The sequence below is a fragment of the Paracidovorax cattleyae genome, from assembly GCF_900104515.1.
Classification (GTDB): domain Bacteria; phylum Pseudomonadota; class Gammaproteobacteria; order Burkholderiales; family Burkholderiaceae_C; genus Paracidovorax; species Paracidovorax cattleyae.
On sequence record NZ_FNJL01000003.1, the window covers coordinates 1 to 113843 of the forward strand.

The following is a 113843-nucleotide window of genomic DNA, read 5'->3' on the forward strand; positions in this document are numbered from 1 at the left end:
GGCGCTGCGCCCCAGTCTCTCGCGGGCCGCGCCAACCTGATTTTTTGAGGGCCTGCTCCAGCACGCTTATCCCGTGCAGGTCAGGCTCGCTCCACTTGCGCCAGTACGCATACACGTTCTGCCACTTGGGAAACTCCGGCGGAAGAAACCTCCACTGACAGCCTGTGCGCAGTAGGTAGAGCACCGCGCAGAACACCTCGTAGAGATCCAGCTCTATGGGCTTGGTACTGCGCCGAACGCTGCGCAACAAGGGCTCGATCTCGGCGAACTTCTCTCTGCTTATGTCGCTTGGGTAGGGCTTTCTTTTCACCAAGCAATTGTCGGCTCTAAAAAGATCGTAAACAGGCTCTTACAACTGCGCGTCCCCGGGAGCCTTGCGGCGCCGCAACAATGGTCCGGACGCCCGCCGCGCCCCATGGCCGTGGCGGCCCGGCTTTCCAACCACACCAGGAGACTCGACCCATGCAATCACGACCCCTCGGCCGTTCCGGCCTGCAGGTTTCCCCGCTGTGCTTCGGCGGCAACGTATTCGGCTGGACGGTGGACGAGCCGACCACGTTCTCCCTGCTCGACGCCTGGCTGGATGCGGGTTTCAATTTCGTCGATACCGCCGACGTGTATTCGCGCTGGAACCCGGGCCACATGGGCGGCGAATCCGAAGCCCTGATCGGCCAGTGGCTCAAGCGCTCCGGAAAGCGGGACCGGATCGTGCTCGCCACCAAGGTCGGCAAGGACATGGGCGACGGCAAGGTCGGCCTGAAGCCGGACTACATCCGCCGGGCGGTCGAGGATTCGCTGCGCCGCCTGCACACGGACCACATCGACCTCTACCAGTCGCACGACGACGACGCCTCCACGCCGCTCGAGGACACCCTCGGCACCTATGCCGACCTGATCCGCGAAGGCAAGGTGCGCGCCATCGGCGCGTCCAACCATACGGCCGCCCGCCTGTCGGAGGCGCTGGCCACGAGCGCGCGGCTGGGCCTGCCGCGCTATGAATCGCTGCAGCCGCTCTACAACCTCTATGACCGCGCCGTGTTCGAGGATGAATTGCAGCCGCTGTGCCTGGAGCAGCAGGTGGGCGTCATCAATTTCTACGCCCTGGCTGCCGGCTTCCTCACCGGCAAATACCGCAGCGAAGCCGACGCATCCAAGAGCGCGCGCGGCGCCAAGACGGTGGAGAAATACCTCAACCCGCGCGGCCTGCGCATCCTGGCCGAACTCGACGAGGTCGCGGAGCGCTACGAGGCCACGCCCGGCCAGGTCGCCATCGCCTGGCAGATGGCCCAGCCCGGCATCACCGCGCCGATCGCCAGTGCGACCTCGCTGGAGCAACTGCAGGACCTGGTGCGCGCCGCCCACCTGCAGCTCGATGCCGACGCGCTGGAAGCGCTGAGCCAGGCCAGCGAGGAATCCCCCGCCGAGGCCTGACAACGCTGCCCGGACCGTGCGCCCGGGCCGTGCGTTCAGCGCGCGTCGCCGATGGCGAGGCGGTACGCCGCCAGCGCCTGCACCGTGGTGCACAGCAGCCCGTGCGCGTGCGCGAACCGCGCCACGTCCGTGCCGCGCGCCACCGTCCCGTCCGGGTTCATCAACTCGCACAGCACGCCGGCCGGACGCAGCCCGGCCAGGCGCGCGAGATCCACGGCCGATTCCGTATGGCCGCCGCGTTCCAGCACTCCGCCCGGGCGGGCCACCAGCGGGAAGACATGCCCGGGGCTGACCACCTCCGGCGCAGCGCCGGCCGGGGGCACGCGCAGGGCACACCGGACGGTCTGCAGGCGGTCCGCCGCCGAGACGCCGGTGGACACGCCCCACGCGGCCTCGATGGACTGGGTGAACGCCGTGGCGAAGGAAGACCGGTTCACCTCCACCATCGGCCGCAGGCCGAGCGCCCGGGCGTGGTCCGGGGGCAGGCAGAGGCACACGATGCCACTGCCCTCGCGGATCATGAGGGCCATGGTGGATTCGGCCATGTTCTCGGCGGCGCAGACCAGATCGGCCTCGTTCTCGCGGTCGGCATCGTCGAGCACGAGGACGGGCCACCCGGCGGCGATCTGCGCGAGCACATCGGCCATGGAGGCCAGCGGCACGCCGCCTGCGGCGGGCCCTGGCGCCCCGGCCGCAGCGTCGCACGACGCGGTATGGCAAGTAGGGGAAGTGGCGGGGAAATTCATGGAAACGCTCCCTGGTTGGAAAAGAACGCTCCAAGGCATCGCATGCCGCCGGCCAGGCGCCGCCCCATGCTCCGCCGCAGCACGGCGCGCATGGCAGAGCGCGGCCCCTGGCAGCGCACCCTCGCGGACGCGCGGCCAGCCGGCCGGCAGCATCTTCTTTCATCCGGACTGTGACCGTCGGCCCCAGACTGGAGGCGGCCGCGATGGCGCCTCGCACTGGGTCTGCTGACCTCCCGCCAGGCGGCGGGAGCGCTCGCGGGCTCGCGACGCGCACCGTGGTGCGCATCGCCTACCGCCGGTGGGGAATTCCACCCCGCCCTGAAGACCGGGGGATTATGCCGCGCGCCCCTTCCCTCGGGTCCGAAGCCGCTCGCGTCAATCGGCCAGGACGAAGGGCAGCACCCGGGCCGCCGTGCCCGGCACGAGCAGGTCTGCCATGCCGTCCAGCGGGGTGGGCTCGGGATTGACGATGGCCACGCGCGCGCCGGCACGGTGCGCAGCATGCGCCAGGCCGGCCGCGGGATAGACGACGCCGGCCGTTCCCACGGCCAGCATCAGGGTGCATTCGTGGGCGGCGTCCTGCGCCTGCTCCAGCAAGCGCGCCGGCAGGTTCTCGCCGAACCAGACCACGGCCGGCCGCAACAGATTGCCGCAGGTGGCGCAGGCGGGCGGGCGGCCCGGCAAGGCGGCATCGGCATCGCAGCAGGGCAGCGGCGCATCCAGCCAGCGGTTGGCGCGCAGGTCGCCGTGCAGGCAGAGCACTCCCTCGCTGCCGGCCATCTGGTGCAGGCCGTCCACGTTCTGTGTCGCGATCGCCAGGCGTTCGGGATGGCGCCGGGCGAAATCCGCCAGCGCGCGGTGCCCGGCATTGGGCTGCACGCCGGCCAATTGGGCCCGTCGGTGCTCGTACCATGTCCACACCGTGCCCGGGTGGGCGCGGAAGCCCTCCTCGCTGGCCATCTCCTCCGGGCGGAACTTCGCCCAGTGGCCCGTATGGGCATCGCGGAAGGTGGGCACCCCGGATTCCGCGCTCATGCCGGCGCCGGTCAGCACCAGGATGCGCTGCGCCCCGGCCACCCAGGTCCGCAGTCGCTCCAGGGCCTCCTGCGCCATGGCTCAGCCCCCGCGCTGGCGCAGCGCCTCGTACAGGCACACGCCGCTGGCCACCGACACGTTCAGGCTTTCGACCGCCCCCCGCATCGGGATGGAAACCAGTTCGTCGCAGGTCTTGCGCGTGAGCTGCCGCATGCCGGCTCCCTCGGCCCCCAGCACCACCGCCACCGGGCCCTTCAGATCCACCTGGTAGAGCGTGCGCGGGGCGTCGTCGCTGGTGCCAATGCACCAGATACTGCGTTCCTTGAGTTCGCCCAGCGTGCGAGCGAGGTTGGTGACCATGAAATACGGCATGGTCTCGGCCGCTCCGCTCGCCACCTTGGCCACAGTGGCGTTGATGCCTACGGCATGGTCCTTGGGAGCGATCACCGCATGCGCGCCGGCGCCGTCGGCCACGCGCAGGCAGGCGCCCAGGTTGTGCGGATCGGTCACGCCGTCGAGCACCAGCAGCAGCGGCTTCTCGACCCCGTCGGCCTCCAGTTGCTCGAGCAGTTCGTCGAGCGAATGGACCTGCGCGACGGCTTCCACCCGGGCAGCCACGCCCTGGTGCCCGTGGCTGCCGGCGAGCTTGGCGATGCGCAGCGCATCGGCCTCGATGAGGCGCGCTCCCGCCTCCTTCGCGCGCTCGAGGAACTGGCGCATGCGCGCATCGCGCCGCGTGGCCTCGTAATAGATCTCGATGATGGATTGCGGCGCGGTCTTCAGGCGCACGCCCACGGCGTGGAAGCCGAATAGCACTTTGGGGCTGGAGGACATGCGCGCGATTATCCGCCGCCGGCCGCCCTCCCCTCCGGCAGCCCGCAGGAAGGCCAGGCCGCCTCAGCCGCCGGCCACCATCCGGCCGGCGTCGATGGTGATGCGCCGGTCGCACTGCGCCGCGATGCCGCGGTCGTGCGTGACGAGCACCAGCGTCGTGCCCTGCTCGCGGTTCAGGTCGAACATCAGGCGCATGATCGTCTCGCCCGTGGCGAAGTCCAGGCTGCCCGTGGGTTCGTCGGCCAGCAGCACGTCCGGCTGCACCACGAAGGCCCGCGCCAGGGCCACGCGCTGCTGCTCGCCACCCGACAGCACCTTCGGGTAATGGTCCAGGCGCTGGCCCAGGCCGACGCGGCCGAGCATCTCGGTGGCCAGCGGCCGGGCATCGCGGCGCTGCGCCAGTTCCAGCGGCAGCATCACGTTCTCCAGCGCGGTCAGGTTGCCCAGCAGCTGAAAGCTCTGGAACACGAAGCCCATGCGCCGGGCGCGCAGTGCGGCGCGGTCATCCTCGCCCAGCGCGAACAGGTCTTCGCCGGCCAGCCGCACGGTGCCGCGCGTGGGCGTGTCGAGCCCCGCGATGATCGACAGCAGCGTGCTCTTGCCCGAGCCCGAGGCGCCCACGATGGCCACGGTGTCCCTCGGAGCGAGCCGGAAATCGATATCCCGCAGAATGTCGAGCGTGCCGGTCGAATCCGTCACCGACTTGTGGACGTGCTCCACGGCGATGACCGGGGCAATGCTGGTGGCGGATGGAGATTGCGGCGGTGTTTCCGACATGAGAGGTGCTTTGTGGCAGTGATGCGATGCGATGCGTTCCGGCGTGACTTTATCGTGGCGGCCGCGGGGGCCGCGTTCCTGGGGTTATGCGCCCCGGCGGCGCTGGCAGCGCCTGCGGCCTCCGGCGCCGCGCCCGTCGTGCTGGTGGTGGGGGATTCGCTGAGTGCCGAATACGGCATTGCCCGTGGCACGGGCTGGGTCGCGCTGCTGGAAAAGAAGCTGGCCACGGAAAAGATCCCCGCCACCGTGGTGAATGCCAGTGTGAGCGGCGACACCACGGCCGGTGGCCGCTCGCGCCTGCCCGGGCTGCTCGCCCAGCACAAGCCGTCCGTCGTGGTGATCGAGCTGGGAGGGAACGACGCACTGCGCGGGCTGCCGCTGCAGGGTACCGAGGCCAACCTGCGGGCGATGGCGGAAGCCTCCCGCAAGGCCGGCGCGAAGGTGCTGATCGTGGGCATGCAGGTGCCGCCCAACTACGGATCGGACTACACCCGGCGGTTCGAGGGCGTGTTCCCGGCCGTGGCCAGGGCAACGGATTCCGCGCTGGTGCCCTTCCTGCTCAAGGGCGTGGCCGACCGGCCCGATGCCGCGGAGCTGTTCCAGGCCGACCGGATCCATCCGCGGGCCGAGGCGCATCCGGCCATGCTCGCGAACGTCTGGCCCGAGCTGCGCAAGCTGTTGCGCTGAGCGCGGGCGGACGCCTTCCGGCGCCACTGCCGTGCCCGTCAGGCGGCCGGGCCGCTGCCCTCCGGAGCGTTGGTCCCGCCCTCCTCGCCACTGGAGACGGCCTCGCCGTCCTCTCCGGATTCCGGGGCATGCTCCCCGGTCTTGCGCTGGTTTTTGGCCAGTGCCTTTTCTTCCTTCTTTTTCTTCTTGGCGAGCTCTCGCTGCCGCTTTTCGTAGCCGTAGTTGGGTGTTGCCAAGGTGGAGCCCCCTTTTGTGGATGCAGTTCGGAGGTCCAATGTAGCAGCACGCCGGGCAAGACCCCTTGCACCACCCTGGCATCCCGCCCGTCCACCCGCGCGCCGGCGGGCCGGCCTGGCCTTCAGGCAGCTTCAGGCAGGAAAGGCGGCGGCGAGCGACTGCGCGATATCGCTGCGCAGGTCCTCCACGTTCTCCAGCCCCACGGAAAATCGCACGACCGTGCCGGGCCGCAGGTGCGGTGTGGAGCGCGCTCGCATCGTCCGCAGTTCATAGGGTACGACCAGGCTCATGGGCCCGCCCCAGCTGTAGCCGAGCTTGAAGAGCCGCAGGCCGTCGCAGAAGGCATCGACCCCGTCCTGCCCATGCCGCTCGTCGATGACCACGCTGAACAGGCCGGCCGCGGCACCCTGCCCCGTGCCGCGGGCACACAGCGCGGCCCAGTGCGCGTGCCCTGGCGATCCGGGCAGTGCGGGGTGCAACACCTGGACGACGGGAGCCTGCCCGGCGATCCACCCCGCCAGTTCGCGCGCCGCGGCGTCGTGCGCGCGGTACCGCAATCCGACGCTGGGCAACGAACGCAGCACGGCCTCGGCATCGTTGGCGCCGACGCCCAGGCCCAGGCGCATGTGGGTGAGCTTGATGCGCAGGTGCAGGGCCGGGTCGCGGGTGATCGCGCTGCCCATGAGCACGTCGCCGCCGCCGCTGGGGTACTTGGTCAGGGCATGGACCGAGATGTCCACACCGAGCTGGCCGTCGCCGAGCAGGTCGAACGGCTGGAAGGCGATGCCCGCGCCCCAGGTATTGTCGAGCGCGGTGGTCACACCGCGATCGCGGCAGATGCGCACTTGTTCAGCCAGGTCCGGGAATTCCAGCGTGACGGAGCCCGGGGCTTCCAGCCACACCAGCCGGGTGGCCGGCGCGATGCGGGCCGCCAGGTCGGCGGGATCCATCGGGTCGTAGTACGCATGGCGGATGCCGTAGTGGGCCAGCTCCACTTCGGCCAGCGCCTTGTTGGGCCCATAGGCATTGTCCGGGATCAGCACTTCGTCGCCGCTGCGCAGCAGGGCCAGCGCCACGTTGGCGATGGCCGCGAGGCCGCTGGGCATCAGAACGCACTGCAGGCCGCCTTCGAGCTCGCAGAGGCGCTCCTCGAGGATGTAGGTGGTGGGCGTGCCGTGCAGGCCGTAGGTGTAGCCGGTCTTGTCCTTCCATTCGCGCGAGCGCATCGCCGCAACGTCCGGGAAGATGACGGTGGAGGCCTTGTGCACGGCCGGCTGCGGTGCGCAGAAACCGGCCGGGGGCGTGTACGCGTGGTGGATCAGGCGGGTGTCGGGCCCGGAGCCCGGCGTGGCATCGGATGCGGAGGAAGTCATGCGGCGATGGTATCGCCGCCCGCCTCCTGCGGAGACCCGCCCCCAATCATCCGGTGACGCCCGGGCTGACCGTCAGCTGGTTCACCACGGAGTTCACGCCCTTCACGCCCTGGGCGATGCGGGTCGCGCGCTCGCGCGCCACGTCGTTCCTGACCGGGCCGTTCAGGGTGACGATACCGTTGCGGGTGTCCACGTCGATGCGGATGGCGCTCAGTTCGGAATCCTCGGCCAGGCCGGCCTTGACCTTGGCACTGATGCCGGCATCGTCCATCACCTCCGCCGCGCGCGCGGCGGCCTGCCGGGACGCCTGGCTGGCCTCCGTGGCCGCAGCCTCCATGCGGCGTTGCGCATCCGAGGCGGCCTCGCCGGTGCGCTCGATGGTGGAATCGATCTTCTGGCCGACGGTCTGCCCGTCGTTGCGGTCGCAGGCCGCCAGCCCGAAAGCGAGGGCGGTGGCGGACAGGATGGCGATGACACGCGGGCTGCGGGCAGGGCTGGAGGATGAGGGTTGGGCGTGCGTCATGGCGAACTCCTTGGAGCGTCGGGAATATGACGAGACTCTAGGCTCGACCTTAGCGCGCCACGGTCGGACAAAGCCGAAGCTGGCGTAGGACGCTTGAGGCGAGAATCCTCCTCCATGTCCCCCGCACCTTCTCCCGCGCCGTCGCCGGATGCCGGCGCCTCCGGCCGCCGGCGCATGCTCCACCGCTGGTTCCCCTTTCTCACGTGGCCCCGGCCGGACGCCCGGCTGCTGCGCGGAGAATTCTGGGCCGGCATGACCGTGGGGCTGATGCTGGTGCCGCAAGGCGTGGCCTACGCGGCCCTGGCCGGCATGCCGCTGGTGACGGGCATCTATGCGTCGCTCGTGCCTGCGCTGATCGCGGTGCTGTGGAGTTCGTCCACCCGCCTCGGGGTCGGGCCCACGGCGCTCACCGCCCTGTTGATCGGGGCGTCCCTCACCGGCATGGCGGAACCGGGCAGCGCCGAATGGGTGGCCCTGGCTGCCTGGATGGCCATCCTGTCGGGGCTGGTGCAGCTGCTGCTGGGCGCCGTGCGCTTCGGCTGGCTGCTCAACCTCGTCACGTCGCCGGTGCTCAACGGGTTCACCCAGGCCGCCGCGCTGCTCATCCTCGCGTCCCAGTTGCCGGCGCTGCTGGGGCTGCGCACCACCTGGCATGCGCTGGCCACAGGCCCCTCCATCCACCACTTCGATGGCACGGCGGCGGCCTTCGGGCTCGGCAGCCTGGCCCTGCTGACCCTGGCGCGCCGCTGGCGGCCCACCTTTCCCTCGGCCATCGTCATCGTCGGCGTGGCGGCCCTGGCCAGCCGGGCCCTCGGCTACGCGGACCACGACGGCGGGGTGGTGGGCCACCTGCCTTCCGGGCTTCCGCATTTCTATTGGCCGGGCTGGCTGGGCTGGGACCAGTTCGGCCAGTTGCTGATGCCGGTCCTGGTGGTCACCCTCGTCAGCTTCCTGGAAACCGCCTCCTCGGCCAAGGTCGAGCACCAGCAGGGCGGCACGCGCTGGAACGAGAACCAGGACCTGATCGCTCACGGCCTGGCGAAGATGGGGTCCGGCTTTTGTGGAAGTTTCGCGACAAGTGCGTCGTTCTCGCGCTCCGCCATCAACCTGTACGCGGGCGCGAAAAGCGGCTGGGCCACCCTGTTCGCGCTGGCGCTGGTCCTGGCGGTGCTGCTGTGGCTCACGCCGGCGCTCTATCATGTGCCGCAGTCGGTGCTCGCCGCGGTGGTGGTGGCGGCCGTCACCAGCCTCATCAAGCCGGCGGTGCTGCTGCGGCTGTGGCGCATTTCCCGGGTGGAGGCCCTCATCGGAGGGCTGACCTTCTTCCTCACGCTCGCGACCGCGCCGCGCATGTACTGGGGCGTGCTGGCGGGGCTGGTGCTGAACCTCTGCCACTTCCTCTACCAGCGGCTGCACCCGCGCATCATCGAAGTCGGGCTGCACCCGGACGGGAGCCTGCGCGACCGCCACCTGTGGCAATTGCCGCCGCTCGCGCCCGGACTGCTGGCGGTGCGGATGGACGCGGAACTCGATTTCGCGTCCGCTGCTGCGCTGGAGCAACGCATCTCGGAGCATCTTGCGTCACGTTCCGGGCTGCGGCACATCTGCCTGTTCGCTTTGCCGATCAACCGCATCGACGTGACCGGCGTTGAGTGCTTCGGCCGTTTGAGGGCGCTGGCCCGCTCCCATGGTGGCGCACTGCACGTGAGCGGCATGAAGCTCCCCGTCGAGCAGGCGCTGCGCCGTGCCGGACTGCTGGAGGGCCCGGGCCTGGTGCTCTACCGCACCGACGCCGAAGCCCTCCTGGCGTTGCAAGGATTACCTTTGTAGTCAGCTATGACTCAGCAGCCGCTGATACACTTCCTGAACACTGTTTGTTGCATTTTGTGTCTGAACCCGCGACCCCCCCACTTGTGGACCTGCGCGACCTGCGCCTGACGACGGCGCACGCCCTGGTCGCGCAGGCGCTGGGCTCCGAAGCCGCGATCCCCAAGGAATCGCCCCGGCATTACCTGCAGGGCCTGATCGACGGCCTCTGTGAGCTATCGCTGAAGGACCCGCTCACGGGCCTGGCGAACCGGCGGCATTTCCGGACCGTGCTCGAGCGCGAGATCGACCGCGTCACGCGCGCGGGCGAGGCTGCGCTGCTGCTGATGCTCGACATCGACAACTTCAAGCGGGTCAACGACACCCACGGCCACATGGCCGGGGACATCGTCCTGCAGTCGATCGCGCGCACGCTGAGCCGCTGCGTCCGGCCCATGGACACCCTGTCGCGCTATGGCGGCGAGGAATTCGCCGTGGTCCTGCCCGCCTGCCAGGCCGGGTTCGGCAAGGTGGTGGCCGAGCGCATCCGCCGCGCGGTGGAGCGCACCCCGGTCCGCATCTCGCCCACCGTCGAACTCAACGTCACGGTCAGCATCGGCGGCGCCTTCGCGCTCCAGTGGATCCGCAGCACCACCCTGCTGTGGACGGAGCGTGCGGACAGCCAGCTCTACAAGGCCAAGCTGGCGGGACGCAACCGGGTCAGCATCGAGGAGCAGCCAGACAGCACGGTGAGTGCCGAAGAGAAGAGCCTGCTTTTCGGCCCGCTGTACACTCCCTCGGGTTGGGGTGACCTTCCCCCGCCCTTGGATTCCACAGGCAGCGCCTACTGAAAGCAAAGAGATGACCGACGCGCTGTCACCCCGCACCACGCCCGCTGCGCCCCATGCGCCAGCCGGTGCCCGCATCATTGCCATCACCAGCGGCAAGGGAGGCGTGGGCAAGACCTTCGTTTCCGCCAACCTCGCCGCGGCCCTCACGCGGCGCGGCTACCGCGTGCTCGTGCTCGACGCCGACCTCGGCCTCGCGAACCTGGACGTGGTCCTGAACCTGCATCCCAAGGTGACGCTGCACGACGTCTTCGTCGGCAAGGCGGAACTGGACGACGCCGTGATCGAGGCGCCCGGCGGGTTTTCCGTCGTGCTCGCCGGATCGGGCATGGTCGAGTATTCGCGGCTCACACCCGAGGTGCGCAGCGAATTCCTCAACGTCATCCAGACGCTCGCGCCGCGCTACGACGTGCTGCTGCTCGACACCGGCGCCGGCATCTCCGACGTGGTGCTGTTCTCCGTCTCGCTCGCCTCGGAAGTGCTCATCGTGGCCACGCCCGAGCCCACCTCCCTGACGGACGCGTATGCGGCGATCAAGGTGCTGGCCACCCAGCAGAAGCGCCAGTACGTGCGCCTGATCGTGAACCAGGCAGCGCGGCCGGGCGACGGCCGCGCCATCACCGGCCAGCTCCAGCAGGTCCTGGACCGCTTCGTCAGCACGGATTCGGGCCGCCCGATGCGCCTGTTGCACCTGGGCGACATCCCGGCCGACACCGCCGTGCGCGATGCCGTCATGCGGCGCCAGCTGCTGCTGATGCAGATGCCCGGCTGCCCCGCCGCCCTGGCGATCGCGCAGCTGGCCAACAAGATCGATTCCACGCTGCTCACGCCGTCAGCCTGAACAAGCCCGGCAGGCGGCGCGCCTGTCCGGAGCCTTCCATCGCGATGCACCACGACGACGTTCTCAACATCTCCTGCTATCTGTTCGTTCCGCTGTCCGACGCCGGGCCGCTGCGCGACCGCCTGCATGCGCGGTGCACGGAAGACGGCCTCAGGGGCACCATCCTGCTGGCGGAAGAAGGCATCAACATGTTCCTGGCCGGGCCGGCACACGCCGTCCGGGGCTTCGTGCAGTGGCTGCGGGACACGGACGCGCGCTTCGCCGCACTGGAGCCGAAGGAGAGCTGGTCGGCGTCCCAGCCCTTCCGCAAGATGCTGGTGAAGGTCAAGCGCGAGATCATCCGCATGGACCACCCCGCCATCCGGCCCGCCGAGGGGCGCGCACCTTCCGTGGATGCATCCACGCTCAGGCGCTGGCTCGGACAGGGCCACGACGACACGGGCCGCCCCGTGGTGGCGCTGGACACCCGCAACGCGTTCGAGGTGGACCACGGCACCTTCGAGGGCGCCATCGACTGGCGGATTGCGAAGTTCACCGAATTCCCGCCCGCGCTGCGCGCCCACAGGGCAGAGCTGGAAGGCAAGACCGTCGTGAGCTTCTGCACCGGGGGCATCCGCTGCGAGAAGGCGGCCGTCCTCATGCGCGAGGAAGGTATCGGGCATGTGTACCAGCTCGAGGGCGGCATCCTCAAATACTTCGAGCAGACCGACGGCGCACACTACCAGGGTGGGTGCTTCGTCTTCGACGAGCGTGAAGTGCTCGCGCCCGACCTGTCCGAATCCGGGTCCGGGTCCGGGTCGGCCCCCGGGGACGGGCAGGCCTCCGCATAGCTCCCGGCAGCCACGCGGCGCGGAACGGCCTGTGGCAGCATCAGCGTGCAGGTCAGCGCGTGAAGTGCCGCTCCGGCAGCGGAATGCGTTCAGGATCGCCCGGCACCGCGCCCATGCGCATGGCATCCCAGTCGTCGGCCGCCTGCACGATGCGCTCCTTGCGCGAGGCCACGAAATTCCACCAGATGTGCCGCGGGCCGTCGAGCGGCGCGCCGCCGATGACCACGCAGCGTGCGGCCCCGTCCGTGGCCCGCAGGCGCACCAGGCCCGGGACCTGCGGGATCGCAAGCATGCCGGCCGGCAGTTCGGTCGGGCGCCCCGCACCATCTTCCAGCCGGCATGCACCCTCCACGGCATACACGGCCATTTCCTCGGCCAGCGGCGGCAGCAGCAGTTCGGCGCCTGCGGGCAGCAGGATGTCGAGATAGAGGGTGGGCGCGAGGGTGGCGACGGGCGAGGTGGCGCCGAAGGCGCTGCCGACCAGCACGCGTACGCGGCCCCCCTGGCCGTCGTGGATCTCGGGAATGGCCTGCGCGGCCGTATGCACGAACGAAGGTTCCACCTCGGCATGGGCCTCGGGCAGCGCCGCCCACAGCTGCAGCCCGTGGTTCACGTAGGCCGCGCTGCGCAGCCGCTCGGGGCGCCGCTCGGAATGCACGATGCCGCGGCCCGCCGTCATCCAGTTGATGGCGCCGGGAGCGATCTCGCAGACGGATCCGAGGCTGTCACGGTGCGTGATCGCGCCCTCGAACAGGTAGGTGACCGTGGCCAGCCCGATGTGCGGATGCGGCCGCACGTCGTATTCGGATGCGGGTTCGACCGTGACCGGCCCGAAATGGTCGAAGAACACGAACGGGCCGATGGAGCGCCGCTGCAGCGCCGGCAGCAGGCGCCGCACCACGAAGCCTCCGCCCAGGTCCTTGGTGTGGCCGCCGAGCAGCAGGAACGGCGGCGCGGCATCGCCGGCAGGCGCAGGGAGAGGCGCATTCGTATCCACGGACAGTCCTTTCGGGGTACAGGGGCACCGCCAGCGTAACCCGCCGGCCTGGAAAAAGCCACGCGCCGGTACCGCCTGCGGCGCACCGGCGTGCGCCGGGTCAGCCCCGCAGCTGCTGCGCGATGCGGGCGACGCGCGCCCCGTAGGCCCGGCCGGTCTCCAGGTCGCCGGGCAGCATTTCCTGCACGCTCGCGTCCGATGGCGACTGCGCCAGCACACCGACGGAGCCGCCCAGGTTGTTGGGATCGTTACGCGTGGCCGCCTTGCTGTTGGCGGGCAGCATGCCCAGGCTCACCCAGATGCCGCCGTGCTGCGAAGCCAGCGTCTGCAGGGCGATCAGGGTCACCTGCTTGTCGCCGTTCAGGCTGGCGCTGTTGGTGAAGCCGCCGAACACCTTGTCCTGCCACGCGCGGCCGAACCAGGCCTTGGAGGATGCATCCGCGAACTTCTTGAACTGCCAGCTGGGGCTGCCCATGTACGTCGGGGTACCGAAGATGATGCCGTCGGCATCGGCCAGGGCCTCCCAGCCGCCCTCGGGCAGGTTGCCGTCCGCGTCGATGGCGATGAGCTGGGCGTTGGCGCCCTCGGCGACGGCCTGTGCCAGGCGCTGGGTGTGGCCGTAGCCGGAATGGAAGACGACTGCGATTTTTGCCATGGAAATGACTCCTAGTGGGGGAATGACGGACGGGGCCGGAGGTCCTGTCCAGGGGATGGGAATATGCCGTGTCCACGCGGCGTCCGGGGCGCATCAGCGTTCCTCTGCAGAGAGATCGAACACCAGCACCTCGGCGCTGCAGCCCTGCGCCAGGGCCAGCCGGCGCTCGCGCTCGACGAAGGCGGCATCACCCGCGGCCAGCGGATGGCCGTTGGCCTGCAGCGTGCCGCGCAGCAGGTGAACGTAGCATTTGCGGCCGGCGTCCAGCGGCAGCTCGTCGCCGTTCCCGCCGTCGAACAGGCCCGCATAGACGCAGGCATCGGCCTGCAGGTCGAGCACACCGGGCCCGGCCTGCGGGGACGCCAGCAGGTGCAACCGGCCGTTTCCGCGGTCCGCGGGGCCGGGAACCTGGGCGTACCCGCGCGACATGCCCGGGCACCGCGGCGCGATCCAGATCTGCAGGTAATGCGCGGGCTGGTCGGGCAGCGGGTTGAATTCGGCATGGGTCGCGCCCTCGCCTCCCGCCATGCGCTGCACGCACCCCGCGGAAACGGATTGCACCCGGCCGCTGCAGTCCCGGCTGCCCAGCCGGCCAGACAGCACGTAGCTGAGGATTTCCATGTCGCGATGGCCGTGCAGGCCCAGGCCGGCGCCGGGGGCGATCCATTCCTCGTTCAGCGCGTGCAGGTTGCCGAAGCCCATGTAGCGGGGGTCGTAATAGCCGGCGAAGGAGAAGCTGTGGAGCGACCGCAGCCAGCCGTGGTCGGCATGGCCCCGGTCGCACGATTTGCGGACAGTCAACATGGGACGGATTTCAGGCAGTGCTGGCACTTTAGGAGCGGGGCGTGGCTTGCGGGCGCAGTGCGATTGAAGGCATCATTCAAAACCTTTGAAGCTTTTGCCGATGACCGTTCCTCCCCCTGCACGCGACGCACTCACGCCTGACAGCCTGGCCATGCTGCAGGTGATCTCGGAGACCGGCAGCTTCGCCGCGGCGGCCCGGCAGCTCGGCGTGGTACCCAGTGCCGTCACCTACCGGGTGCGGCAGATCGAGGAAGCGCTGGACGTGCTGCTGTTCGACCGCAGCGCCCGGCAGGCGCGGCCCACCGAGGCCGGCAGCGAACTGCTGCGCGAAGGCGCGCGCCTGCTCGAGGAGCTGGAGGCCGTCGCGCACCGCGTGCGCCGGGTGGCGACCGGGTGGGAGCCCCAGCTCACCATCGCCGTGGACGGCGTGATCTCCCCCACCACCCTGCTGGAACTCGTGGAGGCCTTCTATGCGCAGTCGCCCCCCACCCGGCTCAAGCTGCGCGACGACATCCTCACGGGCACGCTCGAAGCCCTGACCTCGGGCCGGGCGGACCTCGCGCTCGGCGTGGCGGTGAACGCCACCAATGCCTCCGGCGTGCAGGTCCAGGTGGTCGGCGACCTGCTGTTCCTGTTCACCGTGGCGCCGCACCATCCCCTCGCCACCGCGCCCGGCCCCCTCACCGACACGGTGCTGCGCCAGCACCGGGCGATCGCCGTGGCCGATTCGGCGCAGCACGGCGGCGTCACCATGGGCCTGCTGGGTGGGCAGGACGTCTTCACGGTGGACAGCATGCAGACCAAGCTGCAGGCCCAGCTGCGCGGACTGGGCGCGGGATTTCTTCCGGAGCCGATGGTGCGGCCCTACGTCGATGCCGGGCGGCTGGTGGTGCGCGAGGTCGCGCGGCCCGCGCGCCGCGTGCGCCTGCACTATGCCTGGGGCGGCCCCGGGCACGCGCCGCCAGGCCGCGCGCTGACCTGGTGGCTGCAGCAGCTCGAAAGCCCCGCCACCCGCGCAGCACTGCTGGAAAACCACCATCCCTTCTGAGCCGCGCCACCACCAAGCGCCGTGTAGAGTGGCTCCATTCGCGCCCGCCGCGGCGTCTCGCACCCATGCATCCATGAAAGGCCGGACCATGACCTCTTCCCGCTCCCGTTCCCGCCCCCCTTCCCGCGGCGCTCCCGCCGGCACCGGCGGTCAGCCCCCGTCGGCCCGGCGCATCGCCGTGGTCGGCGCGGGGATGGCCGGCATCGCCTGCGCCCGCACCCTGGCGCAGGCCGGCCATGCGCCGGTCGTCTTCGAGCAGGCTCCGCATCCCGGCGGCCGGATGGCGACAGTGGAATCTCCGTTCGGTGGATTCGATGCCGGCGCCCAGTACTTCACCGTACGCGATGCGCGCTTCGCACGCGCCCTGGAAACCGTGCCGGGACTGTGCCGCCCCTGGAGCGCGACCACCGTCAAGGTGCTGGACGCCGCGGGCCGCACGGCCGCCGCCGCTCCGCCGCCGCGCGAACCGCACTGGTTGGCCACACCCGGCATGCAGTCCCTGCTGGCTGCGTGGGCCCGGCCGCTGGTGCAGGCCGGCCGCCTGCTGCCGGACGCGCGGGTGGCCGGCATCGGCCCCGACAGCGTGCAGCCGGGCCGCTGGCAATTGCAGACCCGCTCGCAGGACGGGGCACAGCAGGTGCATGCCGGCTTCGACGCGGTGCTGCTGCTCGTGCCGGCGGCCCAGGCCCGGGCCCTGCTGGTCGCCTCGGGCATCGTCCCGGCGCTGGCGAACCGGCTGCAGGCAGTGGAAGCGGCCCCGTGCTGGACGCTGATGGTGGCCTATCCCCACGCGGTACAGCCCGGACTCACCACGCTCGGCCCGCAATGGAACGCCGCGCGCAGCACGCACCACCGCATCGCGTGGGTGGCGCGCGAGTCGTCGAAGCCGGGCCGCGCCCCGGTGGAACGCTGGACGGCGCATGCCAGCCCCGCATGGTCGTCCGAGCACCGGGACGACGCACCCGCCCGCGTGCAGGCCAAGCTGCTCAAGGCGTTCGCGGAGGTGACCGGCCTGCGCGCCACGCCCGTGCACGCGGAAGTGCTGTGCTGGCCCGATGCGCAGACGACGCGGCCGCTGGGGCAGAGCCACCTGTGGGATGCCCGGGCCGGCATCGGGCTGGCCGGCGACTGGTGCCTGGGCCACCGGATCGAGGATGCCTTCGTGTCGGGACTCGAACTCGCGCTTGCGGTGGCATGAGCGCCTCCCGCTATGTCGGCCGTTTCGCACCCTCGCCCACCGGCCCCCTGCATGCGGGCTCGCTGGTGGCCGCGCTGGCCAGCTGGCTGGACGCGCGCTCCGCGAACGGGGGACGCGGCGGTATCTGGCTGGTGCGCATCGAGGACGTGGACACGCCCCGCTGCCAGCCCGGCGCGGGCGAGACGATCCTGCGGCAGCTCGCGGACTGCGGCCTCGTGCCGGACGGGCCGGTGTGGTGGCAGTCGGAACGGAACGTGCGATATGCCGAGCAGCTGGAACGGCTTGCGAACGCGGGGCTGGCTTACCCCTGCGCCTGTACCCGCGCGGACATCGAGCACGCGCATCGCCTGAGCCACGGGTCACGCGACCGCCATTCCGAACTGCCCTACCCGGGCACCTGCCGCGCCGGCCTGGGCGGCCGCCCCCCACGGTCCTGGCGATTCCGAGCGACGGAATACCAGAAAGAACTTGTGCCGGCGGGCACGGGGGAACCTGGATGCCCCGCCATCGACACCCGGGGCGTGGCCTGGACCGACCGGCGCCTGGGAGCGCGCCGGCAGGACGTGGCGGAGGTGGTGGGCGATTTCGTGCTGCGCCGCGCCGACGGCCTCTGGGCCTACCAGCTCGCCGTGGTGGTGGACGACGCCGACCAGGGAGTGACACATGTGGTCCGCGGGGAGGATCTGCTGGACAACACGCCCCGGCAGCTCCTGCTGCAGCATGCGCTGGGCATCGCGGCCCCCCTGTACCTGCATACGCCGCTCGTGCGCGCGCCGGATGGCGAGAAGCTGTCCAAACAGCACGGCGCACCGGCCGTGGACACCGCCGATCCCCTGGCGACGCTAGGGGCCGCGGCCTGCGCGCTGGGGCTGCCGGCTCTGCAGCATCCGCACGACACCACCGTCGGCGAGGCGCTGGCATGGTGGGCGCAGGCATGGCCGCGAATCTACAATCGACCATCGTGACAGTTACGCATCCCACCCCGGCCGATACCGGCCTCGCCCCTTTGCCCACGCCCGCCGGCAACGGATCTCCGCCTGCGGACGTTGCCTTTCCCAAGGCAATCAAAAGCTATGTCCGCCGCGCCGGGCGCACCACCACCGGGCAGGCCAAGGCCCTGGAAACCTTCGGCTCGCAGTTCGTCCTCGACTACGCTCCCGAGCCGCTCGACGCGCAGGCCGCCTTCGGCCGCTCCGCTCCGCTCATCCTGGAGATCGGCTTCGGCATGGGCGAGGCCACGGCCCACATCGCCGGCGTGCGGCCACAGGACAATTTCCTGTGCTGCGAGGTGCACGAGCCCGGCGTGGGCGCACTGCTCAAGCGCATCGGCGAGCAGGGTCTGACCAACATCCGCATCCTCCAGCACGATGCCGTGGAGGTGATCGACCACATGCTGCCGGAAGGCGCCCTCGACGGCGTGCACATCTTCTTCCCCGATCCCTGGCACAAGAAGCGCCACAACAAGCGGCGCCTGGTCCAGCCGCTGCTGGTGGCCAAGCTCGCCCGGCGGCTGCGCCCCGGGGGCTACCTGCACTGCGCGACCGACTGGCAGCCTTATGCGGAACAGATGCTGGAGGTGCTTTCCACCGAGCCGCTGCTGGCCAATACCGCCGACGGCTATGCACCACAGCCCGACTACCGCCCGCTCACCAAGTTCGAGAACCGGGGCCTGCGTCTGGGCCACGGCGTATGGGATATCCTCTTTCGGCGCGTGGCCTGACCGGCAGCGTGCCACGCCTTCCCGCAACGCCCAGCACCGCACCCATGAAGCCCATCCTCGACAACCTGGTCGAAATGACCGGCCATCGCGATCACCTGCGGCTGGAAGTGTCGGTGCTGTCCACCCTGCACAAGCTTCCGTCCATCAAGGCGGTGCGCGCGCTGGAGATCTTCCAGTCGGGCGGCGAGGCCTACGTTCGGCCGCGCACCTGGCACAAGGACGGACAGATGGTCACCACCGAATGGGAAGCCCCGGTCGATCCGCGGCGCGAACCCCTGTCGGCGTTCCCGGCACTGCACGAATGCATCGCGCAGCGCAGGCCGCACGTGCTGCAATCCGTGCGGCGCGGCGAACACATGCTGTGGCTGCCCGTGTGGCTGCACGAGACGGTGCATGCCTGCATCGAGGTCACGCAGTCGCGGCCCTTCTCGGCCCACAAGCTCGACGTGATCCAGAGCGTCTTCTTCGTCTACCAGAACTACCAGAGCCTGCTGGACTACAGCGAGCGCGACGCGCTGACCGGACTCTTCAACCGCAAGACCTTCGACGAGCAGTTCGCACGGCGCGCCGGCGTGCCCAACGGCGCGCCGGTCGAGGCGGATGCCGATACGGGCGAGGCTGCGTCCCCGCCACGCGGCGAGGTGCTGCAGCACTGGCTGGCGGTGGTGGACATCGACCATTTCAAGCAGGTGAACGACCGGTTCGGGCATCTTTATGGCGACGAGGTGCTGATCCTCATCGCCAACATCCTGCGCAACTCCTTCCGCGGGCACGACCGCATCTTCCGCTTCGGCGGGGAGGAGTTCGTGGTCCTGCTGCGCTCGACGACGCTCGCCACCGCCCACAAGGCCTTCAACCGGTTCCGCAACGCCGTGCAGGAATACGATTTCCCGCAGGTGGGACGGGTCACGGTGAGCCTGGGCTTCGCCAGCACGGAGCGCGGTGCGCCGGTGGAGATCCTGGGCCAGGCGGACCAGGCGCTCTACTACGCCAAGGAACACGGCCGCAACCGCGTGTGCTACTACGACGACCTGGTGCGTGAAGGGCACCTGCAGGCCAAGGTCGCGAACGACGACGTCGAGCTCTTCTGACGCCCACCCCAACGAATGCAAAAGGCCCGCGCAAGCGGGCCTTTTGCATTGGACACGGCCCGGTCAGGCGCGTTCGCCCACCCAGCCGGCCACGGAGGCCAGCGCCGTGGGCAGCGCCGCGGCATCCGTGCCGCCGGCCATCGCCATGTCGGGCTTGCCGCCGCCCTTGCCGCCCACCTGCTGCGCGACGAAGTTCACCAGCTCGCCGGCCTTCACCTTCGCCATCGCATCCGGCGTGACGCCCGCCGCGATCTGCACCTTGGAACCGTCCACCGCCGCGAGCACGATGGCCGCGCTCTTGAGCTTGTCCTTGAGCTTGTCCATGGTGTCGCGCAGCGTCTTGGCGTCCGCGCCCGGCAGCGTGGCGGCCAGTACCTTCAGGCCCTTCACGTCCACCGCCTGGCCGGCCAGTTCGTCGCCCTGGCTGGACGCCAGCTTGCCCTTGAGGGCCGCCACCTCGCGCTCCAGCGCCCGGACCTGGTCGAGCGCCTGGCCGATGCGGCCCGTGATCTCCGCGGCCGGGGCGCGCAGCGCGCCCGCCGCCTTGGCGACCGTGTCCTCGAGCTGCTGCAGGTAGGCCAGCGCACCCGCGCCCGTCACGGCCTCGATGCGGCGCACGCCCGCGGCCACGCCGCTCTCGCCCACCACCTTGAACAGGCCGATGTCACCCGTGCGGGCGACGTGCGTGCCGCCGCACAGCTCGCGGCTGGTGCCGATGTCCAGCACGCGCACGGTCTCGCCGTACTTCTCGCCGAACAGCATCATCGCGCCGGTCTTCTGGGCGGATTCGATGTCCATCACGCGCGCACCGGTCGGCGTGTTGGCGAGGATTTCCTCGTTCACGCGGCGCTCGATCTCGCGGATCTGCGCGTCCGTGACCGGCGCGTTGTGCGCGAAGTCGAAGCGCGTGCGCTCGGCATTCACCAGCGAACCCTTCTGCTGCACGTGGCTGCCCAGCACTTCGCGCAGGGCCTTGTGCATGATGTGCGTGACCGAATGGTTGCGCATGGTCGCGGCGCGCAGCGCGGCATCGACCTCGGCCTGCACGGCATCGCCCACGCGCAGCGCGCCGGACTCCAGGCGGCCGTGGTGGCCATAGACATCGGCACGGATTTTGAGCGTGTCGTCCACGGCGAAGCGCGCGCCACCGGCGTGGATCACGCCCTGGTCACCCACCTGGCCGCCGCTTTCGGCATAAAACGGGGTGTTGTCGAGCACCACCACGCCGCTCTGGCCGGCCTCCAGCGCCTGGGCGCTCGTGCCGTCCACGTAGATCGCCACGATCTTCGCGCTTTCGGTCAGGCCGTCGTAGCCGCTGAAGCGGTTGGCCTCGCCCGCGTAGTCGAGCGCCTTGTCCATCTTGAACTTGCCGGCGGCACGGGCCTGGGCCTTCTGGCGGTCCATGGCAGCCTTGAAGCCGTCCTCGTCCACCGTCACGCCGCGTTCGCGGCAGACGTCGTTGGTCAGGTCGAGCGGGAAGCCGTAGGTGTCGTGCAGCTTGAAGGCCACGTCGCCCGGCAGCACCTTCGCACCGCCGCCCAGGGCCGCGTCGAGGATGTCCATGCCGTTGGCGAGCGTCTCGAAGAAGCGCTCCTCCTCGGCCTTGAGCACCTCGGTGATGCGCTGCTCCTGCTCGCGCAGCTTCGGATAGGCGTCGCCCATCTGCACGACGAGGTCCTTCACGAGCTTGTGGAAGAACGGCGTCTTGCGGCCGAGCTTGTAGCCGTGGCGGATGGCGCGGCGCACGATGCGGCGCTGCACGTAGCCGCGGCCTTCGTTGCTCGGGATCACGCCGTCGCTCACCAGGAAGGCGGTGGCGCGGATGTGGTCGGCGATCACCTTGAGCGAGGGGTTGGCGAGGTCCGTGATGCCGGTCTCGCGCGCGGCGGCCTGGATCAGCGCGGCGAACAGGTCGATCTCGTAGTTGCTGTGCACGTGCTGCAGGATGGCCGCCAGGCGCTCCAGGCCCATGCCGGTATCGACGCAGGGCGCGGGCAGCGGCGTGACGGAGCCGTCTTCCGCCATGTCGAACTGCATGAACACGTTGTTCCAGATCTCGATGAAGCGGTCGCCGTCCTCATCGGGGCCGCCCGGGGGGCCGCCGGGAATGTGCGGGCCGTGGTCGTAGAAGATCTCGGAGCACGGGCCGCAGGGGCCGGTGTCGGCCATCATCCAGAAGTTGTCGGACTTGTAGCGGCCGCCCTTGTTGTCGCCGATGCGGATCACGCGCTCGGGCGGCAGGCCGATCTCCTTCGTCCAGATGTCGTAGGCCTCGTCATCCTCGGCATACACGGTGGCGAGCAGGCGTTCCTTCGGCAGGCCATAGACCTCGGTGAGCAGCTCCCAGGCCCACTTCAGCGACTCGCGCTTGAAGTAGTCGCCGAAGGACCAGTTGCCCAGCATCTCGAAGAAGGTATGGTGGCGCGCGGTGTAGCCCACGTTCTCCAGGTCGTTGTGCTTGCCGCCGGCGCGCAGGCAGGCCTGCACCGAGGTGGCCCGCACGTAGGGGCGCCTGTCGGTGCCCAGGAACACGTCCTTGAACTGCACCATGCCGGAGTTGGTGAACATCAGCGTGGGGTCGTTGCCCGGCACCAGCGGGCTGGACGGCACCACGGTGTGGCCCTTGGAGGCGAAGAAGTCCAGAAAACTCTTGCGGATGTCGGCTACGGACGACGGCGGGGTCGGTTTCGTCATGGGCGAAGGGGGCTGCGAGCCTGTAGGAGCGCTGCGCCGGGCGCAGCCGCGGTATTGTGAAGACGTAACCCGTGATTCTATCGAGCCGCATGCCCCCTTCCGCCGGCCGCGCGGCCGCCCCCGCGCGCGGGAGGGCCGATGGAGGCCGGTCAGCGGCGCGGGCGCTTCTGCGGCGTGCGGTTGGTGTAGCTGGCGTTGCCCAGCCCCGTGCCCACGGTGAGCACCGCCCACCGCGCCACATCCTGGGTGAAGGGCAGCTCCGAGAGGCCCTGCACCACCGCGTCGTTGTGCAGGCAGACCTGCGTGCGGCCGCCGTTGATGGTCGGCAGGCGCTCGCAGAGATCGCGCGGCAGGTGGAAGCGGATGCTTTCCCAGTTGCCCGGCAGGTTCTGGGTGCCTCCTGCGAGCGATCCGTCCTCGCAGACCAGGCCCGGGCAGGCCACGCCGACGAAGGGCGCCAGGCTCAGTTGCTTCCTCCTGGCATGGTCCACCAGGTCTTCCAGGATGCCGGAGATGCCTCCCACGAGTTCGTCCCGGCGCGGGGAGTCGTCGGCATGGCCCCACTTTTCGCGGCGCAGCACCTCGGCCCGGGACATGTCGGGCGCGGCATGCAGGTGCGTCTGCACGATGCCGCAGCGCACGTTGGTTCCGCCGATGTCCACCGCCAGGATGGCGTCGTAGCTCTGCAGCAGCGCGGGCGGCGCCAGGTGCACCCAGCCGATCAGACCGCCCTCGTCCGCATGGTGGTGCAGCAGGCGCAGCTCCACCGGATCCTTTTTTTTCCGCTTCAGTTCATCGGCGACCAGTCCGGCCGCATGGGCGATGGCGCGCTCGCCCACCTCGCTCTGGTGGAAGCCCCCGCCCACGATCACGCGCTCCACGCCCTTCCAGGTCCTGTGCTGCAGGAAGCGCAGCACCACGTGCGCGAACTGCTGCGCATAGTCTTGCGAAGCGGCCTCGATGGCCCGCGCCGCCACGCCGTCCTTGGCGAGCATCTCGTCGAGGCGCTGCTTGCTGATCTCGCGCGTGGGCTTGTCGCCCAGCGGGTCCTTGCCGGCCATTTCCGCATACACCATGCGCCAGGCGTCCAGCATGTGCCGGAACGCCGTGCGGCTGGCGTTGTCGCCTGCGAAGCCGTCGCCGTCGCGCAGCTCGAGGCTGTAGTCGTCGATGGTGACGGACGCCAGCTCCATTTCGCCGTGGGGGCCGGCCGCGCACAGCGCCAGCCGGGCCTTCTCTTCGCGCTCGGCGGCAGCGGCGGACGCCGGAGCTTCTTCCTTCTCTTTGGATGCCATGGTCGTGTTCGTAGGGAGGAAACGGCCCCACTGCGGGGGTCCCGGCTCCCATGGTGCCTTGCCGGGCCGGCCGGGCGCGTCAGCCAACGCCGCCAAACCGTGCCGCGGGTCGCGGGCGGCGGTCAGCGGCCCAGCAGGACCGGGCGGGCCGCCTCCGACGGGAACACGCACGCCACGTCGTGCGCGCAGCCGGGCACCACGACCACCTCGCGCCGCCGTCCGGGCGCCAGCAGCGTCCGGTCGTACTCTGCGTAGGCCAGGCCGCGCTGCAGGCGGTATGGCCCCTGGGCCATGGCCGCGCACGACTTGTCGAGGATGCCGTAGTACGTGCCCCTGGCGTCGCTGCTGTCCAGGGCGCCCTCGAGGTAGCCGACGTCGGCGGCCGCGTATCGCTCGCGCGCCTGTGCGGCACCGCGCCCCAGACTGGCGGGCAGGCCGTCGGTGCCGTATTTCCAGTGGTTCACGCCCGGGCAGGCACCATCGGCGGGCGGATGGGGGCGCCAGGCGTCGAAGTACAGCCAGGTGCCGGGGTCGGCCACCACATAGCGCAGCGCGACGGCGGAAGAGGACCCGCCGGCCGGCGCCGGGTTCGCGAAACCGATGTAGTGCTGCACCATCTGCGCGCCCGCGGAGAAGCCCGCGACGGTGACGGTGCGCAGGCCGGGCCAGCGCCGCACCAGTTCGGCCACCAGCGCGTCCATCGCCGCGAACGAGGTGATGCGCGCCCCGTTGGCCGACGACCCTCCCTCGATCCATGAGCTGCAGGTCCACAGCAGGTCGCCGTCCTGCGCGGCGGGAAGGCCCGGGGAACTGCACCGGGAGGCCCGGTCCGCCGCGACCTGGAACACCGGCGCAACCACCAGGGTGTCCGCCAGCGTGGCGGCCGGGGCACCGGCATTGCGCACGGCCTGCAGCGCGGCGCCGAAGGTCTTGCCGGCATCGCGCGGGTGGCCATGCAGGGCGACGAGCGCCTGCGTCGGCGCCGTGCCCTCTGCGGGCGCCAGCGACGCGTAGTAGTTCAGTGCGCCCCCGGCCCCGGGTGGCTCGAAGCGCTGGTAGCAGGCGGGGCCGGCCGCCACGGTGCAATCGGAAGGCTGCGCGGCGGCATGTGCCGCCCACACAGCCAGGCATGCCGCCACGAGACAGGGCCATGTTCCAGTTCTCATCGATGGGACTCCGTTGGGCGCGGGGACGGCGCGGCGCCTGGAGGAAAGTGTACGCGGCGCATGCGGCGCTGCCTGGGTGGGTCAACGGCCAAAAAAAAGCCCGCGCGATGCGGGCTGTGAAAGGAGACCCCCTACTGACAAACCGGAGGCCGGGGGCGGAGAGGCTCTGCCCGCGGCGCTGCGATGGATCCAATGTAGGGCGGCATGCCGGCAGGGCCAAGCGACCAGATCGCGCTTGCTTATGCGCGGACCGAGAATGCCAGGGCGCCGGCGGGCATGCCGTGCACCGCGGCGGCAGGCCGGCGGTGGCGGCATACTCGGCGCATTGCCGTTCCCGGCCCGGCGCGCCTCCGGGCTGTCCACCGACACGATGCCGCCGCCATCCACCGCCCTCCTCCACGCCGCGCGCGCCGCACGGGCCTGCGCCGGAGCCGCCCTCTGCCTGGCCACGGCGCTGCCTGCACCCGCCCGGGCGGATGCCGGTGACCTCGTGCGCGAGCACGGCTGCATGCGCTGCCATGCCATGGTGCGCGCCTATGTGGGCCCCGGGTTCACGGAAATCGCGGAACGCTATCGCGGCGACAGGAATGCCGAAACCTACCTCTCTGGCCGGATCCGCAACGGCGGCGCGGGCGAATGGGGCCGCGCGCTCATGCCGCGGCATCCGCGCATCGGCGAGGACGAGGCCCGGTCCCTGGCCCGCTGGATCCTCGCCCGGCGCAAGGGCTAGCAGCCGCCACTGCAGCTGCTGCCACCACCCGCCTCAGCGCTCGGTGCACAGCGCTTCGTCCACCGCTTCGCGCGTAAGGGTGGGCACGAAGGCTTCGATGAACCGGTAGGCATAGCCGCGCAGCCAGCTGCCGCGCCGCAGGCCGAGGCGGGTAAGATTGACTTCGAACAGATGGCGCGCATCGATCATGCGCAGGTGCCGGTCGCGCTCCGGGTCCAGCGCGATGGAGGCGACGATGCCCACCCCCATGTCCAGTTCCACATAGGTCTTGATCACGTCCGCGTCCATGGCGGTGAGCACCACGTCCGGCTGCAGGCCCTCGCGCGCGAAAGCCTCGTCGATATGGGCGCGGCCGGTGTAGCCCAGCTCATAGGTCACGATCGGGAAGCGCGCGAGTTGCCGCAGGGTGGGCGGCTCGGGCAGGTCAAGCAGCGGATGCCCCGGCGGCACCACGATGCTGTGGGACCACCGGTAGCACGGCAGGGTCACCAGCTCGCCGTAGCCCGCCAGCGCCTCCGTGGCCACGCCGATGTCGGCCTCGCCCGAAAGCAGCATCTCCGCCACCTGCCGGGGCGAGCCCTGGTGCAGGTGCAGCGAGACATGCGGGAACAGCGCCCGGAAATCGCGCACCACCTGCGGCAGCGCGTAACGTGCCTGCGAGTGCGTGGCGGCGATGGACAGGCGCCCTTCGCCGCTGGCGCGGAAATCGTGCCCGGCGCGCTGCAGATTTTCCGCCTCCAGCAGCAGCCGCTCGACGATGGGCAGCAAGGTGGATCCCGGCGGTGTCAGCCCCGTGAGCCGCTTGCCTGCGCGCACGAAGATCTCCAGGCCCAGTTCCTCCTCCAGCTCGCGTATCTGCCGGCTCACGCCGGGCTGGGAGGTGTGGAGGATGCGGGCCACGTCGGTGAGGTTGAAACCCGTGCGCACGGCCTCGCGCACGGAACGCAGTTGCTGGAAATTCATGGATTCGCCGGGCTTTCCTGTTGTTATGCGGCCGATCAACGCGCGGGGGTCAGCGCGTGGGCGACAGGGGCCGGCGGCCGGGCGCCGTGCCCCCACCCGGGCACGTCAGAGCTTGGCGATGGAGACTTCGGTCGATTTCACCAGCGCCACCACGTCGGAGCCGACCTGCAGCCCGAGGTCGTCCACCGAGCGGGTGGTGATGACGGAGGTGACGATGCCCCAGGGCGTTTCGACATCGACTTCCGAGACGACATCGCCGCGGATGATCTCGCGGACTTTGCCCTTGAACTGGTTGCGCACGTTGATGGCCTGGATGGACATGGGATGGACTCCTGTGGTGGTTGGAAGGTGAAACAAAAAAGGGATGGAAACCGGGTGGCTCAGATCGCCCAGCGCAGGCCATGCGCCGGAACGCCCGGCCATGCGCCATCGCCGTCAGAGGGTTCGGCCGCGGGCTTTTGCAGCACCCGGTCGAGGATGCGTTTCTCGAAGGCCGCGAACGCCGCGTCACCGTGCGAGCGGGGCCGCGCGAGCGGGATGCGCTCATCCAGGGCGATGCGGCCGTCCTCGATGAGCACCACGCGGTCGGCCAGGGCTACGGCCTCCTGCACGTCGTGCGTGACCAGCAGCGCGGTGAAGCGGTGCCGCTGCCACAGCCCTTCGATGAGGCGCTGCATCTCGATGCGGGTGAGCGCGTCCAGCGCGCCCAGGGGCTCGTCCAGCAGCAGCAGGCGCGGCTGGTGGACCAGGGCCCGGGCCAGGGCCACGCGCTGGCGCTGGCCGCCGGACAGGCGCGCCGGCCACTCCCCGGCCCGGTCCGCCAGGCCCACCTGGCCGAGCACCTCGCGGCCGCGCTCCTGCGAGCCCGCGGGCAGGCCCAGGGTGACGTTGTCCAGCACGCGCCGCCACGGCAGCAGGCGCGCTTCCTGGAACATGATGCGGGTGTCGCCGTGCAGTCCATCGACGGGCGTGCCGTCGATGTCCAGCGTTCCGGCGCTGGCGGCTTCCAGGCCGGCGAGCAGCCGCAGCAGCGTGCTCTTGCCGCAGCCGCTGCGGCCGACGATGGCGACGAACTCGCCGGGCTCGATCGCGAGCTGCGCCTGCCGCAGCACGTCGCGCGCGCCGTAGCGCTTGGTCAGCCGGCGCGCCTGCAGGCGCAGGCCGGGCGCGGGGGTGGAAACGGTATGCGGGGCGGACATGGTGCCGTCTCCTTCGTTCATGCCTTGGCCTGGTAGCCGGGATGCCACCGCAGCCACCAGTGCTCCAGGCCGCGCGCGAACACGTCCGCCAGCTTGCCCAGCAGCGCGTAGAGCAGGATCCCCACGAGCACTACGTCGGTCTGCAGGAACTCGCGCGCGTTCATCGTGAGGTAGCCGATGCCGGCCTGCGCGGAGATGGTTTCCGCCACGATCAGGATCACCCACATGAGCCCCAGCGAGAAGCGCAGGCCCACGAGGATGGAGGACATCGCGCCGGGCAGGATCACCTCGCGGTAGAGCTGCCAGCGCGAGAGCCCGTAGGTGCGGCCCATCTCGATCAGGCCCGGATCGACGTTGCGGATGCCATGGAAGGTGTTGAGGTAGATCGGAAAGAACACCGAGACCGCGATCAGGAACACCTTGGCCGATTCGTCGATGCCGAACCACAGGATCACCAGCGGGATGAGCGCCAGCGCGGGGATGTTGCGCACCATCTGCACGGTGGAGTCGAGCAGCGTCTCCGCCCAGCGCAGTGAGCCGGTCAGCAGCCCGAGCAGCAGGCCCAGGCCGCCGCCGATCGCCAGCCCCGCCAGCGCGCGGCCCGCGCTCACCTTCACGTGGGTCCACAGCTCGCCGGATTCGCCGAGCTGCCAGGCGGCCTTGAGCACGTCGGACGGCGCCGGCAGCACCCGGCTGGACAGCCATCCCTGGGCCGAGGCCACCTGCCAGGCCGCGATCAGCGCCACCGGCACCAGCCACGGCAGCAGGCGCTGCCCCACGGCGGCAGCCCACTGCCGCACGGGCGCGGGCAGGCCCGTGCCGGGCTCCTCGGGGGTGTCGGTGGCGGCAGACACCTGCAGCTCGCGCACCGCGGGGGAGATGGCGGGGCCCGTCATACCAGCGCACCTGCTTCCGCATCGGGCTCCAGGAACTCGAGCTGGTTGCCGGCCGGATCCTTCACGTAGAAGCGCAGGTAGCCCGGAAGTGCCCGGTTTTCCACCAGGGGAAGCTCGGCCTGCAGCAGGCGGCCGCGGAGTTCGGGCAGGTTGTCCACTTCGAACGCCAGGTGCGCCGCCGCGGGCGCCGGCTGCCAGCGCGTGGTGGGTACCAGGGCTATGCGCTGGTGCCCGGCCGCGAAATGCAGCGCGTTCTCGGCCGGATACCGCACCTCGGCCAGGCCGAGCAGGCCGGCATAGAAGGCGCGCATGGCGCCCTCCTCGCCTGCGGGAAACGGCAGCTGCACATGGTTGATGGAATGGATGGCCATGGGAATCTCCTGTTGCGCGGGCCGCTCAGCTCTGCGCCGCGCGCGGCACGTACTGGTTGCCCACGATTTCGCCGAAGGGGCCGGTCAGGGGGCCCGCCGCCCGGCCGCCGCCGCCGATGCGCTCGCGCACCTCGGCCGGCAGCAGCGGGAACACCAGTTCCGCGAAGCGGTAGGCCTCTTCCAGGTGGGGGTAGCCGGAGAGCACGAAGGTGTCGATACCCAGGTCCGCGTACTCCTGCATGCGCGCGGCCACGGTCTGCGGATCGCCCACCAGCGCCGTGCCCGCACCGCCGCGCACCAGGCCCACGCCGGCCCAGAGGTTGGGGCTGATCTCCAGGTCCGCGCGGGCGCGGCGGGTGCCGCCGGCGTGCAGCGCGGCCATGCGGCGCTGCCCTTCGGAATCCATCCGGGCGAACACCGCCTGCGCCTGCGCCACGGTCTCGTCCTGCACGCGGCTGATGAGCTCCTCGGCGGCGGCCCATGCGGCCTCGTCGGTCTCGCGCACGATCACGTGCAGCCGGATGCCGAAGCGCACCGTGCGCCCCCGTTTCGCGGCGCGGGCGCGCACATCGGCCACCTTCTGCGCCACCGCGGCCGGCGGCTCGCCCCAGGTGAGGTAGGTATCGACCTGTTCCGCCGCGAGGTCGTGCGCCGCCTCCGACGAGCCACCGAAGTACACCGGCGGATAGGGCTTCTGCACCGGCGGATAGAGCAGCTTGGCGCCCTTCACCGACAGGTGCTCTCCCTCATAGTCGAAGGTGCCGCCCTCGTGGCTGCGCGACAGGATCTCGCGCCAGATGCGGATGAATTCCTCCGACTGCGCATAGCGCTGGGCGTGGTCCAGGAAGACGCCGTCGCCCTCCAGTTCCGCGCGGTCGCCCCCCGTCACGAGGTTGATGAGCAGGCGCCCGCCCGACAGCCGGTCGAAGGTCGCGGCCATGCGCGCGGCCAGGGCCGGCTGGTGCAGGCCCGGGCGCACCGCCACGAGGAACTTCAGGCGCTGCGTCACCGGCGCGAGCGCCGAGGCGACGACCCAGGGGTCCTCGCAGGAGCGGCCCGTGGGGATCAGCACCCCTTCGTAGCCCAGAGTGTCGGCCGCCGTGGCCACCTGGCGCAGGTAGTCGTAGTTGACGGCGCGGGCCCCTTCGGACGTCCCGAGGTAGCGGCTGTCGCCGTGGGTGGGAATGAACCAGAACACGTGCATGGGAGGCTTTCTCGAAAGATGGGAACGATGTCAGTAGGAGATGGCGAAGCGCGGCCAGGGGGCAGGCACGGACACCGGCGCCGGCTTGGGCACGGTGGGCGGCGCATGCCGTGCCGTGCGCTGTGCGGGGTGCGGATGCGGGACCGCGGCGCCCTGGGTGTGCACCGAGGGACGGAGCCCCCAGGCGCGCGCGGTCACCGCCAGCAGGCGCCGCGCGCCCGGACCGAGGGCCGTGGACGTTGGCAGGATGGACATGGGTGGTGCTCCTCGGGCGGCCGGGCCGTAACGGGCTACAGCAGTTCCACAGGCGCGGCCTGCAGCACGTCGAGCTTCTTCGGTATCAGCTTGAGATCGAAGAAGGTGTCCGCGATGGCCTGCTGCTCGGCCAGGATCTCGCGGGTCACGGCCCGCGTGCCGTAGCCCACGCGGCCGACGAACAGTTCGGTCACCGCACGGTCCAGGCCCAGCACCTGGGACAATTCCGCGGCGGCTTCGGCCTTGTGGCCCGAAACCCATTGGTCGATGCCGTCCACCTCCTCGATGGCGATGCGCAGCACGTCCGCATTGCGGGCGGCAAAGTCGCGCGAGGTGAAGTAGAAGGCCCGGTTGTTCACCACGCCCGTGGCGTCGGCCAGGATGCGCGCGTCCAGCGCCTTCTGGGCCGCGGCGAGGAACGGGTCCCAAATCACCCAGGCGTCCACCGCGCCGCGCTCGAAAGCAGCGCGCGCATCCGGCGGGGCCAGGAAGACGGACTGCACGTCGCGGTACTGCAGGCCGTTCTTCTCCAGCAGTTTCGCGAGGAAGTAATGCACGTTGGAGCCCTTGTTGTAGGCCACGCGCCTGCCCTTGAGGTCCGCCACGCTGCGGATGGCCGAGCCCTTGGGCACCACCACCGCCTCCAGCGCCGGGCGCGGCACCGTCGCCCCCGCATACACGAGCGGCGCACCCGCGGCCTGGGCGAAGATCGGCGGGGCCTCGCCCACGTCGCCGAAATCGATGGAACCGACGTTCAGCGCCTCCAGTTGCACCGGGCCGGCGTTGAACTCCGTCCAGGTCACCTTCACGCCCAGGGGGGCGAGGCGCTTTTCCAGGGTGCCACGCGCTTTCAGCAGCGAAAGCCAGCCCTTCTGGTGGCCGACCCGCAGGGTGCGCGCGGCACCTGCGGACTGCGCCCAGCCCGGCAGCGCGGCCAGGGCGGCGGCGCCCGCGCCGGCGGCCAGCCAGCGGCGGCGGGAAGAGACATCGGTGGCGGAAGATCGGGACAACGGGACCATGTCGAAAGCTCCGGAAAGAATGGATGGACAGGGGCGGCCCTGCCCACCGGCCAAGGCTGCGCCCGGCAGGGGCGGCGCACGCCATGCCCTGCGGGAACGAACGGATCGGAAATCGGAGGTGGCGCCTGCGCCTTCCCGTCAGACGCTACATCGCACCTGGTCGAAGGGAATGGGTGGGAAACGCACGGCGTGGGCCGGCAGGCGCATCGCGTCGTTCACGAGCAGGTCCAGCGCTTCATCGAGCCGCTGGGAGATTTCGGGCCCGATGGCATAGGCGCCTTCGGGCGTCAGCGCCACCTGCGCGTCGGTCGCATAGACCCCTGGCAGGATGTGGCGGGCGCCGAGCGACTGCAGCACCGGCCGCAGGGCGTAATCCAGCGCCAGCATGTGGTGCGGGCTGCCGCCCGTGGCCAGAGGCAGCACGGCCTTGCCCCGCAGCGCCGACTGGGGCAGAAGGTCCAGGAAGACCTTGAGCACGCCGCTGTAGGCCGCCTTGTAGACCGGGGTGGCCACCACCAGCGCGTCGGCCTCGGCCACCTGGTCCACCGCGCGGGCGATGGAACGGTGGCCCGTGTCCGCCAGCAGAAGCGCCTGGGGCGAGAGATCGCGGATGTGCAGGCGGTGCACCGCCGCACCGCGCACCGCGAGCCGGAGCGACACGCCGTCCAGCAGCGCGGCCGAACGCGAACGCTCCGAGGGGCTTCCGGCGATCAGGAGGATGGACATGGGAACGGCTTTCTCGGTGGCGGAGACAAGGCGGGCGGCCAGCAGACTCACTTCTTCGTGTAGATCTGGTCGAAGCTGGCGCCGTCGGCGAAATGGTCCTGGTCGGCCTTGGTCCAGCCGCCGAACGCCTGGTCGATGGTGACCAGCGTGAGCTTGGGGAACTGCGCCTCGTACTTGGCCTTCGCCTTCTCGCCGGTCGGGCGGTAGAAATGCTTGCCGGCGATGTCCTGGCCCTCGTCCGAGTAGAGGTACTTCAGGTATTCCTCGGCCACGGCGCGCGTGCCCTTCTTGTCCACCACCTTGTCCACCACGGCCACGCTGGGCTCGGCCAGGATGGAGAGCGACGGGGCCACGATCTGGAACTTCTCTGCGCCGAACTCCTTCAGGGCCAGGAACGCTTCGTTCTCCCAGGCCAGCAGCACATCGCCCACGCCGCGCTGCACGAAGGTGATCGTGGAGCCGCGCGCGCCGGTGTCGAGCACCGGCACGTTCTTGTAGAGCTTGCCGACGAATTCCTTCGCCTGCGCGTCGCCGCCGTACTTGCGCTTGGCGTACTCCCAGGCGGCCAGGTAGTTCCAGCGCGCACCGCCGGACGTCTTGGGATTGGGAGTGATCACCTGCACGCCGGGCTTCACGAGGTCGTCCCAGTCCTTGATGCCCTTGGGGTTGCCCTTCTTCACGAGGAACACGATCGTGGAGGTGTAGGGCGCGGAGTTGTGCGGCAGGCGCTTCTGCCAGTCCGGCCTGACCAGCCCGCCATGCTTGACCAGCGCATCGATGTCGCCGCCCAGCGCCAGCGTGGCCACGTCGGCGTCGATGCCGTCGATGATCGAGCGCGCCTGCTTGCCCGAGCCGCCGTGCGATTGCTTGACCTGCACATCCTGTCCGGTCTTGCCCTTCCAGTACTTGGCGAACGCCTGGTTGTAGTCCACATACAGTTCACGCGTCGGGTCGTACGACACGTTCAGCAACTGCGCCGGCTGCTGGGCGATGGCCGGCGTGGCCAGTGCGGCCATGGCACCGGCGAGGACGGCGGCGGCGGGAAACTTGATAAAGTGGCGGCGAAGGTTCATGAGGGACTTTCCAAAGGGGATCCGTGGACGGTGCGGTAGAGCACGGCACCGATGCACCGCATTCTGAAAGCCCCTCTTCAAAACTGAAAATACTGAAATTTCAGTTTTAAATTTCCAAAACATCTTTGGAACACCCTCTCTCCGTGTCTCGCACCTTCCGTGCGAAGACCTTCGTCTTTTCTCTTCCGTCAGAACAAGGAACCCACCCATGGCCCGTACCGTCCAGTGCATCAAGCTCGGCAAGGAAGCCGAAGGCCTCGACTTCCCTCCGTACCCGGGCGACCTGGGCAGGCGCATTTTCGAAAACGTGAGCAAGGAAGCCTGGGCCGGCTGGCTCAAGCACCAGACCATGCTCGTGAACGAGAACCGCCTGAACCTCGCCGATGCACGTGCGCGGCAGTACCTCGCGCGCCAGATGGAGCAGCATTTCTTCGGCGGCGGCGCGGATGCCGCCGCGGGCTACGTGCCCCCCAGCGCCTGACGCGCGGGCGGTGCCGGCTCCCGTGCCGGCCCCTGCCTTCGCCATCCACGCCCGACAGCCCGGCCCCGCCGGGCTTTTCTTTTTGTGCGGCAGCGCTCCCACGCGGGCCCCTGACGCCGCGCAAGCCGCCGGCCCCCGCGGCGCCCCGACAATCGCCGCATGTCCGAACCCATCGACTGGCTCCCCGACGGCACCCCGTTCAATCCGCGCTTCGGCGACCGCTACCACAGCGAAACCGGGCTCGCGCAGGCGCGCGAAGTCTTCCTGCACGGCTGCGGACTGCCGCAGGCCTGGGCCGGCCAGGCGCAGTGGCGGGTGCTGGAGACCGGCTTCGGCTTCGGCCTGAACTTCATCACCACCTGGGCCGCCTGGCGCGCCGACCCCGCACGGCCGCGGCTGCTGCATTTCGTGTCCTGCGAGGCGTTCCCCGTCTCCGCGGACGACCTGCTGCGCTCCCTGCAGGGGCATGGCGAACTGGAACTGCTGGCCCGCGCCCTGCACGCCCGGTACTGGGGCCTGCTGCCCGGCGTGCACCGCCTGGCATTCGAGGGCGGCCAGGTGCTGCTCACGCTCTACATCGGCGATGCGCAGGCCATGCTGCGCCAGCAGCAGCCGGTGGCCGACGCGGTGTACCTGGACGGCTTCAGTCCCCAGGTGAACCCCGGACTCTGGGAAATGCACACGCTCAAGGCCGTGGCGCGCTGCTGCCGCCGCGGCACCCGCCTCGCCACCTGGAGCGTGGCCGGCGCGGTGCGCGACGGGCTCGCGCAATGCGGCTTCCAGGTGCACAAGGTGCCGGGACTTCCCCCCAAGCGCGCCAATCTGCAGGCCGTGTTCGATCCGGCGTGGGAGCCGCGCCCCGCCCAGGCGGAGCTGTCCGATGTCCGCGTGCCGGGCGGACCGTCGGGCGTGCTGGTCATCGGCGGCGGGCTGTCGGGCGCCGCCGTGGCGGCGAGCCTGGCACGGCGCGGCTGGCAGGTGCGGGTGCTGGACGAGGGCGCGGAGCCGGCGGCCGGTGCCTCGGGCCTGCCGGCCGGCGTGTTCGCGCCGCACGTGTCGCCCGACGACAGTCCGCTTTCTCGCCTGTCGCGCGCAGGCGTGCGGGCCACGCTGCACGCCCTGGAGGGCATGCATGCGCTGGCCGACGGCGAGGACTGGAGCGCCTGCGGCGTGCTGGAGCATGAACTGGCCGGCAGGAGCCGCCTGCCGGCCGCCTGGGCCGGGGATGCCCCGGCCGGCGCCGAATGGAGCCGGCCTGCCGATGCCGCCACGCGGCAGGCCGCCGGCCTGCCGGCCACCGCCGTCGCCACCTGGCATGTGCGCGGCGGCTGGCTGCGCCCGGCGCGGCTGGTGCGCGCCCTGCTGGACCATCCGGCCATCCACTGGCAGGGCGGCAGCGCAATCGCCCGGCTGGAGCCGGTGGAGGCCCCTGGCGCCGGCGTCCGCTGGCAGGCCTTCGGCACCGATGGCGCACTGCTGGCCGAGGCGCCCCACGTGGTCATCGCGGCCGGCTACGGAAGCCGGCCCTGGCTGCCCGATCGGTACCCCATCCACCCGCTGCGCGGCCAGGTGAGCTGGGGCGTGCGCGGCGAGGCGGAACCGGCGGCGGCATGGCCGCCCTTCCCCGTCAACGGCCACGGCAACCTGGTGCCGCACGCCGGCGCGCCGGGCCATGCGATCTGGGTGATGGGCTCGACCTTCGAGCGCGGCCAGACGGAACTGCCCCCCACGCCCCAGGAACAGGCGCAAGCCCATGCGGCCAACGCCGCCAAGCTGGAACAACTGCTGCCCGCGCTGGCGCAGGGGCTTGCGCCCGCCATCGCCGGCCCGGGCGCCGCCCCCGGCCACTGGGCCGCCGTGCGCTGCACCGCGCCCGACCGGCTGCCTTTCGTCGGGCCGGTGGATGCCGCACGGCAGCCCGGGCTCTGGGTCTGCGCCGCCATGGGCGCGCGCGGGCTCACACTGTCGCAGCTGTGCGGGGAACTGCTGGCCGCCCGCATGATGGGCGAACCGCTGCCCGTGGAAGCCCGCCTGGCACGGGCGCTGTCCACCGAGCGGCTTCCTGGAGACTGAACGTTCGCAAGCCCGTCAGCGCCGTGCAGGCACAATGTCCGGCGTATCCACCCCTGCCTTCGGGAGAGCTGCGAAAGCGCAATGGAGCCAGTGTGAAATCCCGTCGCCTCGGCCGCTTCTGGCGGAGATGGCCCGCCGCTTCCATCCACCCCGTCGCGCAAGCCAACATGCCCAGCCGCCGCATCGCCGAGTCGCTCGGCGGTGTCCCCGTCTCCCGCCGGCAGGGAACGAAGTACGACACCGTGGTCTACCGGATTCCAGCCAGCCGCTGACCTGGCCGGCGCAAGGCAGACGTTACCTTCCGACGGCTCAAGGGGTGGTCGGGCCGGCTTTCGCCTTGCGCGCCGGTATCCACACGCCGAGCATGGCCGCCGCGGCGAGCGAGAGCAGTCCGGTCACGGCGATGCCGCCGGCCAGCGAGGCGGTAGCCACCAGCGCCGACAGCAGCGCAGGCCCGCAGGAGCCGCCGAGGTCCGACAGGAAGCGCCACACCGCGAGGAAGTACTGGCGGCCGTGGCGGGGCGCGAAGTCCGCGCCCAGCGTCATGATCAGGCCCGAGCCGATGCCGTTGCCGAAGCCGATCGCCGTCGCGGCGATCAGCAGCGTCGCGAAGCCGCCGGTGAATGGCATCGCCAGCAGCGCCAGCCCGATGATCGCCATCGACGGCACGGCCACCCAGCGGCGGCCCTTGAGGTCCATCACACGGCCCGCCGGGTAGAACAGCAGCATCTCGATGCCGCCGGCGATGCCGTAGATCACCGAGGTGACCGCCGGCGCCAGCAGCAGGTGGTCCGCCCACAGCGGGATCACCGCCTGGCGCGAAGCGCGCACCGCGCTCACCAGTGCCACGCCGAGTCCCAGGGTCAGGAATACCCGGCGGTGGTCCGCCAGGATCGAACCCAGGCCCACCGGCGCCGGGGCCGGCGCGCCCGCGGGATGCGGTGGCGCCACGAGGTCCGTCAACCGGGCGCCGACGGCCGCCGCCGCGAGCACGCCCGCGATGCCGACGGCGAAGGCGGCCTTCAGCCCGAAGGCATGCACCGCCGCGGCCGAGAGGAATGGCCCGATGAACATGCCGATGCGCATCACCCCGCCCAGCGTGGACAGGGCCCGGGCGCGATAGGCGGCCGGCACGGCCTCGGTCAGGTAGCTCTGGCGCGCCAAGTTGTAGATGGCCTGCGACATGCCCACCATGCAGCAGCCGATCGCCAGCGGGACCACGCCCGGCAGCAGCACGGCCAGCGCCATACCGATAGCGCTCCACAGGCCCGCGGCGACGATCGCCCAGCGCTCGCCCCAGCGTATCGTGATGTACGACGCGGGAATATTGTTCAGCAGGGAACCCAGCCCGATCAGCGTGACGACGAAGGCCGCCATCGATACCGATGCGCCCAGTTCCCGGGCCAGCAGCGGCACGATCGGCAGGATGGCCCCCTCGCCCACCCCGAACAGCAGCGACGGCCCGAAGGCCGGCAGCGCGATCCGGCGCCACGAGAACGCATCGGTGCCGGTGCTGGCAGCTGGTGACAAAGCGGGGGGAGTGGTGTCGTTCATGGGCGAGGCGCTGCGGCGAGGGCTGCAAGGGCGGCAGACGCCCGGCGCCAACGATACGCCAAGCGTGCACACCGCGCCGGCCTGAACCGTGGAATGGCGACCCGCACCGGCGGACGGCGGCGGAGCGTCCGACACCAATATACATATATCGATATACCTGAAGGAGCAAACAATAGTTTGAAACCATAAGGCGAGCCCCTACAGTCACGCCCATGCATGATTTGGCGTTCGTTTTCGCGGGGTTCGCGGTGGGCCTGATCGTCGGCCTCACCGGGGTCGGCGGCGGCTCGCTGATGACACCCGTGCTGATCTTCTTCTTCGGCGTCAAGCCCCATCTGGCCGTCGGCACGGACCTGCTGTTCGCCGCCTTCACCAAGATGGGCGGCACGGTGAGCCTGGCCCGCCAGCGCCTCGTACCCTGGCGCGTGGTGGCCCTGCTGTGCGCCGGCAGCATCCCGTCCGCCCTCCTGGCCCTCCAGGCCCTGCGCACCATCGGCCCCACGAGCGCCACCGCGCAGCAGTTGATGACCACCACCCTGGGCGGCGCCCTGCTGCTCACGGCGGCCGCCACGCTGTACAAGGCCTTCGCCTTCTCCCCGGCGCGGCAGGCCGCAGAGCGCGCTGCCCGCCAGAACGAGGGCCGGCAGGCCGACCGCCCCCGCCACTGGAGCCTGCCCGTGCTGCTGGGCGCGCTGATCGGCACGCTGGTCACCTTCACCTCCGTGGGTGCCGGCGCGATCGGCGTCACCGTGCTGCTGATGGTGTTCCCCCTGCTGCCGCTGCCGCGCGTGATCGCCGCGGACATCGCCTATGCCGTGCCGCTGACGCTGGTGGCGGGCCTGGGCCATGCCACCCTCGGCTCCGTGGATTGGCCGCTTCTCGCACAATTGCTGGCGGGCTCGCTGCCGGGCATCTGGCTGGGCTCGCGGCTCGTGTCCCGCGCGCCGGAGCGGCTCATCCGCTCGGCCCTTTCCGTGCTGCTCGCCTGGGCGGGCGCCAAACTGGTTCTGATCTGAGTGCGCCCGCGAGGCGTGCAACCCCACCATGTACCAATACACAGAATTCGACCAACAGTTCATCCGCCTGCGCGCGGAACAGTACCGTGACCAGCTGGAGCGCTTCCAGGCGGGCAAGCTCTCCGGCGACGAGTTCAAGCCGCTGCGCCTGCAAAACGGCTGGTACGTGCAGCGCTATGCGCCCATGCTGCGCGTGGCCGTGCCCTACGGCGAACTGTCCAGCGGCCAGCTGCGCGTGCTGGCCCGCATCGCCCGCGACTACGACATCCCCGAGCCGGCGCTGCTGGCCGAGGCCCAGGCCACGCAGGAGAAACTCGGAGACATCCCGCTCGCCGACGGCCGCCGCATCGGCACGCGCCTGAACTATGGCTACGGCCACTTCACCACGCGCACGAACGTGCAGTACAACTGGATCCCCCTGGACAAGAGCGCCGACGTGATGGATCTGCTGGCCTCCGTGCACATGCACGGCATCCAGACCAGCGGCAACTGCATCCGCAACATCACGAGCGACGCGCTGGCCGGCATCGCGGCCGACGAGATCGCCGATCCGCGGCCCTTCGCCGAGATCCTGCGCCAGTGGAGCACGCTGCACCCCGAGTTCGCCTTCCTGCCGCGCAAGTTCAAGGTGTCGCTCAACGGCGCCCGCGAAGACCGCGCCGCGCTCGGCTGGTACGACGTGGGCCTGCAGCTCGTGAAGAACGAGGCCGGCGACCTGGGCTTTCAGGTGCGCGTGGGCGGCGGCATGGGGCGCACGCCGGTCATCAGCCCGGTGGTGCGCGAGTTCCTGCCCTGGAACCAGCTCATGAACTACCTGGAGGCCGTGATCCGCGTCTACAACCGCTACGGCCGCCGCGACAACCTCTGGAAGGCGCGCATCAAGATCCTCGTGAAGTCCGAGGGCCAGACCTACGTGGACCAGGTGGAAGAGGAATTCCGCCAGATCGTCGAGGTGGAGGGCGGCCCCCATACCATCACGCAGGCCGAGTACGACCGCGTCGCCGCCTGCTTCCACGACCCCGTGCCCGACGTGGGCGGCGCGGATGCCGAGAGCCAGACGCTCTCGCTGCTGCGCGCGGCCGCCGAGGGCGACCAGGGCTTCGGCCGCTGGCTCACGCGCAACGTGCTGCCGCACCGCCATCCGCTGCTGCGCGCCGTGGTGCTGTCGTTCAAGCGCGTCGGCCATGCGCCCGGCGACGCCACGGCCGACCAGATGGACGCGGCCGCCGACCTGGCCGACCGCTACTCCTGCGGCGAGGCGCGCGTGACGCACGAGCAGAACCTGGTGCTGCCCTGGGTGCGCGCCGACCAGTTGCCCGCGCTCTACCAGGAAGCGCGCGCGCTGGGCCTGGCCCAGCCCAACATCGGCCTGCTGACCGACATGATCGCCTGCCCCGGCGGCGACTTCTGCTCGCTGGCGAATGCGCGCTCGCTGCCCATCGCCGAAGCCATCACCGAGCGCTACCAGGACCTGGACGAGCTGTGGGACCTGGGCGAGATCGACCTGCACATCAGCGGCTGCATCAACTCCTGCGGCCACCACCACAGCGGCCACATCGGCATCCTGGGCGTGGACAAGGACGGCAAGGAGTGGTACCAGATCACGCTCGGCGGCGCCGACGGCACCGACCTGTCGGGCCCGGCCGTGCCCGGCAAGATCATCGGGCCGTCCTTCAGCGCGGCCGAAGTGCCCGGCGTGATCGAGGCGCTGCTGGCCACCTACCGCGACCAGCGCCAGCCGCTGTCGCCCGAGGCGACCGGCAGCGCCCGCGGCCAGAAGCACGAGCACTTCATCGACACCGTGCGCCGCGTCGGCATCGAGCCCTTCAAGGCCGCCGCCAACGCCGCCCGCCATCCCGCCGAGAGCGTGGCCGCCTGAGCCCCGAGCACCGCATTCCCACGAGAGACACCATGAAAATCATCGCCGCCCACGATCCGGCCGCCACCGAGCCGGGGCACCATGTGCTGGCCATGCCCAACGACGCCGATCCGCTCGTGCAGGACCTGGCTGGCATCGAGCGCATCGACCTGCATTTTCCCAAGTTCACCGACGGCCGCGCCTTCAGCCAGGCCCGCCTGCTGCGCCAGCGGCGCGGGTTCCGCGGCGAGATCCGAGCCACCGGCGACGTGCTGATCGACCAGCTCGTGCAGATGGCGCGCTGCGGCTTCGACGTGGCCGTGCTGCGCGAGGGCGTGGACCTGGCCGACGCGCAGCGCCAGTTCGACCGCTTCCACGCCTTCTACCAGGGCGACGCCGCGCACCCCCTGCCCCATTTCCGGGATGCCGCCTGACTCGGCCCCCGCCCCCTATTCAACGAGCTTCCACGAGCCGACGCATGAACGCCCGCACCGAAGAACCCCATATGCTGAACCAGCTCAGCAACCGCCATCTCGACGCGCTGGAGGAAGAGACCATCTTCATCCTGCGCGAGGTGGCCGCCGCCTTCGAACGCCCTGCCCTGCTCTTCTCGGGCGGCAAGGATTCTCTGGTGATGCTCAAGTGCGCAGAGAAGGCATTCGTGGACACGAAGGGGGCCTCCGGTAGCCAGGGCCGAATCCCCTACCCGCTGCTGATGATCGACACGGGCCACAACTTCCCCGAGGTCACGGATTTCCGGGACTTCCGCGCGAAGGAACTGGGCGCCGAGTTGATCGTGCGCAGCGTGGAGGATTCGATGGCGCGCGGCACCGTGCGCCTGGCCCATCCCGGCGAGAGCCGCAACGTGCACCAGTCGGTGACTCTGCTGGAGGCCATCGAGGAATTCCGCTTTGACGCGCTGATCGGCGGCGCGCGGCGCGACGAGGAAAAGGCCCGCGCCAAGGAACGCATCTTCTCGCACCGCGACAGCTTCGGCCAATGGCAGCCGAAGGCCCAGCGGCCCGAGCTGTGGACGCTGTTCAACACGCGCCTGGCCCCGGGCGAGCACTTCCGCGTGTTCCCCATCAGCAACTGGACCGAGCTGGACGTGTGGCAGTACATCGACCGCGAGCAGATCGCCCTGCCCTCGCTCTACTACGCGCACCAGCGTGCCGTGGTCGAGCGCAAGGGCCTGCTCGTGCCGGTGACCGAACTCACGCCGCCCCGCGATGGCGAAGAGGTGGTGGCGCGCGAAGTGCGCTTCCGCACCGTGGGCGACATCACCTGCACCTGCCCGGTGGCCAGCAGCGCCGCGACGGCGGCGGACATCGTGATCGAGACGCTGGCGGCCGAGGTGAGCGAGCGCGGTGCCACGCGCATGGACGACAAGACATCCGACGCCTCGATGGAGAAGCGCAAGAAGGACGGATACTTTTGAAGACATCCCCTGAGGTGCTGTGCGCCTTCCCCCTTCTCTCGCCGGCTGCGCCCGGCAGGACGGGGGACACCGCCAGTGCGGCGGGGCGGCCCTTGCTCGGCGGTTCTCGCCTGGGCCGCGTCCATTTTTAACGCCCCGCGTGGGCGACTGAAAGAGCTGGATGACAAACACGACTGATTCGATGGCTGCCAAAGCAGCCACTGCCACCTCGGCAGGCCGGGACGACCACGACGCGGCGCTGCGCTTCATCACCTGCGGCAGCGTGGACGACGGCAAGAGCACGCTGATCGGGCGCCTGCTGGTGGACAGCCGCGCCGTGCTGCAGGACCACCTGGCCGGAGTGACGCGCGGCGGGGAGACCGACCTGGCGCTGCTTACCGACGGCCTGTCGGCCGAGCGCGAGCAGGGCATCACCATCGACGTGGCCTACCGCTACTTCGCGACCGAGACGCGCAAGTTCATCATCGGCGATGCGCCGGGCCACGAGCAGTACACCCGCAACATGGTCACGGCCGCCTCCAGCGCCGACGCGGCAGTGGTGCTCGTCGATGCCACCAAGCTCGACTGGCGCGATCCGCAGCTGGCGCTGCTGCCGCAGACGCGCCGCCACTCCCTGCTGGTGCACCTGCTGCGCGTGCATTCGCTGGTGTTCGCCGTGAACAAGCTCGACGCGGTGGATGATCCGGCCCTCGCATGGCGTCACATCCGGGCCGCACTGGAAGCCTTCGCCCAGGCGGCCGGCATCGCCGTGCGCGCCACCGTGCCCGTCTCCGCGCTCAAGGGCTGGAACGTGGTCGATGCGCAACCCGGCTGGTGCGGCTACGAGGGCCCGAGCCTGCTGCAGATCCTGGAGCAGTTGCCCCACACACCGGCCGATACCGGGCTGGCGCTGGCCTTCCCGGTGCAATGGGTGGAGAAATTCTCGTCCTCGTCAGACACCACGCAGGGCCGCCGTGTGTTCTGGGGCCGCGTCGCCGCCGGCCAGGTCGCGCCCGGCACGGAAGTGCAGGTGTTCCCGAGCGGCCAACTCGCCCGCGTGGCGCAGGTGCTCGACCACGCGCGCCGGCCGCACACCGTGCAGGCCGGCACCAGCGCGGGCATCATCCTCGACCGCGAGGTGGACGTCTCGCGCGGCGACTGGATCCTGGCCGCACCCGCCCCCGCGGCGGCCACCGCCGCCGACGATTTCGACACCCCGGCGCCGGTGCCCGCCTGGCCGGCGCGCCGCGAGGTCCGCGCCACCGTGGCCTGGATGGACGACGAGCCCCTGGTGGCCGGCCGCGTGTACTGGGCGCTGCACGGCCACCGCTGGGTCAAGGCCAAGGCGCAGCGCGTGGTGCACCGCCTGAACATCCATACGCTCGCAGAGGAAGAAGCCGCCCAGCTGGAGCCCAACGCCATCGGCCACGTGGATCTGCTGCTGCAGGAGGCCCTGCCCGCCGCGCCGTTCGGCCAGGCCCGCGTGCTGGGCTCCCTGATCCTCGTGGACACCGCGAGCCACCGAACCGCCGCAGCCGTGCTGGTGAACTGAACCGGCCCCCCTCCCGCCCTTCCTGCGACGGTGCAAGGGGCGCAGGGAGCCTCCGGCCCGAACCGCCCTAAAATTGCGGGTTACCCCGACCCAAAGACTGCCTCTCATGACTCACGTCGTCTCCGAAAACTGCATCAAGTGCAAGTACACCGATTGCGTGGACGTGTGCCCCGTGGACTGCTTCCGCGAAGGCCCGAACTTCCTCGTGATCGACCCCGACGAGTGCATCGACTGCGCCGTGTGCATTCCCGAGTGCCCGGCCAACGCGATCTACGCCGAGGAAGACCTGCCCGCCGACCAGCAGGCCTTCATCAAGCTCAACGCCGAGCTCGCCCCGCAATGGAAGAGCATCACCAAGCGCAAGGCCTCGCTGCCCGACGCCGACGAGTGGAACGGCAAGCCCGGCAAGATCGCCGACCTCATCCGCTGAAGCATGGAGACATCCCCCCGGGCGACTGCGCCGCTCCTCCCTTCTCTGGCGGCGCTCCGCTGGCCGGAAGGGGGGCGACGCCAGCGCTGCGGGGCGGCCCTTGCGCGGCGTCCGTGATGGAAAACGCTCCCTTCATCAAAGCCGATGCCGTGGTCATCGGCGCGGGGCCCGTGGGGCTCTTCCAGGTCTTCCAGCTCGGCCTGCAGGGCATCGCCGCACATGTGGTGGACGCCCTGCCCCACGTCGGCGGCCAGTGCGCCGAGCTCTATGCCGACAAACCCATCTATGACATTCCGGGCGTGCCCTTGTGCACCGGCCGCGAGCTGGTGGCGTTGCTGACCCGGCAGATCGCGCCGTTCTCCCCGCAACTGCACCTCTCCCAGCGCGTCGAGACGCTGCAGCCCGCCCCCGACGGCGGCTTCCTGCTCGCCACCGATGCCGGCACCACACTCCATGCACGCACCGTGTTCATCGCGGCCGGCGTGGGGGCCTTCGTTCCGCGCACGCTCAAGATAGACGGCATCGAGCGCTTCCATGGCACCCAGGTGTTCCACCACGAAGCGCCCGCGCCCACCCGCGGCCGGCACGTGGTCGTCCTGGGCGGCGAAGACACGGCCGTGGCCCGTGCCACCGCCTGCGCGGAGCCCGGCCCCGAGGCCGCCGCGAGCGTCACCCTCGTGCACCGCCGCGATGCCTTCCAGGCGCCTCCCCAGGATCTTGCCCGGCTGCAGGCACTGCGCGACAGCGGCCGCATCCGCGTGATGGCCGCCCAGGTCGTCGGCATCGAGGCCGCGGGCCCGGCAGCGGATTCGGGAGTGGATCGGCTGGCGGCCGTACGCCTCCTCGCCCCCGACGGCTCGGAGCACGGCCTGCCGCTGGACACGCTGCTGCTGTGCCTGGGCGTGTCGCCGCGCCTGGGCCCCGTCGCCGACTGGGGACTGGCGCTGGAGCGCAAGCAGGTGAAGGTGGAAACGGCCACTTTTTCCGCGGGGGTCCCGGGCCTCTACGCCGTCGGCGACATCAACACCTACCCCGGCAAGCGCAAGCTCATCCTCTGCGGCTTCCACGAAGCCACGCTGGCTGCCTTCGCGGCGGCGGAGCACCTGGCCGGCGCGCCGGTCGCCCTGCAATACACGACCACCAGCACCCGCCTGCAGGAGCGCCTCGGCGTCGCCGCCTGACACCCCTGCGTCCAGGACAAAAGACGAAGGCCCCTGGCATCGCTGCCAGGGGCCTTCGCCCGACGCCATCCCCCTCCCAGAGGTGGCGCCCATTCTTTACTTCTTGTTATTGCGACGTACTCGCTTCTCCTCCCTGGCCGTGGCGGCCATGTTCTCTCGTGTTCAATCCGCGATCACCTGCAGGGCCGCCCCCACGCGGTGGGCATGCGCACAGAGCGTCTTGAGCTCGCGCAGGAAATCGCTCAGCGGGGTGTAGGGCAGCCGGTGCAGCACGCCATCGCACTCGCTGCTCCAGCACAGCAGGTCGGAGCCATGCACCTGCATTTCGGCGCAGGTGCCGTGGTAGTGCCGCCAGAAGGCGGACAGGTGGCCCTGTTCGGGCGCCGCGCCCATCACGTGCTGGTAGTACGACGCCCACAGGGTTTGCGGCTGCCACAGGGATCCCGCGGCGGCGCGCCTGGAGGCATGCACTCCGGAGGCGAGGGTGATACATCGCATCGCACCGTCCCTGCCTGCGTCAGGTGCCGGCCCGGACGGGACCAGGACGGCGGGCTGCGCCATGGACGGAGCCCCTGTGCGGGAATCCGCCGTTCTGCCGAAGGGTTTGCGGTTGCTGCATGGCTTTTCTCTCGAAGGTCAATGGCCCGGTCCGGTATCCGGCGCCGGTGGCCCCCTCTCTGCTACGGTCTGGTTCTTGTAGCGCCTGCTATTGCAGCGCAGTGACCGTAATCTAGAGAAAAGTCGCGCAACAACCCATTACATGCGATTACAGGCCGGGCAGGTCACGGCTGCGCCCCGGGCCGCTCGCCCTCGAGCCGGCCGCCCTTGCGGATACGGAAGGCGTAGTCCCCGAACCGGACCTCCCCGCGGCGGCGCTCCACCACGGCCACGGTCTCGCCCGCCCCGCCCAGGGCGTTCTGGATCTGCCGACGCGCGCGGAACAGCTGGATGTTCAGGTACGGCACATCGACCCCCAGCATGCGCGCGAGGGCGTCGATGGCGAGCCAGCCCTGGCTGGCCATGGGAACGCCGCGCAGGGCATCCTGCAGGCGCTGGCGTGCGAGCGTGAGCAGGGTGTAGTGGTGGATGCGCTCGCCCAGGGACAGCGACTGGCCTCCCAGCTGGATGTCCAGGCAGACGTGCTCCTCGTCCTGGCTCACGTCGAAATCGAACAGCGGGGCCGGCAGTGCCGAGGCCGGCGGCATGCGCGGTACATCCTGCGTGGCGCCCAGGTCTTCGCAGAGCACGAACTCCCAGCGCTGCCCGCCCGCCTGGACGACGTGGCCGTCCAGCAGCGGCTGCACCTGGTCCATGCGGTCCCACCACCAGCGCCCTTCGGACTGGAACACGTTGGATTCGGCCGCGGAGGCATGGGGCAGCAGGTTTTCCTGGATGTCCAGCACCCGCAGCACGGGCTCGCCCCCGAGCGGCCAGAGGCCGGTCCGGGGCGGCGAGGCATCGACCAGGGTCCACGCGGCCGCAGCAGAGGCCCCGAAACGGATTTCGGAGCCTTCCGCCAGTCCGTGCCAGTGGGCGGGCTGCAACCGCACGCCGTCCAGCAGGGTGCCGTTGCGGCTCTGGTCGGCGACCTCCCAGCGCATGCCGGACCAGCGCACGATGGCATGGAGCTTGGACACATCGGCCTCCTGCAGCACCGTGCGGCATGAATCCGGGTGCCGGCCGAAAGTATGCAGGGGACGGAGCACGATGCTCCGGCCGCTCGGAAGGTTGCGCAAAATCGCCATCGTGCTCCGCAGGAACGCTTTCAGGTCAGACGTAGAGGGGCCAGGAATTGAGGTCGCCCTCGTCCCGTGCGGCATCGCGCCACCCCATCGCCACGGGTACGCGCGACAGGCGGGGGTTCGCGAGCTCCGGCCAGATATGGCAGGCGCCGGGAAGCGTGGTCTTGACGGTGCGCAGCGGAACGTCCGGGCGCGAGTAATCGTGCACCACCACTTCCAGGCCGCAGCTCCGGGCCGCCTCCACGCAGGCCGCGATGTCCGAACGGATGCCGCCGCCTCCGCCCGTTCCCGTGCGGGCGCGGACAGCGGCCGCAATGCGGTGATTATCTCCTCCTTCCGGCTGGAGGAACCCGGGAAATGTCTTGCGCAGGCCGTTCCAGTGTGCAGGCAGTGTCCTGCCCACCGCCACCAGCTGTACCAGTTCGGTCAGTGCCCGCTCGCAGGCCATTTCGGCATCGAGGCTGCACCCGAAGCCCAGCGCCCAGTCATGGCCGGGGCGGCAGCCCACGGCAGCCACCACCGGGATGCCGAGGTCGTGGGTCAGGTCCAGTGCCCAGAAGCTCCAGCCGCTGCCCAGGGTGGAACGTACGCGGCGGACGTGTTCGGGAGCGATGCGGCCGAGATCGAACGCGGGCATGGCCAGTTCGTTGTACCACCAGATCGCCGTGGCGTCGCGCTCGACCACCTCCAGCAGCCCCTGCAGGACAGCCTCCTCCACGCAATTGCCGGCGGCGCAGCCGTTCGAGTTCCACTCGCCGTAGCGGGACCAGCGCTCGGGTACGCCCGCATAACAGTGGGCGAGCGGCAGGAAGCACGGCGCCCCGCGCGTGAGGGACCAGGCGGGGGTCCAGGCCAGCGGCGTCCCGGCGGGATGGGCCAGGGTGCGGCGGACGCGGTCGTCCCCCGGGCCGCAGTGCGCACGCTGCCGGTCGCTCACGAACACCAGCGAGCGCGGCCCGGAGGCCGGAGCGGGCAGCGCGTCCTCACATGCCTCGGTCCAGGCTTCGTCGCCCTGGAAGCCCGCGGCGTAGCGCTCCACCGCCTCGCACAGCGCACTCGCCTGCGCCTGGGCGGCGGTCATGCCCTTGCCGAGGCACCAGCGCGCAGCCACCGGGCCACCTTCCTGCGGGCCGGCCGGATGGAAGGCACTGCGATAGACCGTGATGGCGCCGGCTTCCGCCAGGGGCAGCGGCGAGCACTCCGTCACCACGCCGGCCCACGCGCCGACGGAGGGCTGCACGGCCTGGACCGTAGCTTCAGGCGGTACCGTGCGGGAGCCACCCCGCGCGCCCGGCACGGCATTCACATCGCGCAGCTGCACGGGCTGCCAGGCCTGTCGCTCCATCCACCCGGCATCCCCGCACTGCGGGCATTGGGGCCGCCGCGGCGCCGCCTCCCATGCTTCCGAATGACCCTCACCTCCGGCCGGCGCCTGGGAGTTGCCGAGCACGGCAAACCGCCCCGGCACGGCATGGGCCAGCAGGCGGTGCACGGCTTCGTGCGCCTGGCGCCAGCGCGAGGCCCGGCCCGCCGGGTCGCTGAACAGGGGCACCATCCCGTGCGAGCCCGGAACCTCCCGCTCCAGCCAGGCGCGCCCCGGACTGTTGCGCCGCAGGCGGTGCAGAAAGCAGTGCCAGCACGGCCCGGGCCCGCCCGGACGCAGCAGGGGGCCGGCGATGGCCTGCGCGCCGCCCAGGCGCACCGGCATCCACCAGCGTGACCGGCCCGCATGGAGGGCGCGCTCCCACTCCCCCGCCAGCCGGGGATCGAAATAATCTTCGCACAGCACGAGGTCCACTTCCGCCATGGCGCCATCCACCGAGGCGCGCCAGGCCGGCTGTCCGCCGGGTCCTGCCAGCCAGGTCACGCTGCCGGCGTCGCCCTCTTCATGCACCGGCGCGGCATCCACGCGGGGAACGGCCCAGCCACCGGGAGCTGCGCCGTGCGCGAAGAGATCACCGCGGCGCGCCAGCGCCTCCATCGCCGACAGCAGGCCGGGGAGGCGCAGCGGATCGCCACCGGCCGCGCACCAGGCCGCGGGGGCCAGTGCACCGTCCACCAGTTGCGCGAGAATGGCCGACTCCGCGAAGGGCAGAAAAAACGCGCCCGCCTCCTCGACCAGGATCGGGGCGGAGGGGGTGGACGTGGCAGACAGGGCTGCAGGGCGCTGCACCACGCGGAAGCGGGGGTGCCAGCAAGGCACGGTATGAAACCAATCCATGGGCGTCCAGAGAGTATCGGGAGTGTGGCTGGCGCACGAGGCGGCACCAGGGTAGAGAGCCACGACCGCGCGTGGCGCCGGGACCGCAGCCGGGCACGGCTCAGGGGATGTGCTCCAGGCAGACCACGGCATAGGGCACCTGGCCATGGCGCCCGCGGAATTCGTCCTCGAACCGCTGGTGCGCTTCGGAAAACAGGCCGAAGGGCCGGCATTCCTGCAGCACGCAAAAGCCCGTGCTCCCTTCCACCAGCGCGGCGGCGTCGCGGAATCCGCTGACCACCGGCAGCATGGCGGGGCCCGCCTGCCAGGCGGCGATCGGGACGAAATCCGGATGCAGGTAGTCGAGCACCACGCGGCAGCCGCAGCCTTCGCGCCGCGCGCGCGCCGCCAGCCGCTCCAGCAGGTGGAGGACGTCCTCCGGGGGCACATAGGGCGCCACGCCTTCGAGCAGGACAAGAAAGTGCCGGCCAGGCTGCCAGGGCATGGCGTCCAGCCATGCCCCGTCCTGCAGTGCGCCCGCCACCTGCAGGCCCGGCAACGGTGCCGCGACCGAAGGCAGGAGCAGGCGGCGCAGGGCGATGACTTCCGGCAGATCGGCATCGATCCACTCGACGCCGGGCAGGGACGGCGCCAGCCGGCCCTGGCGGGTGCACAGGCCCACGCCCAGGCTGGCCACGGCATGGACGGGCCGCTCGGCGCAGGCCTGCAGCAACAGGCGGTCGAAGACGCGGCTGCGCACCACCACGGCCCGCACCAGCGCGGGGTCGTCCGCAGCGCGGCGCAGGTCCCAGGGGCACTGCGCCAGCAACGGCGCGGCCCAGGGATCCACCCATGCGGCATCGGTCTCGCATGCCAGCGGGGAGGCCCGCGCGCTCAAGGTAAGCGCCAGGGTGGCGGAACTGCCGCGCAGGGCCTCCCAGGCCCCGGCGAGGCCGGCCGCCCCTTCAGGTGGCACGGCAGGCACTCAGCAGGTGAACGGGTAGGCGCTGCCGGTGTTGTTGTACGACGTGAGCGAGATCGGCCAGAAATCGCGGGCTTCCGGTGCGTTCGGATAGTTCAGCACGATGCGGTTCTTGATCTTGCTGCCGTCCGGGTTGAGCTGGTTCCAGTGCCCCTTGCCTGCATCCCAGGTCAGCGCCTTGTTGGGCGTGAACCGGATGGAGAAGTTGAAGGGGTTGTTGTAGCCCAGCCATTGGCTCAGCAGGCCGGCCGCATCGCTGCACCGGGGATTCAGCAGCTCGTCGCGGAACTCCTTGGACTGCCAGGCGAGCGCGATGGCGCGCAGCACCACGCCGCCGAAGGCCAGCAGGGAGCCGGGGTCTCCGCCCGGGATGCCCAGGCCGGTGGGCAGTGCGCCGCCCACGATGCCGGGCGGCACGTGCTCCTCGTTGCTGATGTCGGCGGTCGCGCCCATGAGCGTGGGGAACAGCTGGTAATAGCTGGCCAGCGCCTCGGCGGCACGGTCGGAGGGCGCCTCGGGGAACACGATCTCGAAGGCGTCGTCCAGACCGATCCAGCCCGCGGTCAGCTCGGGCTTCCACAGGGTCTGGTCGAGCGGGTTGTCGCTGCGCTCCAGGGACACGTCGAGCCAGGGCCAGATGGTCTTCAGCCCGAAGTCCTTGGCGAGCTGCGGCTGGATGTCCTTCTGTGCGAGCAGGCGGTCGCGGTAGTCGGTCTCGTACCAGGACTTGGCGATGGCGCGCAGATAGGCCAGCCGGAACTCCAGCAAGGGATCGCCGGGCTGTTGCTGAATGGAACTCATTGGAATCCTCCCCTCATCGTCATCGAATTCAACACACGAATGCCCCGAGCTCGGGGCGCATACCCAACAAGGACTGCAACCGCTCTTCGTCGCTGGCAGTGCAGGATGCGGGATCCACATGGCGCAGGCGTGACAGCGCATGCGCCTCCACCCGGTATTTGCCGCCCTCCCGGGCGACCCGGACCGCCTGGCGCAGGCAGTCCGCGGCCTCGCCGGCGCGCGCACCTTCCTGCAGCACGCAGGCGGCCTTTTGCAGCCACAATTCCGCAGTGTATATGCCCTCACCCAGTTCGCGCGTGAGTTCGATGCAGTGTTCCAGGCGGCCGGCGGCGTCGCTCCAGCGGCCCTGTCGCGCCAGGATGTCGGCGCAGAAGGCCCGGTAGTAGGTCTGGCAGTATTGGCAGCCGATGCCCCGGAGCGCCTCGATCATTCCATCGGCCCCGGCCAGGTCGCCCACCACCCAGCAGCGGATGACCTCCGCATACCCGCGGAAGGCCGGCAGGCCATAGCGCCCGGACAGCTCGATCAGCTCATCGACCACCTGGCGGGCGCCTTCGACGTCCTGCCGCCCCAGGTAGCCCAGCGCCTGGTAGAGCATGGTGATCCCCATCGAGGGAATGTGCGCGAGGGCCCGTGCACGCTCCACCGCGCGTACGCCATCCTCGTTCGCCAGCGCGTCGTGACCGGCGCCCCAGCGGACCAGGGACCGTGCGGCCAGCGCCCACGACACGGTGTCGAAGCCCAACTGCGCGGCATGGTGCTTCGAGGCATCGCCATGGCGCTCGTCGATGGCTTCGGAGAGGTACCGCTCCGCTTCATCGAAGCGGCCTTCGGAATAGAAGGCGAGCCCGATCCAGGTGCAGGCGGCCACCAGGATGCCCGCGTCCCCCTGCCGGCGCGCCAGCTCTTCCAGTTGCAGGCTCAGGCGCATGACCTCGGCGCGATGGCTCGCCACGTGGTGGTAGGTGAGCATGAGCCAGATGTGCTGCACCCGCAGGTCCACCGAGATGTCGCGCTCCACCAGCCCCCGGGACTGCTCGATGCGCTGCTCCACCTGGGGATGCGCCCACCCGTACTTGTTCATGAGCGCCTGCAGCACGTAGCCGTCCAGCGCGAGCCGCGGCTCCCAGCGGTCGGGCTCCTCCAGGCGGTCGATCCACTCCTCCACCGTGCGCGAGTAGGTGATGGTCTCGTCGTTCAGCGAGCGGTGCTGCGTCATGCGCAACTGGGCGAGCCCCGCCGGCACCGCGTTCGCAAAATCCCTCGCCAGCGCATAGTGGTGCGCCAGCAGGCCGGGCTCCTCGTCGCGCACGCGCGGGCGCCGCTTCAAGATCACCGCGGCAGCCACGCCGTGCATGTGCGAGCGCTGCGTCGTCAGCATGCTGTCGTAGGCGGCGTCGCGGATCAGCGCATGGCGGAACAGGTAGTGGCCCGCGGCATCCGCCGGCATGAGCAGGCCCACGTCCACCAGGGACCGCAGGTTGTCCTCCACCTCCTGCATGCCGCAGTCCGGCAGCCACTCGGCATCGAACCGCCGCCCCCAGATCGAGGCCCAGCGCAGCACCTCGCGTGCCGGGCCGAGCTGCATGAAGCGGCTTTCCAGCGAGTCGCGCAGGGTGATCGGAATGCCCTTCAGGTCGGCCTGGTCCTGGAAATCCCACACGCCCTCCCGCTCGACCAGACAGGTCTCCAGCAGAGTGCGCGCCAGTTCCTGGATGAAGAGCGCGACACCGTCGGTGCGGGCGACCACATGGTCGATGACTGCCTGCGACACCCGTCGCGGCGCCAGCACGTGGCGCACCATGGATGCGGCGTCGGCCGGCCCCAGGCGGCCCACCTCCAGCCGCCGCAGCGCGCCGGCCATGGGCAGCGGCGCCTCCCATTCGGGCCGGGCCGTGAGCAGCAGCATCCAGCGCTGGTCCGCCATGGCGCCGGCGAGCGCCGCCAGCCACTCGAGCGTCGCGGAATCCGCCCAATGCAGGTCCTCGACGAACAGCAGCACCGGTGCGGTGCGCGCCCGCGTCTGCAGCCATCGCTGAGACGCCTCCATCAGCAGCGCCTTCTGCAGCGCGGGGGCGATGTCCACCACCTGGTGCCGGCCGACCTGCAACGACAGCCAGACGCAGAAGATCGGCAGCACGCGCTCCACGTCGCAGCCGGACTCGGACAGCAAGGCAGAAAGGCGCTCGACGATGGCGTCGTCGGGGGCCTCCGGGTCGCCGCACTGCGCGCGCACGAGGGCCAGCATGGGCGCGAGGGCGCTGTTTTCCTGCTCGGGCCAGCAGGCGGTGCGCAACACCAGCCCCTCCCGCCCCTCCACCTGCGACAGGAAGGTTTCGCTCAGGCAGGATTTGCCGATGCCGGCCTCGCCGCGCACCAGCACCGCGCGCCCCTGCCCGGCGGCCGCGTCCCGCCAGCAGCGGCGCAGCGCCAGCAGCTCGCGCCACCGCCCCACGGCCTCGCGCAGCGGCTGGCGCACCGCCCCGGCAAGCTCCTGGGGCAGCATGCAGAAGGACGGTATCTCGGAAAGCGCGCCCGGCAGGCGCACGCCACCCTGCGGCACGAAGCGGGCATGGTGGCGCAGGCGCTGCCGCGCAGCCTCGCTGACGACGACCTGCCCCTCGGATGCCGCGACTTCCATGCGCATGGCGATGTCCAGCGCGCGGCACGGCACGACCGAGCCGCTTTCGATCAGGACGGAGCCCGTGTGCAGGCCGATGCGCACCTGCCAGTGCACCTCCGGGCCCGCATCCTCGGACGAGCGCACCAGCTCGCGCGAGATCTGGGCGGCCAGGCGGGCATCGGCCTCGGCATGGGAGGAGTAGCCGAGCGTGACCAGGAAATGCGCTCCGAGGGTGCCGCCCAGCGTGCCGCCGCGCTGCACGGCGACGTCGATCAGGCGGCGCAGCACGCTGCGCTGGAGCATCTCCCGGCGCTCGGCGGCCTCCTCGTCGGCCGGCTCGGGCGGCTGCGAGAAATAGACGCCGCAGTACAGCAGGGTGAGCTGCCGCTTTTCCTCGTGCGGCGTGCCGAAGGCCACCGTGGGCGCGATGGCGCTCGGGCCGGCGCCCGGGCGCGTGCGCAGGATGCCCACGAGGTCGTCCAGCCGCACGGCGGCCGAGCGCTCCCACAGCTGCCGGGCCGAGGTGGCGCGGTCCTGGCAGCGCTTGCGCAGGGCGCTGCGCAGCACCTCGGCCAGCGGGTGGCCGTGGATAGCCCGGGGGAGGCTGAATTCCTGCGGCGACAGCTGCCGCTGGTAGATCTCGGCGGTGGATTCGCCCGTGACCACCTTGCCGGTGAGGCACTCCAGGAAGATCAGGCCCCAGGCATAGAGATCGGCCTGGGGGGTCACGGCTTCGCCGCGCAACTGCTCCGGCGCGCTGTACGCGGGCGTGCCGACGTATTCGCCCTCGCGCGTGAGCTGGGTGGCCATCGCGTCGCCGAAGCCGGGCAGCAGCGTGCTGATGCCGAAATCCAGCACCTTGGCGTACGAGGTCAGGCCCGAGGCGCTGATCATGATGTTCTCGGGCTTGAGATCGCGGTGCGCGATGCCCGCATCGTGCGCGCAGGCGATGGCGTCCAGCACCTGCAGCATGAGGCGGCCGGCCTCGGCCGCAGGCAGCGCGCCCTGGTTCTGCAGCACCTGCCGCAGGGTCAGGCCCGGGACGAACTCGAACACCGCGAAGACGAACGGGCCACATACGCCCTCGTCCAGCAGTTGCACGATGTGCGGATGGTGGAGCCGGGCACAGGCCGCGATCTCGCGCCGGAACCGCTTGAAGAGGCGCTCGTCCTCGTCGATGCGGACGAACTTCAGCACCACCTTCTGGGCGGTCTGGCGATGGGTCGCGGAAAACACGATGCCATAGGAGCCCGTGCCGATCACATCCTGGAGCACGTAGCGCTGCATGAGTGCGTCCTGCGCGGAAAAGGCGTCCCGGATGTGCCCCGGGTCGGGAGTGCGGAAACTCATGCGTCCTCCCCTTCGCGCTGCGGGCGGCTCACAGGGCCCCTCCGGTCGCGGCCGGGTCGCGGTGGATGCGCTGCGCCACGGGCGCATGCCCATGGTCGAGCGGTCCGGCGCCCCGGCCGGTGCGCACCGGCGCCCCGGCCGTGATCGCGGCCTGCACGTAGGCATGCGCGGCAGCGACCGCCTCGCGCAGGCCGCTGCCCAGGGCCAGGTGGGCGGCGATGGCGGACGACAGGGTACAGCCCGTGCCATGGCCGTTGCGCGTCGAAATGCGCGCGGACCGCATGCGCAGTGGGGGCGTATGGTCCCGCTCGGCCAGGACGTCCACCAGCGCGTCGCCCGGCAGGTGGCCACCCTTGAGCAGCACGGCCTGGGCGCCGAGGCCCAGCAGCTCCTGCGCGGCGGCGTCCATCGCTCTCTCGTCCTGGATGGCACGGCCCAGCAGCATGCCGGCCTCGTCGAGGTTGGGCGTCACCACCGCAGCCAGTGGAAACAGCGACTCCACCAGCACGCGCACGGTGTCCGGCGCGATGAGGCGGTCGCCGCTGGTGGCCACCATGACGGGATCGAGCACCACGTGCGGCAGCGCATGCCGGCGGATCGCATCGGCCACCACCTCGGCGACCTCCGGAGCATGCAGCATGCCGATCTTGACCGCATCCACGCCGATGTCCTCCACCACCGCATCGATCTGGTCGCGCAGGATGGCGGCGGGCACGCCATGGATGGAGCGCACACCCTGCGTGTTCTGGGCGGTGATGGCCGTGATGGCGGTCATGCCGTAGCAGCCCAGGGCGGCGAAGGTCTTCAGGTCGGCCTGGATGCCCGCCCCGCCCCCGCTGTCGGACCCGGCAATGGACAAGACGCGCACGTAGCGGGATCCTTCCACGGTGCATGCTGCCGGCCGTGGTTCGAGAGGCTTGGAATTCATGTCAAAAATTATGGCGCATGCGCGATGTCAATGACGCCTTCCGCAGCGCTGTGCTGTAATTCAGCCAACGGACGAAACAGGGGTGCCGCGCCCGCCGGGCGCGGCTGAGAAAGACCCTCGGCACCCGATCCAGGTCATGCTGGCGTGGGGAGTTTCGACGGTGGACCGCCGCCTGTTCTCCGTGCCGCGCCTTCGCGCGCCAGCGCCCGACCGACGAGAACCGCATCCACCGCCCGCCCATGACCGCCCTGCTGTCCCCGCATTCCTCCATCGCCATCCTGGGCGCCGGCCTCATGGGCCGGCTGCTGGCCGCCGAGCTGGCGCGGCAGGGGCACGCCACGGAGGTGTACGAGGCCCAGGGCCCAGACGCCCAGGGTGCCGCCGCCCGCATCGCCGCCGCCATGCTCGCGCCGCTGGCGGAGTCCGCCATCACCGAGCCCGGCGTGGTACGCATGGGGCACCATGCCCTGTCGCGCTGGCCCCAGCTGCTCGCCGGCCTCGAGTGGCCCGTGTTCTTCCAGCAGGAGGGCACCCTCATCCTCTGGCACCGCCAGGATGCCGCCGAGGCTGCTCGGCTGCGCGGCGTGCTGGAGCGCACGGCCCGCACCGTGCCCGAGCTGCCCGCCCTGCAGGTGCTCGACGGCCGGGAACTGCAGGAGGCCGAGCCCGCGCTCCAGGGGCAGCGCTTCCACCAGGGACTCTATTTGCCCGGCGAGGGCCAGCTCGACAACCGGCAACTGCTCGCGGCCCTGGAGCATTCCATGCGCGCCCGCGGCGTCCGGGTGCACTGGCACAGCCCGCGCGCGCCGGAAGATTTCACGCCGGGCACGCCCGGCCAGCCCGACTGGGTGCTGGACTGCCGGGGACTGGGCGCCCGGGGCCAGTGGGCCGGACTGCGCGGGGTGCGCGGCGAGGTGGTCCGGCTGCACGCGCCCGGGGTGGCGCTGCGCCGTCCGACCCGGCTGGTGCATCCGCGCTACCCCATCTACATCGCGCCCAAGGAGGACCATGTCTTCGTGATCGGCGCCACCGAGATCGAATCGGACGACCTCTCGCCCGCGAGCGTGCGCTCCACGCTGGAACTGCTGAGCGCTGCCTACGCCGTGCATCCCGGCTTCGCCGAGGCCCGCATCCTCGAGATCGCCACCCAGTGCCGCCCCACCCTGCCGGACAACCTGCCCGCGGTGCGGTGCATCGCGCCGCGCGTGCTGCAGGTGAACGGCCTGTACCGGCACGGCTTCATGATTTCCCCGGCCGTCCTGGACGTGGTGATGGAATACCTGAACGAAGGACAATCACCCCTCGCCTCCCGCTTCGACCTGGCGCTGGACCTCGAGCCCGCCGCCGCACTGCCATGAACGTCGTCATCAACCAGAAAGCCACCGAGCTGCCCGAGGGCGCGACCGTGGCCCATGCCATCGCAGCGATCGCCGCCCGCCCGCCCTTCGCGGTGGCCGTCAACACCCTGTTCGTCCCCCAGGCCCGCCATGCCGGCCACGCGCTGCAACCCGGAGACCGGGTGGAGATCATCGCGCCGGTGACGGGCGGCTGACCCGCCTCCACCGCGCCCGACCGCCCGACGCCCTCGCCGGCCATACCGGTCGCCCCCGCCTTTCCCCCTTCGACATCCGCCATGCCCGACACCGCATCCGATGACGCCCTGGTCCTCTACGGCCAGCGCTTCGCCAGCCGGCTCCTGCTGGGAACCGCCCGCTATCCCTCGCCCAGCGTGCTGGAGGCCGCCGTGCGGCGTGCCCGCCCGGCCATGGTGACCGCCTCGCTGCGGCGCCAGGGCAGCAACCCCGCGGAAGCCGGCAACGGCTTCTGGGAATTGCTGCGCCGGCTGGACGTGCCGGTGCTGCCGAACACCGCCGGCTGCCACAGCATCCAGGAGGCCGTCACCACCGCCCAGATGGCGCGCGAAGTTTTCGGCACGCCCTGGATCAAGCTGGAACTGATCGGCGACGACTACACGCTGCAGCCCGACACGCTGAACCTCGTGGAAGCCGCCTCCCAATTGGTGCGCGACGGCTTCCATGTGCTGCCCTACTGCACCGAGGACCTCGTGCTCTGCCAGCGCCTGGTGGACGTGGGCTGCCAGGCCGTCATGCCCTGGGCCGCGCCCATCGGCACCGGGCGCGGCCCCGTCAATCCGTACGCGCTGCGCACGCTGCGCGAGCGGCTGGACGTGCCCCTGCTGGTGGACGCGGGCCTGGGCCTTCCCTCCCATGCCTGCCAGGTGATGGAATGGGGCTACGACGGCGTGCTGCTCAACACCGCCGTCGCCCTGGCACAGGACCCGGTGGCCATGGCCGGTGCCTTCGCCGACGCGGTGCAGGCCGGGCGCGCCGCCCGACAGGCCGGCGCCATGTCCGCGCAGGACGCGGCCCAGCCGAGCACGCCCGTGCTCGGCACCCCCTTCTGGCACCACGACCATGGCTGAAGACTCCACCATCCAGGCGATGGCCGGCGCCATCGTGCAGGCCCACGCTCCGGCGTTCGCCGGCTTTCCCGCCCAGCCCGCGCCGCCCCCCGCGCACGGCGGAGCGGTCTATGGCGCAGCCCTGCGCGCCTGCAGCCGGCTCGGCTTCATCGCCGTGGACGCCGACTGCCTCGCGCGCGCCTGGCAGGCCCGGACCGACCGGACGGGCCGCTTCGACGCGGCGCAGTGGCCCGATGAACCCGCGGACTTCGGCCTGCAGACCCGGCCCCATGCCCGCCCCTTCGCGCCCTGCCCGGACCGGCTCGGCCTGTACGCCGTGCTGCCCGACGCCCACTGGGTGGGCCGCATGGCCCGGGCCGGCGTGCCGACGGTGCAACTGCGCTTCAAGTCGGAAGACGGAGCGGCCGTCGAGCGCGAAGTGCGGGCGGCGGTCGAGGCGGTGCGGGGCACGTCTGTCCTGCTCTTCATCAACGACCACTGGCGGGCCGCCATCGACGCCGGCGCCTATGGCGTCCACCTGGGACAGGAAGACCTCGACGCCCTGTCCCCGGGATCGCTGGAGACGCTGCGCGCCTCCGGATTGCGGCTCGGGGTGAGCACGCACGGGTATGCCGAGATGGTGCGTGCCGACGCGGCGGCCCCCAGCTACGTGGCCATGGGCGCGGTGTTCCCCACGACACTCAAGAAGATGGCGACCGTGCCCCAGGGGTTGGCCCGGCTCGCGGCCTATGCGCGGCTCATGCGCGGCTATCCGCAGGTGGCCATCGGCGGGATCGGCGCGGAGCAGTTCGCCGACGTGCTCGCGACCGGCGTGGGGTCGATCGCCGTGGTGCGCGCGCTGGTGAACGCCCCGGATCCGGAAGCCGCGGCACGCGACCTCATGCAGCGCATGGGGCAGTAGCCGCCTCCGCCGGCCAGCTCCACATCAGCCCTTGGGCGTGCGGTTCTTGCGCTCGAACTCGTCCAGTTCCAGGCGCAGTTCCATCTTTTCATCCATGCCGAAGCCCACCGACTGGCCGGGCGCCGGCGGCGGCGTCACGGGCACCGGCGGCAGATCGCTGAGCGTGAGATGGGGTGGATCGGACAGATCGATGTCGAGCATCGCGTCCGGGTCCTCGTGCAGGGGAGACGGCGCGGTGGACGGGGCCCGCGGCAGAGGTGCCGGCAGCGACTCCCAGGTCAGGCCGGCCGAGAGCGTGTCGAACGAGCGCAGTTCCTCTTCGGGCTCGGCCTGCGCAGCACTGGCGGCACGGGGCGGTGCGGTGGCCTCCACTTCGTCGGCCGGGATGTCGGGCGGCGTGGTGCGCGGGCGCGGAGGCGCCGCACCGCGGGCGCTGGCGGGCGTGGTCTGCGCGATGGCCAGCAGCAGCAGCAGGTCGTCGAAGGCCGCCAGGTCGAACTGCCTGGCCTTGGGCGCATCGGCCTGCCGGAACAGGAAGCCCTCGATCACCGCGAGCACGGCCGGCGAAGACCATTCGGCCTCGATGGCCGCCAGGGCATCGGGGAAGCCCTGCAGGGTCTTGCCGCTGCGGTGGAAATTGCCGAACTCGGGGACCGAGACGTTGAACTGCGCGCAGAACTGCTCGCGCAACTGGTGGAAGCCTTCCACACGGCCGAGGGTGTGGTAGAGCCGCAGCAGTTCCAGGTAGGCGAATGCCGAGGTATCCCCATGGGCGGCGATGTGCTGCCTGAGCACGGCGATGGCCTGGTCGTGCTCGCCCACCGACACGAAGAATTCCGCCTGCTGCTGGATGTCGAACAGGTCTTCGGGCTGCGGTCCCGCCATGCGGGGCATCGCGGCAGCCACGGGCGCTGCCGGCGGCGCCGGCGCCACGACGGGAGCAGGCGCCGGGACGGCCGGTGCGGGCGCGGGCTCGGGAGCCAGCGGCGCGTTGCGCGTCATCACGGGCCCCTCCACCAGCACGGCGCTGGAGAGGGAATCCGCGAACGCGGGAAAGTGGAAGCTGTCCCGCGCGGCCGGGACGGCAGCCGGTACGGGAGCCGGTACGGGAGCCGGAGGCTCGGCCGGCACCGGCGGGGGCACCCTGGCTGCGGAGACCGAGGCCCGGCTGGGCATCACGGGCAGGCGCTTCGGACGCACTGCGGGCGCATCCGCCTGCGGCCGGGTCGCAGGCGCGGAGCCGTCCGGCGCCAGCGGCTCGCCGCCGGGCTCCCGGGGCTGGCTGCTGGCTGCGACGGCCTCGGTCCAGGCGGAAGCTGCCGCCCTGCGGGCGCGGCCCCAGAGCCATGCGGCCAGCAGGGCCAGCAGCACCAGCAGGCCCACCAGCACATAGACCAGGACGGCCGGGAAGCGATCGGACTCGGCGCTGTCCAGGCGTTGCCGCAGGTCGGCCGCCGCCGCGCGCTCGGATGCAGCACGCGCGCGCTCGGTCGCCACGGTTCCTTCGAGCTGTGCGACCTGGCCGGCAGCACGCTGCACATCCTCCACGGGGGTGTTGAGCGCCTTCCACAGGGCCGCGGCCTGCGCGCGCTGCCCGGGCGAAACGGTCTGCGCGGCATTGGCCAGTTCGGGCGACTGGCGCAGCGGCAACGGTCCGTCCAGCCAGACGTCCAGCGGCTCCATCACCAGCCGTGCACGCTCGGCCGCGGGCGATGCGGCAGCCACGGGAGCCGGCTTCGATGCACGGCTCGGCGTCCGGGGTGCGGCGGAAGGCGCTGCCGCGGCGGCCTGGCGGCTGGCACGCGCCGCCGCGGCGGGAGCGGCACCGGAAGCCGCGACACGGGGGCCCCGTTCGCCCGTGCCCTGGGCGGCAGCGGCGGTACCGGCCACCGGACCGGCGGCGGACGCCCTTGCTCCGGCCAGCCGGCCGATGTCCACCGGGCTGGACGGTGACGCCGCAGCCACCGCTTCGGGCAACTGCGCGAGGAAGGTGTAGCGGCGGGTCACGCCGCCGCTGCAACCGGCGGAGACCGTCGCGGTGACGACCGGCTCGTCCGCCGTAATGTAGGCACGCACGCGCACAGCCGGGCTCCGGCCGCTGCCTGCAGGAACCGGGGTGACCTGCACCTTGGAGTCCGGCACGGCGGTATCGCCGGACATGAGACGCACGCGCACGCAGGAAGACTCGACATCGCCACCCGGATCGGGCTGCACGTCGAATACGAGGTCCACCGGCGCACCCAGAACCACCGTGCCATGGCTGGCGCCCAGCGACAACGCCGATGCCCCCGTGGCCAGGGCGGAAAGACTTGCTCCGAGTATCGCGTTACTTATCTTCACAATAGTTGCATTCTTATTCGGTTCATTCTTGCACATAAAGCTGCCTGCTCCCTCACCGCCATAATCGCGCTCCATGACCAACCCCTTCCCTATCGTCGGCATCATAGGCACGGGCGCCATGGGCCAGGGCATCGCCCAGATGGCGGCGCAGGCCGGCAGCCAGGTGCTACTGCTCGACAACCGCCCGGGCGCGGCCGACACCGCGCAACGCAACATCCGGCAGCAGTGGGAACGCCTCGCCGCCAAGGGCCGCATCTCCGGCGACGAGGCCCAGGTATTGGCTGGCCGGCTGGCTCCGGCCGCTGCGCTGAAGGATCTCGCCGGGTGCCACCTCATCATAGAAGCGATCGTGGAACGCCTGGACGCCAAACAGGCGCTTTTTAGCGAACTCGAAGGCATCGTCCCGCAGGCGGCGGTGCTTGCCACCAACACTTCCTCGCTGTCCGTCACGGCCATCGGTGCGGCGCTGAGGCATCCGGAGCGCCTCGCGGGCTTCCACTTCTTCAATCCCGTGCCGCTCATGAAGGTGGTGGAGGTCATCGCCGGCCTGAAGACCGGCCCGGCGGTGTGCGACCGCCTCGCCGGCTTCGCGCGCGCCATGGGCCACACGCCCGTACGCGCGCAGGACACGCCCGGATTCATCGTCAACCACGCCGGGCGCGGCTTCGGCACGGAGGCGCTGCGCATCGTCAGCGAGGGCGTGGCCGACTTCGCCACGGTGGACCGCATCCTGCGCGACCAGATCGGATTCCGCCTGGGCCCGTTCGAGCTGATGGACCTGACCGCGCTCGACGTGTCGCAGCCGGTCATGGAATCCGTTTATCGACAGTATTACGAAGAGCCACGGTATCGCCCCAGCGCCCTGGCCGCGCAGCGGCTGGCCGCCGGCCTGCTCGGCCGCAAGACCGGCGAAGGCTTCTACCGCTACGTGGACGGGCAGGCACAGGTGCCGGCCGAGCCGCCCGCGCCCACGGTCGCGGAGATCCCGCCGGTGTGGGTGTCGTCGCGCGCCGCGCGGCGGGCCGAGGTGTTCCAGCTGCTCAAGGACCTGGGCGCCCGGATCGAGACCGGCACCTCCCCGTCGCCGCAGGCGATCTCCCTCGTGGCGCCGCTGGGCTTCGACATCACCACCGTGGCCGTGGTCGAACGTCTGGACCCGGCGCGCACCATCGGCATCGACATGCTGGTCGAGGACGCCGCCACCCGCCGCCGGGTGCTGGCCACCAACCCGGCCACGCGCATCGACATCCGCGACGCCGCGCACGCCCTCTTCGCGCGCGATGGCAAGGCCGTGAGCGTGATCCGCGACAGCGGCGGCTTCGTGACGCAGCGCGTGGTGGCCACCATCGTGAACATCGCCAGCGACATCTGCCAGCAGGGCATCTGCAGTCCTGGAGACATCGAATCGGCCGTCACGCTGGGCCTGGGCTATCCCCTGGGGCCGCTGGCCATGGGCAACCGCTGGGGCCCGGCGAACATGCTGGAGGTGCTGTTCAACCTGCAGACGGTATATGGCGATCCGCGCTACCGACCCAGCCCCTGGCTGCGCCGCCGCGGCGCGATCGGGCTGAGCCTGCTCCACGAAGAGGCCTGACGGTCTCTGGCACGGTGCGCCGCCGGACCGTGCCACCCCCTCCCACGCATCCGCCCGAACACAGCATCCCTATGCCCGCAAGACTCGAGAGCAGCACGCACGCCCACCACACCCTCGTGTTGACCATCCACCACCCGGAGATGCGCAATGCGCTCGATCCGGCGATCTGCGTTGCCGGAGTGGAAGCGCTGAACGGCGCGGAGCGCAGTGCCGACGTGCGCGCGGTCGTCATCACCGGGGCCGGCGCGCATTTTTGCGCCGGTGGCAACCTGCAGCGGCTGCAGGAGCGCCGCCAGGAGGACGCAGAGACGCAGGCGCAGGGCGTGGAGGCGCTGCACCAGTGGATCGAAACGCTCAGCACGTACCCGAAGCCCGTCATCGCAGCCGTGGAAGGCGCCGCAGCAGGCGCGGGCTTTTCGCTGGCACTGGCCTGCGACATGGTCATCGCCGCGCGCGATGCGGCCTTCGTGATGGCCTATGCGGGCGTCGGCCTCTCGCCGGACGGCGGCGCCACCTGGAGCTTGGCACGCACACTGCCGCGCCAGCTCGCCGCCGAACTGCTGCTGTGCGGCGAGCGCATCGGCGCGGAGCGCCTTCATGCGCTGGGCATCGTGAACCGGCTCGCGCGCCCGGGAGAGGCGCTTACCTGCGCGCTGGCCCTGGCCGACACCCTCGCCGCGCACGCACCCAACGCGGTCGCCAGCACGAAGGAACTACTTTCGGAGGCACCCGCAAACACCCTCACCCAGCAGCTCGCACGCGAGCGCGACCAGTTCGTGCGCAACCTGCAGCATCCGAACGCCGGCGAAGGCATCGCCGCCTTCCTCGAGAAGCGCACGCCGCGCTACCGCTGAGCGCGGTCCGGCCTGGCCAGGCCCCCGCCGTTGTCCCGCGCCGCACGGCGCGGGCGCGCACAGACACGCGCGCGACATCCGCGGGCCCGCGGCCGCCGGGCGGTCCGGTCCCGCGGGCGACAATGCTCCCGCTTCCAGTCACGCAAAAGACAGACCATGGACGACCCCATTCTTACCATCGAAGAACGAGAGGCGATCAATACCGGTCGCTGGTTTTCCTCACTTTCCCCTTCGCTGCGGCACGACATACTCCGATGCGCCTACGTCAAACGCTTCAAGGATGGCGGCCTGATCGCCGCCCGCGGCGATCCCCCCGAGGAGTGGATCGCCTGCGCGAAGGGTGCCGTGCGCGTGAGCTCCACGTCGATCTCCGGCAAGCAGATCACGCTGACGTATGTGGAGCCGGGCATCTGGTTCGGCGACGTGTCGATCTTCGACGGGGACCGGCGCACGCACGATGCCTACGCGCATGGGGACACCACCATCCTCTGCGTGGCGAAGGCGGATTTCCGCAAGATCCTCGCCACGCACGTGGAGTTCTACGAAGCGATGCTGCGCCTGCATGCGCGGCGCATCCGCCAGCTCTACGGCCTGGTGGAAGACCTCAATACCCTGCCGCTGCGCGCGCGGCTGGCCAAGCAGCTGCTGCACCTCGTGCGCAGCTACGGCATCCCCAGCCTGTCGCAGGGCGACGAGATCCGCATCGGCCTGCAGCTGGCGCAGGAAGAACTGGCGCAGTTGCTGGGCGCATCGCGCCAGCGCGTGAACCAGGAGCTGAAGGCCATGGAGCGCGAGGACGCCATCCGCATCGAGCCGGGCGGCCTCGTCGTGCGCGACCGTGACGTCCTGATGCGCATCGCCGAAGCCGACCACTGACGCCGACCTTCCCATCGCCAACGCACCACCTGCACGGAATCACCGCCCATGCCCTCTTACGAACACTTCACCGGCACCCGCCCCGTTTCCGAGCAGCATGCATTCGACACGGATGCCCTCTCGGCCTGGATGGCGGAGCAAGTGGAAGGCTTCGAGGGCCCGCTGGCGGTGGAGATGTTCAAGGGCGGGCAGTCCAACCCCACCTTCAAGCTGAACACCCCGGCACGCAGCTACGTGATGCGCGCCAAGCCCGGCCCGGTGGCGAAGCTGCTGCCCTCCGCCCATGCCGTGGAGCGCGAGTTCCAGGTGATGGGCGGGCTGGCCGGCACCGGCGTGCCGGTGCCGCGCATGTTCGCGCTGTGCGAGGACGAATCCGTGATCGGCCGCGCGTTCTACATCATGGAGTTCCTGCAGGGCCGCGTGATGTGGGACCAGGCCCTGCCGGACATGGATCCCGCCGGGCGCGGGGCCATCTACGACGAGATGAACCGCGTGATCGCCGCCCTGCACACCGTGCCCTTCGCCGAGCGCGGCCTCGCGGGCTACGGCAAGCCGGGCAACTACTTCGAGCGGCAGATCGGCCGCTGGAGCAAGCAGTACGTGGCCTCCATCACGCAGCCCATCGAGGCCATGGACCGGCTCATGGAATGGCTGCCGGCCCACATGCCCGCGAGCGCGCGCGACGAAAGCCGCGTCTCCATCGTGCACGGCGACTTCCGGCTCGACAACCTGATGTTCCATCCCACCGAGCCGCGCGTGATCGCCGTGCTGGACTGGGAGCTCTCCACCCTCGGGCACCCGCTCGCGGATTTCAGCTACCACTGCATGGCCTGGCACATCCCGCCCGGCATGTTCCGCGGCATCGGCGGCCTGGACCACGCCGCGCTGGGCATCCCCACCGAAGACGAATACATCCGCCGCTACTGCGAGCGCACCGGCTTCGGCACGCCCGAAGCGCTGCGCGCGGACTGGAACTTCTACCTCGCCTACAACCTGTTCCGCCTCGCCTCCATCCTGCAGGGCATCGCCAAGCGCGTGGAGGACGGCACCGCGTCCAGCGCCCAGGCGCGCGCCTCGGGCGAAGGCGCCCGCCCGCTGGCCGAGATGGCCTGGGGCTTCGCGCAGCGCATGTAGGCGCCGGCAGGCACGCCCCCGCTGCCCTCTTTCCGCGCACCCGCGCGGCCCGATTTCAACCGGAGACACCGCGATGGATTTCGACTACGCCCCCAAGACCAAGGAACTGCAGGCGCGACTGCTGAAGTTCATGGACGAGCACATCTACCCGTCCGAAGCCGCCTACACCGCGGAACTGGCCGCCAACACGGCGGCGGGCCGGCGCTGGACGGCACTCGACACCATCGAGCAACTCAAGCCCAAGGCCCGCGCGGCCGGCCTCTGGAACCTGTTCCTGCCGGTCGATTCCGCCGCGGCCTCCGGCTACGAAGGCGCCGGGCTCACCAACCAGGAATACGCGCCGCTCGCCGAGATCATGGGCCGCGTGCCCTGGGCCAGCGAGGTGTTCAACTGCTCCGCGCCCGACACCGGCAACATGGAAACCATCGCCCGCTACGGCAGCGAGGAGAACAAGGCCCGCTGGCTGCGCCCGCTGCTGGAAGGCGAGATCCGTTCGGCCTTCGCCATGACCGAGCCCGACGTGGCCTCCAGCGACGCGACCAACATCTCGACCCGCATCGAGCGCCAGGGCGACGAGTACGTCATCAACGGCCGCAAGTGGTGGATCTCCGGCGCGGCCGATCCACGCTGCAAGGTCTTCATCACCATGGGCAAGAGCGACCCCGAAGCGCCCAAGCACTCGCAGCAGAGCATGGTCCTGGTGCCAGCGGATACGGCCGGCATCCGCATCCTGCGCCCGCTCAACGTGCTGGGCTACGACGACGCGCCGCACGGCCACGTCGAGATGGTGTTCGAGAACGTGCGCGTGCCGGCCAGCAACATCCTGCTGGGCGAAGGCCGCGGCTTCGAGATCGCCCAGGGCCGCCTGGGCCCCGGCCGCATCCACCACTGCATGCGCCTGATCGGCCTGGCCGAACGCGCGCTGGAGCTGATGTGCCGCCGCGCCTCCTCGCGCGTCGCCTTCGGCAAGACCGTGGCCCAGCAGACGGTGACCCAGGAGCGCATCGCCGAGGCCCGCTGCAAGATCGACATGGCCCGCCTGCTCACGCTCAAGGCCGCCTGGCTCATGGACGTGGCCGGCAACAAGGTCGCCAAGACCGAGATCGCGATGATCAAGGTGGTCGCCCCCAGCATGGCCTGCCAGGTGATCGACTGGGCCATGCAGGTGCACGGCGGCGGCGGCATGTGCGACGACTTCCCGCTGGCCTATGCCTACGCCGGCGCGCGCACCCTGCGCTTCGCGGACGGCCCGGACGAGGTGCACCGCAATGCGATCGCTAAGTGGGAGCTGGGCAAGTATTCGGCCTATGGGCGGGGGGCCGAGGTGCCGGTGACGCGCGGCTGCTGAGTTGCTGCGCCGACGGTGGCGGCGTTACGCGGGCCGGGCTTCGGCCCGCAGCGCCACCGCCAGCCGCTCCATGTCTGATTCGCGGGTTTGGAGGGCTGGCGCCACCGTCAACACGCCGTACCTGTCGCGCAGCAGCGCCGCGAAGGCATTCGCCTGGGCCGCCGTGGCCATGCCCGGCTACTTGGTGCCATGATCTGCATTCCCGGCAGCTTGCGCGCTTGCACCACCCACAGGTCGCGCAGGTGGCGCAACCTAGTCGGCGTGCCGATCTGGCGGTGCAGGCGCAGCGCCTCGGCAGCGCATCCATGGCGTACTGCGCAGAGTCGTAATCCAGGTCCGCATAGAGCACCGTGTCGCCAAGCGACAGCCGTAAGTAGTTGATGATGAGCAGCTGCAGCGCCTCGGTAGCGCCGCGCGTGAGCGCCACTTCGGCCACATCGAACCCCGCCGCCGCGGCCACGGCCTCGCGCGCCGCTCGCCAGTCGGGCCCCATGCGGTTGCGCGCGTAATCGGTGTTCTCGCGGTTCACACGCAACGTCCACCGCAAATATTCCTCCAGCACCGGCCGCGCCATCACGCCCCAGTAGCCATTCTCCAGGTTGGACAGACGGGTATCGATGTCGTACAGGCTTCGCACGGCCTCGCAGCGCGCTGTGTCGGTGGCCACCGAACCACGGGGAGTCGGGAGTTCGGCCCAATCGGTCGCCCGGTCTACGGCAAGGCAGTCAAAAGACGAGTAAGCCTGCGGGGCAGCGTGGGTTGGGGCGGCGAGAGTAGCGGTGCTCCAGGCCAGCAACGGCGCGGCGGCAGCGGAGCCCAGGAAATGGCGACGATGGGGATAGTGGGATGGCTCAGACATGGCTGGGCGAATGGAACAAAGGACACATCGCACTAGACCATTAAAACGCATCGGCCAAACAGCGCGCAGGCAGGGTTATGCCTATGTCATGTGACAGAGGGCATCCCCGCTCGCAGGTGGCTGTCCACGGCAGAGGCACCGCTACCGTGCGCAGCCAGATCGCGTCGGTGCCATCCATCTCGCCGCGGCCGTGTGATTATTTCACTGCCATTAATCCAAAATATACAGCATTAAAACTCCTGAATCCGATTTTCTTGTCGCTCTGGAATCGGCGTTATTACGCAAGCCAAGCTTCGGAACGCAGAGCTTCGAGCAGCGGCAGTCCAGCCATGCACTCCACTGTAAGCCTGTTCATACGCGAGCAAAGCCGCGCGGTGGATGACCGTGGTCGGCCAGTGGGGTATCGACGTCCGCGATCGCTACCTGCGAACGTAGAGACAACCCGACACAAGCACTAAACCACGTATGCAACTTAATCAATCTCCAGATTTATATTGAAATCAACGAGAATTCTCAACATATCCAATCCTATTTTCTCCCCTCCCGAAACCAGCGTGCAGTAGAGAGTTTTCTTCAGATCCGGTTTTGCAAAGAAATTTGCCGAATCTTCAGGCATGGCAATCAAATTATTTTTCAACAGGCCTATCGCCCCGTCAATGCTTTCGTCCGGGCATTCAATTTTCAATGAAAGGTACGATTCTTCATAATTACCTCCCAGCAAGGCTCCCTGAACAGTTTTCCGTTCAGCACCAGCAGCCCAGATTCTCGCGATCGGCAGTTTAATATCAGATGCGAGTTTTTCAAGATCACAAGATTCGTGCTTAATTTGAAGGCTAATTTTACTTGGCATAATATTTAGCGGCAGAGGCCGGTAGGACGATTTGTAAACTGATCTGCAGGGCCATGATTGACTGCGCGACCATTCCGACCGCTTGTAACAACATCGCCGTTAGGAGCAATGCCAGTCCAGTCACGTGCCCCAGCCCCCACTCCGTCTTTAATATCATGGACATCACCCCGTCCAATTCCCATCTGATCTATCGGCTTGGTGCCTGCAGGTGCATCCACAGGCCTGGATTCATTGCCAGGCTTTGCAAACATGCGATCCAGCCCGTACCCCAATGTACCCAGACCAATGCCGATGGCAATGTCCGCGCCAGAAATAACAGCTGGGACAAATGGAATCACCATCGCAAACTCACCGGTTGGATCATAATACGAAGAAGGATTACCTTTCGCGTATAAAAACCTATTCCAACCACCCTCCAAGCCGATCGGATCGGCGTGTATATACCTTCCCGTCGCAGGATCGTAGTACCGATGCAGGTTGTAGTTCAACCCTGTCTCTTCGTCCCACACCTGACCCGGATAACGCAGGTCGAACCGGACCGGTTCACTGTAATTTCGGCCGGTGCTTTCACCGCTTTGCGCATAGCCTGTGAATCCTGTGGTCGGGTTTGCCTCTCCGAAGCCGGTGGTGAGCCACTGCCATACAACCTGACCTTGGGTGTTCGTCAGGCGGCGTGGGGTGTTCAGATGGTCTGCATCGATCGCGTACAGCCGACCGTTGATCTGCGCTGCCACGGGCAGCGGTCCTGACACAGTGGGCAGCCAGATCACTTCCGTGCTATCCATTTCGCCCGCCGGTGCACCGCTGTTGCTGCTGCGGCGATTGCCATACTGGCCCAGCACCGTACTGCCGATACCGTCATCCGCATAAACCGTTTGCAGGGTGATCGCGCTATTGGCGTTCGTACCAGAGATGCGTGCGTCGCTCTTCAAGACCCGCTGGCCCAGGGCGTTGGTGATGTAGCCCACGGCCAGCGCATTCTGGGGATCGGAAGTCGCACCTGCCCTGGCGATGCGGCCATCAGCACCATAGTGCAGATAGCTATCGCCCTTCTTCGTGAGCGCCCCGGTGGCGTCCTGGGCATAGGTGACATCGGTGCGGCGCGCTGCGGCGCCTGCGGGCGTGAAGGTCTCGGTGTAGCCCTTGAGCCGATTGCTGCCCGGCACGGGTTGATAAACCCGCTCCAGCTTGGCCGTTCCTGCCCCGGCAACACTGCTGTGAAAGGATTGGGAACGGTTGCCATTGGCATCCAGGGAGTAACCGCTAGAGGTAGCACCCACGGTGTCGCCCAGGCCCCAGCCCTTCGGCAGAGCAGCACTCGCGGGCAGGCTGTGGGCACTGCCGGTCAAGCGGCCCAGGGCGTCATATGTGAAAGCGCTCGACAGCAGCACCTGCTGCGCAGCACCGCCACTCGCGGCTGGCAGCATATGCTGCTGCTGGAGACCCGTGAGCCGGCCCGCGGCATCCCAATTCAACTGCGGCAGCACTCGGCTCGACGTCAACCGGCCCGCCACGCTATAGCTTCGCTGTTCTTTCAGGTTGCCGGCAGCCCAGGTCCAACCCGTAGGTTGCCCCATGGGATTCCAGGTGATTCCAGAGAGCAATATCTGGCCGTTCCATCGCAGCCCGACGAGTTGCCCGGTAGCGTCGTACTGGAACTGCAGGCGCCGTCCGCTGGGATAGGCGATGCTGGCGAGTGCCCCCGCACCGCCGCTGCCGGCCTCAACGTATGAATACCCCACCGACCGGGTATCGCCACTCGAGGCAAGTATTTGCGTCTTGCCCATGATCCTGCCCATCACGTCATAACGGAAACGCGTGGTCACGCCTGGGTCCAGAAGCTCACTCAAGGCTCCGACACTTGCCTTGGGCGCGTTGTTGGCGTTGTATGTGGCCCCTGTCAGGTCATAGCGCAACACACTCTGCTTTCCGTCAGAAAAAAGCAGCCGCGTGGTCCTTCCCAAGGCATCCCTGCTGACCTTGGTTGTGCGAGCCAAGGCGTCCGTCCATTGAATGGCACGCCCCATTGCGTCGTATTGGACATCCAGCGTACCGATGTCCGAGACCATTTCACGCGTGGGATTACCGCGAAGATCATTGGTATAAGTGGTGGCAACTCCAGCGTAATCAGTCGCGGACTTCATAACCCCCAGCCCATCGTACGCAAAGCTTGCTGTCTTCTTGTAGGGATCCGTGATCTTCGTGGTCAGACCGAATGCATTTCGGTCGTACTCATACCGCTGCTGAAGTGCATTGGTTTCGCTGGTCACTCTACCGTCAGGGTCGTAAGCATATATGTTTTTCTCGTTTCCAGACTGCACGCTTTCGAGCTGATTGAACGTGTTGTATTTCTTTTGTTCCAGCCACACGACCTTACCCGCAGCATCTTTAACCTCCGAGAGGAGCACATTATTGAAGCCATCATAGGCATATCTTCCCGAGCCACCGCGGTTATCGCGCCAGGTAGAAAGCCTGTGCGCATCATCATAAAAATAATCGACATAATATCCCGAAGGTTCTGATTTTCGCGATATTTTTCCTATTTGATTATATTGATAATTCCACGACAAGCCAGAAGAGGATACCTGCGTTACAAGGCGGCGAGGATCGGCACCACTAACGATGTCATATGAAACATCATTTGGGCGACGCATGTAGGAAAGATAACCATCCTGGTAATAATAGGAAGTTGTATGCCCAAGAGGATTTTGCACCTCCAGAGGTTTTGGTCCGAATGGATATCCGTAATTGTAGATCGTCTTGGCCCCATTGAAATCCGAAGACGAAACCAAGCGCCAACCATCATACTCCCAGGTTCGTACCAATGCTTTGGACGCACCATCCGCCTGTGCCGCATCATAGAGCCGTTCACTGGTCAAATTACCGTAAGCATCATAGTCGTATTCAGTGACCCTGCTTCCGTCCTTGATCCTAATAGGACGCCGGAAAACCAAATGCCAGTCCGTACTTACCGCCCTTTCATCTGCACTGCCTGCAGCGTGTGTCACCTTGACAGGCAATTTCCGTTGTTCATTCCAATCATAGATATTTCTACGGCCAGCAAAAGATTGCTCCGTTGAGACCAAGCCGGCGGAATTCACGGTTCGTGTAGCTACTGGGTCATAGGCCAAGGCAGGAACTGCCGAAGCTGTTGTAATAACCATGCTGCCATCTTGACGTGCAAAGCCGAACTCCCGCCGCTGACCTTGAGCATCCTTTACGAGCGCTTTTCCAGAAGCGATATTGGAATAATCGAACTCATACGCCAAGACATCACCAGCATGAGCAGCTTTCAGTGTGCGGCCTTGGTCGTCATAGTTGAAACTCGCATACCGCTTACCATCTTCATCGATGAGGCCCGTCAACAGCAACGGGTATTTTGAATTTTCATAGACATATTTCTTCGTGTAACTTCCACCGTAGGAAACAGCGCTCAGGCTGAAGCTCTCAGCGCTAATCCCTGCATACGAGTAGGAAATTATCGATCCGTCCGGCCGATTCATACGTTCGACGAAACGACCGCCGTTCCTTTCGAAAGTGATGCTTCTGCCAAAATGATTCCGGATGCCCGTCAATGCAGCACCGAAATATTCATACGAAACGATCCATCCATTCCTATAGCGGCGCTCCAGCAGCTTGCCTGCGCTGTCAAACTTGAACTTCGAATCATCTTCGGCATATTTAACGTTCCAAAAACCAGAAGCCTGGCTCATGGAGTCCCCCGGCTGCTTGGCGACCCACTCTCCTGCCGGGTTTCGGTTGAATTCGCGCTCAAAACCATTACCAAAAACCATGGTGGCAACACCACCAGTCACATTCAAGACAATGGCATGATTATGACTCCATTGAGACCCCCACCCATGATTCGGCCGGACAGAGCCCAAAGCCCAGTGATTGCGATAAATGCGAATAAAATCCAGCCCTGATTTTTGCGGATCAATAAAATCGGCCTGTTCTTGAAAATTCTCTCCGGTGGCAGGAACCACAGGGTCACCCATACACATTCCGTCCTGGGGGCCTGGGAACGAAGAAACCGGAGCAGTTCGATCTCCGTCAGGAGAGGGTGGCGGTGGTGCAGGCGGCCCCGGGGGCGGTGGAGGTGGAGGTGGAGGTGGAGGTGGAGGTGGAGGTGGAGGTGGAGGTGGAGGTGGAGGTGGAGGTGGAGGTGGAGGTGGAGGTGGGGGTGGCGGCGGAGGGGGTGGAGGAGGGGGCGGCGGATCGAGCAGCCACTTGTCAGCACACCAGCCGCTTACGGGATCTCTGAGATAGGGATTCTCCGGGCCATTGCTGGGAGGGGGACAAACGCAGTCGTCAGGCCCTTTTCCGTTGTCATATGCCCAACGGCTAAATACCCAGCGGGATTCATTCCCCACATACAAAGGATGATTGTTTTCTTTTTTATTGCAAACCCCCAAAATCATGTAAGGGTTGTCCGCATATTCATTTTCATTCTGTGGACAACGGTCTCCCGCAGGGATGCACAATTGCTGCGATGGAACGACTGCACAATATTTCATCCTTTGCCGCAGGATAGGCTCGAGCGCAGAACAAACACCACTGGGCTCCGATGAAAGCGGAGTATGGTACACATCTTCCGAAACATAGCCAAAAACCGGACCTCTGACGGGATATTCTGCGTGAGCGACAGAAATTATACCAAGCCAGCACCATACCCCGAACACTCTTTTTGACCCGAACATTTTCCCTCCAATTAAATTCAATGATTTATTAATATAATTTAATAATTATTAATACAACCTAAAAACAACCATCCCCGATTGAAAATTCTCCAAAGTCCAACCATCGCCCTCTTCCAACGACTGGCTGGATGCTAATAAACAGGCTACGGCTTGAAACCCCAGTTTGCGCTTTGCCCTCAATAAATATTAACGCTAAATCTTGACAGTAGTTAAGTCAATACGCATCTAGACCTCAAGAAGAAAACTATCGACCCACACACACCGATTGCCTCGTTTTCACGGAGTCAACTCGGACTCGTGCCTCCACCGCCCCGGCCGCAACTGCAACGCCCGATACCCCCCCTCCACCCACTCCCCCCGCATATCCCGATACCGCGGCGAGAACACCAGCCCGCTCTGCCCCGTCTGGTAAATGAAGCGCGAGGCCTCCAGGTCCGACAGGTCATAGACCGCCCGCAGCGAAGCGGCATGCCGGTTCACGAACGGCCCGTCCTGCTTGCCAAGGTCGTACTGCCCGACATTGACCGTATAGGCATCGCCCGGCGACGGCACCTGCACGTCGAAGAACCGCGCCAGCGCCGGCACGTTGCCGAAGGGCCGGTGCACGCTCAGGGCCGGGTGGGCGCGGCCCCACTGCCAGCGGGCGGGGTCGGGCCCCTGCTGCGCGGCCAGCCGTTCCAGTGCGCGGCCCAGGGCCTCGGCGGACTGCCGCTCGCAACCGGAGGGCTGGCACCACCAGGCGTCGTTGCGCTCGAGGATGCCTTCCAGGCCCGCGCGGTAGTCGCGCCGGCCATAGGTGGCGGCGAAGCGCTCGGCGCCGATGCGCGCAGCGATGGTGCCGCGGGCCAGTTCGTCCACCCAGGCGGCGAAGACCAGCGGGGCGGCCCGGTCGGCGCGCATGGCACCGTCGAATCCCCGCAGTTGTGCCGCGACGGCGCCGGCCAGCGGATGCGGATGCCCCGCCAGCGCCCGCTGCAGGTAGGGCAGCAGGCGGCGGGTGGCGAGGGAAACGACATCGCCCTGCAGGCGCTGCATGCCGGCCATGTCGATCTTGCCGGCGGCTTCGAGCTGCTGCACGATGCGGTCGTGCCGGTAGGGCAGCGCCCAGTCCTGGGTCAGGAAATGCGGATAGCCCTCGGGCGTGATGCGCTGGTTGGCGGTGGCGATCCAGCCCCGGGCCGCGCCGTCGTCCTGCGGCGTCTCGGCATAGGGCAGCCAGCCCTGCCAGTCGTAGCGTGCCTCCCAGCCGGGGGCGGGCGCGACGCCGTTCAGGTCGTTGCCTGCGGCGCGCACGGGCACGCGGCCGACGGCCTTGAAGGCGATGCGCCCCCCGGTGTCGGCGGCCACGACGTTCTGCATGGGCGAGTGGTAGTCCGACAGGGCATCGAAAAGCTCTTCCACGTTGCGCGCATGGTTCAGGCGCAGGCCCGCCAGCACGGTGCGGTTGTCGGCGTCCAGGGCGCTCCAGCGCAGCGCGAGCACGGCGCGCTTCAAGTCGAGCACCCGGCCATGGGATTCGACCACGTCGCTCAGCACCGGGCCGTGCCGGGTGGCGCGCAGCGTGACCGCCACGTCGGGCTGGCCCTTGACGCGGATGGTCTCCTGGCGCTCCGTGAACTCCGCCCAGCCGTCGGGCGTGCGGTAGCGGCGCGGGTTGTCCGGATCGATCCGCTCGATGTAGAGGTCCTGCACGTCGGGGCTGGTGTTGGTGAAGCCCCAGGCCACGCCCGCGGTGCGGCCCAGCACCACGAACGGCAGGCCCGGCAGGGTCGCGCCGACCACCTCCAGGGGAGGGATGCGCGAGCCATCGGCAGCGCGGCCTTCCGGTGCATGCAGGGCGGCGTAGTACCAGATGGCGGGCGCCGAGAGGCCCAGGTGGGGATCGTTGGCCAGCAGCGGCTTGCCGCTCGCGGTGCGCGACCCTGCCACCACCCAGTTGTTGCTGCCCTTGCCTTCGTTGGTGCCCGCGTCGCTCACCAGCGCGCGCGACCAGTCCAGCCATTGGCGCGTGCCGTCGCCCGCCAGGGCCGCCACCATGCCGGGCACGGCGGTGGAGGCAGCGGTGGATGTGCCGGAGGAAGTGGCCGCCGCGGCAGCGCCCTGCCCCGCGCCGCGGTAGATGCCCAGGCCCCGGTAGAGCGCGGCCAGGTCCACGCGGGTGGCCGGCGGCTCGCCGGGGTACGGGGGCAGCAGCTGCCACAGGCGGTCGGTGTCCAGCGACTGGGCGAGCGAGAGGCGCGTGAATTCCTGGCCCCAGTTGCCGCCCATGTCCAGCGCCATCATCAGCGCCCAGCCCACGCTGTCCTCGGGGGTCCAGGCGTCGCGGCCGTCCTTGCCGTCCGGGGGCGGCACGCCCAGCAGCAGGAATTCCGGCGGCAGCGCCCGGCCGCTGCGGTGGAAGCTGCCGATGCCGCGGGCATAGGCCTGCAGCGCCTCCTTCGCCGGGGCCGGCAGGCCGGCGTACTGGCGCCGTGCGGTGCCCATGATGTCCAGGGCGCGCATCAGCTTGTCGGTGTCCAGCGCGGCGGGGCCGAACAGTTCGGACAGTTGCCCGTGCATAAGGCGCCGGTTGAACTCCAGCTGCCAGGCGCGCTCCTGGGCATGCACATAGCCCAGGGCGAACCACGCGTCCTTCGCTGAGGCGGCATGGATGTGGGTGACGTCGGAGGGGTCGCGCCGCACCTGTACGGGTTCCACGAGCCCGGGCGCGGAGAGCCGGCCGTCAAGCGCCGGGAAGCGGCTCTGCACATAGCACGCCACCACTGCGCCGCCGAGCAACGCGAGCGCCACCGCCGCCACGGCGCTCCAACGCATCCAGGATCCTGCTTTCCGCTGTCGCAACCGCATGGTTTCGCCCCTCTCGAGATGGAGCACGATTGTCGTGCAGCAACGCGGCCGTGGGCGGCCCGTGCGCGGGAAATCGATCAGTAAGGCGGGAGCGTGTCCCAGGTTTCCGGCAGCTCGGTGTCGGTGACGCCGAACCCCAGGGTGGGCGTGTCCGTGCGCCCGAAGGGTACGCCCAGCGCGATCTGGCCGCTGCCGTGCAGCAGGCAGGCGGAGCGGCGCAACGCCACCACGGTTTCGCTGCCGTCGAACCGCACCCAGCTTCCGTAGCTGCTGAGGTCCGTGAACACCACGGTGCCGCCGCGCCACTCGATGCGCGCATGCACGCGCGACACGCGCGGGTCTGCGACCCGGACCGGCGCCTGCGAGCCCCGGCCCACGTGCAGCGGGCTGTCCGACGCACCGAAGGTGCGGATGGATCCGGACCATGCCAGCTCGATCCAGGTGTTGGGTGGGTGGATCGGTGCCAGCTCGCTCGCCAGGCCGGCGCGCTGCGTCAGCGGGCCATGCTCGTCACCGACCCGCCAGTCCACCTGGTACACCATCAGCGGCTCGGCCCGGCCGCGCAGTTCCAGCGCACCCATGCGCACGTAGCCCGCGCCCTCCACGCTGCCCGCTATTTCCACCGTGGCGGCATCGGCAAGGATCTCGCGGGCACCGGCACGCTCGCACAGGCGGGAGGCGATGTTCACCGCGTCGCCATAGGTATCGCCGTCCACTTCCACCAGTTCGCCGTAGGCCATGCCGACGCGCAGGTCCATGGCGCCATCCGGCTTGCCGGGCCGCTCGTGGTGGCGGCGGGCCATGTCCACCACCGCGGCGACGGCGGAGGCCGGCTCGCTGAACACGGCCAGCACGCCGTCGCCCAGCGTTTTCACCACCCGCCCGCCGTGAAGGCCGAGCGCCGCCGCCATCCATTCGGTCAGGCCGGTGACCGCCGTGGTGGCGCGGGTGTTGCCCTGCGCCTCGAACAGCGCCGTGGTGCCGACGATGTCGGAAAACACGACGGTGTGCCGGACGGTTCTCATGGAGCGGTGCTCAGTGCCCGGCGGCGTGGCCCCAGTAGATCAGGGCGTCGCGCCCCTCCACGGAGAGGGAGACCGGCGTGCCCACCGGCAGCAGCACCTTGGTGGGCACGTGGCCAAACGGCAGGTTGGTGAGCACGGGCGCATTGATGCGGGTGCGCAGCCAGTCCACCACGGTCTGCAGCTTGAAGCCCTTGTCGTGCAGCGCGAGCTGGTAGCCGGTGAACTGGCCGAGGACGACGGCCTTCTGCTGCGCGAGGATGCCGGCGTGCAGCAGCTGCGTGAGCATGCGCTCGACGCGGTAGGGATGCTCGCTCACGTCTTCCACGAACAGGATCCCGCCCTTGACCTGGGGCAGGTAGGGCGTGCCCACCAGCGAGCAGAGCATGGCGAGGTTGCCGCCCCAGAGCGTGGCGTTGCGGATGTAGCAGTCCTTCACCGCGGGCTTTCCGTCGGCCGCCGGCTTCTCGCTGTGCATGCGCCATCCGGCGCCCTCGCCGTGGCCGGTGAACAGGTCGTCCAGGCAGGCCAGCATGATGTCGTCGGGCTCGCCGTCGCAGCCGAGGTCGCCGACCAATGCCGGCCCGGCCCAGGTCATGGCGCCGGTCTTCGCGAGCAGCGCGGCCTGGAAAGCGGTGAAATCGCTCAGGCCGACGAACTGCGTACCCCTCTCCACGGCCTTGGCCACGGCCTTGTAGCGGATGCCGTCCAGGATGCGGGTGAGCCCGTAGCCCCCGCGCGAAATGAGCGCCACGTCGGCGCCGCTCGCGGCAGCGCGGTGGATGGCGGCGAGGCGGGTGGCGTCATCGCCCGCGAAGCGGGTATGGACGGCCAGCGCATCCGCATCCACTTCCACCTCGTGCCCCATGGCCTGCAGGCGGGCGACGCCGCGCTTGAACGCAGCCTTGTCGCGCACGGCACCGGCCGGCGAGTAGATGTAGATGTGGCGCGGGCCATGGTCGTGGCCGCAATGCGAATGGTCGTGATCGTGTTCGGACAAGGCTCGTCGGGCCGAAAGGCCCGCTCCGGCAAAGGCGGGGAAGAAAGGGGGCGGAAAGGATCGCGTCGGCGGCGTCTGCGGTGCGCCGCTCATGTGTGGAAGTATTCCACAGCGCGGCGCGCCAGTTCCGGGCCGTGGCGCTCCGGCAGCAGGTGGCCGGCATCGGGCCAGACCCAGGGATCTCCCCCGCCCGCGGGCCAGGGCGGCACCGCGCGTGCATCCGCCAGGGCCGCGGCACTCCAGGCCGCATCACGCGCGCCGACCGCGACCGCGCTGCGGCGCTCTGGCGCCGACCAGAAGGCGCGGCCGGCGCGCACGATGGCGGCAGATCCGGCATCCGGCGCGGCGGGCAGCCAGTGGAGGCCCGCGCGCAGGGCGGCGCGGTAGCCCGCCTCGGGAAAAGGTGCCTCGCAGGCCGCTGCGGCAGCGGCATCCAGGCCCGGCGCGGCGCCAGGGCGCAGCACTGCCGCCTGCCGTGCGGCCAGCGTTTTGCGCCAGGCCGCCAGGCCTGGCGGCAGCGGCACGCCGTCGCCGGGTGGAAGCCAGGCATTGATCGCCAGCAGCCCGGTGAACCGGCCGGCGGCGTCCGGCAGCGCGTCGGTCGGCGCAGCCGGCAGCGCCATGCCGGGCAGCCCGCCTTCGCCCTGCACGACCAGCACGGTGCGGCGCAGTTCGAGACGTTCCACCAGTTCCGCCAGCGTGCGGTGGTGCCAGGGCAGCGTGTGCGCACCCTCCTTCTTGGGCTTGTCGCTGCGGCCGAAACCGATCAGGTCGGGCGCCACGACGCGGTCGCCGGCAGCCAGCCAGACCGGCAGCATGTGGCGGAACAGATAGCTCCAGCTGCCGGCGCCGTGCAGGCACAGCCAGGTGCGGGGCGCATCGCGCGGCCCCTCGTCCAGGTAGTGCATGCGCAGGCCCGCCAGCGCCGTCAGGTCGCTGGCATAGCGCGGAGCCCAGGGCCAGTCCGGCAGGCCCGCGAAGCGCGCGTCCGGCGTGCGCAGCGCATCGTCCCGCAAGGGATGGACGGCGCGCGCATGGGCACGCTGGGCCTGGCGCCGCGACTGGAAGAAGCCGCTCAGCAGCGCACCACACTCCTGCGCCAGCACGCCGCCCTCGATGCACGTATGGTGGTTCAGTGCCGGCTGCGCGAACAGGTCCACCACCGAACCCGCCGCGCCGGTCTTGGCGTCGGGGGCGCCGTACACCACCCGGTCCAGACGGGCGTGCAGCATGGCGCCGCTGCACATGGCGCAGGGCTCCAGGGTCACGTACAGCGTGCAGCCGTCGAGCCGGTAGTTGCCCAGGCGCTCGGCCGCGGCCCGCAGCGCCACGATTTCCGCGTGCGCCGTGGGATCGTGGCCTCCGATGGGCGCATTGCCGCCGCGCGCGACCAATTCGCCGCCGCGCACCACGACCGCGCCCACGGGGATCTCTCCCCGCGCGGCGGCTTCCGCGGCCTCCTGCAGCGCGATCCGCATCCATGCCTCGTCGGCCTGCCGGTTCGCGTTGGCGGGAGCGGGGCCCGGGCCCGCTAGCGGGCCCATGGGGATCCGGCAAGGGCCCGCGAAGGTCCGCGTCCTGTGCGCAGAAGGGTCTTCACTTCGCCTCGTCGTCCGGCATGGGCCGCGGCTGCTGCATGAGCGACTCCACCTGCTGGCGCACCTGCTCCTGCACCTGCCGGCCCTGCATCTGCACCGTGGGTGCCGACGCTCCGGAGGCCGGTGCCTGCGCGCCCGGCACCACCGGTACCGCCACCCGCGTGCTGCCCACCTGCTGCTTCACCAGCAGGGCCACCACGGCCAGGGCCACCAGAAGGCCCACCAGTCCCAATGCCATGCGCATAACCGTCGCTCCTCGTTCATCACCGCTGCACGGGCGGCGCGGCACGCCACTGTATCGGAACCGGCGCCGTCCGCGGTGATGCCGCGGCGTGCCGGAGGCCGGCAGCCTCAGTTCAGCGCGACGCGCGCGTTGGCCGGGTAGTGGTAGAGCGTCACGGCGGGCGCCGTCAGCTCGCCCTTGGGCGTGAAGGACACATTGGCGGTCACGCCCTTGTACTGGGTCTTGGCGATGAAGGGGGTATAGGCCTTCGGATCCACCGAGTCGGCGCGCTTCATGGCGTCCACCAGCACCATGGTGGCGTCGTAAGCGTAGGGGCTGTAGATCTGGAACTGGCCGGGGAACTTGGCGTCGTAGCGCTTCTTCCACTCCGCGCCGCCCTGCATCCTGGCGACGGAGGCGCCTCCGGTGGCGCAGGTCACGTTCCTGAGCACCGCCGATCTGGCGGACAGATCGGGCAGCTTCTCGGTGCAGAGCGCGTCACCGCCGAAGAACTTCACCTCGCCCATGCCCAGTTGCTCCATCTGGCGCAGCATCGGGCCGGCCTGGGCATCAAGGCCGCCGTAGAAGATCGCATCGGGCTTCTTCGGCTTGATGGAGGTCAGGATCGCCATGAAGTCGGTGGCCTTGTCGTTGGTGAACTCCTCGGCCACCACCTTCAGGCCTTTCTGCAGCGCCGTGGCCTTGAACACCTGGGCCACGCCCTGGCCGTAGGCCGTGCGGTCGTCGATGACGGCGACGGTCTTGAGCTTGAGGTGGTCGGCCGCGTAGATGGCCAGGGCGGCGCCCAGGGCGCTGTCGTTGGCGATCAGGCGGAAAGTGGTCTTGTAGCCCGGCTTGGTCAGGTCGGGATTGGTGGCGGCGGCCGTGATGTTCGGCAGGCCGCACTTGTCGTAGAGCGAGGACGCCGGGATGGAGGTGCCCGACTGCAGGTGGCCGACCACGCCCGCCACCTTCAGGTCGCAGAACTTCTGCGCGATGGCCGTGGCCTGGCGCGGGTCGCCGGCGTCGTCTTCCGCCGCAATCTCGAAGCGGATCTTCTTGCCGCCGATGACGAGGTTCTGCGCGTTGAGGTCGTCCACCGCCATGCGCACGCCGTTCTCGGTGTCCTTGCCGATGTGCGCTATGCCGCCGGAGACGGGGCCGGCATGCCCGATCCTGACGGTCTGCACGTCCTGCGCACCGGAGGGCGCGGCGGCGAAGGCGGACAGCACGGCGGCAGCGGCCGCGGCACAGGGCATCGAGGGGAGGAAGCGGAAAACGGAAGGCACTTCGGAGGTCTCCTGACAGTCTCTGGAATGGCGGAAAGCGGCCCCGCACGGAGCGGGCGCCGGAACTATCGTACCGGCAGTCGCACCATTTCGGAGCGAAGCCGCGCCAAATCGGTGCAGCCGGGTGGCGGCGCCGCCAGCCGCTCATCCCCGAGCGTGCGGCGCCGGACGCGCCAGGGGGATGGGGGTCTTGGGCGTCCAATCCACGGCCACCGGCAGGCCGAGCCGCGCGAACATGTCCGCCACCGATTGCAGATGCCCGGGCACACGGTCTTCGTATTCGCTGAAACGGCCGGAATCGTTGTCGATGCATAGCGTACCGTCCGGGCGGGCATACAGCGTCCCGCTGATATGCGCCTGCGGCAGACCGCGCGTGGCCTGCCACGGCTCGGCGACGAGCGCGCCTCCCACCAGCGTCACGTGGCCCAGCATGAACTGGCGTGGATCGGGGCCCGCGTCACCGGCGGCGTCCTTTTTCGGGTCCTTCTTCTTTTTCTCTTTTGCCGCCGGCATACGGGCGGTGTCTTCGGCTTTCTTCCGGAGCCCGGCCGCGACATGCTCGCGCACGCCCTCAGGGGCTCCGACCAGCACTTCACCGATGACCAGCGAGCCGTTGGCGGAAATGTCCCACTTGTACTGGACCCGGTGGGCGCGCAGGTCGTCCAGGCGCAGTAGATCCTGCAGCGGGCCCGCGCCCCGGCCTGCGGCATCCACCGGCCCGTCGAACCGCTGCACCGCCTCCAGGTCGGCCTGGCGGCGGATGAAGAATGTGCTGCTTCCGGGGCCCTGGTGCTCCGCGATGAGCACCCGCGTCGGGTTCACGCGCACCCGGCGGTAGCCCTGCTGCGCCGGTTCGAGTTCCTGCTTCTGTATCGGGCTGCGGTGGCCCACCTGGCCATCCGCCCCGGTTTTTGTCTTGCCCCGCGCGGGCTGGCAACTGCCGAACCGGGCCGCCAGGGCGGCCTCGCGGCGCATGCCGGCCTCCCGATCGCGCGCCGAAAGCGGGCTCAGGTACGGCGACGAAAGCGAGCGCCGCAAAGGCGTGGCGGCGGGCCCGGGCTGGCCTGGCGCCGTGAAGCCGCTGTCCGCAGGGGCGCTGCGCAGCGATGCAGTGGGTGAAAGAGAGCTGGACGACCGGACAGGTGAGATGGGCATGGGCTGGCTCGTGCAAGGTTCTGGAGAGCATCCAGGCTATGGCTTGCAAGGGAATCGGGACAGGCTCCAGGCGAAGCCGGGCTGCCGCGGGCCGAAGTGCGGCGACGGCCCAGGCCCAGGGCAACGGCCTCCTGGGATAATCGCGCCCCATGTCCCTCCTGCCCCACCAGCTCGAATTGCTCTCCCCCGCCCGCGACGCCGACATCGGCATCGAGGCGGTCAACCATGGCGCGGATGCCGTCTATATCGGCGGACCGGCCTTCGGCGCGCGGGCCAGCGCGGGCAACGAACTGCGCGACCTGGAGCGGCTCATCCGCCATGCCCACCGCTTCCACAGCCGCATCTTCGTCACGCTCAACACCATCCTGCGCGACGACGAGCTCGAAGGCGCCCGCCGCATGGCCTGGCAGGTGTACGAGGCCGGCGCCGACGCGCTCATCATCCAGGACATGGGGCTGCTGGAAATCGACCTGCCCCCCATCCAGCTGCATGCCAGCACCCAGACCGACATCCGCACGCCCGAGAAGGCGCGCTTCCTGCAGGATGCCGGGTTGTCGCAGATCGTGCTGGCGCGCGAGCTCACCGTGCAGGAGATCGCGGCCATCCGCGCGGCGACCGATCCGGAGCGCTGCACGATCGAGTTCTTCATCCACGGCGCGCTCTGCGTGGCCTACAGCGGCCAGTGCTACATCAGCCACGCACACACCGGCCGCAGCGCCAACCGCGGCGACTGCAGCCAGGCCTGCCGCCTGCCCTACCAGGTGACGGACGACGCCGGCCGCTTCATCGCGCACGACAAGCACGTGCTCTCGATGAAGGACAACAACCAGTCGGCCAACCTGCGCCCCCTCATCGACGCGGGGGTGCGCAGCTTGAAGATCGAAGGACGCTACAAGGACATGGCCTACGTGAAGAACGTCACGGCCCACTACCGCCGGTTGCTCGACGAAATCATCGAGGAGCGCGAGACCTCCGCCGCGCCCCTGGCCCGCTCTTCCAGCGGCCAGACGCGCTTCACCTTCACCCCCGACCCGAACCAGAACTTCAACCGCGAGTTCACCGACTATTTCGTGAACGGCCGCAAGGAAGACATCGGCGCCTTCGACACACCCAAGAACCCCGGCCAGGCCATCGGCTGGGTCACGCAGGTGGGCCCGAACTGGGTAGAGCTGGAAACCCATGCGCCCGACACGGTGCTGCACAACGGCGACGGCCTGTGCTACTGGGACCTGCAGAAAGAGCTCGTGGGCGTGGCGATCAACCGCGCCGAGGCAGCGCCCGGCAAGTCCCGCAACCACTGGCGCGTGTTCCCGAAGGACCCGATGGAGGGCTTCAGGGACCTGCGCCGCGGCACCGAGATCAACCGCAACCGGGACATGGACTGGGTGCGCACGCTCGAGAAGAAATCCGGCGAACGGCGCATCGGCCTTTGGGCGCATTTCACGGACACCGATTCCGGCTTCGCCCTCACGCTCACCGACGAAGACGGCTTCACCGGCACCGCCGAGGTGGCGCATGCGCACGAGCCGGCCACCGATGCGGGGCGCTCGGAAGTCGCCTTGCGCGAGCAGATCGGCCGCTTCGGCGCGACGATCTTCCACGCGCATGACATCGCCGTCGCGATGCGGCAGCCGTGGTTCGTGCCCGCCTCCGTGCTGAACCCGTTGCGCCGCGACGCCGTAGCGGCGCTGGAGGCAGCACGTGCCGACGGCCTGCAGCGCCTGCCCCGCGCGCGGCCCGTCGAGCCGCCGGCCCCCTTCCCCGAGGACACGCTCACCTACCTGGCCAACGTGTTCAACCAGAAGGCGCACGATTTCTACATGAAGCACGGGGTGAAGGTGATCGACGCGGCCTACGAAAGCCAGGAAGAGGAGGGCGAGGTGAGCCTGATGATCACCAAGCACTGCGTGCGCTTTTCCATGAGCCTGTGCCCCAAGCAGGCCAAGGGCGTGATCGGCGTCAAGGGCACCATCAAGGCCGAGCCCCTGCACCTGATCAACGGCAAGGAAAAGCTCACCCTGCGCTTCGACTGCAAGCCCTGCGAGATGCATGTGGTCGGCCGGATCAAGAAATCCGTGCAGAACCAGCAGGCGCGCGAGGCGCACGCGGTGCCGGTGCAGTTCTACCGCACGCGTCCCGTGCCCGGCGCGCCGCACTGAAGCGGGCGAACCCTGCGCGTCGGTTCCGGTGGGCTGACCCGGCAGCGGTGCCCTTCGCCGGCACGCTTGCCGTCTCCGCCCCGCAGGAGGCGGCAGTACCCGGCCCGGCATCGGCAGGCACGAGCCCCTGGGCGAGATCGCTCTTGCCGGGGCTGCTGCCGGCGGTCGGCTGGGTTTCAGGAAAAAGAATGGCCATGTCGTGCTCCTTCAGGCAACCAGGGTACGGGATGCCCCTCCATGCCGCCGAGGGTGCAACCGGCGTGCCAGCTCCTGCACAGTCCGCGGCGGAGCGGGACAGTGGATGCACGGAAGTCATAAGCACATAGCGATCGGTTCGTTCCGCGTGGCGGTGCGAACCGACACAATGGCCCGCACGCGCCGAGACACCGGCCCGCCCAACGACTCCAGGGAGACAGCACCGCATGAAGATCGAGACCCTTGCCGTCCACGCCGGACAGGCCCCCGACCCCACCACCCGGGCCGTGGCGGTGCCCATCTACCAGACGGCGGCCTACGCCTTCGACAGCGCCCAGCACGGCGCGGACCTGTTCGACCTGAAAGTGCCGGGCAACATCTACACCCGCATCATGAATCCCACCAACGACGTGCTCGAAAAGCGCGTCGCGGCGCTCGAAGGCGGCATCGCCGCGCTGGCGCTGGCGTCGGGCATGGCAGCCATCACTTACGCGATCCAGACGATCGCCGAGGCCGGCGACAACATCGTCTCAGCCAGCACGCTCTATGGCGGCACCTATAACCTGTTCGCGCACACACTGCCGCGCCAGGGCATCACCACCCGCTTCGCGGACCCGCGCGACCCCGCCAGTTTCGCGCAGCACATCGATGGCCGCACCAAGGCGGTGTTCGTCGAATCCATCGGCAATCCGCTGGGCAACGTGACCGACATCGCCGCGCTGGCGCGGGTGGCGCACGACCACGGCGTGCCGCTGATCGTGGACAACACCGTGCCCAGCCCCTACCTGCTGCGCCCCATCGAGCACGGCGCGGACATCGTCGTCCACTCGCTCACCAAGTACCTGGGCGGCCATGGCAACAGCATCGGCGGTGCCATCGTGGACAGCGGCAAGTTCCCCTGGGCGCAACACAAGGAGCGCTTCGCCTGCCTCAACACCCCCGACCCCAGCTACCACGGCGTGGTGTACACCGAAGCCCTGGGCGAGGCGGCCTTCATCGGCCGCGCGCGCGTCGTGCCGCTGCGCAACACCGGGGCCACCCTCTCTCCGCACAATGCCTTCCTGATCCTGCAGGGCATCGAAACCCTGGCCCTGCGCATGGACCGCATCTGCGACAACACGCTGGCCGTCGCGCACTACCTGCAGCGCCACCCCAAGGTGGCCCAGGTGCGGTACGCCGCCCTGCCCGGCCACCCCGACCACGCGATCACGCAGCGCCTGCTCGGCGGCAGGGCCTCCGGCATCCTCTCATTCGAGCTGCGCTCCGTGCCCGGCGCCGATCCCCGCACGGCCGGCGCGCGCTTCCTGGATGCCCTGCAGCTCTTCACACGGCTCGTGAACATCGGCGATGCGCGCTCGCTGGCCACGCATCCCGCCTCCACCACCCACCGCCAGCTCGGCCCCGAGGAGCTGCAGCAGGCCGGCGTGGGCGAAGGCATGGTGCGACTGTCGGTGGGCATCGAGCACATCGACGACCTCACCGCCGACCTCGCACAGGCGCTGGGAGCCGTGTGATGCAGCGGCGGTCAGGCGTTCTCCAGGTCGCGCGCGAGGCGCAGGCCCGAGAACTGCCACCGCGCGGTGGCAGGGAAGAAATTACGGTAGCTGGCGCGGACATGGCCCGGGGGCGTCGCACAGGATCCGCCCCGCAGCACGTACTGGTTCACCATGAACTTGCCGTTGTACTCGCCCACGGCGCCGTCGGCCACGCGAAAGCCCGGGTAGGCCGCATAGCTGGACTGCGTCCACTCCCAGATGTCGCCGAACAGCTGGTCGAGGGGCGGCTGGCCGTCCGGGTCCGGACGAGGGACACCCGGTGCCGCGCGGGGGTGCAGCACGCCACCGTCGGCGAAATGCCCGTCCCCGGTCCACACGCCCGATGCCTCCGCGGCGGCCTCCCATTCCGCCTCGGTGGGCAGGCGCGCTCCGGCCCAGCGCGCGTACGCATCCGCTTCGTAATAGGACAGGTGCACCGCGGGAGCCGACGGCCTGAGCGGCCGGGGGCCGGCGAGCGTGAACTCGTGCCAGCCCGCACCATCGCCGCCTTCCATCGCGCCCCGGCGCCAGTAGAGCGGATGCTGCAGTTTCATGGCCTGCATCCAGTCCCAGCCCTCGGCCAGCCAGAACGAGGCATCCCGGTAGCCTCCGGCCTCGACGAAAGCGAGGTACTCGCCCGTGCTGACCGGCCTGCAGGCCAGCGCGTAGGGCTGCAGGTACACGCGGTGCCGGGGCGCTTCGTTGTCGAAGGCGAACCCGGCGCCGTCGGCGCGTGCGTCGTGGCCGATCTCGGTGACGCCGCCGGAAAACCGCCGCCAGCGCAGGGCATCCGCCTCGGCAGGCTCGGGTTGCCGCTCCTGCAGACCCGCCGGCGCCCCGCCCGCGCCCTGCAGCCGGTAGGCCGGCCAGAGCGGGCTGCACGACAGCAGGTGCTTCACATCGGTGAGGATCAGTTCCTGGTGCTGCTGCTCGTGCTGCAGCCCGAGCTCCACCAGGGCCTGCAATTGCGGATCCGGTTGCACCTGCAGCCCGGCCAGGAGCCGGGCCATGCGGGTATCGACGTCCTGCCGGTACTCCAGCACCTGCGCCATCGCCGGGCGCGTGAGGAGTCCGCGCTGGGGGCGTGGATGCTTGTCCCCGACACCGTTGTAGTAGGAATTGAACAGCACGCGGAACGCCGGATGGAATGGGGCGAAACCCGGCTCGCGCGGCTCGAGCACGAAGGTCTCGAAGAACCACGTGGTGTGCGCCAGGTGCCATTTGACGGGGCTCGCGTCGGGCATGGACTGCGCGCAGCAATCCTCATCGGACAGCGGCAGGGCCAGCGCCAGCGAGGCCCGGCGCACCTGGGCGTAGCGGTCCTGCAGCGCGGCCGCACCGGCCGGTACGGCGCTCGGCGCCGCGCGGCGCACGAGGCTCAGGGAAGGGGTCATGGCATGTGCCTCTCGAAGTCAGGGCTGCGCGTAGGCCACGGCGAACCATCCGCGCTCATCGGTCCAGACCCGCGCGCGGGAGAAGCCCGCCCGTGCCAGCAGGGCCTGGAAGGCCGGCAGCGTGTACTTGTAGCTGTTCTCGGTATGGATGCGCTCGCCGGGCGCGAACACGCGTCCGCCCCCGGGCCAGCGCACCTGCGCGCCGCGGGGCGTCTCCAGGTGCATTTCAATGCGCGAAAGGCGCCGGTCGAAGAAGGCGCGGTGCTCCCAGTCCTGCGCCACGAAGTCGCTTCCGATGAGCCGGTTGACGTGCTCCAGCGCGTTGCGGTTGAACGCCGCCGTCACCCCGGCCGCATCGTCGTACGCCGCCTCGAGCACGGCCACGTCCTTGGGCAGGTCGAAGCCGACCAGCACGCCCCCGTCGCGGTCCACCAGGCCGCGCATGCGCGAGAGCAGCGCCAGGGCCTGCGGCGGATCGAAGTTGCCGATCGAGGAGCCCGGGTAGAACACCAGCCGGCGGGCGCGGGGAATGTCGTGGGGCAGCACCACCGGCTGCGTGAGGTCGCCCGCCACGGCCTCCGCCAGCAGCCATGGCAGGGCCTCCTGCAGCCGCGTTACCGCGCCGCGCAGGAAATCCGCGGAAATATCCACCCCCACGAAGCGCTGCGGCCGCAGCAGCCGGCACAGCGGCTGCACCTTCTCGCAATTGCCGGCACCCAGTTCGATCACCGTCTCGACCGCTCCCGCCGCCTGGGCGATGTCTTCGCCATGGCGCGCCATCACGGCCTGCTCGGTGCGGGTGGGGTAATACTCCGGCAGCCGGGTGATCTCCTCGAAGAGCTCCGACCCCCGCTCGTCGTAGAAATACTTGGGGGAAATGCAGGCCGGATGCCGCAGCAGCCCGGGAATGATGTCGGCATGGGCGGATTCGGACTGCTGGAGGGCATGGGCGTTCATCGGGGTCTCTTTTCCTGAAGGGGAAAGGGCCGCCGGAGCAGCAGGGCGGCGGCGGAGTTTTCAGGCCATGCCGGGCGGCTGCGGCGCTGGGCGCTATGGCCGGTGCCCAGCATTGCAGAGAGCTTCCGCCGGGCTTGTAGGACGCCTGCGCATCGTTCGCCCTAGAATGCGGCCGCTGCGGTGCTCGCCCGGCCGCGCCCGTCGCCCGCACGGCAACTCCTTTCGCCGACGCTCATCGCCACTGCATGGATTCCCTCACCCAGATCGCCCTCGGCTCCGCCGTTTCCCTGGCTGCCATGGGCCGGCGCACCACTGCCTGGAAGGCCGCGCTGTGGGGGGCCGTGGCAGGCACGCTGCCCGACCTGGACGCACTGATCGACCATGGCGACCCGATCGCCAACATGGTCCTGCACCGGGCCGATAGCCACGCCCTGCTCTACCTTTCGCTCCTCGCGCCCTTCCTGGGCGGGCTGGCGGCGCGGCTCCACGGGGAAAGCATCCAGTGGAAGCGCTGGTGGCTGGCCCTCTGGCTCGCGCTCGTGACCCATCCGCTGCTCGACTGGATGACGGTGTACGGCACGCAACTGCTGCGGCCATTCACCGACCACCCTTACGGAGTGGGCAGTATCTTCATCATCGACCCGCTCTACACCGTGCCGCTCATCGTGGGGGTGGTCGCGGCACTGGCGGTTTCAGGCCGGCGCGGCCTGCGCTGGAACACGGCCGGGCTGTGGCTGAGCACCGCCTACCTCTCCTGGGGCTTCGCGGTACAGCAGCATGTCGCGGGCATCGCCCGGACATCGCTCGAAGCCATCGGCTGTCCGGCGAGCGAGGTGCTCGTGACGCCCACGCCGTTCAACACCCTCGCCTGGCGGGTGGTGGCGATGGTGCCCGGCCAGTATGCGGAGGGGTTCTACGCGCTTGCCGACGGCCGCCGTCCCATCCACTTCACCCTGCACGACCGGGGCGAGGCCCTCATCGCGCAGTTAGGGGCCCGGACACCCGTGCGGCGCGTGGCCGCCTTCAGCCATGGCTTCTACCGGATGCGCGAGCAGGGAGGCCACGTCCAGATCACGGATCTGCGCATGGGCCAGGAGCCCGCCTACACCTTCCACTTCGATCTGGGCACGCCCGCGGACTTGGCGGCGGGCCGCGCCACCGTGGTCCAGACATGGCAGCGCCCCGATGCGGCCACCGCGCTGCCGGCCCTCGGGCGGCGCATCCTCGGGGAAGGTGGCGGAGACGGCATTTTCGGCACTGCCTCCCGGCCCTGATGCGTTCCTTCCCGCACAAGAACGTGGCAAGCTAGCCCCATGTCCGATCCATCCACCCGTAGGGCCACCGAGCACCTGCCGGCAGTGCCTGCGCACACCGCCCAGGGCGGGCGGCGGCTGCGCGCGCTGGTGGTGGGAACCCTGCTCCTGGCGCTCACCGCCACCTGGGCGCTCGTCGCCATATCGCTGCAGACCAAATGGCAGGATGCGGTGCAGTCCCAGCAGCGGCAGAACGCCAACCTGGCACGCGTCCTGGAAGAGCAGACGCTGCGGGTCCTGGCGGCCGTCGACCAGGCCACGCTGCGCGTGGCGGCGGAAGTGCGCAGCGGAGAGTTCACGCAGGAGGACTACGCCCTGTTCGCCAACGAGACCGGCCTGGCGCCGGACATCCTCACCCAGCTTTCCATCGTGGGCACCGACGGCCGGTTCGTGGGCAGCAACCTGGACCCCTCCGGCTTCCGCAGTCCGGATACTGACCTGAGCGAGCGCGAGCACATCCGGGTGCACCTGGAGCCCGCCAAGGTGTCCCGTGCGCGCACCCAGGTGTCCGCATCGGGCCTCTTCATCGGCAAGCCCGTCACGGGCCGGGTTTCCGGCCGCCGGACCATGCAGCTGAGCCGGCCCATCATCGGCAGCGACGGCCACCTGCACGGCGTGGTGGTCGCCTCGCTCAATCCGAACTATTTCGACGAGGTATACGGCGGCGTGGACATCGGCGCCCAGGGAGCGGTCGTACTGATGGGGGCGGACTTCGGCATGCTGGCCCGGGTGATAGGAACCCAGGCGGGCGACATCGACCAGGTCATCGAATTCCCCCCCGACCACCCCCTCCTGGACACCACCCGCACGCAGGGCACCTACCAGCGCGTCAGCCACGTCGACGGGCTGAGCCGCATCACCGCCTTCCACCGCGTGCCCGGGTACCCGCTGACCGTCCTGGTATCCACGGCCGACGACGAGGCCCTGGCGGAATGGAGGACCATGCGGAATTTCACCGTGGTGTTCGCCGGACTTTTTTCCGCGGCGCTGGTCGCCCTGTGCGCGGGCTTCCTGAAGGGGTTGCGGCAGCTGGAGCAGAAGAACGTGGCACTCGCGGCAAGCGAGGCCCAGGCCCGCTCCGCCAACCGCGCCAAGAGCGAGTTCCTCACGGCCATCTCGCACGAACTGCGCACGCCCCTCACCAGCATCCACGGCTTCGCGGAGCTCATGGAACAGCGGCTGGAGCAGCCGTCCTACCGCGAGGCCGCAGGCCTGATCCGCAGCGCGGCAGAACATCTCAACACCCTGCTGTCCGAGATCCTCGACCTCGCCAAGGTGCAGGCCGGCGCGATGCCCATCGCGCCCGGGGACCATGCCGTGCGCGAGCTCGTCGGCACCACCGTGGACCTCTTCGCCATCTCCGCCGCGCAGAAAGGGCTCACGCTGGAAATGCGCATCGCGCCCGACGTGCCGCACATGCTGCGGTGCGACGGCCTGCGCCTGAAGCAGATCCTCAACAACCTGCTGAGCAACGCGCTCAAGTTCACCCGCAACGGCGGCGTGCGGCTGGAGGTGGACACCGCCGAAGGCCCCGTGCTGCGCTTCCGGGTCATCGATACCGGCCCCGGCATCCCCGCCGACCTGCACGAGGTCATCTTCGAAAAATTCAGCCAGGGCAGCGCCGAGGTGAGCACCCAGCACGGCGGCACGGGCCTGGGGCTGGCGCTGTCGCGCGGGCTCGCCGAACTCATGGGCGGCCGGCTCGGCGTGGCCTCCGAATCCGGCCATGGCGCGTGTTTCACGCTGGAGCTGCCGATGCAGACGCCTGCACCCCAGGCCGCAGCCTGAGGCTGCGCCCGCCGCCCCGCAGCGGTGTCCGGACCTCGTGCGGGCCTCCTGAAAAGCAAAAGGGCCGGCGCATGCGCGCCGGCCCCATCCTGGCGTGTGCGGTCAGAAGCGCCAGCCCAGGCCCACGCCCGCCAGCACCGGATCGATCTTCAGCGTGCCCAGCTTGGCGCCATTGGCAGCCACGTCCGTGCGGATGTACACCTTCTTGATGTCGAAGTTCAGTGACAGGTTCTTGGTGAGCGGGATGTCCACGCCGACCTGCAGCGCACCACCCCAGCTGCTCTTGTCGATGCTCACTCCGGCGGGCAGGCGCACGCTGGAGAAGCGGGTGTAGTTGATGCCCGCGCCCACGTAGGGCCGGAAGCCGGGTGCGTCGAAGTGGTATTGCGCCATCAGCGACGGCGGCAGGTGCTTCAGCGTGCCGATCTGGGCGCCCAGCGCGCTGGAGCGCACATCCTGCTTCTGGGGCACCGTCAGCACCAGTTCCGCGGCGATGTTCTTGTCGAAGAAGTACGAAATATCGACTTCCGGAATGGTCTTGTTGTTGATCGACAGGCCCAGGCCGGTGCTGTCCTTGTTGGAGCTGTCCAGATGCACCGCACGGGCGCGGACCAGCCAGGGGCCCTGGCCGTCGGTGGCCTGCGCGTGGGCGGCGCCGGAGGTCAGAACGCACAGGGCAGCCAGGGCGAGCAGATTCTTTTTCATAGGGAAACTCGATGCGGTTGAACGGGGACGGCCCCCGTGAACGCATTGGGCTTGCAAAACGCCCTGGCCGCCTTGCCACAGATCAAAGGGCCATGCGTGCCTCAATGCGCGCCGGCCTTGCGGCCGCGCCAGCGTTGCACCAGCGTCACGCAGGCCAGCACGAGCGCGCCCGCCACGATGCCGCTCGCGGCATTGAGCAGGTTGAGCACCACCAACTGCAGGAACCCGCCATGCCCTTGCCCGGCAGCGGAAGCCAGTCCCTCCACCGCGTGGTGCAGCGGCGGCAGGCCGTGCACCAGGATGCCGCCCCCCACCAGGAACATGGCCGCCGTGCCGGCGACGGAGAGCACCTTCATCAGCCAGGGAGCGGCCGCCACGATGCCACGGCCCAGCACGCGCACGACGCCCAGGGAGCGCCGGCTGAGCCAGAGGCCGACGTCATCGAGCTTCACGATGCCGGCGACCAGGCCGTACACCCCGGCGGTCATGATCAGCGCGATACCGGAGAGCACTGCCACCTGCTGGCCGAAAGGCGCTCCGGCCACCGTGCCCAGCGTGATCGCGATGATTTCTGCAGACAGGATGAAATCGGTGCGCACCGCCCCGCGCACCTTGTCCTTCTCGAATGCCGCCAGGTCCACCGCGGCGTTCGCCGCTGCCTGCGCATGGGCCTCGCGGTCCGCCGCCTCCACCGGGCCGTCCTGGTGCAGGAACCGGTGCGCCAGCTTCTCCGCGCCCTCGAAGCAAAGGAAGGCACCGCCCAGCATCAGCAGGGGCGTGACGGCCCAGGGAATGAACGCGCTGATCAAGAGCGCGGCCGGCACCAGGATGGCCTTGTTCACCAGCGAGCCCCTGGCCACCGCCCAGACCACCGGCAGTTCTCGCTCGGCACGCACCCCGGTCACCTGCTGCGCGTTCAGCGCGAGGTCGTCGCCAAGCACGCCGGCCGTCTTCTGGGCGGCCGTCTTGGTCATCACCGACACGTCGTCGGCCATTGCGGCACTCTTCTTCGCAGCCACCTTGGTCATGAGGGCGACGTCGTCGAGCACCGCGGCGATATCGTCGAGCAGGGTCAAAAGACTGGCGCCGGCCATGCAAAGCTCCGTGGTTGAGAGGCGCCGATTATGGGGGCCATGCGCGGCCGCTCCTGTCCGGCAACGCCCCGTCCGCCGCTGCGATGCTCCGGAGGGGAACACCCTTGCAAACGCCAAGGCCGCAATAATTGCATATCCTCTGCGGCAGGACCGTCCGTCTCTTCCCGAGGCGGCCTTCCGCACGCATTTCCCAACGCTCCCATGACCCCCTCGCTCAGCGCAGAACAGCAAAGGCTGACGGCCCTGCGGGCCACCGGCCTGCTGGACACGCCGCCGACCGAGGAATTCGACCGCATCACGCGGCTGGCCAGCCGCCTCTTCGGCGTTCCCATCGCGCTCGTCAGCCTGGTGGACGCGGACAGGCAGTGGTTCAAATCGCAGGTGGGGCTGCCGGTCCGGGAGACCTGCCGCGAGGACGCCTTCTGCGACCACACCATCCGTTCGTCGGACGTCATGGTGGTGGAAAACGCGCTGGAAGACCCGCGCTTCGCGGCCAACCCGCTCGTCGCGGGGCCCCCACACATCCGCTTCTATGCCGGCGCCCCGCTCATCCTGCGGGGCCACCACCACCTGGGCAGCCTCTGCCTGATCGATACCGTGCCGCGGACGTTCGACGCTTCGCAACAGCGTCAGCTGGAAGACCTGGCCGCGCTCGTGATGGCCCAGATCGACCTGCAGTGCTCCGCCTCGCGTCTCGACGAAGCCACACTGCTTCCCAACCGGTCCCAGCTGCTGCAGGACCTCGACGGCCTGTGCCGCGCTGCGCCCGGCGAAGGCCGCATACTGGCCCTGCTCGAACTCCTGCCGCACGACGGCCTCATGGACGCGGTGCGGGCCGTGGGCATGCAGCCCATCGAACAGCTCACCTACGAAGCCGGCAAGCGGCTGTCCTTCTTCCTCGGCAGCCAGTCCCGCATCTACCATACCGGCGTCGCCCGGCTGGCCATGGTGCTCCGTACCGCGGATGAGCACGCCCTGCAGCAATTCACGCAGCAGTTACTCCAGACGCTGATCGCACCACTGTCGGGCTCAGGCATCGTCATCAACCAGCGGAGGCGCGTGGGCCTGGCCCCCTTCACCCTCGAACCGGCCGACGCCCTGGATGCCCTGCGGCGTGCCAACGCAGCCCTCTACCACCAATCCGTACCCGACACGGCGGTCTGCACCTACGACGCCACGGTGGACCTCAGCTACCGCCGCTCCTACGAACTGATGGCGAGCGTCCCCCGCGCGCTGATGGCGGGAGAATTCCGGCTGGTGTACCAGCCCCAGTTCGAACGCGCCTCCACGCGCTACACCTGCGTGGAAGCCCTGCTGCGCTGGGACCATCCCCAACTGGGCCCCGTATCGCCCGGCGACTTCATTCCCCTGCTCGAAAAGACCACGTACATCCAGGCCGTCACCGAATGGGTGCTGCACACGGCGCTCGCGCAGATTCGCGCGTGGGAAGACGCCGGCCTGGAGGTGGACGTGGCGATCAACGTGTCGCCGCGCAACCTCGAGCAGCCCGGATTCGCCGGCATGCTCCAGGATGCCTTCGAGCGCCACGGCCTCGCCCCGTCGCGCCTCGAGATCGAATGCACCGAGAACGCCGTCCTGACGGAGGGACCGACCCTGGAGGGCATCAAGGCGGCCCGCGCGCTGGGCGTGCGTGTCGCACTCGACGATTTCGGCACGGGCTACTGCAATTTCGGATGCCTGTACGACCTCTCTGCCGAGGTGCTCAAGCTCGACCAGGCCCTGATCCGGCCCATCGGCACCGATGCCCGCGCCCTCGACGTCGTGCGCGGCATGGTCCAGCTGGGCCACACCCTGGGCTACCGCCTGCTGGCCGAGGGCGTCGAAACGGCCGAGGTGTTCGACCAGTTGATGGAGCTGGGTTGCGACCAGGTCCAGGGCTACTACCTGAGCCGCCCGCTGCCGCCCGACCAGGCGTTCGCCTTCGTGCGGCGCTGGAACCAGCTCGTCACGCTGGAGCAGGATTGAACGGACGGGCAACGGCCGGAGCCGCGGCCGGGCCGTAAAGGGAACTAGCGCTCCGCGTCGGACGGCCTGCGCCGCGGATCGAAGTTGAAGTCCGGCTGCAGGATATCCACGCACGCGTCGCAGGCCAGAAACCGCGAGCGGCCGAGGCTCACCGTACCCCACCCCGTTCCGCTGTCGATGGATACCGTCGCGGTCCTGCCATCCGAAAACACCACGGTGGCATCGGCCGAGCAATCGTCCAGGATGGCATTGCGCCGGTACGAACCGCTGTCCGTGAGGGCGGCGTGCCGCAGGAAGGATTTCACGCGCCGGGCGTCCAGCGCCAGGCCGCGGCAATCCACGTCCGGGGCGAATCGCGCCTGCGCTGCAGGGCGCTCGATGACGATTTTCCGGATCTCTGCGTGGGCATACGGGCGGGACAGCACGGCGTCCCGTGCCTCTGCTGCAAAGACGGCTGGCGCGCTGCATGCAAGGCAGAACGCCACCAGCCTCCGCCCGCCCGCCCGCCAAAGCCCCCTGCCTCACCCCACCCACTTGCGCGCATTGCGCCAGATGCGCATCCACGGGCTCAGCGCACTGCGGTCGCCGCTGGTCCAGCTCATCTGGATGTTGCGGAACACGCGCTCCGGGTGGGGCATCATGGCGGTGAAGCGACCGTCCGCCGTGGTCACCGCCGTGAGGCCGCCCGCGCTGCCATTGGGGTTGAATGGATACTGCTCGGTAGCAGCGCCGTGGTGGTCCACGAAGCGCATCGCCGCGATCGCCTGGGCGGCATGGCCCCGGCGCGCGAAGTTCGCATAGCCCTCGCCGTGCGCCACGGCGATCGGCAGCCGGCTGCCGGCCATGCCCGCGAAGAACAGGCTGGGCGACTCCAGCACTTCCACCAGCGACAGGCGGGCCTCGAAGCGCTCGCTCTGGTTGGTGGTGAAGCGCGGCCAGGCCCCGGCACCCGGAATGATGTCCGCGAGTTCGGCGAACATCTGGCAACCATTGCACACGCCCAGGCCGAAGGTGTCGGCGCGGCCGAAGAAGCCCTGGAACTGCTCGGACAGCACCGGATTGAAGGTGATCGAACGCGCCCAGCCGATCCCCGCGCCCAGCGTGTCGCCGTAGCTGAAGCCGCCGCAGGCCACCACGCCCTTGAAGTCGGCCAGTTTCGCCCGGCCCGACTGCAGGTCGGTCATGTGCACGTCATAGGCGTCGAAGCCCGCTGCGTTGAAGGCGTAGGCCATCTCGATATGCGAGTTCACCCCCTGTTCGCGCAGGATCGCGACCTTCGGCCGTGCGAGGTTCAGGCACGGTGCCGCCACGTCGTCCGCGGGATCGAACGTCAGCGCCACATGCAGGCCCGGATCATGGGCGGCTCCGGCCGCCGCATGCTCCGCATCCGCGCAGGCCGGGTTGTCGCGCTGCTGGCAGATCTTCCAGCTCACGGCGTCCCACACCTGGTGCAGGTCCGACAGTGATGCGCTGAACACCGCCTTGACGTCACGCCAGACCTGCAGCTCACCCTTGCCCACGTCCATCGCGGATGCAGCGGGACGGGTCTTGCCCACGAAGTGGCTGAACTTCGAGAGGCCGTGTTCGCGCAGGGTCTGCATCACCTCGTTGCGCTCGGCGGTGCGCACCTGCAGCACCACGCCCAGTTCCTCATTGAAGAGCGCCTTGAGCGTCAGTTCCTCGCGCCGCGCGCTCACCTGCTGCGCCCAGTTCTTGGCGTCGCCCGTTTCCATGCGGCTGTCGGCGATGCCGTCGCCTTCGGTCACCAGCAGATCGACGTTCAGCGCCACGCCCACATGGCCCGCGAAGGCCATCTCGGCCACCGCGGCGAGCAGGCCGCCGTCGCTGCGGTCGTGGTAGGCCAGGATGCGGCCCTGCGCGCGCAGCGCGTTCACCGCGTCCACCAGCTTCACGAGATCCTGCACGTCGTCCAGGTCGGGCACCTCGCCGCCTTCCTGGCCCAGTACCTGCGCCAGGATGCTGCCGCCCATCCGGCACCGGCCACGGCCCAGGTCCACCAGCACCAGGGTGGTGTCCTCTTGCTGCGCGTCGAGCTGCGGGGTGAGTGTGCCGCGCACATCGGACAGCGTGGCGAACGCGCTCACGATCAGGCTCACCGGCGAGGTGACCTTCCGCGCGGAGCCGCCGTCGTCCTTCCCGCTAACGGAGGGGCTCGTCCATACGGTGCGCATGGAAAGCGAATCCTTGCCCACCGGAATACTGATGCCCAGTTGCGGGCACAGCTCCATGCCCACGGCCTTCACGGTGGCGTACAGGTCGGCATCCTCGCCGGGTTCGCCGCAGGCTGCCATCCAGTTGGCCGACAGCTTCACGCGCGGCAGCTCGATCGGGGCGGCCAGCAGGTTGGTGATCGCCTCGGCCACGGCCATGCGGCCCGAGGCCGGCGCGTCGATCGCGGCCAGCGGCGTGCGCTCGCCCATGGACATCGCCTCACCCGCGAAGCCGCGGTAGTCGGCCAGCGTCACCGCGCAGTCGGCCACGGGCACCTGCCACGGGCCTACCATCTGGTCGCGGTGCGACAGCCCGCCCACCGTCCGGTCGCCGATGGTGATCAGGAAGCGCTTGGAGGCCACCGTGGGGTGCGCCAGCACGTCGATCACGGCCTTCTGCAGCGGCACGCCGGTGAGCTCGATCGGCGCGGCCTCGCGGCGCACCGTCTTCACGTCGCGGTGCATCTTGGGCGGCTTGCCCAGCAGCACGTCCATGGGCATGTCCACGGGAAACTTCTGGTCGCCCGCCTCCACGGCCGTGTCCTCGAGCACCAGCTGGCGCTCGCCCGTGGCCGTGCCGATCACGGCGAAGGGGCAGCGCTCGCGCTCGCAGAACGCGCGGAAGATCTCCAGCGATTCGGGTGCGATCGCCAGCACATAGCGCTCCTGGCTTTCGTTGGACCAGATCTCCTTGGGCGCCAGCCCGGATTCCTCCAGTTGCACGGCCCGCAGGTCGAAGCGCGCGCCACGGCCCGCATCGTTGGTCAGCTCGGGGAACGCGTTCGACAGCCCGCCCGCGCCAACGTCGTGGATCGCCAGGACCGGGTTCTGCGCGCCCTGCGCCCAGCAGTGGTTGATGACCTCCTGCGCGCGCCGCTCGATCTCGGGATTGCCGCGCTGCACCGAGTCGAAGTCGAGTTCGGCCGCGTTGGTTCCCGTGGCCATCGAACTGGCCGCGCCACCGCCCATGCCGATGCGCATGCCGGGCCCGCCCAGCTGGATCAGCAGCGTGCCGGCCGGGAACTCGATCTTCGTGGTCAGGCCCGCATCGATCACTCCCAGGCCGCCCGCGATCATGATGGGCTTGTGGTAGCCGCGGCGCACGCCCGCCACGTCCTGCTCGTACTCGCGGAAGTAGCCCAGCAGGTTCGGCCGGCCGAATTCGTTGTTGAAGGCCGCGCCGCCCAGCGGGCCCTCTACCATGATCTGCAGCGGGCTGGCGATGTGCTCGGGCTTGCCGCCCGCCTGGTCGCTCCAGCCGCCCCAGAGTTTGGACACGGTGAAGCCGGTGAGGCCGGCCTTGGGCCTGGAGCCGCGGCCCGTCGCGCCCTCGTCCCGGATCTCGCCGCCGGCGCCCGTGGAGGCGCCGGGAAACGGAGAGATCGCCGTCGGGTGGTTGTGCGTCTCCACCTTCATGAGCACATGGTGCGTCGCATCGCTCTTGCGGTAGGCCGGCACGTCATGGGCAGCGCGCCCGGTGGCCGCCGGCGCGATGAAGCGCTCAACCGCGCTGCCTTCCATGATGGATGCGTTGTCGGAATAGGCGACGATGGTGTGCTGCGGCGCGAGCTGGTGGGTGTTGCGGATCATCGCGAACAGGCTCTTGTCCTGTTCCTGGCCGTCGATGGTGAACCGCGCGTTGAAGATCTTGTGGCGGCAGTGCTCGCTGTTGGCCTGCGCGAACATCATCAGCTCGACGTCGGTGGGATTGCGGCGCAGCGACGTGAAGGCATTGGCGAGGTAGTCGATCTCGTCGTCCGCCAGCGCCAGGCCCCAGCGGGTGTTCGCGCCTTCCAGCGCGGCGCGCCCGCCGCCCAGCACGTCCACGAACTCCATGGGCACGGCAGGCAGTTCGGTGAACAGGTCGGCCGCACCGGCCCGGTCCCACAGCACCGATTCCGTCATGCGGTCGTGCAGCAGCGCGGCCACGGCCTGCTTTTGCGCGTCGGTCAGCGTAGGCACGCCGCCCAGCAGGCCCGGGCGCAGCGACAGCCGGTACTCGGTCACCCGCTCCACGCGGCGCACGTGCAGCCCGCAATTGCGCACGATGTCCGTGGCCTTCGAAGCCCACGGCGACACCGTGCCGATGCGCGGCGCGACCACGATGGCGGAGCCGGAATCCGGGCCGGCATAGGGATCGCCGTAGGTGAGCAGGGCCGCCAGGCGCTCGCGGTCGGCCGGCGTCGGCCCGGCGTCGGTAGCCACCAGGTGCACGAAACGGGCTGCGACTGCCTCGATGCGGTCGTGGATGGCCTGCAGGCGGGGCAGGAGCTGCTGGACGCGGAAGGGGCTGAGGGCGTTGCTGCCTTCGAACGAGGTAAGGTGCAGGGTCACTTTGGCGGCCTGTTGCGGGAAAGGATGGGTCTCGGAGCAGGAGGCCGCGGCCGGCGGGCGGGCCGCTGAATGGGGCCAGCCTCCGGGGCGTCGCGGCGCGTTCGGCGGAGCCCGCCATTTTACCGGGCCCGCAGCTTCGGCCGGCCGCCACTGCCATCGCGTCCACGGAGGCACCGTACGGCCCCCGATGGGATAATCCCCCCATGAGCATCACCATCAAGTCCGCCGAGGAAATCGCCGGCATGCGCGAAGCCTGCCGCCTGGCTTCGGAAGTGCTGGACTACATCACGCCCCACATCCGTCCCGGCATCACCACGAACGACGTGGATCGGCTCGCCGCCGAGTGCATGGCCGCACAGGGCACCATCTCCGCCACCATCGGCTACCAGCCGCCGGGCTACCCGCCCTACCCCAAGTCGCTCTGCACCTCGCTCAACCACGTGGTCTGCCACGGGATCCCGAACGACAAGCCCCTCAAGAAGGGCGACATCATGAATGTGGACGTCACCGTCATCACCAAGGACGGCTGGTACGGCGACAACAGCCGCATGTACCTGATCGGCGATGTCTCCATCGCCGCGAAGCGCCTGTGCCAGCTCACCTTCGAGGCGATGTGGCTGGGCATCCTGCAGGTGAAGCCGGGAGCACGCCTGGGGGACATCGGTCACGCCATCCAGAAGTTCGCCGAAGGCCACGGCCTGTCGGTCGTGCGCGAGTTCTGCGGCCACGGCATCGGCAAGAAATTCCACGAAGAACCCCAGGTGCTGCACTACGGCCGCCCGGGCACCCTCGAGGAACTGGTGCCGGGCATGACCTTCACCATCGAGCCCATGCTCAACGCCGGCCGCCGCGAGGTCAAGGAGCACGGCAACGACGGCTGGACCATCGTCACCAAGGACCACAGCCTCTCCGCCCAGTGGGAGCACACGGTGCTCGTGACCGAGACGGGCTATGAAGTCCTCACCCTGTCGGCCGGCTCGCCCCCGCTGCCGCCGTTCGTCGCCGCCGTGAAGACCTGACGGCTGCGCCGGCGCGCAGGCGCGCAGGCGCAGCATGGTTCTTGCTTGCGATGCGGCCATGCCTGCCGACTGCTTTCCGACGCCCCCATCGCCCCCCTCCCTGCACGCCATGCCGCCCACGCTCTCGGAACTCCAGCCCCTGCGCGACGCCTACCGGCAGGACAAGGCCACCCTGCTGGCCAGCCTGCAGTCCAGGGGCGCGTCCACCCGGGTCGTGCGCCCCCTGCTCGCCAAGCTGTCCGCACTGGCCGACCGGCTGCTGCGCACCCTGTGGCAGCGGGCCGGCCTGCCGGATACCCTGGCGCTGCTGGCCGTGGGCGGCTACGGCCGCGCCCAGCTGTTTCCCTATTCCGACGTGGACGTGCTCGTACTGCTGCCCGACGGCAGCGAAGCCGCCTGCGAAGGCCCCTTGCGCCCGGCCATCGAGGCCTTCATCGGCAGTTGCTGGGACGCCGGCCTGGAAATCGGCTCCAGCGTGCGCACCGTGGCCGAGTGCCTGACCGAGGCCGCCGCCGACGTGACCGTGCAGACGTCCCTGCTGGAAGCCCGCCGCATCATCGGCAGCGCCGCCCTGGTCGCGGATTTCCAGGAGCGCTACGACGCGCAGATGGACCCGGAGGCCTTCCTGGTCGCCAAGACCCTGGAAATGCGCCAGCGGCACAACAAGTACGAGAACACGCCCTACGCCCTGGAGCCCAATTGCAAGGAATCGCCCGGCGGCCTGCGCGACCTGCAGACCGTGCTCTGGGTGGCCCGCGCCAGCGGCCTGGGCCGCAACTGGAAGGAGCTCGCGGCGCACGGCCTCGCCACCGACTTCGAAGTGCGGCAGATCGAGCGCAACGAAGCCCTGCTGTTCCTCATCCGCGCGCACCTGCATGCCATCGCCGGCCGGCACGAAGACCGTCTCGTCTTCGACCTGCAGACCGCCGTGGCCGAATCCTTCGGCTACCGCAACCAGGCCGCCACCGAAGGACAGCGCCAGCGCCTGCGGGCGAGCGAAAGCCTCATGCGCCGCTACTACTGGGCGGCCAAGGCGGTCTCGCAGCTCAGCCAGATCCTGCTGCTCAACATCGAGGAGCGGCTCTCCCCGCCCTCCCATGAACTGCGCGCCATCAACGGGCGCTTCTACGACAAGTCCGGCCTTATCGAAGTCGCCAGCGACGACCTCTACCACCGAGAACCGCACGCCATCCTGGAAACCTTCCTGCTCTACGAAACCGAGGAAGGGCTGAAGGACCTGTCGGTGCGCACGCTGCGCGCGCTCTACAACGCCCGCGGCGTCATGGACGCCGCCTTCCGACGCGATCCCGTCAACCGGCAGCAGTTCCTGCGCATCCTCCAGCAGCCCGTGGGCATCACGCACGCGATGCGGCTCATGAACCAGACCTCGGTGCTGGGCCGCTATCTCTGGTCCTTCCGGCGCATCGTCGGCCAGATGCAGCACGACCTCTTCCACGTCTATACCGTGGACCAGCACATCCTCATGGTGCTGCGCAACGTGCGCCGCTTCTTCATGCCCGAGCATGCGCACGAATACCCCTTCTGCTCGCAGCTCGCCGGCGGCTGGGACAAGCCCTGGCTGCTGTACCTCGCGGCCCTGTTCCACGACATCGGCAAAGGGCGCGGTGGCGACCATTCGCGCATCGGCGCAGAGGAAGTGCGCCACTTCTGCCGCCAGCACGGCGTGGGCGCGGAAGACGCCGCGCTGGTCGAATTCCTGGTCGCAGAGCACCTCGCCATGAGCCAGGTGGCGCAGAAGCAGGACCTCACCGACCCCGACGTCATCGCGGCATTTGCCCGGCGCGTGGGCAGCGAGCGGCGCCTCACCGCCCTGTACCTGCTCACCGTCGCCGACATCCGCGGCACCAGCCCGAAGGTCTGGAACGCCTGGAAAGGCAAGCTGCTGGAAGACCTCTACCGCGCCACGCTGCGCACGCTGGGCGGGCGCGCGCCCGACGCCGCCGCCGAGGTCGAGGCCCGCAAGCGCGAAGCGCTGGTCCTGCTCGCGCTCAACGCCCAGCCCTTCGAGGGCCACAAGAAGCTCTGGGACACGCTGGATGTCGGCTACTTCATGCGGCACGAGGCGGCGGACATCGCCTGGCACGCGCGCCACATGGCCCGCCACGTGGGCTCGGGACGCTCGGTCGTCCGAGCCCGGCAGTCCCTGGCCGGCGAAGGCCTGCAGGTGGCCGTGTACGCCCCCGACCAGCCGGACCTCTTCGCGCGCATCTGCGGCTATTTCGACCGTGCGGGATTCAGCATCCTGGACGCGCGCGTGCACACTGCCAGCAACGGCCACGCGCTCGACACCTTCCAGATCGTTGCGCCGCAGCAGGCCGGCCACTACCGCGAACTCACCCACATGGTGGAGAGCGAACTCGCGCGGACCATCGAGGAAGGCGGAGCGCTGCCCGAACCCGGACGCAAGCGCGTCTCGCGCCGGGTCAAGAGCTTCCCGATCACCCCGCGCGTCGCCCTGCGGCCGGACGAGAAGGCGCAGCGCTGGATCCTGCACATCTCGGCCAGCGACCGCGCCGGCCTGCTCTACCTGGTCGCGCGCGTGCTCTCGCGCCACCACCTCAACGTGCAGCTCGCCAAGGTCAGCACGCTGGGCGAGCGCGTGGAAGACACCTTCCTCATCCAGGGCCCGGAACTGCAGCACAACGCGCGGCAGATCCAGATCGAGACCGAGCTGCTGGAAGCGCTGTCGGGCTGAGGCCCGGACGCCTCTCCGGACCGCGTCAGTCGTCCTCGTGCTCTGCGATGTCCGGGAACAGCACGTCCGCGTAGCCGAAGCGCGAGAAGTCGCGGATGCGCATCGGGTACAGCTTGCCGACCAGGTGGTCGCACTCGTGCTGCACCACCCGGGCATGGAAACCCTCCACCGTGCGGTCGATCGGCGCGCCGTGCTCGTCGAATCCCTCATAGCGGATGCGCGACCAGCGCGGCACCACGCCCCGCAGCCCCGGCACGGACAGGCACCCCTCCCAGTCCTCTTCCTCTTCGTCGCCCAGCGGCGTGATGCGCGGGTTCACCAGCACCGTGGGCGGCACCAGCGGCCGGTCGGGGTAGCGCGGGTTGCGCTCGTTCGAGCCGAAGATCACCAGCTGCAGATCCACACCGATCTGCGGTGCGGCCAGGCCCGCGCCATTCACGGCGCGCATGGTGTCGCGCATGTCCTGCACCAGTTGCAGCAGCTCCGGGGTACCGAATTCGGCGACGGGTCGGGCGATGCGCAGGAGGCGCCCGTCGCCCATCTTGAGAATGTCGTGGATGGCCATTGGAAAAGTACAGAAAGGCGGCCGGAAGCGCGGATTGCCGCCGGTCCGTGGGACGCGCAGCATATCGCCCCCGCGCCGGAAGGCACAATCGCTCCATGCCCGTCCCGCCCCCGGATCCCCTGCGGCCGCCTCCCGCGCATGCGCCCCTGCCGGCGCCGGTGCGCTGGCTGCTGCTGGCCTTCGCGGCGCTCAGCCTGGGCCTGGGCATCGTCGGCATCTTCGTGCCCGGCCTGCCGACCACCGTGTTTGTCCTCATGGCCGGCTGGGCGGCCGCACGCAGTTCCCCGCGGCTGCATGCCTGGCTCTGGCGGCATCCGCTCTTCGGCTCCATGCTGCGCAACTGGGCCGACGGCGGCCGCGTCAGCCGCCGCGCGAAATGGAGCGCCACGGCCATGATGGCACTGTGCGGCGTCGTGCTGGTGGTCAGTTCCGCGCCGCGGTGGGTGGCCATCGGCGCATCGGCCTGCATGGCCTGCGTGCTGGCGTGGCTGTGGTGCCGCCCCGAATGAACTCTTTTGCCATGGGCATATGAGTTTTCCGGGCGGGCTGTTTTTTGTGTATATAATCTAAGTCTTGTTCCTCGATAGCTCAGTCGGTAGAGCGCCGGACTGTTAATCCGTAGGTCCCTGGTTCGAGCCCAGGTCGAGGAGCCAAGAAGTTTTTGCAGCGGGCACTGCAACCGGACAAGGCCCGCTTGATTCGAAAAGTCATTCCTCGATAGCTCAGTCGGTAGAGCGCCGGACTGTTAATCCGTAGGTCCCTGGTTCGAGCCCAGGTCGAGGAGCCACATCAAAGGCCACCCAATGGGGTGGCCTTTTTATTTTCAACGCCCGGTGCTGCTGCTGCGCCGGGCCTGCGCGGCCGAGCCCTGCCGCCGGGGGCACAATGGCACCCTGCCACCTGTACGTCCCTCCTGTACGCCATGCCCCTGCCCACCCCGCTCGCCTGGCTCGAACCCGAAGACCCCTTCCCCCCCGCGGCACACGCCTGGGGCCCCGGGGATCCGGCCCCCGGCCTGCTCGCGGCCGGCGGGGCACTCGATACGGCGCACCTCCGCCAGGCGTATGCCCAGGGCATCTTCCCGTGGTTCAGCGCGGGGCAGCCCATCCTGTGGTGGAGCCCGGACCCGCGCATGGTGCTGCAGGTGGAGTCGTTCCGCCTCCACCGGTCGCTGCGGCGCACCCTGCAGCGCTTCCGCACGACCCCTGGCTGTGAGATCCGCGTGGACCACCGTTTTTCCGATGTGATCCACGCATGCTCGCAGACGCCGCGCGGCGGGCAGCACGGCACCTGGATCGTGCCCGACATGATCGCCGCCTACGAGGAGTTCCACCGCGCGGGCCATGCCCACAGCATCGAGACCTGGCAGGACGGCCGGCTGCTGGGCGGCCTCTACTGCATCGGCATCGGCCGGGCGGTCTTCGGCGAGTCCATGTTCGCGCATGCCACCGATGCCTCCAAGATCGCCCTGGCGGCACTCATCTGCCTGTGCCACCGCCACGGGGTGCAATGGATCGATTGCCAGCAGAACACCGCGCATCTCGCCTCGCTGGGCGCCCGGGAAATCCCGCGCGAGCACTTTCTGCGCGGCGTGCAGGCCGCCACCGCCATGCCACCGATCGCATGGCGGTTCGAGTCCTTATACTGGGACACATTGCTGCCTTCCTTGCCCGGCCCGCAATGACGCAACTCAACGACCTTCCGCTGCAGACCCTGCAGTTCTACGCGACGGCGCCGTATCCGTGCAGCTACCTGCCGGACCGGCAGGCCCGGTCCCAGGTCGCCACGCCCAGCCACCTGATCCAGAGCGATGTGTATTCCGACCTGGTGGCGCGCGGATTCCGCCGCAGCGGCATGTTCACCTACCGCCCCTACTGCGACGGCTGCCAGGCCTGCACGCCGCTGCGCGTGCTGGCGGGCGAATTCCGGCCCGACCGCAGCCAGCGCCGGGCCTGGAAGCAGCATGGTGCCCTCCAGACACGGGTGCTGCGCCTGGGCTATGAACCCGAGCACTACCAGCTCTACCTGCACTACCAGCGCGCCCGCCATTCCGGCGGCGGCATGGACCAGGACAGCATCGACCAGTACACGCAGTTCCTGCTGCAAAGCCGGGTGAATTCGCGCCTGGTCGAATTCCGCGACCCGGCGCCCGACGGCGAGACCGGCACGCTGCGCATGGTGTCCATCCTCGACGTGCTGGACGATGGCCTTTCGGCGGTCTATACCTTCTACGACCCCGACCCGGATTGCAGCTACGGCACGTTCAACGTGCTCTGGCAGATCGAGCAGGCCCGCACGCTCGGGCTGCCGCACGTCTATCTGGGGTACTGGATCGCCGAGAGCGCCAAAATGAACTACAAGTCGCGCTTCCATCCGCACGAGTTGCGGGTGCACGGCCAGTGGCAGCGCGGCGGCTGAGCTTCCACGCCACGGCCGGGTTTTTCATAAGATAAAATCCCGGACATTGCCTTGGCCGAGAACCATGAAAAAAGACGACGCAGGCGCCTCCTCCAAACCCAGCGTGCAGGTGCTGGAGCGCATGTTCACCCTCATCGACGTGCTCGCCTCGCGGGAAGAAGCCATTCCCCTGAAGGAAATCAGCGAGAAGACGGGGCTGCACCCCTCCACTGCGCACCGCATCCTCAACGACCTGACCCTCGGCCGCTTCGTGGACCGGCCCGAATCGGGCAGCTACCGGCTCGGCATGCGGCTCCTGGAGTTGGGCAACCTCGTCAAGGCCCGGCTGAGCGTGCGGGACGCCGCCCTCCTTCCCATGCGCAGCCTGCACAAGCTGACCCAGCAGCCCGTCAACCTCAGCATGCGCCAGGGGGACGAGATCGTCTATGTCGAGCGGGCCTACAGCGAGCGCTCCGGCATGCAGGTGGTCCGCGCCATCGGCGGTCGCGCGCCCCTGCACCTGACGTCCACCGGCAAGCTGTTCCTGGCGGTGGACGATCCGCAGCGCGTGCGCGCCTATGCCGTGCGCACCGGGCTGGCAGGCCACACGCGCAACAGCATCACCCAGTTGCCGGCGCTGGAACGTGAACTGGGCCAGGCCCGGCAGTACGGCATCGCCCGCGACAACGAGGAACTGGAGCTGGGCGTGCGCTGCATGGCGGCCGGCGTGTTCGACGACCAGGGCCAACTCGTCGCAGGCCTGTCGATTTCGGCCCCGGCCGACCGCCTGGACGAGAACTGGCTTCCCAAGCTGCAGGCCACTGCAGGAGAAATTTCCGCCGCACTGGGCTACGACCGCAGCCGGACCCAGAAGGCCGAAGGCTCGTCTCCCCGGTAGATAAAAAAGACAAAGGCCATGCGCCGGTCCGCGCATGGCCCTGGGATGCCAGACTTCCGCCTTGCGAGGCGGAGTCCGGTGGGGTCAGTCCAGCTTCGCGCTCGCCGTGCCGCCCGAGGCATGCAGTGTGCTGCCAGAGCCCAGCGACGGCAGCTTCTCCACCCAATGGCGCACGCGCTCTGCATCGCCCAGGCGGCTGAACTGCCCGGCCGAGTCCAGGAACACCATGATGAGCTTGCGGCCGGCGATGTGTGCCTGCATCACGAGGCAGCGGCCCGCCTCGGAGATATAGCCCGTCTTCTGCAGGCCGATGTCCCACGCAGGGCTCTTCACCAGGCGATTGGTGTTGTTGAAGTGCAGCGTGCGGCGGCCCACCGCCACCTCGTAGCCCGGTGACGTGGTGAGTTCGCGCAGCAGCGGGTCGGAATGGGCGACATTCACCAGCGTGGCGAGATCGCGCGCGCTCGACTGGTTGTGGCTGGACAGACCCGTGGGCTCCACGTAGCGGGTCTCGGTCATGCCGATCAGGCGGGCCTTGGCATTCATGCGGGCCACGAAGGCCTCCAGGCCGCCAGGGAACGTACGGCCCAGGGCGTGGGCGGCGCGGTTCTCGCTCGACATCAGGGCGAGGTGCAGCATTTCGCCACGGGTCAGCGTAGTCCCCACGGCCAGGCGGGAGCTGCTGAACTTCTCGGTATCGACGTCGTCCTGGGTGATGGTGATCGGCTCATCCATGGGCAGCTTGGCCTCGGAGATCAGCAGTCCGGTCATGAGCTTGGTGAGCGACGCGATGGGCAGCACCGCATGGTCGTTCTTGCTGAGCAGCACTTCCTGCGTATCCTGGTCGATCACCAGCGCCACGCTGGACTTCAGGTCAAGGGGATCGGTCACCGAATGCAGGCCGGCGACCTGGCCGAAGGACTGGCGCTCCGGAACGATGGCCGCGGCGCGGGGGGCGAACCGGGCGCTGGTGGCCACGGACCGTGTGGCCTTGACCCGCGTAACGGCCTTGCGAGGCACGGCCTTGGCGGAACGCGATGCCGTGCGCTGCTGCTTGGCAGTGGCCGTGGCAGCCGGCTTCTTCGCTCCCGCTTTCTTGCGCTCGGCCGCGTGCGCTCCAGGAACGGCCAGTGCAAGGCTCAATGCGCAGAAGGCCAGCGCATGGATGAGCCGGGGGACGATGCGGCAGCGTTCTTGCATCAGATGCTCCAAGCGGCAAAAAATTGTATGACAGTGTATGTGAGCAAAAAAAGTCGCGCAAGATCAATATCTTGCGCGACCTTCTCAATGAAGTGGCTGAATTATAAATTCCAGTTTCAACCTTGCGCAGCCACGCGTTCGGCTTTGCTTTGTAATTTGTTCAACGCGCTCAGGTACGCCTTGGCTGACGCAACGACGATATCCGGGTCCGCACCCACCCCGTTGACCACCCTCCCGCTGTCCTGCAGGCGCACCGTCACTTCGCCCTGGCTCTCCGTGGAGCCGCTGATCGCGTTCACCGAGTACAGCACCATCTCCGCGCCACTGTGCACGTGCGACTCGATCGCCTTGAGCGATGCATCGACCGGGCCATTGCCCTCCGATGCACCGTGCACTTCCTTGCCGTCCACGGTGAAGACCACCGTGGCATGGGGCCGCTCGCCGGTCTCGCTGCGCTGCGACAGCGACACGAAGCCGTAGCGCTCGCCGGCACCGGCGGTGGCGTCGCCGCTGACCAGCGCGAGGATGTCCTCGTCGAAGATCTCGCTCTTGCGGTCCGCGAGCTCCTTGAAGCGCAGGAAGGCGGCGTTCACGTCCGCCTCGCTTTCGAGTTGCACGCCCAGGTCCTGGAGCCGCTGCTTGAACGCATTGCGCCCGCTCAGCTTGCCCAGCACGATCTTGTTGGCGGTCCAGCCCACATCCTCGGCGCGCATGATCTCGTAGGTGTCGCGGGCCTTGAGCACGCCGTCCTGGTGGATGCCGCTCGCATGGGCGAATGCATTGGCGCCCACCACGGCCTTGTTCGGCTGGACGACGAAGCCCGTGGTCTGGCTCACCATGCGGCTGGCGGCCACGATGTGCTGCGTGTCGATGCCCAGCTCCAGGCCGAAATAGTCGCGCCGCGTCTTCACGGCCATGACGATCTCCTCCAGCGAGCAGTTGCCCGCCCGCTCGCCCAGGCCGTTGATCGTGCATTCGACCTGACGCGCGCCGCCGATCTTCACGCCCGCCAGGGAGTTCGCGACCGCCATGCCGAGGTCGTTGTGGCAGTGCACCGACCACACGGCCTTGTCGCTGTTCGGGATGCGCTCGCGCAGGTCCCTGATGAAGTTGCCGTAGAGCTCGGGGATGGCATAGCCGACCGTGTCCGGCACGTTGATGGTCGTGGCGCCCTCGGCGATCACGGCCTCCAGCACGCGGCAGAGGAAATCGGGCTCGCTCCGGTAGCCGTCCTCCGGGCTGAATTCGATGTCGGCCACGAGGTTGCGCGCGAAGCGCACGGACTGCTTCGCCTGCTCCAGCACCTGCTCCGGCGTCATGCGAAGCTTCTTTTCCATGTGCAGCGGGCTGGTGGCGATGAAGGTATGGATGCGCGCGCGCTGCGCATCCTTCAGGGCCTCGGCGGCCCGTGCGATGTCGCGGTCGTTCGCGCGGGACAGCGAGCACACCGTCGAATCCTTGATGGCCTGGGCGATTGCCTGCACGGCCTCGAAATCCCCGTTCGAGCTGGCAGCGAAGCCGGCCTCGATCACGTCCACCTTGAGGCGCTCGAGTTGGCGGGCGATGCGCAGCTTCTCGTCCCGGGTCATCGAGGCGCCGGGCGACTGCTCGCCATCGCGCAGAGTGGTGTCGAAGATGATGAGTTTGTCGGACATCGTGTGCTCCTTGTCGTTGGTGGTCCGGCTCCCGCCCCGCCGGGCATGCCGGCCCGCAAGAAAAAGGCCCGCTGCCATGTGCATGCGGGCCTTCGTCGGTATGCCTTGCGGTGCCTTGCCGCGTGAAGCGGCGCGCTCGCCGGGCAATGTAGCACAAGCCCGGCAGGCGCCGGGCGGCGTCACTTGTGCAGGCCGCGCTCGTCCGGCTCGTCCGTGGAGATGCTGATCACGCTGCTGTGCTGCCCCTTGGCCTTGCGCCAGGCATAGACGCCATAGCCGCTCAGCCCATAGAGCACGAAGACGCCGAAGAGCACCGTGGGCGGATGGATGTTCACCACCGCGATGCCCAGGGCGATCAGCACGATGGTGGCGAACGGCACGCTGCGCTTCATCTGGATGTCCTTGAAGCTGTAGAACGGCACGTTGGTCACCATGGTGAGGCCGGCGTACAGGGTCACGGCGAACATCAGCCAGCAGATGTGGTTCCAGGCCACCCAGACATCCACGCCGCGCTGCACGCCCAGCTCGGTCATCAGCCAGATGAAGCCCGCCACCAGTGCCGCGGCCGCCGGGGACGGCAGTCCCTGGAAATACCGCTTGTCCACCACGCCGGTGTTGACGTTGAAGCGGGCAAGGCGCAGCGCTGCGCACGCGCAATAGACGAAGGCCGCGATCCAGCCCCAGCGTCCCAGGCCCTTGAGCGCCCATTCGTAGGCAATCAGCCCAGGGGCGGCGCCGAACGACACCATGTCGGACAGCGAATCCATCTGCTCGCCGAAGGCGCTCTGGGTGTTGGTCATGCGGGCCACGCGGCCATCCAGGCTGTCGAGCACCATCGCGCAGAACACGCCGACCGCAGCGAGGTCGAAGCGGCCGTTCATGGCCATCACGATGGCGTAGAAACCGCCGAACAGCGCTGCCAGCGTGAAGAGGTTGGGCAGGATGTAGATGCCTTTGCGGCGCTTGCGCGTCATCACGCCCGGGGTGCCCGCGGCTTCCTTGCCATCCTGCATCAGGCGGGCCTCCGGCCTGCCGCGGATGCGGCGGTGCATTCAACCAGTGGATTCATGCTCATGGGATATACGGCGTAGGCGAATGAAACCGTGGAGTGTAGAGCGCTCCGTACAGGGGCCCGAAAATAAAGAAAGGCCACCCGGGCGGGTGGCCTTCCACGGACCGCGTGGCGCGCGCCACGGCGGACGGGGATCAGTTGCGGGTCTGGTCCACGAGCTTGTTCTTGGCGATCCAGGGCATCATCGCGCGCAACTGGGCACCCACGACCTCGATCTTGTGGTCGGCCGTGTTGCGGCGGCGGGCCGTCATGCTCGGGTAGTTCAGGCGGCCTTCCTGGATGAACATCTTCGCGTAGTCGCCGTTCTGGATGCGCTTGAGCGCATTGCGCATGGCCACGCGCGACTGCTCGTTGATGACCTCGGGGCCCGTCACGTACTCGCCGAACTCGGCGTTGTTCGAGATCGAGTAGTTCATGTTGGCGATGCCGCCTTCGTAGATCAGGTCCACGATGAGCTTGAGCTCGTGCAGGCATTCGAAGTAAGCCATCTCGGGCGCGTAGCCGGCTTCCACCAGCGTCTCGAAGCCCATCTTGATCAGCTCGACCGCGCCGCCGCACAGCACGGCCTGCTCGCCGAACAGGTCGGTCTCGGTCTCCTCCTTGAAGTTGGTCTCGATGATGCCGGCCTTGCCGCCGCCGTTCGCCATCGCATAGGACAGGGCCAGGTCGCGGGCCTTGCCGGACGGGTCCTGGTGCACGGCCACGAGGTGGGGCACGCCGCCACCCTGGGCGTAGGTGGAGCGCACCGTGTGGCCCGGGGCCTTCGGGGCCACCATCCACACGTCCAGGTCGGCCCGGGGCACCACCTGGTTGTAGTGCACGTTGAAGCCGTGCGCGAACGCCAGGGAAGCACCCTGCTTGATGTTCGGCTCCACGTTGTTCTTGTACACCTCGGCGATCTGCTCGTCGGGCAGCAGGATCATCACGACGTCGGCGGACTTCACGGCCTCGTTCACTTCGAGCACCGTCAGGCCGGCCTTGCCGACCTTGTCCCAGGACGCGCCACCCTTGCGCAGGCCGACCACGACCTTCACGCCGCTGTCGTTCAGGTTCTGTGCGTGGGCATGGCCCTGCGAGCCGTAGCCGATGATGGCCACGGTCTTGCCCTTGATCAGGCTCAGGTCACAGTCCTTGTCGTAGAAAACTTTCATGTTGTTGGCTCCAGGTTGAATCGGTAAAGAAAAGACGTATTGGGGGCTGCGTGCTAGACGCGGAGAATGCGTTCGCCGCGGCCGATGCCGCAGGCACCCGTGCGCACGGTCTCCAGGATGGCCGTGCGGTCGATGGCTTGCAGGAACGCATCGTTTTTGGACTGGTCACCGGTCAGTTCCACGGTGTAGCTCTTCTCGGTGACGTCGATGATTCGGCCGCGGAAGATGTCGGCCATGCGCTTCATCTCCTCGCGCTCCTTGCCCACGGCCCGGACCTTGACCATCATGAGTTCGCGCTCCGTATAGGAGCCCTCGGTCAGGTCCACCACCTTCACGACTTCGATCAGGCGGTTGAGGTGCTTGGTGATCTGTTCGATCACGTCGTCGGAGCCCGTGGTCTGGATGGTCATCCGCGAGAGGGACGCATCCTCGGTGGGGGCCACCGTGAGGGATTCGATGTTGTAGCCCCGGGCGGAGAACAATCCCACCACGCGCGACAGGGCGCCCGGCTCGTTCTCGAGCAGAACGGCAATGATGTGTTTCATGACTGAAGATTCCTCTTTTCGCTGCCCTCCCCTGGGACCGGTAAGCCCCAGGCTCGGCAGGCAATAGATTCGTCGGAAGGCGCCATCCGCAACGGATGGCGCGACGGGGCGGGAGCCGGCCCCTGCGGCGCTCAGCGGCTCAGAGATCCTCCGAGCCGAGCAGCATTTCGGTGATGCCCTTGCCGGCCTGCACCATCGGGAACACGTTCTCGGTGGGGTCGGTGCGGAAGTCCAGGAAGACCGTCCGGTCCTTGAGCCTGCGGGCCTCGCGCAGCGCGGGCTCCACATCCTGCGGGCGCTCGATGAGCAGGCCGACATGGCCGTAGGCCTCGGCGAGCTTCACGAAGTTCGGCAGCGCATCCATGTAGCTGTGGCTGTAGCGGCCGGAGTATTCGATTTCCTGCCACTGGCGCACCATGCCCAGGTAGCGGTTGTTGAGCGAGCAGATCTTGATCGGCGTGTTGTACTGCAGGCAGGTCGAGAGTTCCTGGATGTTCATCTGCACCGAGCCCTCGCCCGTGATGCAGAACACCTCGCTCTGCGGCTTCGCCAGCTTGATGCCCATGGCATAGGGGATGCCCACTCCCATGGTGCCCAGCCCGCCGGAGTTGATCCAGCGGCGCGGCTCGTCGAACCGGTAG

99 protein-coding genes, 2 tRNA genes, 1 pseudogene and 2 riboswitches (1 of these 104 running past the window's edge) are annotated in these 113843 nt (G+C 69.2%); of the genes and pseudogenes, 44 read left to right on the forward strand and 58 right to left on the reverse strand.

Translation table 11 applies throughout. The features are described 5' to 3' along the window. On the reverse strand, positions 1-310 hold a 310-nt coding region (locus BLR05_RS02750), incomplete at its 3' end, for a transposase (protein WP_167361180.1). A gap of 152 nt (positions 311-462) precedes the next feature. Between BLR05_RS02750 and BLR05_RS02755 the strand changes: the two genes are divergently transcribed. Then, positions 463-1431: an aldo/keto reductase gene (locus tag BLR05_RS02755; protein ID WP_092832176.1), complete on the forward strand. Its 969-nt coding sequence runs from the start codon at positions 463-465 to the stop codon at positions 1429-1431. A 35-nt stretch (positions 1432-1466) separates the two neighbouring features. Here BLR05_RS02755 and ribB read toward each other — a convergent pair whose 3' ends face one another. The 4 genes from ribB to BLR05_RS02775 form a co-directional block, all read right to left on the reverse strand. Continuing rightward, complete coding sequence (gene ribB / locus BLR05_RS02760; protein WP_092832178.1) at positions 1467-2177, reverse strand: 3,4-dihydroxy-2-butanone-4-phosphate synthase; 711 nt, start codon at positions 2175-2177, stop codon at positions 1467-1469. Positions 2178-2324: 147 nt separating this feature from the next. Further along, positions 2325-2507: riboswitch (FMN riboswitch) on the reverse strand. Positions 2508-2552: 45 nt separating this feature from the next. Continuing rightward, positions 2553-3290, reverse strand: coding sequence for an SIR2 family NAD-dependent protein deacylase (locus BLR05_RS02765; RefSeq protein ID WP_092832180.1), 738 nt, complete (start codon positions 3288-3290; stop codon positions 2553-2555). Between the two features lie 3 nt (positions 3291-3293). Next, positions 3294-4046, reverse strand: coding sequence for a 23S rRNA (guanosine(2251)-2'-O)-methyltransferase RlmB (rlmB, locus tag BLR05_RS02770; RefSeq protein WP_092832181.1), 753 nt, complete (start codon positions 4044-4046; stop codon positions 3294-3296). Between the two features lie 63 nt (positions 4047-4109). Then, positions 4110-4823 carry an ABC transporter ATP-binding protein gene (locus tag BLR05_RS02775; RefSeq protein WP_092832183.1) on the reverse strand — a complete coding sequence of 238 codons (714 nt, stop codon included), beginning with the start codon at positions 4821-4823 and terminating at the stop codon, positions 4110-4112. Positions 4824-4844: 21 nt separating this feature from the next. Between BLR05_RS02775 and BLR05_RS02780 the strand changes: the two genes are divergently transcribed. Then, positions 4845-5510, forward strand: coding sequence for an arylesterase (locus BLR05_RS02780; protein WP_092832185.1), 666 nt, complete (start codon positions 4845-4847; stop codon positions 5508-5510). Between the two features lie 38 nt (positions 5511-5548). Here the strand turns inward: BLR05_RS02780 and BLR05_RS02785 are convergent, their stop codons facing one another. The 3 genes from BLR05_RS02785 to BLR05_RS02795 all read right to left on the reverse strand — a co-directional run bounded on the left by BLR05_RS02785 (position 5549) and on the right by BLR05_RS02795 (position 7643). Further along, a complete protein-coding gene (locus BLR05_RS02785) occupies positions 5549-5746 on the reverse strand; it encodes a hypothetical protein (RefSeq protein ID WP_092832186.1) in 198 nt (65 codons plus the stop codon). A gap of 132 nt (positions 5747-5878) precedes the next feature. Next, positions 5879-7120, reverse strand: a complete 1242-nt coding sequence (locus BLR05_RS02790; RefSeq protein ID WP_092832188.1) for a PLP-dependent transferase — start codon at positions 7118-7120, stop codon at positions 5879-5881. Positions 7121-7166: 46 nt separating this feature from the next. Then, a complete protein-coding gene (locus tag BLR05_RS02795) occupies positions 7167-7643 on the reverse strand; it encodes a BON domain-containing protein (protein WP_092832189.1) in 477 nt (158 codons plus the stop codon). A 114-nt stretch (positions 7644-7757) separates the two neighbouring features. Here BLR05_RS02795 and BLR05_RS02800 point away from each other — a divergent pair, with 114 nt between their 5' ends. Genes BLR05_RS02800 through BLR05_RS02815 form a run of 4 tightly spaced genes read left to right on the forward strand, consistent with a single transcriptional unit; the run spans position 7758 to position 11968 of the window. Continuing rightward, positions 7758-9473, forward strand: coding sequence for a SulP family inorganic anion transporter (locus BLR05_RS02800; protein ID WP_092832191.1), 1716 nt, complete (start codon positions 7758-7760; stop codon positions 9471-9473). Between the two features lie 44 nt (positions 9474-9517). Next, on the forward strand, positions 9518-10300 hold the full coding sequence (locus tag BLR05_RS02805) for a GGDEF domain-containing protein (protein ID WP_230680931.1): 783 nt from the start codon (positions 9518-9520) through the stop codon (positions 10298-10300). A 10-nt stretch (positions 10301-10310) separates the two neighbouring features. After that, positions 10311-11138, forward strand: coding sequence for a MinD/ParA family protein (locus BLR05_RS02810; RefSeq protein WP_092832195.1), 828 nt, complete (start codon positions 10311-10313; stop codon positions 11136-11138). Between the two features lie 44 nt (positions 11139-11182). Then, positions 11183-11968 (forward strand): sulfurtransferase, encoded by a 786-nt coding sequence (locus BLR05_RS02815; protein ID WP_092832197.1) that lies wholly within the window; start codon positions 11183-11185, stop codon positions 11966-11968. 52 nt (positions 11969-12020) lie between these two features. On the opposite strand, the gene BLR05_RS02820 is transcribed toward BLR05_RS02815, so the two are convergent. The 3 genes from BLR05_RS02820 to BLR05_RS02830 all read right to left on the reverse strand — a co-directional run bounded on the left by BLR05_RS02820 (position 12021) and on the right by BLR05_RS02830 (position 14424). Then, positions 12021-12965 carry a pirin family protein gene (locus BLR05_RS02820; RefSeq protein ID WP_092832199.1) on the reverse strand — a complete coding sequence of 315 codons (945 nt, stop codon included), beginning with the start codon at positions 12963-12965 and terminating at the stop codon, positions 12021-12023. 100 nt (positions 12966-13065) lie between these two features. After that, positions 13066-13620: a flavodoxin family protein gene (locus tag BLR05_RS02825; RefSeq protein WP_092832200.1), complete on the reverse strand. Its 555-nt coding sequence runs from the start codon at positions 13618-13620 to the stop codon at positions 13066-13068. 93 nt (positions 13621-13713) lie between these two features. Next, complete coding sequence (locus tag BLR05_RS02830) at positions 13714-14424, reverse strand: pirin family protein (protein ID WP_092832202.1); 711 nt, start codon at positions 14422-14424, stop codon at positions 13714-13716. A 100-nt stretch (positions 14425-14524) separates the two neighbouring features. Here BLR05_RS02830 and BLR05_RS02835 point away from each other — a divergent pair, with 100 nt between their 5' ends. The 5 genes from BLR05_RS02835 to BLR05_RS02855 all read left to right on the forward strand — a co-directional run bounded on the left by BLR05_RS02835 (position 14525) and on the right by BLR05_RS02855 (position 19481). Further along, complete coding sequence (locus BLR05_RS02835; RefSeq protein ID WP_092832204.1) at positions 14525-15472, forward strand: LysR family transcriptional regulator; 948 nt, start codon at positions 14525-14527, stop codon at positions 15470-15472. An 88-nt stretch (positions 15473-15560) separates the two neighbouring features. Next, on the forward strand, positions 15561-16670 hold the full coding sequence (locus BLR05_RS02840; RefSeq protein ID WP_143015851.1) for an NAD(P)/FAD-dependent oxidoreductase: 1110 nt from the start codon (positions 15561-15563) through the stop codon (positions 16668-16670). Further along, a complete protein-coding gene (gene gluQRS, locus BLR05_RS02845) occupies positions 16667-17635 on the forward strand; it encodes a tRNA glutamyl-Q(34) synthetase GluQRS (protein ID WP_092832207.1) in 969 nt (322 codons plus the stop codon). The genes BLR05_RS02840 and gluQRS overlap by 4 nt, the downstream gene beginning before the upstream one ends. After that, complete coding sequence (gene trmB / locus BLR05_RS02850; protein WP_377777580.1) at positions 17605-18390, forward strand: tRNA (guanosine(46)-N7)-methyltransferase TrmB; 786 nt, start codon at positions 17605-17607, stop codon at positions 18388-18390. The genes gluQRS and trmB overlap by 31 nt, the downstream gene beginning before the upstream one ends. Before the next feature lie 44 nt (positions 18391-18434). Next, a complete protein-coding gene (locus BLR05_RS02855; protein WP_092832208.1) occupies positions 18435-19481 on the forward strand; it encodes a GGDEF domain-containing protein in 1047 nt (348 codons plus the stop codon). A 63-nt stretch (positions 19482-19544) separates the two neighbouring features. Here the strand turns inward: BLR05_RS02855 and alaS are convergent, their stop codons facing one another. The 3 genes from alaS to BLR05_RS02870 all read right to left on the reverse strand — a co-directional run bounded on the left by alaS (position 19545) and on the right by BLR05_RS02870 (position 24636). Next, positions 19545-22175, reverse strand: coding sequence for an alanine--tRNA ligase (gene alaS / locus BLR05_RS02860; protein ID WP_092832210.1), 2631 nt, complete (start codon positions 22173-22175; stop codon positions 19545-19547). Between the two features lie 149 nt (positions 22176-22324). Then, the gene (locus BLR05_RS02865) at positions 22325-23470 is read right to left on the reverse strand and encodes an ROK family protein (RefSeq protein ID WP_092832212.1); all 1146 of its coding nucleotides are present in this window, start codon (positions 23468-23470) and stop codon (positions 22325-22327) included. Between the two features lie 122 nt (positions 23471-23592). After that, positions 23593-24636, reverse strand: coding sequence for a hypothetical protein (locus tag BLR05_RS02870; protein ID WP_092832214.1), 1044 nt, complete (start codon positions 24634-24636; stop codon positions 23593-23595). Positions 24637-25006: 370 nt separating this feature from the next. Between BLR05_RS02870 and BLR05_RS02875 the strand changes: the two genes are divergently transcribed. Next, positions 25007-25366, forward strand: coding sequence for a c-type cytochrome (locus tag BLR05_RS02875; RefSeq protein ID WP_092832215.1), 360 nt, complete (start codon positions 25007-25009; stop codon positions 25364-25366). Positions 25367-25399: 33 nt separating this feature from the next. Here BLR05_RS02875 and BLR05_RS02880 read toward each other — a convergent pair whose 3' ends face one another. The 10 genes from BLR05_RS02880 to BLR05_RS02925 all read right to left on the reverse strand — a co-directional run bounded on the left by BLR05_RS02880 (position 25400) and on the right by BLR05_RS02925 (position 33072). Further along, positions 25400-26329, reverse strand: coding sequence for a CysB family HTH-type transcriptional regulator (locus tag BLR05_RS02880; RefSeq protein WP_092832217.1), 930 nt, complete (start codon positions 26327-26329; stop codon positions 25400-25402). Between the two features lie 105 nt (positions 26330-26434). Continuing rightward, positions 26435-26650 carry a TOBE domain-containing protein gene (locus BLR05_RS02885; RefSeq protein WP_011796117.1) on the reverse strand — a complete coding sequence of 72 codons (216 nt, stop codon included), beginning with the start codon at positions 26648-26650 and terminating at the stop codon, positions 26435-26437. 59 nt (positions 26651-26709) lie between these two features. Next, the gene (locus BLR05_RS02890) at positions 26710-27528 is read right to left on the reverse strand and encodes an ATP-binding cassette domain-containing protein (RefSeq protein ID WP_092832471.1); all 819 of its coding nucleotides are present in this window, start codon (positions 27526-27528) and stop codon (positions 26710-26712) included. A 17-nt stretch (positions 27529-27545) separates the two neighbouring features. Beyond that, positions 27546-28424, reverse strand: coding sequence for an aliphatic sulfonate ABC transporter permease SsuC (gene ssuC / locus BLR05_RS02895; RefSeq protein WP_092832218.1), 879 nt, complete (start codon positions 28422-28424; stop codon positions 27546-27548). Continuing rightward, positions 28421-28795 (reverse strand): VOC family protein, encoded by a 375-nt coding sequence (locus BLR05_RS02900; RefSeq protein ID WP_092832220.1) that lies wholly within the window; start codon positions 28793-28795, stop codon positions 28421-28423. Before BLR05_RS02900 ends, ssuC begins: the two co-directional genes overlap by 4 nt. A gap of 25 nt (positions 28796-28820) precedes the next feature. Then, positions 28821-29999: an FMNH2-dependent alkanesulfonate monooxygenase gene (ssuD, locus tag BLR05_RS02905; RefSeq protein ID WP_092832221.1), complete on the reverse strand. Its 1179-nt coding sequence runs from the start codon at positions 29997-29999 to the stop codon at positions 28821-28823. 30 nt (positions 30000-30029) lie between these two features. Further along, on the reverse strand, positions 30030-30254 hold the full coding sequence (locus tag BLR05_RS02910; protein ID WP_092832223.1) for a hypothetical protein: 225 nt from the start codon (positions 30252-30254) through the stop codon (positions 30030-30032). A gap of 35 nt (positions 30255-30289) precedes the next feature. Beyond that, positions 30290-31273 (reverse strand): sulfonate ABC transporter substrate-binding protein, encoded by a 984-nt coding sequence (locus tag BLR05_RS02915; protein ID WP_092832224.1) that lies wholly within the window; start codon positions 31271-31273, stop codon positions 30290-30292. A 138-nt stretch (positions 31274-31411) separates the two neighbouring features. Continuing rightward, on the reverse strand, positions 31412-31999 hold the full coding sequence (gene ssuE / locus BLR05_RS02920) for an NADPH-dependent FMN reductase (protein WP_092832226.1): 588 nt from the start codon (positions 31997-31999) through the stop codon (positions 31412-31414). Positions 32000-32046: 47 nt separating this feature from the next. Then, positions 32047-33072 carry a sulfate ABC transporter substrate-binding protein gene (locus BLR05_RS02925; RefSeq protein WP_092832227.1) on the reverse strand — a complete coding sequence of 342 codons (1026 nt, stop codon included), beginning with the start codon at positions 33070-33072 and terminating at the stop codon, positions 32047-32049. Between the two features lie 208 nt (positions 33073-33280). On the opposite strand from BLR05_RS02925, the gene BLR05_RS02930 reads away from it, so the two are divergent. The 3 genes from BLR05_RS02930 to BLR05_RS02940 all read left to right on the forward strand — a co-directional run bounded on the left by BLR05_RS02930 (position 33281) and on the right by BLR05_RS02940 (position 35898). Further along, positions 33281-33553: an oxidative damage protection protein gene (locus BLR05_RS02930; RefSeq protein WP_092832229.1), complete on the forward strand. Its 273-nt coding sequence runs from the start codon at positions 33281-33283 to the stop codon at positions 33551-33553. Between the two features lie 159 nt (positions 33554-33712). Beyond that, the gene (mnmC, locus tag BLR05_RS02935; RefSeq protein ID WP_092832230.1) at positions 33713-35626 is read left to right on the forward strand and encodes a bifunctional tRNA (5-methylaminomethyl-2-thiouridine)(34)-methyltransferase MnmC2/FAD-dependent 5-carboxymethylaminomethyl-2-thiouridine(34) oxidoreductase MnmC1; all 1914 of its coding nucleotides are present in this window, start codon (positions 33713-33715) and stop codon (positions 35624-35626) included. Between the two features lie 92 nt (positions 35627-35718). Next, positions 35719-35898, forward strand: a complete 180-nt coding sequence (locus BLR05_RS02940; protein WP_192883907.1) for a hypothetical protein — start codon at positions 35719-35721, stop codon at positions 35896-35898. Positions 35899-35935: 37 nt separating this feature from the next. On the opposite strand, the gene BLR05_RS02945 is transcribed toward BLR05_RS02940, so the two are convergent. Continuing rightward, positions 35936-37180, reverse strand: a complete 1245-nt coding sequence (locus BLR05_RS02945; protein WP_092832232.1) for an MFS transporter — start codon at positions 37178-37180, stop codon at positions 35936-35938. Positions 37181-37392: 212 nt separating this feature from the next. Here BLR05_RS02945 and BLR05_RS02950 point away from each other — a divergent pair, with 212 nt between their 5' ends. The 7 genes from BLR05_RS02950 (at position 37393) to BLR05_RS02980 (ending at position 44634) form a co-directional block, all read left to right on the forward strand. Further along, positions 37393-38196 carry a sulfite exporter TauE/SafE family protein gene (locus BLR05_RS02950; RefSeq protein ID WP_092832234.1) on the forward strand — a complete coding sequence of 268 codons (804 nt, stop codon included), beginning with the start codon at positions 37393-37395 and terminating at the stop codon, positions 38194-38196. Positions 38197-38224: 28 nt separating this feature from the next. Then, a complete protein-coding gene (locus tag BLR05_RS02955; protein WP_092832235.1) occupies positions 38225-40075 on the forward strand; it encodes a nitrite/sulfite reductase in 1851 nt (616 codons plus the stop codon). Positions 40076-40107: 32 nt separating this feature from the next. Further along, on the forward strand, positions 40108-40488 hold the full coding sequence (locus BLR05_RS02960; RefSeq protein ID WP_011796130.1) for a DUF934 domain-containing protein: 381 nt from the start codon (positions 40108-40110) through the stop codon (positions 40486-40488). A gap of 44 nt (positions 40489-40532) precedes the next feature. Beyond that, a complete protein-coding gene (gene cysD, locus BLR05_RS02965; RefSeq protein WP_092832237.1) occupies positions 40533-41492 on the forward strand; it encodes a sulfate adenylyltransferase subunit CysD in 960 nt (319 codons plus the stop codon). Between the two features lie 181 nt (positions 41493-41673). Further along, the gene (locus tag BLR05_RS02970; RefSeq protein ID WP_092832238.1) at positions 41674-43023 is read left to right on the forward strand and encodes a sulfate adenylyltransferase subunit 1; all 1350 of its coding nucleotides are present in this window, start codon (positions 41674-41676) and stop codon (positions 43021-43023) included. Between the two features lie 106 nt (positions 43024-43129). Next, complete coding sequence (gene fdxA / locus BLR05_RS02975; protein WP_011796133.1) at positions 43130-43453, forward strand: ferredoxin FdxA; 324 nt, start codon at positions 43130-43132, stop codon at positions 43451-43453. 116 nt (positions 43454-43569) lie between these two features. Further along, positions 43570-44634: an NAD(P)/FAD-dependent oxidoreductase gene (locus tag BLR05_RS02980; protein ID WP_092832240.1), complete on the forward strand. Its 1065-nt coding sequence runs from the start codon at positions 43570-43572 to the stop codon at positions 44632-44634. 162 nt (positions 44635-44796) lie between these two features. On the opposite strand, the gene BLR05_RS02985 is transcribed toward BLR05_RS02980, so the two are convergent. The 7 genes from BLR05_RS02985 to thiD form a co-directional block, all read right to left on the reverse strand. Continuing rightward, positions 44797-45132, reverse strand: a complete 336-nt coding sequence (locus tag BLR05_RS02985) for a hypothetical protein (protein WP_092832472.1) — start codon at positions 45130-45132, stop codon at positions 44797-44799. Between the two features lie 284 nt (positions 45133-45416). Beyond that, positions 45417-46379: an FHA domain-containing protein gene (locus tag BLR05_RS02990; RefSeq protein ID WP_092832241.1), complete on the reverse strand. Its 963-nt coding sequence runs from the start codon at positions 46377-46379 to the stop codon at positions 45417-45419. A 25-nt stretch (positions 46380-46404) separates the two neighbouring features. Continuing rightward, complete coding sequence (locus BLR05_RS02995) at positions 46405-48597, reverse strand: TOMM precursor leader peptide-binding protein (protein WP_092832242.1); 2193 nt, start codon at positions 48595-48597, stop codon at positions 46405-46407. 100 nt (positions 48598-48697) lie between these two features. Next, complete coding sequence (locus tag BLR05_RS03000; RefSeq protein ID WP_225979308.1) at positions 48698-49552, reverse strand: class I SAM-dependent methyltransferase; 855 nt, start codon at positions 49550-49552, stop codon at positions 48698-48700. Positions 49553-49561: 9 nt separating this feature from the next. Next, on the reverse strand, positions 49562-50359 hold the full coding sequence (locus BLR05_RS03005; protein ID WP_092832244.1) for a BMA_0021/BMA_0022 family TOMM bacteriocin: 798 nt from the start codon (positions 50357-50359) through the stop codon (positions 49562-49564). A 28-nt stretch (positions 50360-50387) separates the two neighbouring features. Next, a complete protein-coding gene (locus BLR05_RS03010) occupies positions 50388-54332 on the reverse strand; it encodes a TOMM system kinase/cyclase fusion protein (protein WP_092832245.1) in 3945 nt (1314 codons plus the stop codon). A 28-nt stretch (positions 54333-54360) separates the two neighbouring features. Next, a complete protein-coding gene (gene thiD, locus BLR05_RS03015) occupies positions 54361-55260 on the reverse strand; it encodes a bifunctional hydroxymethylpyrimidine kinase/phosphomethylpyrimidine kinase (protein ID WP_092832246.1) in 900 nt (299 codons plus the stop codon). A gap of 68 nt (positions 55261-55328) precedes the next feature. Beyond that, positions 55329-55428: riboswitch (TPP riboswitch) on the forward strand. A gap of 71 nt (positions 55429-55499) precedes the next feature. Between thiD and BLR05_RS03020 the strand changes: the two genes are divergently transcribed. The 4 genes from BLR05_RS03020 (at position 55500) to BLR05_RS03035 (ending at position 58604) form a co-directional block, all read left to right on the forward strand. Continuing rightward, entirely contained in the window at positions 55500-56618 is a 1119-nt protein-coding gene (locus tag BLR05_RS03020; protein WP_092832247.1) for an FAD-dependent oxidoreductase, read from the forward strand. Further along, positions 56615-56812, forward strand: coding sequence for a sulfur carrier protein ThiS (gene thiS / locus BLR05_RS03025; RefSeq protein WP_092832248.1), 198 nt, complete (start codon positions 56615-56617; stop codon positions 56810-56812). The genes BLR05_RS03020 and thiS overlap by 4 nt, the downstream gene beginning before the upstream one ends. 81 nt (positions 56813-56893) lie before the next feature. Next, entirely contained in the window at positions 56894-57703 is an 810-nt protein-coding gene (locus BLR05_RS03030) for a thiazole synthase (RefSeq protein ID WP_092832249.1), read from the forward strand. After that, entirely contained in the window at positions 57696-58604 is a 909-nt protein-coding gene (locus BLR05_RS03035) for a thiamine phosphate synthase (protein ID WP_092832250.1), read from the forward strand. The genes BLR05_RS03030 and BLR05_RS03035 overlap by 8 nt, the downstream gene beginning before the upstream one ends. Positions 58605-58628: 24 nt before the next feature. Here the strand turns inward: BLR05_RS03035 and BLR05_RS03040 are convergent, their stop codons facing one another. Further along, entirely contained in the window at positions 58629-60944 is a 2316-nt protein-coding gene (locus BLR05_RS03040; RefSeq protein WP_244160032.1) for a hypothetical protein, read from the reverse strand. Positions 60945-61017: 73 nt separating this feature from the next. Between BLR05_RS03040 and BLR05_RS03045 the strand changes: the two genes are divergently transcribed. From BLR05_RS03045 to BLR05_RS03065, 5 genes are all read left to right on the forward strand, one after another. Then, the gene (locus BLR05_RS03045; RefSeq protein ID WP_092832252.1) at positions 61018-62538 is read left to right on the forward strand and encodes a 3-hydroxyacyl-CoA dehydrogenase; all 1521 of its coding nucleotides are present in this window, start codon (positions 61018-61020) and stop codon (positions 62536-62538) included. A 71-nt stretch (positions 62539-62609) separates the two neighbouring features. Next, on the forward strand, positions 62610-63392 hold the full coding sequence (locus BLR05_RS03050) for an oxepin-CoA hydrolase, alternative type (protein ID WP_092832254.1): 783 nt from the start codon (positions 62610-62612) through the stop codon (positions 63390-63392). A 156-nt stretch (positions 63393-63548) separates the two neighbouring features. Continuing rightward, positions 63549-64268, forward strand: coding sequence for a Crp/Fnr family transcriptional regulator (locus BLR05_RS03055; protein ID WP_013594630.1), 720 nt, complete (start codon positions 63549-63551; stop codon positions 64266-64268). 48 nt (positions 64269-64316) lie between these two features. Next, positions 64317-65402, forward strand: a complete 1086-nt coding sequence (locus tag BLR05_RS03060) for a phosphotransferase (RefSeq protein WP_092832255.1) — start codon at positions 64317-64319, stop codon at positions 65400-65402. Between the two features lie 73 nt (positions 65403-65475). Then, positions 65476-66750: an acyl-CoA dehydrogenase family protein gene (locus BLR05_RS03065; protein WP_092832257.1), complete on the forward strand. Its 1275-nt coding sequence runs from the start codon at positions 65476-65478 to the stop codon at positions 66748-66750. 24 nt (positions 66751-66774) lie between these two features. Here the strand turns inward: BLR05_RS03065 and BLR05_RS26975 are convergent, their stop codons facing one another. From BLR05_RS26975 to xopV, 12 genes and pseudogenes are all read right to left on the reverse strand, one after another. Continuing rightward, complete coding sequence (locus BLR05_RS26975) at positions 66775-66921, reverse strand: hypothetical protein (protein WP_230680900.1); 147 nt, start codon at positions 66919-66921, stop codon at positions 66775-66777. Between the two features lie 115 nt (positions 66922-67036). Beyond that, positions 67037-67660: pseudogene (locus BLR05_RS27580) on the reverse strand (aminotransferase class V-fold PLP-dependent enzyme); the annotation flags it as partial. Between the two features lie 421 nt (positions 67661-68081). After that, positions 68082-68459, reverse strand: a complete 378-nt coding sequence (locus BLR05_RS25660) for a hypothetical protein (protein ID WP_143015853.1) — start codon at positions 68457-68459, stop codon at positions 68082-68084. A 5-nt stretch (positions 68460-68464) separates the two neighbouring features. Then, positions 68465-72457, reverse strand: a complete 3993-nt coding sequence (locus BLR05_RS25665) for an RHS repeat-associated core domain-containing protein (protein WP_167361181.1) — start codon at positions 72455-72457, stop codon at positions 68465-68467. A 55-nt stretch (positions 72458-72512) separates the two neighbouring features. Beyond that, entirely contained in the window at positions 72513-72689 is a 177-nt protein-coding gene (locus BLR05_RS26445; protein ID WP_167361182.1) for a hypothetical protein, read from the reverse strand. 746 nt (positions 72690-73435) lie between these two features. Continuing rightward, complete coding sequence (locus BLR05_RS03090) at positions 73436-75973, reverse strand: penicillin acylase family protein (protein ID WP_225979305.1); 2538 nt, start codon at positions 75971-75973, stop codon at positions 73436-73438. A gap of 110 nt (positions 75974-76083) precedes the next feature. Then, the gene (locus BLR05_RS03095) at positions 76084-77031 is read right to left on the reverse strand and encodes an adenylate/guanylate cyclase domain-containing protein (RefSeq protein ID WP_092832260.1); all 948 of its coding nucleotides are present in this window, start codon (positions 77029-77031) and stop codon (positions 76084-76086) included. A 10-nt stretch (positions 77032-77041) separates the two neighbouring features. Further along, the gene (locus BLR05_RS03100; RefSeq protein ID WP_092832261.1) at positions 77042-78028 is read right to left on the reverse strand and encodes an LD-carboxypeptidase; all 987 of its coding nucleotides are present in this window, start codon (positions 78026-78028) and stop codon (positions 77042-77044) included. 89 nt (positions 78029-78117) lie between these two features. Next, complete coding sequence (gene tadA, locus BLR05_RS03105) at positions 78118-79572, reverse strand: tRNA adenosine(34) deaminase TadA (protein ID WP_092832263.1); 1455 nt, start codon at positions 79570-79572, stop codon at positions 78118-78120. Between the two features lie 52 nt (positions 79573-79624). After that, the gene (locus BLR05_RS03110; protein WP_092832264.1) at positions 79625-79870 is read right to left on the reverse strand and encodes a hypothetical protein; all 246 of its coding nucleotides are present in this window, start codon (positions 79868-79870) and stop codon (positions 79625-79627) included. A gap of 107 nt (positions 79871-79977) precedes the next feature. Next, the gene (locus BLR05_RS03115; protein ID WP_192883933.1) at positions 79978-81108 is read right to left on the reverse strand and encodes a branched-chain amino acid ABC transporter substrate-binding protein; all 1131 of its coding nucleotides are present in this window, start codon (positions 81106-81108) and stop codon (positions 79978-79980) included. 174 nt (positions 81109-81282) lie between these two features. Further along, the gene (gene xopV, locus BLR05_RS03120) at positions 81283-82293 is read right to left on the reverse strand and encodes a XopV/AopV family type III secretion system effector (RefSeq protein ID WP_092832268.1); all 1011 of its coding nucleotides are present in this window, start codon (positions 82291-82293) and stop codon (positions 81283-81285) included. 149 nt (positions 82294-82442) lie between these two features. On the opposite strand from xopV, the gene BLR05_RS03125 reads away from it, so the two are divergent. After that, complete coding sequence (locus tag BLR05_RS03125) at positions 82443-84452, forward strand: peptidase U32 family protein (protein ID WP_092832269.1); 2010 nt, start codon at positions 82443-82445, stop codon at positions 84450-84452. 422 nt (positions 84453-84874) lie between these two features. Further along, positions 84875-86161: an O-acetylhomoserine aminocarboxypropyltransferase/cysteine synthase family protein gene (locus BLR05_RS03130; RefSeq protein ID WP_092832271.1), complete on the forward strand. Its 1287-nt coding sequence runs from the start codon at positions 84875-84877 to the stop codon at positions 86159-86161. An 11-nt stretch (positions 86162-86172) separates the two neighbouring features. Here the strand turns inward: BLR05_RS03130 and egtB are convergent, their stop codons facing one another. Further along, entirely contained in the window at positions 86173-87576 is a 1404-nt protein-coding gene (gene egtB / locus BLR05_RS03135) for an ergothioneine biosynthesis protein EgtB (protein WP_092832272.1), read from the reverse strand. Positions 87577-87594: 18 nt separating this feature from the next. Continuing rightward, a complete protein-coding gene (gene egtD / locus BLR05_RS03140; RefSeq protein ID WP_092832274.1) occupies positions 87595-88533 on the reverse strand; it encodes an L-histidine N(alpha)-methyltransferase in 939 nt (312 codons plus the stop codon). Between the two features lie 245 nt (positions 88534-88778). Between egtD and BLR05_RS03145 the strand changes: the two genes are divergently transcribed. Together BLR05_RS03145 and BLR05_RS03150 are read left to right on the forward strand one after the other, a co-directional pair. After that, positions 88779-89807 (forward strand): metal-dependent hydrolase, encoded by a 1029-nt coding sequence (locus BLR05_RS03145; RefSeq protein ID WP_092832276.1) that lies wholly within the window; start codon positions 88779-88781, stop codon positions 89805-89807. Between the two features lie 39 nt (positions 89808-89846). Next, positions 89847-91634 carry a cache domain-containing sensor histidine kinase gene (locus tag BLR05_RS03150; RefSeq protein WP_092832278.1) on the forward strand — a complete coding sequence of 596 codons (1788 nt, stop codon included), beginning with the start codon at positions 89847-89849 and terminating at the stop codon, positions 91632-91634. A 102-nt stretch (positions 91635-91736) separates the two neighbouring features. Here the strand turns inward: BLR05_RS03150 and BLR05_RS03155 are convergent, their stop codons facing one another. After that, positions 91737-92339 carry an OmpW/AlkL family protein gene (locus BLR05_RS03155; RefSeq protein WP_092832280.1) on the reverse strand — a complete coding sequence of 201 codons (603 nt, stop codon included), beginning with the start codon at positions 92337-92339 and terminating at the stop codon, positions 91737-91739. Positions 92340-92440: 101 nt separating this feature from the next. After that, complete coding sequence (locus tag BLR05_RS03160; protein ID WP_092832282.1) at positions 92441-93433, reverse strand: DUF808 domain-containing protein; 993 nt, start codon at positions 93431-93433, stop codon at positions 92441-92443. 201 nt (positions 93434-93634) lie between these two features. Between BLR05_RS03160 and BLR05_RS03165 the strand changes: the two genes are divergently transcribed. Continuing rightward, positions 93635-95419: a putative bifunctional diguanylate cyclase/phosphodiesterase gene (locus BLR05_RS03165; RefSeq protein WP_092832283.1), complete on the forward strand. Its 1785-nt coding sequence runs from the start codon at positions 93635-93637 to the stop codon at positions 95417-95419. Positions 95420-95463: 44 nt separating this feature from the next. Here the strand turns inward: BLR05_RS03165 and BLR05_RS03170 are convergent, their stop codons facing one another. Beyond that, on the reverse strand, positions 95464-95844 hold the full coding sequence (locus BLR05_RS03170; protein WP_225979301.1) for a hypothetical protein: 381 nt from the start codon (positions 95842-95844) through the stop codon (positions 95464-95466). Between the two features lie 96 nt (positions 95845-95940). Continuing rightward, positions 95941-99984 carry a phosphoribosylformylglycinamidine synthase gene (gene purL / locus BLR05_RS03175; protein ID WP_092832284.1) on the reverse strand — a complete coding sequence of 1348 codons (4044 nt, stop codon included), beginning with the start codon at positions 99982-99984 and terminating at the stop codon, positions 95941-95943. A gap of 203 nt (positions 99985-100187) precedes the next feature. Here purL and map point away from each other — a divergent pair, with 203 nt between their 5' ends. After that, entirely contained in the window at positions 100188-101003 is an 816-nt protein-coding gene (map, locus tag BLR05_RS03180; protein WP_092832286.1) for a type I methionyl aminopeptidase, read from the forward strand. 109 nt (positions 101004-101112) lie between these two features. Then, the gene (locus tag BLR05_RS03185; protein WP_192883906.1) at positions 101113-103719 is read left to right on the forward strand and encodes a [protein-PII] uridylyltransferase; all 2607 of its coding nucleotides are present in this window, start codon (positions 101113-101115) and stop codon (positions 103717-103719) included. A 25-nt stretch (positions 103720-103744) separates the two neighbouring features. Here BLR05_RS03185 and def read toward each other — a convergent pair whose 3' ends face one another. Next, positions 103745-104284: a peptide deformylase gene (gene def, locus BLR05_RS03190; RefSeq protein ID WP_092832289.1), complete on the reverse strand. Its 540-nt coding sequence runs from the start codon at positions 104282-104284 to the stop codon at positions 103745-103747. Positions 104285-104379: 95 nt separating this feature from the next. Here def and BLR05_RS03195 point away from each other — a divergent pair, with 95 nt between their 5' ends. The 6 genes from BLR05_RS03195 (at position 104380) to BLR05_RS03220 (ending at position 107579) form a co-directional block, all read left to right on the forward strand. Next, positions 104380-104793 (forward strand): YbaN family protein, encoded by a 414-nt coding sequence (locus BLR05_RS03195; RefSeq protein ID WP_092832291.1) that lies wholly within the window; start codon positions 104380-104382, stop codon positions 104791-104793. A gap of 68 nt (positions 104794-104861) precedes the next feature. Continuing rightward, a tRNA-Asn gene (locus BLR05_RS03200) sits at positions 104862-104937 on the forward strand. A gap of 58 nt (positions 104938-104995) precedes the next feature. Further along, positions 104996-105071, forward strand: a tRNA-Asn gene (locus tag BLR05_RS03205). A 135-nt stretch (positions 105072-105206) separates the two neighbouring features. Further along, positions 105207-105968, forward strand: coding sequence for a leucyl/phenylalanyl-tRNA--protein transferase (gene aat / locus BLR05_RS03210; protein WP_092832292.1), 762 nt, complete (start codon positions 105207-105209; stop codon positions 105966-105968). After that, the gene (locus tag BLR05_RS03215; RefSeq protein ID WP_092832294.1) at positions 105965-106702 is read left to right on the forward strand and encodes an arginyltransferase; all 738 of its coding nucleotides are present in this window, start codon (positions 105965-105967) and stop codon (positions 106700-106702) included. Before aat ends, BLR05_RS03215 begins: the two co-directional genes overlap by 4 nt. 64 nt (positions 106703-106766) lie before the next feature. Continuing rightward, positions 106767-107579, forward strand: a complete 813-nt coding sequence (locus BLR05_RS03220) for an IclR family transcriptional regulator (RefSeq protein WP_092832295.1) — start codon at positions 106767-106769, stop codon at positions 107577-107579. Positions 107580-107663: 84 nt separating this feature from the next. Here the strand turns inward: BLR05_RS03220 and BLR05_RS03225 are convergent, their stop codons facing one another. From BLR05_RS03225 to BLR05_RS03250, 6 genes are all read right to left on the reverse strand, one after another. Then, a complete protein-coding gene (locus BLR05_RS03225; RefSeq protein WP_092832296.1) occupies positions 107664-108779 on the reverse strand; it encodes a serine hydrolase in 1116 nt (371 codons plus the stop codon). A 116-nt stretch (positions 108780-108895) separates the two neighbouring features. Beyond that, positions 108896-110434 (reverse strand): 2-isopropylmalate synthase, encoded by a 1539-nt coding sequence (locus BLR05_RS03230; protein ID WP_092832476.1) that lies wholly within the window; start codon positions 110432-110434, stop codon positions 108896-108898. A gap of 179 nt (positions 110435-110613) precedes the next feature. After that, positions 110614-111447 (reverse strand): CDP-diacylglycerol--serine O-phosphatidyltransferase, encoded by an 834-nt coding sequence (gene pssA, locus BLR05_RS03235; RefSeq protein ID WP_092832478.1) that lies wholly within the window; start codon positions 111445-111447, stop codon positions 110614-110616. 193 nt (positions 111448-111640) lie between these two features. After that, positions 111641-112657, reverse strand: a complete 1017-nt coding sequence (gene ilvC, locus BLR05_RS03240) for a ketol-acid reductoisomerase (protein ID WP_092832297.1) — start codon at positions 112655-112657, stop codon at positions 111641-111643. 53 nt (positions 112658-112710) lie between these two features. Further along, positions 112711-113202 carry an acetolactate synthase small subunit gene (ilvN, locus tag BLR05_RS03245; protein ID WP_011796185.1) on the reverse strand — a complete coding sequence of 164 codons (492 nt, stop codon included), beginning with the start codon at positions 113200-113202 and terminating at the stop codon, positions 112711-112713. 139 nt (positions 113203-113341) lie between these two features. Continuing rightward, positions 113342-113843, reverse strand: partial view of an acetolactate synthase 3 catalytic subunit gene (locus BLR05_RS03250; RefSeq protein WP_092832298.1) — the final stretch only. It continues 1304 nt past the right edge of the window; the window shows 502 of its 1806 coding nt (coding positions 1305-1806); the start codon falls outside the window, past its right edge — the gene reads right to left on this strand; its stop codon occupies positions 113342-113344.

Coding starts and splice junctions, on each gene's coding strand:
- BLR05_RS02755 (WP_092832176.1), top strand. CDS start 463: ATGCAATCACGACCCCTCGGCCGTTCCGGCCTGCAGGTTTCCCCGCTG.
- ribB (WP_092832178.1), bottom strand. CDS start 2,177: ATGAATTTCCCCGCCACTTCCCCTACTTGCCATACCGCGTCGTGCGAC.
- BLR05_RS02765 (WP_092832180.1), bottom strand. CDS start 3,290: ATGGCGCAGGAGGCCCTGGAGCGACTGCGGACCTGGGTGGCCGGGGCG.
- rlmB (WP_092832181.1), bottom strand. CDS start 4,046: ATGTCCTCCAGCCCCAAAGTGCTATTCGGCTTCCACGCCGTGGGCGTG.
- BLR05_RS02775 (WP_092832183.1), bottom strand. CDS start 4,823: ATGTCGGAAACACCGCCGCAATCTCCATCCGCCACCAGCATTGCCCCG.
- BLR05_RS02780 (WP_092832185.1), top strand. CDS start 4,845: ATGCGATGCGATGCGTTCCGGCGTGACTTTATCGTGGCGGCCGCGGGG.
- BLR05_RS02790 (WP_092832188.1), bottom strand. CDS start 7,120: ATGACTTCCTCCGCATCCGATGCCACGCCGGGCTCCGGGCCCGACACC.
- BLR05_RS02795 (WP_092832189.1), bottom strand. CDS start 7,643: ATGACGCACGCCCAACCCTCATCCTCCAGCCCTGCCCGCAGCCCGCGT.
- BLR05_RS02800 (WP_092832191.1), top strand. CDS start 7,758: ATGTCCCCCGCACCTTCTCCCGCGCCGTCGCCGGATGCCGGCGCCTCC.
- BLR05_RS02810 (WP_092832195.1), top strand. CDS start 10,311: ATGACCGACGCGCTGTCACCCCGCACCACGCCCGCTGCGCCCCATGCG.
- BLR05_RS02815 (WP_092832197.1), top strand. CDS start 11,183: ATGCACCACGACGACGTTCTCAACATCTCCTGCTATCTGTTCGTTCCG.
- BLR05_RS02825 (WP_092832200.1), bottom strand. CDS start 13,620: ATGGCAAAAATCGCAGTCGTCTTCCATTCCGGCTACGGCCACACCCAG.
- BLR05_RS02830 (WP_092832202.1), bottom strand. CDS start 14,424: ATGTTGACTGTCCGCAAATCGTGCGACCGGGGCCATGCCGACCACGGC.
- BLR05_RS02835 (WP_092832204.1), top strand. CDS start 14,525: ATGACCGTTCCTCCCCCTGCACGCGACGCACTCACGCCTGACAGCCTG.
- BLR05_RS02840 (WP_143015851.1), top strand. CDS start 15,561: ATGACCTCTTCCCGCTCCCGTTCCCGCCCCCCTTCCCGCGGCGCTCCC.
- gluQRS (WP_092832207.1), top strand. CDS start 16,667: ATGAGCGCCTCCCGCTATGTCGGCCGTTTCGCACCCTCGCCCACCGGC.
- trmB (WP_377777580.1), top strand. CDS start 17,605: ATGGCCGCGAATCTACAATCGACCATCGTGACAGTTACGCATCCCACC.
- BLR05_RS02855 (WP_092832208.1), top strand. CDS start 18,435: ATGAAGCCCATCCTCGACAACCTGGTCGAAATGACCGGCCATCGCGAT.
- alaS (WP_092832210.1), bottom strand. CDS start 22,175: ATGACGAAACCGACCCCGCCGTCGTCCGTAGCCGACATCCGCAAGAGT.
- BLR05_RS02865 (WP_092832212.1), bottom strand. CDS start 23,470: ATGGCATCCAAAGAGAAGGAAGAAGCTCCGGCGTCCGCCGCTGCCGCC.
- BLR05_RS02870 (WP_092832214.1), bottom strand. CDS start 24,636: ATGAGAACTGGAACATGGCCCTGTCTCGTGGCGGCATGCCTGGCTGTG.
- BLR05_RS02875 (WP_092832215.1), top strand. CDS start 25,007: ATGCCGCCGCCATCCACCGCCCTCCTCCACGCCGCGCGCGCCGCACGG.
- BLR05_RS02880 (WP_092832217.1), bottom strand. CDS start 26,329: ATGAATTTCCAGCAACTGCGTTCCGTGCGCGAGGCCGTGCGCACGGGT.
- BLR05_RS02885 (WP_011796117.1), bottom strand. CDS start 26,650: ATGTCCATCCAGGCCATCAACGTGCGCAACCAGTTCAAGGGCAAAGTC.
- BLR05_RS02890 (WP_092832471.1), bottom strand. CDS start 27,528: ATGTCCGCCCCGCATACCGTTTCCACCCCCGCGCCCGGCCTGCGCCTG.
- ssuC (WP_092832218.1), bottom strand. CDS start 28,424: ATGACGGGCCCCGCCATCTCCCCCGCGGTGCGCGAGCTGCAGGTGTCT.
- BLR05_RS02900 (WP_092832220.1), bottom strand. CDS start 28,795: ATGGCCATCCATTCCATCAACCATGTGCAGCTGCCGTTTCCCGCAGGC.
- ssuD (WP_092832221.1), bottom strand. CDS start 29,999: ATGCACGTGTTCTGGTTCATTCCCACCCACGGCGACAGCCGCTACCTC.
- BLR05_RS02910 (WP_092832223.1), bottom strand. CDS start 30,254: ATGTCCATCCTGCCAACGTCCACGGCCCTCGGTCCGGGCGCGCGGCGC.
- BLR05_RS02915 (WP_092832224.1), bottom strand. CDS start 31,273: ATGGTCCCGTTGTCCCGATCTTCCGCCACCGATGTCTCTTCCCGCCGC.
- ssuE (WP_092832226.1), bottom strand. CDS start 31,999: ATGTCCATCCTCCTGATCGCCGGAAGCCCCTCGGAGCGTTCGCGTTCG.
- BLR05_RS02925 (WP_092832227.1), bottom strand. CDS start 33,072: ATGAACCTTCGCCGCCACTTTATCAAGTTTCCCGCCGCCGCCGTCCTC.
- BLR05_RS02930 (WP_092832229.1), top strand. CDS start 33,281: ATGGCCCGTACCGTCCAGTGCATCAAGCTCGGCAAGGAAGCCGAAGGC.
- mnmC (WP_092832230.1), top strand. CDS start 33,713: ATGTCCGAACCCATCGACTGGCTCCCCGACGGCACCCCGTTCAATCCG.
- BLR05_RS02945 (WP_092832232.1), bottom strand. CDS start 37,180: ATGAACGACACCACTCCCCCCGCTTTGTCACCAGCTGCCAGCACCGGC.
- BLR05_RS02950 (WP_092832234.1), top strand. CDS start 37,393: ATGCATGATTTGGCGTTCGTTTTCGCGGGGTTCGCGGTGGGCCTGATC.
- BLR05_RS02955 (WP_092832235.1), top strand. CDS start 38,225: ATGTACCAATACACAGAATTCGACCAACAGTTCATCCGCCTGCGCGCG.
- BLR05_RS02960 (WP_011796130.1), top strand. CDS start 40,108: ATGAAAATCATCGCCGCCCACGATCCGGCCGCCACCGAGCCGGGGCAC.
- cysD (WP_092832237.1), top strand. CDS start 40,533: ATGAACGCCCGCACCGAAGAACCCCATATGCTGAACCAGCTCAGCAAC.
- BLR05_RS02970 (WP_092832238.1), top strand. CDS start 41,674: ATGGCTGCCAAAGCAGCCACTGCCACCTCGGCAGGCCGGGACGACCAC.
- fdxA (WP_011796133.1), top strand. CDS start 43,130: ATGACTCACGTCGTCTCCGAAAACTGCATCAAGTGCAAGTACACCGAT.
- BLR05_RS02980 (WP_092832240.1), top strand. CDS start 43,570: ATGGAAAACGCTCCCTTCATCAAAGCCGATGCCGTGGTCATCGGCGCG.
- BLR05_RS02985 (WP_092832472.1), bottom strand. CDS start 45,132: ATGCGATGTATCACCCTCGCCTCCGGAGTGCATGCCTCCAGGCGCGCC.
- BLR05_RS02990 (WP_092832241.1), bottom strand. CDS start 46,379: ATGGCGATTTTGCGCAACCTTCCGAGCGGCCGGAGCATCGTGCTCCGT.
- BLR05_RS02995 (WP_092832242.1), bottom strand. CDS start 48,597: ATGGATTGGTTTCATACCGTGCCTTGCTGGCACCCCCGCTTCCGCGTG.
- BLR05_RS03005 (WP_092832244.1), bottom strand. CDS start 50,359: ATGAGTTCCATTCAGCAACAGCCCGGCGATCCCTTGCTGGAGTTCCGG.
- BLR05_RS03010 (WP_092832245.1), bottom strand. CDS start 54,332: ATGAGTTTCCGCACTCCCGACCCGGGGCACATCCGGGACGCCTTTTCC.
- thiD (WP_092832246.1), bottom strand. CDS start 55,260: ATGAATTCCAAGCCTCTCGAACCACGGCCGGCAGCATGCACCGTGGAA.
- BLR05_RS03020 (WP_092832247.1), top strand. CDS start 55,500: ATGACCGCCCTGCTGTCCCCGCATTCCTCCATCGCCATCCTGGGCGCC.
- thiS (WP_092832248.1), top strand. CDS start 56,615: ATGAACGTCGTCATCAACCAGAAAGCCACCGAGCTGCCCGAGGGCGCG.
- BLR05_RS03030 (WP_092832249.1), top strand. CDS start 56,894: ATGCCCGACACCGCATCCGATGACGCCCTGGTCCTCTACGGCCAGCGC.
- BLR05_RS03035 (WP_092832250.1), top strand. CDS start 57,696: ATGGCTGAAGACTCCACCATCCAGGCGATGGCCGGCGCCATCGTGCAG.
- BLR05_RS03045 (WP_092832252.1), top strand. CDS start 61,018: ATGACCAACCCCTTCCCTATCGTCGGCATCATAGGCACGGGCGCCATG.
- BLR05_RS03050 (WP_092832254.1), top strand. CDS start 62,610: ATGCCCGCAAGACTCGAGAGCAGCACGCACGCCCACCACACCCTCGTG.
- BLR05_RS03055 (WP_013594630.1), top strand. CDS start 63,549: ATGGACGACCCCATTCTTACCATCGAAGAACGAGAGGCGATCAATACC.
- BLR05_RS03060 (WP_092832255.1), top strand. CDS start 64,317: ATGCCCTCTTACGAACACTTCACCGGCACCCGCCCCGTTTCCGAGCAG.
- BLR05_RS03065 (WP_092832257.1), top strand. CDS start 65,476: ATGGATTTCGACTACGCCCCCAAGACCAAGGAACTGCAGGCGCGACTG.
- BLR05_RS26975 (WP_230680900.1), bottom strand. CDS start 66,921: ATGGCCACGGCGGCCCAGGCGAATGCCTTCGCGGCGCTGCTGCGCGAC.
- BLR05_RS25660 (WP_143015853.1), bottom strand. CDS start 68,459: ATGCCAAGTAAAATTAGCCTTCAAATTAAGCACGAATCTTGTGATCTT.
- BLR05_RS25665 (WP_167361181.1), bottom strand. CDS start 72,457: ATGGGTGACCCTGTGGTTCCTGCCACCGGAGAGAATTTTCAAGAACAG.
- BLR05_RS03090 (WP_225979305.1), bottom strand. CDS start 75,973: ATGCGTTGGAGCGCCGTGGCGGCGGTGGCGCTCGCGTTGCTCGGCGGC.
- BLR05_RS03095 (WP_092832260.1), bottom strand. CDS start 77,031: ATGAGAACCGTCCGGCACACCGTCGTGTTTTCCGACATCGTCGGCACC.
- tadA (WP_092832263.1), bottom strand. CDS start 79,572: ATGGGCCCGCTAGCGGGCCCGGGCCCCGCTCCCGCCAACGCGAACCGG.
- BLR05_RS03110 (WP_092832264.1), bottom strand. CDS start 79,870: ATGCGCATGGCATTGGGACTGGTGGGCCTTCTGGTGGCCCTGGCCGTG.
- BLR05_RS03115 (WP_192883933.1), bottom strand. CDS start 81,108: ATGCCCTGTGCCGCGGCCGCTGCCGCCGTGCTGTCCGCCTTCGCCGCC.
- xopV (WP_092832268.1), bottom strand. CDS start 82,293: ATGCCCATCTCACCTGTCCGGTCGTCCAGCTCTCTTTCACCCACTGCA.
- BLR05_RS03125 (WP_092832269.1), top strand. CDS start 82,443: ATGTCCCTCCTGCCCCACCAGCTCGAATTGCTCTCCCCCGCCCGCGAC.
- BLR05_RS03130 (WP_092832271.1), top strand. CDS start 84,875: ATGAAGATCGAGACCCTTGCCGTCCACGCCGGACAGGCCCCCGACCCC.
- egtB (WP_092832272.1), bottom strand. CDS start 87,576: ATGACCCCTTCCCTGAGCCTCGTGCGCCGCGCGGCGCCGAGCGCCGTA.
- egtD (WP_092832274.1), bottom strand. CDS start 88,533: ATGAACGCCCATGCCCTCCAGCAGTCCGAATCCGCCCATGCCGACATC.
- BLR05_RS03145 (WP_092832276.1), top strand. CDS start 88,779: ATGGATTCCCTCACCCAGATCGCCCTCGGCTCCGCCGTTTCCCTGGCT.
- BLR05_RS03150 (WP_092832278.1), top strand. CDS start 89,847: ATGTCCGATCCATCCACCCGTAGGGCCACCGAGCACCTGCCGGCAGTG.
- BLR05_RS03155 (WP_092832280.1), bottom strand. CDS start 92,339: ATGAAAAAGAATCTGCTCGCCCTGGCTGCCCTGTGCGTTCTGACCTCC.
- BLR05_RS03160 (WP_092832282.1), bottom strand. CDS start 93,433: ATGGCCGGCGCCAGTCTTTTGACCCTGCTCGACGATATCGCCGCGGTG.
- BLR05_RS03165 (WP_092832283.1), top strand. CDS start 93,635: ATGACCCCCTCGCTCAGCGCAGAACAGCAAAGGCTGACGGCCCTGCGG.
- map (WP_092832286.1), top strand. CDS start 100,188: ATGAGCATCACCATCAAGTCCGCCGAGGAAATCGCCGGCATGCGCGAA.
- BLR05_RS03185 (WP_192883906.1), top strand. CDS start 101,113: ATGCCGCCCACGCTCTCGGAACTCCAGCCCCTGCGCGACGCCTACCGG.
- def (WP_092832289.1), bottom strand. CDS start 104,284: ATGGCCATCCACGACATTCTCAAGATGGGCGACGGGCGCCTCCTGCGC.
- BLR05_RS03195 (WP_092832291.1), top strand. CDS start 104,380: ATGCCCGTCCCGCCCCCGGATCCCCTGCGGCCGCCTCCCGCGCATGCG.
- aat (WP_092832292.1), top strand. CDS start 105,207: ATGCCCCTGCCCACCCCGCTCGCCTGGCTCGAACCCGAAGACCCCTTC.
- BLR05_RS03215 (WP_092832294.1), top strand. CDS start 105,965: ATGACGCAACTCAACGACCTTCCGCTGCAGACCCTGCAGTTCTACGCG.
- BLR05_RS03220 (WP_092832295.1), top strand. CDS start 106,767: ATGAAAAAAGACGACGCAGGCGCCTCCTCCAAACCCAGCGTGCAGGTG.
- BLR05_RS03225 (WP_092832296.1), bottom strand. CDS start 108,779: ATGCAAGAACGCTGCCGCATCGTCCCCCGGCTCATCCATGCGCTGGCC.
- BLR05_RS03230 (WP_092832476.1), bottom strand. CDS start 110,434: ATGTCCGACAAACTCATCATCTTCGACACCACTCTGCGCGATGGCGAG.
- pssA (WP_092832478.1), bottom strand. CDS start 111,447: ATGCAGGATGGCAAGGAAGCCGCGGGCACCCCGGGCGTGATGACGCGC.
- ilvC (WP_092832297.1), bottom strand. CDS start 112,657: ATGAAAGTTTTCTACGACAAGGACTGTGACCTGAGCCTGATCAAGGGC.
- ilvN (WP_011796185.1), bottom strand. CDS start 113,202: ATGAAACACATCATTGCCGTTCTGCTCGAGAACGAGCCGGGCGCCCTG.